The sequence below is a fragment of the Ignavibacteriota bacterium genome (genome assembly GCA_016707525.1).
In the GTDB taxonomy this organism is placed as follows: Bacteria; Bacteroidota; Ignavibacteria; order UBA10030; family UBA6906; genus JAGDMK01.
This window is the reverse complement of record JADJHP010000004.1, coordinates 173,015-288,357: the sequence shown is the minus strand read 5'-3', so window position 1 is coordinate 288,357 and position 115,343 is coordinate 173,015. Positions and strand designations below refer to the sequence as shown.

Here is a 115,343-nt window from a genome sequence, read left to right as displayed (position 1 = left end):
AAGGGGATCCCGGCGATCGACTTCACCTCGGATATTGGCTACCCGATCCATTCGCCCCTCGACAACCTGGCCACCTTCGACAGCTCCGGGCTGGAGCGCTCCGGCTCTCTGGTTCTCGGATTGGTCGAGCGCTTCGACGCCGGCGTACCGTCGCGCACGACCGAGAAGTACTATCTCCTGCAGTTCGCCGGGCACCTGTTCTTCCTTTCGCATGAGATCATGTACGCCCTCTCCGCGATCGCGGTCATCCTGTCCGTTGTCGCATTCAATACACTCCGTCGGAAGAGACTCAAGGACCGCAGCGCCGAGCCTTCATGGTCGGGGCTGAAGTTGGCGGTCATCGCGTTCGTTGTGCAGGCATGTGTCTGGCTCCCGGAGACCCTGCTGGGCGCGATCAAGGGATACCGATATCCGTGGGTGAACAACTTCCCGGCATTCACACTGCTGGCACTGCTCGGCGGGCTGCTCGGACTCTGGTTGTCCCTCAGAGTGGTTTCGCGGTGGCGCATCGGCACCGATCCCTTCCCCTTGTTCGTCCGGTTCTTCATCCTGATGTTCGGTGGATGGTTCGGCTCACTCATGGCGAATCCGGAGATCGCGCTCTACACGGCGTGGCCCCTGTTCTGGATCTCCCTCGCCGTGCTGATCCGCCCGGTCTGGTTCAAAGCGGGTGCGTCGCTGGTGGCGCTGTACCTCCCCGCGCGCCTGGTCTTTGTCGAACCCCTGACGCTTTTTCTCCGGCTCATGAGTGGATCGACGTACGAAAACGCATTTCGCAATCTCGTGCTGCCCGACGTGCTCTATATCCTGGGCTTCGGACTCATGTCGCTGCCGTTCGTGTACGGCCTGGCCGCGGTCCATCGTTCTTCCGACCGCGACGTCTTCGCGTTGCGGCGGTTCCGCTCCGGCCGTTCCGGCCTGATCCTCTGCGGACTGTTCATTCTCCTGTCCGGGGCCCTCGTGTTCACGACGGTCTATGACGGCGCCTGGCAGCCGATCGTGCGGATCGAGCAGAAGCTGACGCTCGGCGCGGATTCGTCCGCAGTGCACATGACAGGTTCTGAAGGAGTGGATGGGCTCACGGTGAGTCTGGACGGCGGAATGACCACAGAGGTGATCGCCGCGCAGGTGCTGGAGCGCAGCTTCCCCGGGGCTCTGCCGGAGGGGTGGCTCGGGTATGATCAGACCACCGCGGTCCTGCCCGATTCGGCACGTCCGGATTCGCTCGTGCAGATCAAGAGGGTCGTCGACCTCGACGGTAGCGTGCGGCCGGTGAGCGTGGAGTTGCGCTATCACAGTGACAAGCCCGTCACCGTCACTTCGCCGTGGGCACAAGGCAGCCGCCGGCGCGATCTGGGATCGACCGAAACCACGGGCGTGTTCAGCTGGTATGCGTTCCCGGAACTCCCGCTGCGTATCCCGGTCGCGCTGCGTGTTGCACGCGGACAGACCGTGACCGAGTCTCTCGAGGTGACCTATGATACGCTCGCGGTGCCCGTGCGTCTCTCTGCACCCGGCACGACCGTGCGTACCCGCATGACCGTGACCCGCAGGGACACCCTGCATGCACCAGGAGGGGAGTAAGGTATCCGGATGACCACGCAGCAGACGGTGATGCACGATCCGATCCTGATCGTTGATCAGTTGCACAAGAAGTACGGCGACCTCGTCGCCGTGGAGAGCGTCAGTTTCCATGTCGGCAGGCAGGAGATCTTCGGTATCCTCGGTCCGAACGGTGCCGGCAAGACGACCACGCTCGAGATGATCGAGACGTTGCGGGAGCCGGACGGCGGACAGGTGATCGTGAATGGCGTCGATATCCGCCGCTCCCCGATGGACGTCAAGCAGATGATCGGCGTACAGCTGCAATCCACATCCTTCTTCGACCGGCTGACACTGCGCGAGCTCCTGGTGCTCTTCGCGGACTTCTACGGGAGAACGATCGATCCCATCCGGTACCTGGACGAGGTCGATCTGGCCGACCGTGCAGCATCATATCCGGCCCAACTGTCGGGTGGCCAGAAACAGCGCTTCTCCGTTGCGCTCGCATTGGTGAATGATCCCGCGGTGCTGTTCCTGGACGAACCCACCACGGGCCTCGATCCACAGGCACGCCGTCATCTCTGGGGAGTGATCCAGCGCATCAGGGGCGAGGGGAAGACGATCGTCCTGACGACGCATTATATGGAGGAGGCGGAGGAGCTGTGTGACCGCGTGGCGATCATGGACCGGGGGAAGATCATCGCATTGGATACACCACGTGTGCTTGTCCAGAAACTGGTCGATAGTGGATTCTCCCGCGAACGCTCGCACGCGCTCGCGAATCTCGAGGATGTCTTTCTTTCTCTTACCGGACATTCTCTGAGGGACGACGAATGAAGCTGACCTGGATCATGACCGTTGCATCCCTGAAGATGTACCTCCGTCAGAAAGAGACCGTCATCTGGGCATTCTTCTTCCCGTTGCTGCTGCTGGGACTCTTCGGCTTCATACGGTTCGATGGTGTCGGCACGATGCATCTGGGCGTCGTCAATGCCGCGGGCCCTGCAGGCGTCCCGATCGTCGAGCGGTTCCGTCATGTTTCGGCACTGGAGGTCCATGAAGGCACGGAAGAGGCAGAGCGTGCGCAGTTGATGGCCGGCGAACGCGATCTTCTCGTCATCATCCCCGCGGACTACGGGAAGGATGGAGCCTCACGCCTGACGGTGCTGGCCGATCGGGAGGCCAAGCCACGTGAGACGCAGCTGGGCACACTGATCGTTCAGAAAGTCATGGATGATGCCGTGTTTGCGCGGGCGGACAGCCTCCACCGCACGACACTGGATGTACGTGCCGTGACCGTGCGCAATCTGACCTATGTGGATTTTCTTCTCCCGGGCGTGTTGTCGATGTCGATCATGCAGCTCGGCATCTTCGGTGTGGCGTTCGCATTCGTGACGCTCAAACGTCGCGGCATTCTCCGCCGTCTGAAAGTGACCCCACTGCAACCCCGGGAGTTCATCACGGCACAGGTGCTCAGCCGGCTCGTCGTGGTCGTCGCGCAGATCGCCCTCATGCTGGTCTTCGGGGTCTATGTCCTGCATGTCCATTTCATCGGCAACGCGATGCTCCTGCTGGGCGTTGCGATACTCGGTACCACGGTGTTCCTCGCGATGGGTTTCGCGATCGCCGGTCTGGCGCGCACGGAGGATCAGGTGCCTCCGATGGCCAACGCGCTCACCCTGCCCATGCTCCTGTTGTCCGGCGTGTTCTTCAGCCGATCGAACCTCCCGGAGGTGGTGCGGGTCATCACGGGGGTCTTCCCGCTGACGCATCTCGCCGATGCCATGCGCGCGGTGGCCATCGATGGTGCAGGTGTAGCAGACATCATGCCGCAGTTGATCGGGCTGGGCATCTGGGCACCCGTCAGCATCGGCCTGGCCGTATGGCTGTTCCGGTGGGAATAATGCACATGAATACTATCTATCATAAGGAGGCAGCAGTGAAGACCCTGTATCTCTTCGCGCTTCTCACGCTGGTATCGGCCGCCGCTTTCGGGCAGGTCAATATCCAGTTCGAGCAGTACGAGCTCCCGAATGGGCTGCACGTGATCCTGCATCAGGACAAGTCGGCTCCCATCGTTCCCCACGCCCTCGTCTCTCATGTCGGTTCGAAGAACGAACAGGCAGACCGGACGGGCTTCGCCCACTTCTTCGAACATCTCATGTTCGAAGGGACGCCGCATATCGGTCGCGGCGAATTCTTCAAGATGGTGCAGAACGCCGGTGGAGAATTGAACGCCAGCACGAGCTTCGACCAGACCATCTATTACATCACGGTCCCGGCGAACCAGCTGGAACTGGTGATGTGGATGGAGTCAGGCCGCATGCTTGACCTCAAGATCGATTCCGTGGGCGTCGAGACCCAGCGCGGCGTCGTGAAGGAGGAGAGGAAGCAGGGGTTGGAGAACCGCCCGTATGGATCGATCCTCGAGCAGACAATGTCGCACTCGTTCAAGGTCCATCCCTACCGCTGGACCCCGATCGGGTCGGCCCAGTACATCGATAAAGCAGGGATCGACGAATTCCGCCAGTTCTACAAGCACTTCTACGTCCCCAACAACGCATGCCTCGTGATCGCCGGCGACATCGATATCGCCCACGCGAAGGAACTGGTGGCGAAGTACTACGGCGGGATCCCGCGTGGTGAAGCGCCGATCGTCCGCCCGAAAGAGGTGGAGCCGCCCCAGACGGTGCAGGTCCGCGACACCGTGTACGACAACATCCAGCTCCCGGCCGTGATCCTCGCCTATCACATGCCCGCACAGGGAACGGATGACTACTATGCATTGAGCATGCTCACGACATTGCTCTCCGGCGGCGAAAGCTCGCGCCTGACCAAGCGCCTCGTGGACAAGGATAAGCTGGCGGTGGTGGTGCAATCCATTCCGTTGAGCCTTGAGGATCCGGGACTGTTCCTGGCCCTCGCCATCGCGAACTTCGGCAAGACCCTTCCGGAAGTGGAGAAGACGATCCAGCAGGAGATCGAGCGCGTACAGAAGGACCTGATCACCGAAGCCGAATTCCAGAAGATCCGCAATCAGCGTGAATCCGATTTCATTCAAAAGAACTCCTCGGTGCAGGGTAAGGCCGTTGAATTGGCAATGTACCATCTCTTCTACGGGGATGCGAATCTCGTCAACACTGAGCTTGCGCGCTACATGAAGGTCACGCGTGAGGACATTCGCCGGGTAGCGCAACAGTATCTCGCCCCGGAGAGTCGCACCGTTCTCTATTACCTTCCCAAAGCGCAAGGACAGTAAGGAGCCATGACCATGAGAACCACTCTTGCAGTACTGCTTGCCGTCCTGGTGCTCGCAGCAGGACGGGCCGATGCGCAATTGGACCGGAGCATCATTCCCGGTCCGGGCCCTGCGCCCGCGACCGCATTCCCGGACTATGACGTCATCACCACCGCGAATGGCATGCGCATCATCGTCGTTCAGAACCATGAATTGCCGACGGTCGCGATCCGTCTGCTCGTCGACGCGCCACCGATCCTCGAGAAGGAGATGGCAGGTGTTGTCGATCTGACCGGCCAGCTCATGCGTGCCGGGACCACCAAGCGGTCCAAGGACCAGTTGGATGAAGAAGTGGACCGGATCGGTGCCACGCTGGGTGCCAGTGGTCTGAGCGTGGATGCCAGCGGCCTCTCGCGCAACATCGAGAAATTGTTCGACCTCGTTGCGGATGTCACCCTCCGCCCGTCGTTCCCGCAGGCAGAGCTGCAGAAGCTCGTGATGCAGACACAGTCGGGCCTCAAGGCGCGCAAGTCCGAACCCGATGCCATCGTGAGCCTCCTTCGCAAGCGGATCCTGTACGGTGACAAACATCCGTACGGGGAAGTGGAGAGCGAACAATCGATCGGCCGGATCACCCGGGCCGCATGCCAGAAGGTGTACAAGACCTGGTTCGTGCCGAATGCCGTGATCCTCGCGGTGGTCGGCGATGTGCAGAGGGATCAGGTGATGGCACTCGTGAAGAAGAACTTCGGTGCATGGAAGAAGGGCACGGTCCCCAAGCCGGTGTACCCGGCCGTGAAACCGCTTGATCAACGCGCGGTGGCACTCGTGGACCGTTCCAGTGCGGTGCAGTCGGCCATCCGTGTCGGCCAGACCATCACCCTTCCCCGTACTTCGCCTGATGTCATGCCGGTCACCGTCATGAACAAGGTCCTCGGCGGCGGAATTTCCCGGCTCTTCATCAATCTCCGTGAAAAGCACTCCTACACCTATGGTGCGTATAGTGCTGCCGGCCCGGATGAACTGGTCGGCTATTTCACGGCGCAGACCTCCGTGCGCAATAGCGTTACCGACAGTGCGATCACCGAGATCTTCTACGAGTTGAACCGTATCCGTGACGAAGCGGTGGAGGGGGTCGAGTTGGACCGCGCGAAGAACGCCATGAGCGGCGCGTTCGTTCAGAGCCTCGAGAAGGCGGAGGACGTGGCGGGCTATGCGATCGACATCGAGCGCTACAATTTGCCGAAGGACCATTACCGTACCTATCTGCAGCGCGTTGCAGCGGTGACCCCGCAGGATGTCCAGCGTGTGGCACGCCAGTACCTTGCACCTGATAAGATGCTGGTGGCGGTGGTCGGTTCAGGCCGGGAGGTGAAGGAGAAACTCGCCGCGTTCGGGCCTGTCCGGCTGTATGATGAAGAGGGCGGTCCTGTCGCTGAAAAGGCCGCTGCCCCGGTGACGTTGACCGCGGACCAGATCTTCGCGAAGTTCATCGAGCGGACCGGCGGAGCGGCGAAGTATGCCGCCATCAAGGACCGGACCATCGAGGTAAGCGGGAAGATCCAGGAGATGGACATGAAGATCAGGACCATTCAGCGCTCGCCCGCCAGCCTGTATCAGGAAGTGGCGATGATGGGCATGGTCCAGAAGCAGGTGTTCAACGGCACGGCCGGCTGGACGTCGTCCCCGATGGGGTCGAAAGACCTTGCGGGAGAGGAACTCGAGGACATTCAGAAAGAAGCGCCGATCGAATCCTACGGCGCCCTGGCTGCGTTCGGCGTGAAGGCCGAAGTGACAGGCCGGAAGGAAGTGAAGGGAAAGGAATGCTACGAGGTGACGCTGACGACGAAGTCGGGGAGCGTCTCGCGGCACTACTTCGATGTGAAGGATTTCCTGAAGGTGCGTGAAGCGTCCGTGAAGAATACCCCCCGTGGGCCGGTGGAGCAGGTGACCGACCTGAGCGACTACAAGGCGTTCGGCGGCGTGATGATTCCGACCAAGAACGAGCAGACCGTCATGGGGACGACGTTCATCCTCACCGTGGACAAGTGCACGGTGAATGGCGGCGTGGCGGATTCGTTGTTCGTGAAGCCGGCAGGGAAGTAAGCGGCATACCTGCGGTCGATCGGACCGCGGAGAGTGGCGGAAGGGAACGAGGAGAGATGCCTCGTTCCCTTTTTGTTGTTGGCTAATTCTTCTTCCTTCTGTGCCGCAGCCACTTTGCGTCCCTCGTCACCCGCACCAGCCAGTAGAACACCCGCCGCGGAACGAACCGTGGGATGAAAAGGAGCCCGAACCGGTATTTTGCGCCGGTGACACAGACCACCTTCCCCCGTTCGAGGGCCCGCAACGACTGGTCGACCACCTCCTCCGCCGTCATGAATTTCTTGAAGAAATCCCCCGACGTATCGTACCCGAGCCGTGCGTGGAAATCCGAGATGGTGAATCCCGGGCACAGCGCCTGCAGATGGATCCCGGTCCCGTGCAATTCCAGGTGCAGCGACTCCGTGAAGCTCGTCAGGAATGCTTTGGAGGCGCAATAGGCGGCATTGCGCGGGCCGATCATGAATCCTGCGACCGACGACACATTGATGATCGCCCCTGCGTTCCGTGTGCGCATGCCGGCGAGCGCCGCATGCATGAAGCGTACCGCCGCAAGGACGTGGGTGTGAATGAGTGCCGCATGCTCATCGAGGGCTTCTTCGGTGAAGTTTCCGAGCGAGCCGGATCCGGCATTATTGACGAGGACCGCAAGGTCCGGGACTGCCCTGATCCGTTCTTCCACGGTGTGCACACCGGCCTCCTGGGAAAGTTCCGCGAGGACGTACGATGCATGGATCCCATGCTTCGCGGAGAGTTCCTGGCACAACGCCGCAAGAAGCGGTTCCCGACGGCCATGCAAGAGGAGATCGTGGCCCCGTGCCGCCAGCCTGCGGGCGAAGACGGCTCCGATGCCGGACGATGCCCCGGTAATGACCGCTGTGCCGCGGGGGATGGTGTACATGCTTACCTCATGTAGATCATGGAACGTGACTGCGTGGATGCTCCGGCAGTGAGCCTGTAAAGATAGACGCCACTTGCGACCGCATTGCCGCGATCGTCGCGCCCCTCCCATCGCCAGGTCTGCACTCCTGCCTCGGCAATGCCATCGAAGAGGGTCACGACATGTGCGCCGAGCACAGAGTAGACCTCGAGTGACGCCGGGGTGCGCTGCGGGAAGCGTGCACGGATCGAGGTCGCGCCATTGAATGGGTTCGGGAAGTTCTGGTCCAGCGTCAATGCAACAGGAAGCAACGGCTCCGGGTCGGCGACTTCGCGGAGGATCCAGAGATCCGGATCGACCAGTGCACCCGTCGGCATGAAAGGGAGTTCCACGGTGAAGTCCTTCGACTTCTGATCGGCCCGGATGACCACCGTCGTGTCTCTGGATCCGTTGGAGAATCTGATGTCCACCGGCATCACAAAGAACGATGGCGTTGTCGTGCGGGTCTCCTGATCCACTTGTCCGACGATCATGAAGCGATCGGCGGCCGGACGTGCTTCCCACCGGAGCGTGTAGCGTGGATACTTTTCCCCGTAGATCCATTGGCTGAAGAACCATGCCAGGGAGGTCCCGCTGACCGATTCGCATATGCCCTGGAAGTCGGCGGTGGACGCTGTACCGTAACGAAAGCGCGGGTCTGCCGCGTACGCCCGGAGCGCCCGGAAGAAGACCGAATCCCCCACGACGTGCCGGAGCATGTGCAGCACCCAGGCGCCCTTGGCATACACCCGGTTGGACGCGAAGAGGTTGCCGACCGTTGTGGTGTCCATGACGAACAGCGAGCCCTGTGCGGTGAACGCGCTGCTCATGCGCCTCCGGATCATGCGGTGGTACTCTGCCGTGCCGTAGCGTGCCTCGCGGTAGAGCGATTCGCTGTAGGTGGCGAATCCTTCATTGAGCCAGAGATCCTGCCAGGTGCGGCACGTGATGAGATCGCCGAACCACTGATGTGCGAGTTCATGCGCCACGACGTCCTCATCGAATGTCGTGGTGGAGGTCATGGTCTGATGCTCCATCGCTCCGCCCCTGCCGAACTCGCTGTGGCCGTACTTCTCCTCCAGGAAGGGATACTGTCCGTACAGGCGTGAGAAGATCTCGAGCATCGGGACAGCCTTGGGGAGCTCTTGTTGCGCGATGGCGAGATGCGAAGGGAGGACGTAATTCAGGACCTCCATCGAATCGGTGGCGCTGTATCGGTACCAGTTGCTGAACGAGGCAAACGGGCCGACGGCGATCGAAATGAGGTACGTGGCGATGGGGTATCGCTCTGCCCAGAAGTACGTCGTGGTGCCGTCGCTGTTGTCCGTGACCGATCGGAGCAGGCCATTGGACCCGACCTTCAGGCCGGCAGGGCAGGTAACGATGATATCAGCCGAATCGGCCTTGTCGAGCTGGTGGTCTTTGCACGGCCACCAATCCCGTGCGCCGTACGGCTGACTGAGCGACCAGATCCAGGGCCCCTGAGCGACCGCGGAAAATGCAAAGCTGCCGAATCCAGTTGGCGCAGGCGTCCCGTGGTAGTACACATCCAGCGAGACAACCGCACCCTCGAGCGCCGGGGCGGGGAGTACGGCCAGAAAACTCTCTGGATAGCGTGTGACCATCAGGGTTGTCCGTCCCATCTTCACGGAGTCCACGGCCATCTCCCCGGATAGGTCCAGGGTCACTCCCGTAATGGATGCTGCGACGACCTTTGCGGTCACCCGCACCTCCCCCTGGAGGGTCGACGTTCCCGGGGAGAGCCGGAGGCCTAATCGGTAGTAGGTAACGTCGATGCCCGGATCTCCGGTGGATGCCTCCGCGGAGGTCCGCGCCAGCCACTGCCCCTTGGTGGAGCACCCGTCGTTGCCGGCGTGTGCTCCGGACAGGCTGAGGCAGAGGAGGACCAGGGCTGTGAGACGGCGGTTCATAAGGTCAAGATAGCAACGACGGGGGCGTTCTGCAAATGCAGGTGAGGGCCTTTCGGCCAGCGGACGGAATCGGCAGCGCGTGGGTCTGGTTCACCGACGAAGGAATTCGCGAAGAGAGTTCTGAATATCTTCCCTCCCGAATGGCTTTGGGATGTAGCCGTTGAGCCCTTCCGCGAGCAGGCGCTCCCGGTCTCCAGGCAACGTATATCCGGTGACAGCCACGATGGGGGTGTCCTTATAGCCCTGGATCCCGCGGATGATCTTTGTGGTTTCAATCCCGTTCAATCCCGGGCCGAGATTGATATCCATGAGAACCGCATCATAGCTCTGGTCGCGGACCATCTGAATGGCGGTCTTCCCGTCGCGCGCATGATCGGTGCTGCACATGTGTTTCAGGAATTCGGCGATCACGGTCTTGTTGATGAAGTTGTCTTCAACGATGAGGACCCGGGGGAGCCCGGGGTGGACAGGAGCGGGTCCCACCTTCGTGGCACGGTCCGGGCTCACGGTTCCCGCTGCGACCGGTGCCTGGGCCGAAGGCAACCGGAGAGTGAAGGTCGATCCTGTCCCCTGATGGCTCGTGACGCTCAGCGATCCACCCAGCAACACCGTCATGCGCCGCGCCAATGTCAATCCCAGGCCGCTGCCTTCGTACTCGCGGCCGTAGCCTTCGCTCACCTGCTTGAATTCCTCAAAGATCGTTTCGTAGTGTTCCGGGGCGACGCCAATGCCGGTATCCTGAACCTCGAGAGAACACCAGTCGCTGCCCTGAAGCCTCATCATCGAGGTCCGCACCACGATGCTCCCTGTTTTGGTGTATTTGAACGCGTTGTCGAGAAGATACCGGAGGATGTCGTCCAACATCTGGCTGTCACAATGTGCGGTGGCAGCCCTGTCCTGGTGCTCCGCTCGTAGTTCCAATCCTTTGGTCGCAGCGGCATGACGGAAAGAGTCCACAACTCGTTCGACGTTGGTCCGGACATCGATATCCCGCATCGCCGGCGTCACCATGCCCGATGCCAGTTGGCCCAGTTTCAATATCGCATCGAGTGATTGATGCAGGCGGTGGGCGGAATCAACGATCGCATTGATGGCCTCGCCTGCGTCGCGATCAACGGCGCGCGCGCGCAGGAGGTCGGCCATCCCGAGAATTCCCGTGATGGGAGTACGGAATTCATGGCTGAGGTTACCCAGCAGTGCGGTCTTCGCGCGGTCTGCGGATTCTGCCTTCTCTTTGGCGGCGCGGAGCGCGGCTTCGGCTGCCTTCCGTTCCGTCACATCGCGAAAGAAGACGGCCATGCGATTGGGTCCCGTCTGGAACGCGTTGATCTCGAATGTTCCATTCACACCGTCCGCTTCATACTGGATGCCGTTCTCACCGTACGCCCCGTCACCCCTGGCAACCCGCCTGTATGCTTCCGGGATCTGCGTGGCTGCAAGCGGAGGCCAGGCTTCCTCGATCGTCATTCCGACGAGATGATGATGATCGACCCCCAGGATCCGGTCTGCTGACTGATTGTGCCCGGCAAAGATGAGCCTGCCATCCCCGCTCAACTCATACATGTGCGCGCCAAACGGTGCATGGTCGATAATGCTCCGCAGGCGAAGTTCGTTCTCCCACAGTCCTTCATCGGCTTCCAGCCGCCCGATCTCCGCGGCAGCACGCGCAGCAAAGATCCCGATGATGGAGCGGGCAAGGGTCGTATCATGGACAGGCTGGTCATGGATGACGGCGAGGATGCCCTTGAAGTGCCCGCCGGTCGATCGCAACGTCACTCCCAGATATGCCTCGGCGGTCCAATCTCTGAGAAAGCCTGCGGCAGGAAAGCGTTCTCTGACCCCCTGAGGAAAGAAGGCCAGCCCGTCCTCACCCTCGACCTCGCATGGAGTCCCGGACAGGTCGAATGTCAAGGAATCGCGGACCTCCCCGTCGATACAGAGTGCCTGCGTGCGGATCCTGGCCGGGCTCCCTTCAAGCGCCCGGCCGACGAATGCGTACCGCATCCCGAGAATGCCCGAAAGCTCCCGGATGAACGAGTGGAAGAACGAACCTCCCACGGATGCTGATGTTCCCTTCAGGATCGCCTGAAGAGCACTTTCATATTGGTGTTGGGCCGTCCGGTCCTCGACGGAGAAGAGCAGGTATGTCGGGCCGCCGATCGTGGAGCGGACGAGCGTGGATCTGACCTCTCCCGAAAATGTGGATCCATCACGGCGGCGAAGCTGCAGGCGCTGTTGTGTGACCCTCCCCCTCGGTCGTGAGTTGCTGAAGGGCTTCGCGGGCCACGGTATGATCTTCAGGGGATATCCACGCGAAGATACTCCGGCCGATGACGTCACTGTCGTCCGCATGCCCGAATAATTGCAGTGCACGACTGTTCACGAGCCGGAGATTGCCCTCGAGGTCTGAGATCGAAACGGCATTGGGGGAGGAGTGGAAGACCGAGAGGAGGAACCGGAGAGTGGTCTCACCGGACATGCTCCCCATTGCGGCCGGGGTGTTGTCGATCGAGGATTTTCTCTCTGACATGGGTCCCTGCAGCGATATGGACATCGTGCGAAAGGAGGCCTTCCTGCCGCAATATACGCGAGAAGCCCGTCTCGTGCAAGGAAAAAGGGGGAGTTCAGGATCACTATTTGACTTTTCGCCGGTGAGTTGGTAGCTTACCTCAGTCTATCCCCCGTTAAACACTCAGGAACCCCGACCCATGCTCAGCAAGACAATTCAGGACGCCATCAACGAACAGATCAAGAACGAGATCCAGTCCGCATACCTGTATCTCGCAATGGCGCAGCATTGCGAATCCAAGAATCTGTCCGGATGTGCCAAGTGGCTCACCATGCAATGGACGGAAGAACTTGAACATTCGCAGAAGCTGATCGGCTATATGAACGACCGGGAAGGCCGTGTGGTCCTCGGAGCGATCGAGAAGCCGCAGACGGAGTGGGCGTCGCCGCTTGCCGTGTTCAAGGATGTGCTCGCCCATGAGCAGAAAGTGACCGCGCTCATCAATAGCCTGTACGCGATTGCCATCAAAGAGAACGACTATGCGACCCAGATCGAGCTTCAGTGGTTCATCAAGGAGCAGATCGAAGAAGAGAAGAATGCCACGATGGTGATCGATCAGCTGACCATGCTGGGCGAGACGGGCACGCCGTTGTTCATGCTCGACCGGCAGTTGGGCATGCGTGCAAAGTGATGTGTGAGTCACCGGGCCGGGGGATGCGCACGTGCGCGTCCCCCCGTACCCGCTTCCCGTCCATAGCGATCCCTCATCCCCTCCGACCCGTCAATCTACTACCGTTCAGCTGAAAGATCCATGCCATGAGTGATCACCATCCCGTCCGCTTTGGCATCCTGGGGTTCGGTTCCTTTGCCGAACGAGCCATCCTCCCCGCGATGCAGCAGTGCCCCGTGGCCGTCCCGGTGGCGCTGCAGAAGCGTTCCCGGGCCGATGCCGACGCGAAAGCGCGGGAACATGGTATCCCGCATGCATGCTCGACCGCGGAAGAGCTGTGCGCCCTGCCCGATGTCGATGCCGTGTTCATCGTTTCGGCCAACGGCGCACACTGTGCGGAAACGATCGCTGCCGCGAGGGCGGGCAAACATGTGCTTGTGGAAAAGCCGATGGCGTGCTCGGTGCAGGAGGCCGAGGCCATGATCGCTGCCTGCGCGGAGCATAAGGTGCACCTGATGGTCGCCCATATGATCCGCTTCTCCCCGATGGTCCAGCGCATGCGTGAGATCGTCATGTCCGGTGCGCTCGGACACATCGTCTTTGCGCGCGCGGATTTTGTCTATGACGGACGGCTGTCGAAGCGCGCATGGTTGCTGGACCGGCCGGTGGCCGGCGGCGGGCCGGTGTTCGACGTCGGTGTCCATTGTCTCGATACACTCCGCTATGTCCTCGACGATGAGGTCGTGACCGTCCAGGCCGTGCTCGATCCGAAGCCCACGGCCTCCGCCACCGAGAAGAGCGGACATCTGTCGATGAAGTTCTCCGGTGGCACGATCGGATCGATCTTCTGCTCCTATGATGCGCCGGTGCGCCGGAAGGACATCGAGATCATGGGAACCGAAGGGAGATTGCGTGCGGATGAGTTCACGGTCGGCTCCATCAGCGCAACGCTCAGGATCGATGGGGGGAAGGACTCGCATCCGGTTCCCTCCCGTGAAGAGGTCTTCGATATCCCGAATCTGTATGTCCAGGAGATCACGAACCTCGTGGACGCTGTCCGGTCAGGGGCCACGCTTCTCTCGCCGGGCGAGAATGGGCTCGCGAACCAACGTATCCTGAACCGCGCGCTGGAGATCGGATGACCGGACCGTCACTCCCCGGCAGGGCGGTACTCGCCCTTCTGACCCTGACGGTCGCAGCGCTCGTACTCGCTTCCTGCTCGTCGGTGGAACGGACCGCACGCGATGTCCGCATGGACCGTGCGCGGAGGCTCGCCGACAGCCTCCTCGTGCTGGATGCGCATCTCGATATTCCATACCGTCTCACCGCCCGCATGGCCGATATCAGCATCCGGAACACCTCGACCGATTTCGATCATGTGCGGGCGATGGAGGGGGGGCTGGATGTCGCGGTGTGCGCCGTGTACACGCCGCAGCGCATCGAAGGCACCGGGAGCCCGAAGGAATACGCACTCCGCCAGATCGCGTTCACGGAAGGGTTACCGAAGCTGTGGCCGGACAAATTCCGGATGGTGCCCACGACCGCACAGATCCGTTCTGCTGCGGGAAAGGGGCAGGTCCTGTTCGCGCTGGGGATGGAGAATGGGATCCCGTTGGAAGGGGATACCGCGAACGTGCGTTTCTTCTTCGGCCGCGGGGTCCGGTACATCACGCTGGTCCACACCCGCGCGAACACACTTGCCGATGCCTCGTTCGATACGACGCATCGATGGAACGGCCTTAGCCCATTCGGGGGCGACGTCATCGACGCCATGAACCGCGTGGGGATGATGGTCGATGTGTCGCACATGTCGGACAGCGCCTTTTACCAGGCCGTGCGCCGCTCCCGGGCGCCGGTGATCGCGTCGCATTCATCCTGCCGGGCATTCACCCCGGGGTTCGAAAGGAACATGAGCGACGACATGATCCGGACGATCGCAGCCGCGGGAGGCGTCGTGCAGATCAACTTCGGGTCCACGTTCCTTGTGGATTCGCTCCGGACACTGATGGCGCGGGCGGGGCCGGAGATCAGCGCATACATGCGCGAACACGACCTGCATTCCCTCGATGAAGCCGCGGTGGCCTATGTACGCCGGTACCGGAAGGAACACGGGATACCGTATGCCTCTGCGAAAGACATCGCGGGGCACATCGACCATGTCGTGAAGATCGCCGGCATCGATCACGTCGGCTTCGGGTCCGACTTCGAAGGACTGGGAGATGACCTTCCGGTGGATGTGAAGGATGTCTCGGGGTATCCTGCCATTCTCTCAGAACTGCTCGCCCTCGGCTATGATGAGCACGCGATCGCCAGGGTGTGTGGCGGGAACTTCCTCCGGGTATGGGACGCGGTGACGCGCGTTGCTTCGGGGCCATCCCACTGATGGACGGCGCCCGTTGCCTCACGAAGGTTCCTATTCGATTCGTGGCGTTGCATTTCGGAGTGGCTCTTGGTACCTTTCATGATACGCGTATCCATAGTGAAGTGAATATGAAACCCAGAACCCGCTACGTACTTATCGGAGGAGTTCTCCTCCTCGTTGCACTTCTGTTCAGCCCCAGGCTCAAGCTGTTCTCCTCGGCCGATCGGTCCAGTGGTGGTGCGGGCCAGAAGGACGTACGCCTGCCCGTGACCGCCATGGTGGTCCGGCCCGGGCCGCTCACGAATGCCATCCGTGCGACAGGCACGATCCTGGCGACGGAAGAAGTGGAACTCCGGAGCGAGATCGCCGGGAAGATCGACCGCATCATCTTTCGCGAGGGGAGCCGGGTGAAGAAGGGCGATCTGCTCGTGAAGATCAACGGCGACGAGCTGCACGCGCAGATGCAGAAGCTGGAATCCCAGGTGAAGCTGGCGGAAGAGAAGGAACGCCGGCGCCGCCTCCTCTTCGACAAGCAGAATATCAGTCCCGAGGATTATGAGATCGCGCTGAACGAACTCAACTCCATCAAATCGGAACTGGCGTACAACCGTGCCCGGTTCGAGAAGACCGATCTCCGGGCACCGTTCAACGGTGTCATCGGCCTGCGCTATGTGAGCGAAGGGAGTTATGTATCCTCCACGACGCGCATCGCCAGTCTGCAGGATCTGGAACGGGTCAAGATCGATTTCGCTGTCCCCGAACGCTATGCCCAGGTGGTGCAGGTCGGGCAGTCTGTCCGGTTCACGCGTGCCGGGTCGGACGAGGTCTACTCCGGCCAGATCTTCGCTATCGAGCCGAAGATCGACCCGCAGTCGCGCACCCTGCAGGTCCGGGCCATGGCCGCGAACCCCGGGGGCCGGCTCCTGCCCGGCGGCTTTGCGGAGGTGACGCTGGAACTCCAGCGCTTCGAAGACGCTCTCCTTGTCCCCAGCCAGGCGCTCATCCCCGAACTCGGCGGCCAGAAGGTCTTTCTTGTGAAGGAGGGAATGGCCGTTGCGGTACCGGTCGCCATCGGGGTCCGCACCGATACCCGGGTACAGATCCTCAAGGGAGTGCAGGCCGGTGATACCGTCATTACGACGGGCATCCTGCAGCTTGCCCCCGGACTCCCCGTACAACTCACGTCCGTGGAGTAACGCATTCCATGAGTCTTGCTGAAACCTCCATCCGGCGTCCGGTCCTTGCGATCGTGATGTCGATCGGTATCGTGCTCTTCGGCGTGATCGGCTATACCTACCTGGGTGTCCGCGAGTACCCCAGCGTCGACCCTCCGGTCGTCACCGTGTCCGCCACCTACACCGGCGCCAATGCGGATGTCATTGAATCGCAGATCACCGAGCCGCTGGAAGAGACCATCAGCGGCATCGCCGGTATCCGCACGTTGAAGTCCACCAGCTCCGAAGGCCGGAGCAACATCACCGTGGAGTTCGAGCTGGGCGTGGACATGGAAGCCGCGGCGAACGATGTGCGCGACAAGGTATCGCGTGCCGTGCGCCTCCTGCCGCCTGATGCGGACAATCCCGTGGTCATGAAATCAGATGCCGACGCCATTCCGATCTTCTTCCTGAATGTGAAGAGCGATCAGCGCAACCTGCTGCAGCTCACGGATATCGCGACGAACACCTTCAAGGAGCGTCTCCAGACGATCGCGGGGGTGAGCGAAGTACAGATCTGGGGCGAGAAGCGCTACTCCATGCGGTTGTGGATGGATCCGGCACGGCTGGCGGCGTACCGGCTCACGCCACTGGATGTGCGGGCCGCGCTGCTCCGCGAGAACGTGGAATTGCCGTCGGGGCGCATCGAGGGGCAGCGCACCGAACTCACCGTCCGCACGATGAGCCGCCTGACCACTGCCGAGGAATTCAACGACCTGATCATCCGGGAATCTGAAGGGCGGATCATCCGCTTCCGGGATATCGGCACGGCGGAACTGGGCCCGGAGAACTACCGCAGCATTCTGCGCCGCGACGGCACGCCGATGGTCGGTGTGGTGCTCATCCCGCGTTCGGGTGCGAATTACATCGCGATCGTGAATGATGCGTACCGCCGGATCGAGGACATCAAGCGTGACCTGCCGAAGGACCTGACCCTGGGGGTGGGGTTCGATACATCGCTCTATATCCGTCAGGCCGTGGCGGAAGTGGCCGACACGATCATCCTGGCCTTCATCCTCGTGTTCCTGGTGATCTATTTCTTCCTGCGCGACCTGCGCACGACGATCATCCCGATGCTTGCGGTCCCGGTGTCGCTCATCGGGGCGTTCTTCATCATGTATGTCGCCGATTTCTCGGTGAATATCCTGACCCTTCTCGGCATCGTGCTTGCGATCGGCCTTGTGGTGGATGATGCCATCGTGGTCCTGGAGAATATCTTCTCCAAGATCGAGGATGGCATGACACCGCGTGAAGCCGGTGTGAAGGGGTCGGCGGAAGTGTACTTCGCCATCATCGCCACCACGGTGGCCCTGGCTGCGGTGTTCCTGCCTGTGATCTTCCTGCAGGGCATCACCGGCCGTCTGTTCAAGGAATTTGGCATCGTGCTGTCCGGGTCCGGTGATCATATCGGCGTTCGTGGCGCTGACGCTCACCCCCATGATGTCCACGCGGATCCTGAAACAGCACGCGCACCACAGTCGTTTCTATGCCCTCACGGAGCCCTATTTCAAAGGCATGATGGATCGGTACCGTTCTTCGCTGGGGGCATTCATGCGCCGGCGCTGGATGGCCGCGGCAGTGATCGGCGCGGCATTCGTGCTGATCATGCTCGTCGGGAGCTCGTTGCAGTCCGAACTCTCGCCTCTGGAAGACCGGAGCCGGTTGCGCGTCAGCGCGACGGCACCGGAAGGTGCGACATTCGAGTACATGGATGAGTACATGGCCGGACTGGTCGGGACGATCCAGAAGCTTGTGCCGGAACGCGATGCCCTCATCGCGATCACCTCCGGCGGAGGTGGGGGATCGGTGAATTCGGGCTTCGTGAACATCATCCTGACGCCTCGCGACCGGCGTGAGCGCTCGCAGCAGGAGATCGCCGACCAGTTGTCCACCGCCGTCCGGTCTCTGACCGGTGCCCGAACGTTCGTGACGCAAGAGCAGACCTTCGGCGGGCGTGGCCGCGGACTGCCGGTGCAGTTCGTTCTCCAGGCCCCGAACTTCGAAAAGCTGAAGGAAAAGCTTCCGCTCTTCCTGGCAGAGGCCAGGAAGCATCCGGCATTCCAGGTGGTGGACGTGGACCTGAAATTCAACAAACCCGAAGTGCGCGTGAACATCGACCGCGACCGCGCCCGTGCGCTCGGGGTGTCGGCCATGGACATCGCGCAGACCCTGCAGGCGGCATTCAGCGGGCAGCGGTTCGATTACTTTGTGATGAACGCAAAACTGTACCAGGTGATCGGTCAGGTGCAGCGCGAGAACCGCGATGACCCGGTCGACCTGAAATCGTTGTATGTGAAGAATACCCGCGGCGAGCTGGTCCAGCTGGACAATGTGGTGTCGTTGCGCGAAGAGAGCAGCCCGCCTGCGCTCTACAGGTTCAACAGGTATGTCTCCGCGACCGTTTCTGCGGGCCTCGCGAGGGGCTACACCATGGGCGATGGCATCGAGGCCATGCGGGAGATCAGCGGCAAGGTCCTCGATGAAACGTTCGCGACATCCCTCGATGGTACATCAAAGGATTTCGCGGAAAGCTCTTCCAGCCTTGCATTCGCGTTCGCCCTGGCGATCGTCCTGATCTATCTGGTCCTTGCCGCGCAGTTCGAGAGCTTCCGTGATCCGCTCACGATCATGTTCACCGTCCCCCTCGCTTTGAGCGGGGCTCTGGTGTCGCTCTGGTATTTCAATCAGACGATGAACATCTTCAGCCAGATCGGCATGATCATGCTCATCGGACTCGTGACGAAGAACGGCATTTTGATCGTGGAATTCGCGAATCAGCGCCGGGAGGCCGGATTGCCGCTCATGGAGGCGATCCAGGATGCGGCGGTCGCGCGATTGCGGCCGATCCTCATGACAGCGCTGTCCACGATCCTGGGCACCCTCCCGATCGCCCTTGCACTCGGCGCGGGCTCGGAAAGCCGCGTTTCCATGGGCATCGCGGTGGTCGGCGGACTCGTGCTTGCCACGATCCTGACGTTGTTCGTTGTGCCGGCGGTCTATACCTTCATTGCAAAGAAGGACCATTCTCCAATGCACGAACAGAAGCTCTAGGGAGTTCACAGGATGGGGTGAAGGAGAACGCGCTACCGCGTTGTCCTGCCGCCTCCACCTCCTTCTTTCTCCGCGTGACGCTGAACGCAATGCGATTACATTATCGTCAATACGGTTCCCATCCCGGCCCGCCCCTCGTCATTCTGCATGGCCTCTTCGGCTCGCTGAACAACTGGCATTCCCATGCCAGAGCTTTCGGTGAGCAGCGCACGGTGTACACCATCGACGCGCGCAATCACGGCGCATCACCGCATGATCCCGATGCGACGTATCCTGCCATGTCTGCCGACCTGCTGGAGTTCTTCGACGAGCATCACATCGCTGTCGCCATCGTCATGGGGCATTCGATGGGAGGGAAGACCGCCATGCAGTTCGCGGCGGATCACCCCGAACGCGTGGCGTCGCTGATCATCGTGGATATGGCGGAGCGGCCGTATGAGCCGGTGCACCAGGAGATCTTCGCAGCGCTGGAGCGCGTCGACCCTGGTTCGTATGGTACGCGGGAGGAAGTGGATCGGGAGCTGGGGAGGACGATCCTGAAGGAGCCGGTGCGGCAGTTCCTGACCGCGAACATCGTCCGCGATGAGAGCGGCCGTATGAAGTGGCGGATGAACGTGCCCGCGCTGAAGGCGTGCTACGACCAGCTTGCCGGACGGGTGGATATTCCGCGGTCGTTCACGAAGCCCATTCTTTTCATCCGCGGTGCCCGCTCGAACTTCATCACCCCTGAAGATGAGCGCGAGATCATGGCGAACCACCCTCACGCGCACATCGTCACCGTGCCTGATGCGGGTCACTGGGTGCACGCGGACAATCCCGCAGGATTCCGGGCCGTGGTGAGTGAGGTGTTATAACAACTTCCGCCGCACCAGCTCCATGGCCGCTGCCGAGGTTCTGTCGCGGATGACCACGCGGGATCCGGCGAACTGATGCTTCACCGCCAGTGCACATGATGCATCGGCATAGCCTGTATAGATGAGTCCGACCGGCTTTTCGGGAGTGCCGCCCGTCGGACCGGCAATGCCGGTCACGGAGAGCCCGATGTCGGCCCCCGTTGCTTTCCGTACCCCGTCGGCCATTGCCTCTGCCACTTCCTTGCTCACCGCGCCGAATTTCTCGATCAATGCAGCAGGTACACCCAGCAGCGCGGTCTTCGCGCTGTTGCTGTAGGAGACGGCCCCGCCGAGGACGTATGCCGAACTGCCGCTGATGCGCGTGAGCTTCTCAAGGACCAGTCCGCCCGTACAGGATTCCGCGACGGCAATGGTCTTGTTCCTGGCAAGCAGCATCCGGCCCAGGGCTTCTTCCAGTTCTTCCGTCCCGGTCCCGTAAATATACTTGTCGGACTTCGCCCGGATCCGCGCCTCGACCTCCGCAACCTTCCTCTCGGCAGCCGCCACATCGGTGTCATGGACGCTGATCCTGAGCTTCACGCCGGTGGGAGCGGGGAGGAAGGCGAGGCTCGCCCCTTGCAGCAGCTCATCGATGTTCCCGAGCAGTTCCGCAAGGTCGCTCTCGCCGATCCCGGTGGTGCGCAGCGTATGGTGGCGGATGACCGCGCCATCAGCCAGTCCGGCAAGCATGGGGACGACCGACTGCGTCATCATTTCTTTCATCTCATACGGAACGCCCGGGAGGACGATGAACCGCTTGCGCCCGTCGGCGAAGAGCATCCCGGCGGCAGTGCCGAGCGGATTCCAGATGACCCCCGCCTTGCGCGGCACGAGTGTCTGCTCCTCCGCGGAGGGCCCCCACGTCCTGTTCCGCTTGCGCATGAACTCTTCGATATGTTTCCGCACATCATTGTTGCTGACAAGGTCGGAATCGAAGAACGTGCACACTGCCTTCTTCGTGATGTCGTCATGTGTCGGCCCGAGGCCGCCGGTCACGATCACCACATCCGTGCGGGACCATGACTCCGTGAACGCGGTGAGGATGGCCTGCATATCGTCGCCGACCGTCAGCATGCGCGCGACGCGGACATTGACAAGGTTCAGCTGTTCACCGATCCAGGCCTGATTGGTGTTGATGATCTGGCCGATGAGGAGTTCATCGCCGATGGTGAGGATCGTTGCGTTCACGAATGTTCTCCAGAGATTGCTCTCTACGGGGAGGGGCGCAGCATGCTGCGCCCCTACAATACTGCGTGCTTCATCTTTCGCATTACATTGCCGATTGTCAATTGCCCATTGATAATCGGTTCTATCTCAGAAGATCACCTGCCACACCCACCACCCGGCCCACGTCAGGATATTGGCATAGACGCCGGCCGCGACATCGTCCAGCATGATGCCCCAGCCGTTCGGAATGCGTTCGAGGTACTTCGCGGGCTGCGGCTTGATGATGTCCATCGCCCGGAAGGCGAAGAACCCGATGATCATGACGGGTATGGTCTTCGGAAGGAACAGCAGCGTGATCCACATGCCGACGATCTCATCGATGACCACGATGGACGGGTCGGCGGTTTTGTGCCCGTCCTTGTCGCCACCCTGGAACTTCGCCTTGGCGAGTTCGGCGGAGCGTGTGAGCTGGTGTCCGACCGCTGCCGCGACGACGGCGGATGACCACACGCCCGCGAAGAAGGCAACGATCGTGACGATGCCGAGGGTGAGGGGATCGCTCATCCCCGGGATCAGAATGTAGAGCAGGAGGCCGACCGCAGTGCCGGCAGTGCCCGAGGCCCAGGGGCTATACCCGGAGTAGAGCCCGGTTGCGATCAGGGTGTGGATGAATGGGATACGCACGGACGCCGGGGTGTCACCCGCGGCGTCGGGTGCGGAACTGCTCGGAGATCTCAAGGAGGAGTGTCCTATTGTCGAACAAGTAGGCGATGCCGGTCCCCACCGTGGAGAGGGTGACCAGCAGCATCATGCCGAAGAGTACGTGCGAATCCATCAGACTGTCGATGGTCGGCCCGAACTCCTGATACACGGATGGTGTATTGCGTGCGACGTACAGGATGAGGATATAGTAGATGACGACGAATTCGCCGAAGGTCTTGGCCTGTGCCCCTTTCGTGGTCACGATCGGACGGTCGTGGTACTCGGCGTAGGAGCGGAGGCCGGTGATCAGGAAGTCGCGGATGATGACGATCCAGACCATCCAGCCGGAGACCAGGCCCAGGCTCACATAGGCGAGCAGGGCGGCCGAAGAGAGGATCTTGTCTGCGAGCGGGTCGAGGAACTTCCCCCAGCGGGAGATATAGCCCATGCGCCGGGCGATCCAGCCGTCGTACCAGTCCGTGAGTGCGGCAACGATGAAGATGCCGAGCGAGATCTGGCGAAAGACGGGATTCTCCGAAAGCAGGAACCAGGCGAAGACCGGCGTCAGCACGATCCTGAGGAGGGTCAGCTGGTTCGGTACATTCAGTTCGAACTGGAGTCTCTGCATCGCGTGTCAGGAGAAAAAAAAAGCCATCAGAGATGATGATGGCTTTCGTTGAACAAATGGAACTGACCCGGTCAGGCGGCCTTCACGACCTTATTGGATTTCAGGCAGTTGGTGCACACGGTCATGCGCTTCGGGCGACCGTTGACGCTCGCACGAACTTCCTGAAGATTTGGCATCCAGCGGCGGCGCGTCAGATTATGCGCGTGGCTGATGTTGTTCCCGCTGACGGGTTTCTTACCGCAGATATCACATACTCGTGCCATGGCCCTGTCCTTAAGATTCTAAGCACAACAAGATAGCATATTCCCGCGGCAAACGCAAGCAATTTCCTGTATTTTCCCAGAAAGTGTGATACCGCTGGAAGGGGGACACGAGTGGGAGCTTGACATTCCCGGAGACCGGGGCTATATTAGCAACATTCCGGCTGGCACGACGTACCTTCCAGACAGCCGGGATTCCGGGATCATCGGGAAAGGGGGCACTCATGGTCGGCCGGAAAATACCTCCCGTTCTTTTCCTCGCGCGGCGCACCTCCGGTCCGGAGCCTGCCCGCCCATTGCCCCCCAATCACGGTCGGGATATCCACTCTACGGTCTTTTGCTACTAGTTGTACGTCGATAATTCCAGGTCCTTCGCCGCGGCATCTGCTCCCCGCGTCCGATGGATCACGCCGTGTCGTCACTTGTATCCCAACATCCCGGATCACACCACCATGCGACTCCTCCGCCGTGGTATCGAGGCCCTTCGCTCTGCATTCACGAGACTCATCCTGATCATCCGCCGCCGGCCTCTTGTTGCCGCTGTCTCCGGCGGCGCTGCACTCCTCCTTCTGGGTTGGCTGATCTTCCGCCCCGGTGCCGTCGCCTCCTCGGAGATCCTCGTCAAACCCACGTTCGGAGAGTTCCTTGTTACCGTCACGACCTCCGGCGAGCTGCAGGCGAAGAGCTCGATCAACATCATGGGTCCCGAGCAGGCACGTGCCGCGAATATCTGGCAGATGAAGTTGACGAACATCGTGCCGGAGGGGACCGTGGTGAAGAAGGGGGTCTTCGTCGCCGATCTGGACAAGTCCGAGATCATGGGGAAGTTCAAGGATTCCCAGCTCTCGGTCCAGAAGTTCGAGGCGGTCCACCTTCAGACGAAACTCGACAGCGCGTTGACGCTTTCCCAGGCGCGCGATGAACTGGTCGGATTGCAGTACAGTCAGGAAGAGAAGCGGCTGGCGATGGAACAATCCGTGTACGAAGCCCCCGCTATGAAGCGCCAGGCGGAGATCGAATATGAACGGGCCCAGCGCAACTTCGAACAGGCCAAGCGCAACTATGTGACGAAGACGAAGCAGGCGATCGCGAAGGCGGAGGCGGCGGGGCTCGACCTCCTGAAGGAACGGCAGCGGATGGAGCTGTATCAGACCGCGATGGCGGGATTCACGATCCTCGCGCCGGCCGACGGGATGGTGATCTACGCGCGCGAGTGGGGCGGGCAGAAGAAGGTGGTGGGGAGCACGGTGAACGCCTGGGACCCGGTCGTGGCAACATTGCCGGACCTCCGCGAGATGGAATCGATCACCTACATCAGCGAACTCGACATTCAGAAACTCGGGCTGAAACAGACCGTCAAGATCAAGCTCGATGCCGATCCGAATAAGGTCCTGACGGGCAAAGTGACCTCGGTGGCGAACATCGGCGAACAGCGGCCGAACTCCGACTCGAAGGTCTTCGAGGTGCGCATCACCGTGGACAAGTCCGACACCACGCTCCGTCCCGCCATGACCACCGCGAACGAGATCCTCGTGGCGAAACTGGACAGCGTGCTCTCCGTGCCCCTGGAGTGCGTTCACACGGAAAGCGGGCTGACCTATGTCTTCAAGAAGAGCGGCAGGAGCATCGTGAAGCAGGAGGTCGCACTGGGCATGCTTAACGAGAATGCCACGGTCGTCACACGCGGCCTGACCGGGCAGGATGAGCTTCTCCTGGCGACGCCGCCCGAACCGGGCAAGCTCACGATCGTGCGACTTGAAGGCGGGCATTGACCATGATCGGCGAGGATATGATCCGTCGCAGGATGGCCGTGGCGGTCCCGGGGCACATTCTTCTCGGGTTCACGATCGCCATCGAAGCGATCACGCACAATAAGACCCGGGGCGTGCTGACATCACTCGGGATCGTGTTCGGCGTCGGCTCAGTGATCTCCATGCTTGCCGTGGGGACCGGCGCCAAGCAGGAGATCCTGGACCAGATGAAGCTTCTGGGCGCCAACAACATCATCATCACGCCCATCATCGAGCAGGAAGAGGGCGTTGTGGATGAGAAGACAGCCGCCAAGACCGAGAAGAAGCGGTTCAGTCCGGGACTCACCCTGGAGGATGGCAGGAGCATCCTGCAGACCCTTCCCGGCGTGGATTTTGTGAGTCCCGAGGTCGTGATGGAGACCATGGTCGTGCGCGAGGGGCTGAAGCGGAGCAGCAAGCTCGTGGGGGTGGATTCGATCTATTTCGCCACCACGGATTTTCAGCTCGAACGGGGTGCGGTGTTCTCTTCGGTGCAGATGGAAAACGCGGCGCCCGTTGCGGTGATCGGGCATGCCATCAAGACGAAGTTCTTTTCGCGCGAGGATCCCATCGGTGGGAAGATCAAGTGCGGGAACCTCTGGCTCACGGTCATCGGCGTGCTCGCGGACCGTCAGGTGAGCAAGGACAACATCCGGCATCTCGGTCTGCGCGATTACAACTTCGATGTGTACACGCCGGTGAACACGTTGCTGCTGCGGTACAAGAACCGGACGCTCGTCACGCGGCTCGGCGTGCAGCAGGCGTCACGGTCCAGCGGGTCCGGCAACAACGACAACACCGAGAAGAAGGCGGTGAACTACAATCAGTTGGACCGTCTGGTCGTGCGCGTTGCCGATGCGGAGCAGATGCCTGCGCTTGCCGAGGTTGTGAGCCGGATGCTACAGCGCCGGCACAACGAGGTCGTGGACTTCCAGGTGACCATCCCCGAGCAGCTGTTGCGGCAGGCGCAGCGGACGCGCGACATCTTCAACATCGTCCTCGGTGCCATCGCGTCCATCTCGCTTCTCGTTGGAGGCATCGGCATCATGAACATCATGCTTGCGTCGGTGATGGAGCGGACGAAGGAGGTCGGCATACGGCGGGCGATGGGTGCCACGAAGCAGGCCATTGCCGTGCAGTTCCTGAGCGAGGCCACGATCGTGAGCGTGACCGGAGGGGTGCTGGGCATCCTGCTCGGGGTAGGCTTGAGTTACGCGATCGAGAGCTTTGCGGGGATCCTGACGATCATCACGGCGTTCTCCGTGGCGTTGTCGTTCCTGATCTCCATCACGATCGGGATCGTCTTCGGGTTCCTTCCGGCGCGTCGGGCAGCGGAGAAGGACCCGGTGGCGTGCCTGCGGTATGAATGATGAGCATGTTCTTGCCCGGGGAGGCCCCACACGAAACCTGTCTGATGAGTCCCCCCGGTTCGCGTCTGTGGGGCCCCTCCCCGGGCCTTACCTGCAACCCGAGATATACTCCCTGAAATACTGGAACACGCAGCCATGAAAGCGTCAGCATTCGTTGTTCTCGCATGTCACGTCCTCCTCGGGATCTCCGCTGCCGGAGCGCAGGTGGACACCCTTCATTTCACGTTGCGCGACTGCATCCGCATGGCGCAGGAGCAGGGGCCGTTGGGGGCCATTGCCCAGCATCAGTACGAAGCGAAGAAGTCGCGCTACGCCTCGTTCAGAGCCGGATACCTTCCGCAATTGTCCCTGCAGGGTGACGTGCCGGGGTACTATTCCGCGATCAACCCGATCGTTCTTCCCGATGGCACGACCATCTTCACCCCGCAGCGGGAGGCGAGCTCGTCGGTGAATCTGGGGCTCACGCAGAAGATCCCGTTCACCGGCGGACAGCTTTCGCTGCAGTCGGGATTGAACCGGATCGACCTCATGGACACGAAGTCGCATTATTACAGGGCCCGGCCGCTGAACGTCACGCTGATCCAGCCGATCTTCCAGATCAACAGCATGAGCTGGGATCAGGACGCGCAGGACCTGACCTATCAGATCGCGACGCGGGAGGAGGTCGAGTCGTTGGAAGAATGCGCGATCGACGCCACGAACAAGTACTTCGGCCTGTATCTCTCGACCATGAACGCCGCGAATGCGGCCTTGAATGTGGCGATCAACGACACGTTGTTCCGCATCTCGCAGGGGCGGTTCAACGTCGGGCGGATCGCGGAGAACGATCTGCTCCAGGCCGAGCTTGCCTATCTCGATGCAAAGACGTCGCATGAGAATGCGCTTCTGGAACTGGCGCGGGCCGAGCATGCCTTACGGGTGGCCATCGGACTCGAACCCGGGCAGCCGGTGGGGCTGTTGCCGCCGGGCGACATCGGCATTGTTGAGGTGGACCCGGATCAGGCGCTCGTGCAGGCGCGGCAGAACCGGAGCGACATGGTGAACTTCGACCTGCAGCTTCTCAATGCCGAGCGGGGCGTTGCCCAGGCGGAGTCGGACAACGGCTTCAACGCCACCATGACCGCCAGTGTGGGGTACAACCAGCGTGCACCCGAGTTCCGGGAAGCATACCGGAACCTGCTCGAGCAGGAGCAGTTCAGTGTGGGGTTTGCCATCCCGGTGTTCCGATGGGGAGCAGGGAGCCATGCGGTGGAAGCGGCCGTGGCGGAGCAGAAGGGGACCGAGGTCACCGTTGCGCAGCAGCGGCAGACATTGGAGCAGGAGGTGCTGTACTCGGCGAACCGGTTGAACACGCTCCGGAAGCAGGTTGCCATCGCGGCGAAGTCCGATACCATCGGTCAGCGGCGGTTTGAGGTGGCGAAGCAGCGGTACATCATCGGGAAGATCGACATCCCCATCCTCTTCATCGCGCAGAGCGAGAAGGACAATGCGCGGCGGTCGAATGTGCAGACCCAGTGGGACTACTGGTCGACGTACTACCGCGTGCGGCGGCTCACGCTGTACGACTTCGAGGCCGGGCGGGCGCTTGTGGAGAGGGAAGAGAAGTAGATCCTCTCAGGCCAGGGCCTGCTCCAGGTTCAGGGGCGTAAGGGTTGCCGCCTGTGCGAATCCGCCCACCAGCCGCACCGCGAGCGGCGTGAGGAGGAAGAGCGAGAAATCGCCCAGCGCCATTGTCATCTCCGCTTCCGGGAACCTGCCGAGATAGGATGCCCGGGCAGCCGGATAGGCTGGGTCTTCATCTGCAAGTTGTCGGGCATTGCACTGCACCGTCACGCGGGGGAGGGCCTGCGGCGGGATGTCCGGACCCTGCGGCGCCATCACCAGAAGGCTCACGGTAGGATGCTGCAGCATGTCTTTCGTGTGTGCGGCGAGCCCGCTTACGTGGATGACAAAGCCCTTGCCGCCGGGAATGATGGCGAACGGGACCATGGAGACGAACGGCTCGCCGTCGTGGAGTGTGCCCAGTGCCGCATTGGACTGGGATTCGAGTATTGCGCGAAGCGCCTGTGCCTGTGTTGGATTCATCGCTTGCCCTGTGCCCGTTGTTTGCCTGCTTTGGAGATCGCCCCTTCGGGGTTCCGCTTCATGGCCTTGATGTAGTCCACCTTTCTGAACCTCAACGCCGACCAATCCTCGTCGATCGCCACTTGCCGCACCGGCTCGTAGCCCGCCTTGCCAAGCACCGTCCATCCCGCATCCCGGTTGAACTCACATGTGTACTTCTTTGATGTGCCTTTCGGGTACGCGATCCACAGGACGGCATCTCCTTCGGCTGTTCTGGCCAGGGAGGCAGATACTCTGTCGAGTTCCTTCTGTTTGGTCACGAATGCGATCGCGAACCCGACCTTACCCTTGATGGTGCGTGCGACCGTTATGCCCTTGAGGGCCGTCAGCTCAGCCTCGAATGATGAGGGGGCATTGAGGACAGTGATCGATGATCGCGATCCCAGGTTCAGCTTCTTGAAAAGTGGGGTCATTTCTCCCATACCCATCGTGGTGCTCCATCATAACAACCGGAGGTCGAAATATACTCCCGCGCCTCCTTGAATGCAATCCCGCTACCTGCAGTGGATGCCGGAGGGCAGGCGACCGCCCTCCCTTCGGAAAAAGCAGGGCGCAGGTGTATATATCGTATAAGTAGAGAAGCGCGAGACACGACCAGATGATCCGATCTGACTTTGGTGGAATTCCCTCAGCGACCATGCTGGCGGGGCTGAAACGGCCTATACTCTATGCCGGTGCGACGATGGCGCTTGCGGGCGCAGCCATCGCCACGGTGTATGTGCTGAACCGTGCCCCCCTGGTGGCGAATACCGACGTGAAAGGCCACACGTTCCTGCTGAGCAGCGAGGCCGTTCCGGTGATGACCGCCCTTGTTCAGAAAGGCAATCTGATCCACCATCTCGCGACGTCCGGCACCCTCCGTGCATGCAGGGAAGTTGAGATTCAGGCACGGGTCGGTGGAGCGCTTGCCACGATCGGAGTCTTCAATGGAAGCTACGTTGATGAGGGCGATACGATGGCGGCCATCGAGAACCGGGAATTCAGGGTGGCCTATGATCGCGCCCGTACCGGACTCCTCAATGCCCAGATCGAATACCGCACGCTGAGCGCGACGCCGTTCCTTGCTGCAACAGACTCCCTCGAAACGGCGCGGCGCATCATCGCCGCGTCTCATCTCCTCGATTCGCTCCGCACGCGCTATCGCTGCGGTGATATGGACGAGGCGACATACGTGCGCCTCTCCCGCGACCATGAATCCGCGATCGCCTACCTCACAGCCAACCGGGGGGATGTGATCGCCGGAAAGAGCGGCCTCGCCGCTGCCCGGGAGGCATTCGAAACGGCCAGACTCAACCTGGAGTGGACCTCCGTCACTGCACCGTTCAGCGGGTTCGTGGCAGATTGCTCCCTCACTCCCGGGATGCATGTGAACGCCGGACAACCCCTGATGAGACTCCTCGACCTCTCCACACTGCTTGTGGATGTGGAGGTCCTCGAGAACGAGACCGGTCGCATCGCCGTGGGACAGCGAACACGCGCCCACCTCGCCGGCTTCCCCGGAAGGGAGTTTAAAGGTTCGGTCCTCTACATGAATCCACTTGTGGATCCGAAGACAAAGACGATGAAGGTGACCATCGCCCTGCGCGACGGGCGTCACTATGCAGGCGATCCCCGGCCATCCCTCCGGCCGGGGATGTTCGCCACCGTGCATATCGAGACCGATGTGCATCCGCACCGCCTTCTCGTGCCCCGTTCCGCCCTTCTGGTGCGCGACGAACGGCCGCTCGTGTTCACCGTGGAAGATGGACGGGCGAAGTGGCACTATGTGGAGACAGGCGAAGCCAACGACGAGCTGCTCGAGATCAAGAACGGACTTGCGCCCGGCGATACGGTGATCGTGGACGGACACTACACCCTCGCGCACGACGCTCCTGTGTCCGTCACCCGCAGATCCCCGTAAGCAGGACCGAGGATGCCGCTCTCCACCATTGCCGTCCAGCGTCCGGTTACGACCCTGATGTTCTATGCCGGTGTCGTACTGCTCGGCATCGTCGCACTCCTCGATCTCACTATCGATTTCCTCCCCGCGATCGATGTCCCCACTCTGACCGTTCAGACCGCCTACCCGAACACTTCACCCGAAGAGGTGGAACAAGCGGCAGCTCTCGCCGAACTGAAAGAAACGGCCCGCGCCCTCGTGAAGCGGAGGATCGAGCAGGTCGACGGTATCGCTCAAGCATCCGTGCTCGGCGGCCTGGAACGGGAGATCCAGGTGGATGTGGACATGGCCGTGCTCCAGGCATTCGGGCTGGATCTCGGCCAGATCGGCGATGCGCTCGCGGCGGCGAACGTGGACCTTCCCGGCGGCACCATCAACCATGGCCTGTTCCGCTACTCCCTGCGGACCCTCGGCGCGCTGAACACACTGGATGAGATCCGCGACGTGACGATCCGTCCGAGCGCCGGCGGCCGCGCCATCCGGATCGCCGACTGCGCGACGGTACGGGATACCCATGCCGAACGCACCGGGCTCACGCGCTACAACGGGGAGGAGGTGATCATCCTCCAGGTCCGCAAGGAGGCTGCCGCCAATACTGTTGCCGCCTCACACGCTGCGCATGAGGTCCTCGCGCAACTGCGGCAGGAGAATCCGGAGCTCCGGCTCACGGTGGTCGCCGAACAGGCTGGCTTCATCATCCGCTCGATCGCCGACGTGGAACAGGCCATCCTCATCGGAGGGTTCCTCGCATTCCTCGTTCTGTTCTACTTCCTGCGCTCCCCGCGCTCTCCGCTTATCATCGGCCTCACCATGCCGGTGTCGCTCCTTGCTACGATCCTGGCTATGTACTTCCTCCGGATCAACCTGAATGTGATATCGCTGACCGGGCTGGCACTCGGCATCGGGATGCTGGGGGACAACGCGATCGTGCTGATCGAGAACGTCTCCCGGCTGCGGGAGCAGGGCGTGCCTTTGCGCACGGCGACACTCGAAGGGGCGCGGGAGATAGGCACTGCGGTCACCGCATCCACCCTGACGAATGTAGCGATCTTTCTCCCCATCATGTTCGTGGAAGGCGTGGCGGCCCGGCTTTTCGTGGATATGGGGGTGACCATGACGATCTCTCTCATGGTCTCACTCCTGGTAGCGGTGACGCTCGTGCCGATGCTCGTCTCGAGGGAGGGAGCGGTTCTTCATGGGAGGCGGACACCTCCCGCAAAGGGGCAATATCGCGGTGGTGGAGTTCAGAGTATCCCCCGTGGCCCCTTCGCGCCCCCGAGAGTCTCACAGAAGATTGATCTCGCAACTCAGCAGATGCTCAGGTTCAGGGCGAACCTGGATCGATGGTTCGACAGGAGCGACATGTGGATCAGGACTCAGGTCGAGCGCTACCTCCACTGGGCACTTGCACATCGCCTGTCGGTTGTCTTCTGGACCGTAGCGTTGTGCGTGGCAACCGCCTTCATCGCCTTCCATATCCCCGCCGAACCGGCCCCCGATATCGACCAGAGCCGTTTTACGGTCCAGATCCGGATGCCACGGGGCACGTCCCTGGACGGCGTGAGCAAGGCTTCCCGGGTCCTCGAGGATGAGCTCCGCCTGCTTCCCGGAATTGTCGGCGTGTATGCGCGTGTAGGTATCACGGAGGAACGGAACGCGTGGGATGTTGATGAGGCCTCCCTCGAGACAGCCGAAGTGGACGTGGAGGTGGGAGGTGCCGGACGCACGGCGGCGCTCATGGATTCCGCCCGCGTGCGGCTCCGCCGGCTCGATGGTACCACGTACGGGGTGGAGTACGCTGTGAAACCGCGCGGCACCTCCTTCGAACGGATACTCCGGCCCGAAACGAATGAGATCCGTTGCATGGTGATGGGGAAGGACCCTGCGATCGTGGAGCGTCTCGCCACGGCGTACACAGAGGAGATCCGCAGTGTGCCCGGGCTGGTGGACCTGCGGGCTTCGTCGCAGGAGGGGACCCCGGAATTCCACCTGCGCATCGACCGCGATGCCGCGGCCAGGAACGGCCTTACCGTGCAAGACGTCGCGGCACACCTTGTGCACCTCGCGAGGGGGAATGAAGCGACCACGCTCAGCGAGTTCGACCGCCGTATCACCGTCCGGGTGCAACCGTCAGTCGATACGCGGAATAACCTCGATGCCATCCTTGCCTCGGACGTCCCGCGGGGGGACAGCCCTGTCCCCGTGCGTTCGCTCGTAGCATACCGGGAAACACGGGGTCATGGCGAGATCTGGCGCGAAGACCAGCAGCGGGCGCAGGTGATCGTGGCGAACGTGGCCGGACGTTCGGTGGGGAGCGTCGTGACAGACCTCGACCGGGCTGCCACATCGCTCCGCCTTCCTCCGGGGTACGAGGTGCGCATCGGCGGCGAGAACCAGGAGATCAACGAGTCGTTCCGGAACCTGTTCATCGTCATCCTACTATCGCTCTTCCTTGTCTTTATGATCCTGGCCGCCGAGTATGAATCCATCATGTATCCGCTCGTCATCCTCCTCACCAGCCCGCTTGCCGCGATCGGTGCGATCCTCGCCATGGCACTGACCGGCCAGCATTTCAATGTGATGTCCCTCGTCGGACTTGTCATCATGATCGGGGCGGTGGACAACGACGCGGTGATCGTGGTGGATGTGATCATCGCACTGCGGCGTGAGGGGTTTGCGATGCAGGAGGCGATCCTGCGGGGAATGCGGCAACGCCTCCGGCCGATCCTCATGACGACCGCAACGACGGTGCTCGGCATCATCCCGCTCGTCTTCGAATTCGGGACAGGGTCCGAACTGGTCCGTGCTCTGACGGTGCCGATCGTCGGGGGACTGGTGACATCGACGATATTCACTGTGGTTGCCATTCCGGTGGGAGTCTCGTTTGTGGAGAAGCGAGTGAAGAGAGAAGAGTGAAGAGAAGAGAGAGACGAAAGAAGAAAGAAGAAAGACGGGAGACCTTCATTGTCCATCGAGTCGTTGATCCGGCGGCCCGTTGCCGTCTCCATGGCGTATTGCGCCCTGCTGGCCGGCGGGGCGTTCGCCCTCTGGCGGCTGCCGCTGGATCTGGCGCCGAACATCGATTTCCCCGCACTCGCGATCCACACGGCGTGGCATGGGGCTTCTGCCGAGACCGTCGAGATGGTCATCACGGCGCCTCTGGAGGAGGCCGCACACACGGTCGCGGGCGTGCGGAAGGTGACGTCCGTCTCTTCGGAAGGGGAGTCCCGCATCGACATCGAGTGCGAGCAGAATGCCCGGATGGACCTTGTGCGCCTGGAACTCAACGAGAAGATCGCTGCTCTGATCCCCACGTTCCCCGCCGGGGCCGGTCCGCCCATCACCGAACCGTTCGTCCCCGAGGCATTCCGCGACATGCAGGGATTCATCAGCTATGCGATCGTGGGTGGTCGGTCCCCGGCCGCACTACGCACTCTGGGGAAGGAAGTCCTCGGCCCCCGCCTTCGCTCCATCAATGGCATCGCCGACGTCCAGGTGCTCGGCGGCGAAGACCGCGAAGTGCTCATCGAACTGGATCCGGAGACGATCGCCTCGTTCGGCCTCCGGACCGGAAGCGTGGCGTCCGCATTGGATGCTCTGGAATTCAATGCGCCTCTCGGTGCTGTCACCCGGGGTGCCCGGCGTACGGTGCTCACCGTTCGCGCGGCGGGGATCACCACCGATGCCATTGCACAGATGCCGGTCGGCCGCACGGCGTCCGGCAAACTTGTGCTTCTGCGGGATTGTGGAACCGTGCGCCTTACAGCAGCCGAACCGGAGAGCCATTTCCGTATCAACGGCAGACCGGCAGTCACGCTCGTCATCAGCAAAGAACCCTACGTGAATACGCTCCGGCTCGCCGACAGGGTCTTCGCGCGTATCGAAGAGATCCGGCCCACGCTCCCTGAAGGGGTCGCTCTGGTCCTGGAATCGGACAAGAGTGAGTCCATGCGAACAGAGCTCTCAACGCTCTATCGGGACATCATTCTTTCACTGCTCTGCATTGTGTCCGTTCTTATCCTCTTCCTCGGTACCGCGCGGGCGCCGCTCCTGGTGCTGTCGTCGATCGCGTTCTCGCTGGCAGGAACGTTCCTGGCGTTCTGGATGCTCGGCATCGGACTGCATCTGCTCAGTCTTGCCGGACTGGTACTCGGGTTCGGGCGGCTGGTGGATGATGCGATCGTCGTGCTGGACAATATCCAACGGCAGAGTGGAGGTGCACCCCGTACCGATCACGTCGTCCGTGCGGTGCGAGAGATCGCACTTCCTGTCGTCGCTTCGACCATCACCACCGTCGGAGCACTGCTTCCGACATCCTTTCTGCCGCCTAACCTGAAACCGTACTTCCTGGACTTCTCCTTCGCGGTCGGCATCGCGCTCCTGATGTCGCTGGTGGTCTCCTTCACACTGATCCCTGTGGCTGCCGCGCGCATGAGATGCGCGCCTGCGTTCCCGTCCCTGTACGAACTCCTCGGCACATACGGATCGGCAGCATACGCGGCCGTCCTCCGTGCCGTGATGCGGCGTCGCCGGCTCACGATCCTTCTCGTGCTCTGGATGTTCGGGATCCCTCTCTGGCTCCTGCCGGAGAAGCTCGATGGAGCGGGAGTGCATGTTGCGGCCTACAACGCCGTATTCGGAAGCTCGCTGTATGCATCGGTACGTCCGTGGGTGAACTATCTGCTCGGAGGCAGCACGCATCTGTTCTTTGCCGGCGTGAGGAAAGGCGAAGCGTGGGCGGCCGGTAAGGATACGTATCTCTTCGTGCGTGTGACGTTCCCGCAGGGGTCCAGCCTCGACCGATCCGACGAGATCGCTCGTCGGGTGGAAGCCACTGCGCTGGCGTTCGGGGACAGGGTTGAGAAGGTCACCACTCAGGTCTCCGCCGGCGTCACGTCCATCCGAATCGCGGTCCCCGCGGCCCTTGCCGGGTCGGAGGTTCCGTATCAGATCAAGAGCAACCTCACCATGCTTGCGGCCCGGACAGGCGGTGCCACCATAGGCGTCTGGGGGTTCGGACCCGGGTTCTCAAGCGGAGGAGAGACTGCACCGTCGTTTGCTGTACGGGTGCTGGGCTACAACTATCTCAAAGTGAAGGGGATCGCCGATGTCTTCCGGCGGCGACTGGAGGAGAACCCGCGCATCGCCGATGTGGACATCGACAGGTCATGGAGCAGTCAATGGGACAGGGCGACGGAACTCGTGGCGCGGATCGATCGCCGGGAGGCCGCGCGGTACGGCGTGGCCGTGGCCGACGTCATAGCTGCGGTCCGCGCTTCCACCCCAGGCATCGTGCAAACCCGTACTGTTTCCGTCGATGGCGAACGCATACCGTATGCCGTCAAGGTTGCGGGGTTCAGGGAATATAGCGTCGATGATCTCCGCCGTATGGTGGTCACTACGAAGGACGGCCAGACCGTCCGCATGGGGGCACTTCTTACCGTGCAAGAGCAGCGGACGCCCGGTGAGATCCTGCGTGAGGACCAGAGTTACGTGCGCTGGGTGACGTTCGAATATCGCGGGCCCTATCGGTTCGGTGACGCGTACGTGGACGACGTCATCCGTTCGATCCCGATGCCGCATGGGTATCGATTCGACCGGTCGTTCTCCTGGTTCGCGTTCTCGGGGAGCGACAGGCATCTCATGGTGATGATCGCCGGGATGGCCTTTCTCATTGTCTTCATGGTCACGGCCGCACTCTATGAGTCCTTCCGCAGGCCGTTCCTTGTCATCCTTGCGATCCCGTTCTCGCTCATCGGACTCTTCCTGGCATTCTATCTCACGGATACACCGTTCGGGAGAGGCGGGTACGCGGCGGTGATCCTGTTGATCGGCATCGTCACCACCAACAGTATCGTTCTCGTGGATGTCATTGCACGCGCGAGTGGGAGGGGGAATGGACCGGTGGATGTGATCATCGCTGCGGCAACGAGGCGGTTGCGGCCGGTGCTGATGACCACGCTCACGACGATCGGCGGGCTGCTGCCGATGCTGCTGCTCGGCGACCGGTCGAGTGTGTGGTATTCACTTGCTGTGGGGACGATCGGAGGGCTGGTATCGTCGACCGCGCTTACACTTGTTGTCATTCCGGGAATGGCCATAAGAAATGAAAAGGTGAAAGGCCCCGGAAGGGGAGTGGCGTGAGAGGAGAGGGGCGCGTGTGAGGGGCGGGGCGAGTACTGTTTCTTGACATTGCAGGGAACATCCTGTACATTGCGATACATCATCACGGGGGGGCGAAGGTGGTGCGTAAAGGGTCTTTCTCGTTTGATGGAGAAGGATCCTTTTTGTATTTGTGCCAGACCAATGTGTCATACGACGAGAGATGCCACAATGAAGAGCCGGAACATTACGCTTTTCGTTCTTTTTGCCGCCTGCATTCTGTTCCAGGCGTCCACCGGTACTGCACAGGTCGTGGGATATCCTGGAGGGGGAGTCCTTCAGGCTGGCGATGTGTGGGAGTCGTTCCTGCCCCAGGGATTCGCCCCGAACTACACTGATGCGGGTACCGCGACGACACTCGGGTGGCGGACCTTCCTGCGGATGGGTAACTTCGACCGCTCCTGGACCACCCCGGGCACGCACTGGCCGGCGGCATATCCGATGACGCCGTACTGGTTCAAGAACGCGATGGTTTTCGTCTATGATACCTCGAACACGATCAACCCCGAGAAGATCGGCGGCGTTGCCAACCCGAGCTACATCGCCGCTGCCCGCCCCTTCGGCAGCCCGAACCTCTGGTCCAACTACGCGCAGCTGACCTACTCGGAGAAGCTCCAGGGCGCAGTGGCGCAGTCAGGTACTTCTCTCAAGACGGGTGCGCGCAACTACTCCAAAGAGCCGTACTGGGTTGACGGTACCCGCCGCCAGCATGCCGTGTATGAAGCGGCTTGGCCGACCAACCTTGGTATCGATGTGAAACTGCGGGCGCATGGGTTCGCGGGCCCGAACTGGAACAACCTGAATGACTTCGTGATCGTTGAGATCGAACTGAAGAACACCGGCGTCGTGGATATGAACATGGACGGTGTGGCCGAACAGCTCACCCACGACATCCAGGCCCTCGCGTTCCAGTTCAGCGGCGAAGCCTACATGTCCGTTTCCAGTTACGGTACCGGTGCGAGGACCGTCAACGATATCGTTCCGACGATCATCGCCCGCCAGGCGTGCTGGATCGACGACCCGGACGAGAACGGCCACCCCTGGGCATTCACGTTCTACCGCGCCGCCCCGACGACCACGAGTCCGGCGGCGGGCAACTGGGACTTCGGTTTCAACGGCGGCAGTACGAAGAACTATACCGATATCTACACCGGCTGGGTAATGATCGATGTGAAGACCGGCGGCCTGCCGGCAGATGCGTCGAAGTCCACAGGCACATTGCCGACCAAGGTCACGATCTTCGGGAATCATCCGATCGGGACCGGCACCCAGCGCGGGTGGTTCGTGTCCGGTCAGAGCAACCGCTTTGGCTACACCACGTCCGATCCGATGCGAATGTTCTACACCACGACCGCCGCGTATTACGTGGACTGCGGCAAAGCACACTCCACGACCAATTTTGAACTGTACAACCTCACTCCGAATCCCAACATGTTCTCGGGCGGGACGCCGGTCAACCCGCTCACGTTCGTGACGAAGCCGTCGATCGCGCGTCCGAACGGCTCGATGCAGTCGACAGGAGTGTTCGACCAGGTGTCCACGGACGATGGCCGCGAAAGTGCAACGTCGAACTACCCTACGGGGTATGGTGCGTGGACCACAGGTGCGAGTCACACCGAGAACTTCGACGGCGACGCGTACAGCGGTATCGGCCCGTTCAGCCTGAAAAAGGACTCTGTGATGACGATCGTTCTTGCCACGGTCGCGGGATACCGCCTCGAGGGGATCCAGAAGGCGGTCCGTGCGGCACGGTGGGCCTATGAACATGACTATGTCCTTCCCCAACTTCCTCCGGTTCCGGAGATGCAGGTGAAGAGCAACGCCGATGGCACCATGGCCATCGAGTGGGATGACCGGGCTGAAGCCAGTGCGGACTTCGCCGGGTACAAGGTGTGGAAGGCGGCGAACACCGACACACTCAACTGGCTGGACGCGGGGATGCGCATCGTGGACCGGTATCAGGAACAGATGACGCCCGGCGCCCGCCCTGCAGAAGTCTTCAAATCTGTCAATCCGAAATTCGATGCGTTCGCGAAGACCCAGGGCACTGCCACGCATGGCCGGTACACGCCGGACACCTGGGGGACATGGACACTGCTCAAGACCGTTCCGAAGAGCGGAGCTTGCTGCCTTCCACGGAGTTCGACCTCCGGCGCTGTGTACCGTATGCTGGATTCCGGGATCGTCGACGGTGCGTCGTACTGGTACTACGTTTCGGCGTATGCCGAAGGGAGCTACACAGGGCCGGGTGGCGAAACGACGGGAAGGATCGAGACGCACTACACCAACCGGAATGGCGCATCGGGACTCTGGTTGAAGACGTACCCGTTCGCCCCACGGAATGTCAATTATCCGGCTGACTCGGCGGGATTGAAGGCGATCGGCGGTGCCGTGACGCAACGGCTTACCTCTGTGCGTGAGATCGGCGGATCATCGGTGAAGAGCTTCAGTCTCGAACAGAACTACCCAAACCCTTTTAACCCGACCACTTCTATCGCATTTGCAGTTCCCGGTCCGGTGGGATCATGGATCACGCTTCGCGTGCACGATATGCTCGGACGGGAAGTCGCGATGCTCCTGAACGAGTTCAAGGCCGCGGGCAGATATGCGGTGTCGTTCGATGCAACAGGACTCGCCAGCGGAGTGTACTGCTACACGTTGCAGGTGCAGGCTTCCGGCCCCGCAGTGAGCAGCAATAGTGCGAGCGCCGGGCCCGCTCGTATCGCGGCAAGGAAAATGTTGCTTGTCCGTTGACGCCAGGCATGGGCCCATGCAGATATCAGCATTCAGATATCTGACATCTGAATTGTTTTTCAGGGCGTGTTTGCGTACTTTTTTGATATGACGATACTCGGTATTGAATCATCCTGCGACGAGACGTCGGCGGCGGTCGTGAAGGACGGCACCGTCCTGTCCAACGTGATCTCCTCGCAGCTTGTCCATACGAAATATGGGGGAGTGGTCCCGGAATTGGCCTCCCGCGCCCACCAGCGCATGATCCTGGAGGTGGTGCAGGAAGCTCTTACCGGGGCAGGTTGCTCCCGGGAAGAGCTCACCGGCATCGCCGCGACCCATGGCCCCGGCCTGGTCGGCGCCCTGCTGGTAGGACTGAATTTCGGCAAAGCAATGGCCTATGCCCTCGGACTCCCGTTCGTGGGCGTGAACCATATGGAAGGCCACCTCTACTCCAACCTGCTCAAGCCCCCGATCCACGACTTTCCGTTCATCGCCCTGGTCGTCTCCGGTGGCCATACGATGCTGGTCCATGTGACCGCACCGTTCGAGCATACGGTGCTCGGGCAAACCTGCGACGATGCGGCAGGGGAGGCGTTCGACAAGGTGGCCAAGATGCTCGGGCTCGGCTATCCGGGCGGACCGAAGATCGATGCCGCCGGCAAGATCGGGAACCCGAAGGCCATCCGCTTCCCGCGCACCTGGCTTGCCCGCGATGGTTTCGATTTCAGCTTCAGCGGTATCAAGACCGCGGTGCTGTATCATGTGCGCGACAACGGCCTGCCGCAGACCCCCGACGGGATGAACGACCTCTGCGCCAGCTTTCAGGATGCCGTCGTCGATGTCCTCGTGGAAAAGACGATCAATGCCGCCCGCCGGTCCGGGGTGAAGGATGTGACCGTCTCCGGTGGCGTCTCGGCAAATTCCCGTCTGCGCACCCGCCTCAAAGAGGAGTGCGACAAGAATGGCTTCCGCCTCTTCCATCCGCCGATGGCTTACTGCATGGACAACGGCGCGATGATCGCGTATGTAGGCTGGATGAAACTCACGCGCGGCAACGTCTCGCCGCTCTCTCTCCCCGCCGTTGCGGCCCTCGAGCTGGCGTGACCTCATGAAACTCCTCCGGATACTTCTCGTCGTTGTGGCGGTGGCGATCGTGGGTGCGGCCGTCGCGGGATACATTGTGTTCCTTTCGCCCCATTCGTTCGGTGCGGATGCGGAACGTACCGTGTTCATTCGCCGCGGACAGCCGTTCGCGCATATCGTGGATTCCCTCGAGCAGCGCGGCATCATCAGCGACCGTACGATGTTCAAGATCGTCGCAAAGGTCTTCGGGGGCGCCGAACGCGTGCAGGCCGGCAAGTACCGCTTCGTGAGCGGCATTTCGAACATGGACGTGTTCCTCGCCCTGCGCGATGGCAATGCGAACCAGCTCGTGAAGGTGTCCATCCCCGAAGGGTCGCGTCCGCGGCTCCAGGCGAAGCTCTTTGCGCGCGCCATCGGTATCGATTCGGCACGCTATGTGGCGCTTGCCTACGATCCGGAACTGGCGCGCGACTACGATATCGAAGGTGCATCGCTGGAGGGGTATCTGCTGCCGGAGACGTACATGCTGCGGTGGGGGATGGATGAACGCGATCTGATCGAGATGCAGATCCGCGCGTTCCGGGCATTCTTCACCGACTCACTGAAAGAACGCGCGCGGCAACTCGGGTGGAGCGTGCATCAGGTGGTCACGTTCGCGTCGATCGTGGAAGGCGAGGCACGCCTCGATGCCGAGCGCCCCGTCATCGCCGGAGTGTATCATAACCGCCTCCGCAAGGGGATGAAGCTCGAGGCCGACCCGACGATCCAGTATCTGTTCGATGAACGTCCACGGCGTGTGCTGTACGAGGACCTGCGCCGGAACAGCCCGTACAATACCTACATGTACGCCGGACTGCCTCCCGGGCCGGTGAACAATCCCGGGAAGGCATCGATACTTGCCTCGCTCTCTCCTGCGGGTCACAGCTATATCTTCTTTGTGGCAACGGGGAAGGGAGGGCACTGGTTCGCGTCGACGTACGCGGAACATGTGAGCAATGTGAAGAGGTACCGTCAGGAACGTGCGCGGCAATGGAGGGAACAAAAAGGCCCCGCGTGAGAGCGAGGCCATTCTGTAGTGCGTCCGATGCGTCCCTCTGGTATCCCACCATGCATCGGCGCAAGAGGAGCCCGGGGTGTGTCAGGCATCGCCGACACCGCCACCTTCCACCAACGGTTCAGCACCAACCAACTGCACGTGACGCCTGAACACCCCGGACATCTGCTTGCCGGCCGGGAAGTGCACCAGACCTTCTCCGGCCTTCACAGAGTACAACGAGTCATCAAATGAAATGGTTCCCATGCAACCAAAGTTAACGCCCACCTGGTGTTTTTTCGCCTGTGCCCTGCTGCTCCTGGCGGGATGCGCCGGCCAGGTCCCGCCCGGTGGCGGGCCGCTGGATACGATCCCCCCGGCGGTGATCCACACCGTGCCGGACACGAATGCCACCCGCGTGTCGGCTTCGAGCATCGAGATCGAGTTCAGTGAGTATGTGGACCGCCGCTCGGTGGAGGAGTCCATCTTCATCAGTCCATATCTCGGGAAACTCGAATTCGATTGGGGTACGACGGATGTGACCGTCCACTTCTCCGACACGCTCCGGCGCAACACGACGTACGTTGTCAGCATCGGCACGGACGTTGTCGATGTACGCGCCAACAACCGCATGGCGCAGGGCTTCACGCTGGCGTTCAGTACGGGCGATTCCCTCGACCAGGGCAGCATCCGGGGGCGTGTGTTCGATGATCAGCCCAACGGCGTGGTGATGTTCGCCTATAACCTCGCGGGCATCGACCGCGATACGCTCAACCCTGCACACGTGAAGCCGGACTACATCATGCAGACCGGCGCAGATGGGAAGTTCCAGTTCCGGAACATCGCGCTATCGACGTATCGCATCATCGCCGTGCGCGATGAATACAAGAACTACATCTACGATCGTGAAGTGGATGCGTTCGGCGTGGGACAGGGAGACGTCACGCTCACGGCAGGTCAGCAAGAGGTCAGCGGACTGCAATTCCGCCTCGCGAAGGAGGACACCACGTGGCCGTTCGTGGCAAGCATCACTGCGGCCGACCGCTACCACCTCACCGTCCGCTTCAGTGAACCGGTCGATACGCTCTCGATCTACGGCGCCACCATCACGCTCACCGATACGTTCGGCCGCGGTTCGCTGCGCCCGGGGGCGCGGGTGCCGGATCTCGGGAATACGGCGTTGCTCGCGGTGGAACTGATCGATCCGCTGGACAGCGCGACCACCTACCGGATGCGGATCGGTGGGATCGCGGACCGGGCGGGGAACCCGCTGGACACCATCCACAGTAGTTCGGACTTTACAGGCACCGGAACGCCGGACACCATCCGGGCGGCGATCACGGTCCGGAGCATCACCGACAGTTCGCGCGGCATCCCGGTGGGTACGCCCCTGGCGGTACAGTTCGGCAGGCCGGTGTCGCTGGCGCCTGTGCTTACGGCGGTGCGGCTGCTGGACAGCACGAAGCACGTCGTGCCCGTGACCGTTGCGCCGCGCACGCCGGCGGAGATCATCGTTACCCCGCAACAACCCCTGCTGTCGTCGGCCTGGTATTCGCTGAGGGTCGTTCTGGATTCGGTCATCGACAGGAGCGGGCGGCGCTTTCAGGATACCACGGCACGTATCGACTTCCAGACCATGGATCTCCGTACGACGGGCACCATCGATGGCAAGGTGCTCGATGTCCCATCTCCAGGCCCGGCGGTGATCACGGCACACAGCGTGGACATGACGCCGCCGCGCTCGAGGAGCGTGACCGTGCCGAAGGGGAATACGTTCAGCATGAAGGAGTTGCTGGAGGGAAAATACCGCATCGATGGGTACCGCGATGAGGACAGCAACGGGAAGTATTCACCGGGACTGCCGTATCCGTTCACACCATCAGAGCGCTTCGGAACCTACCAGGACACCGTGAAGGTGCGGGCAAGGTGGGGGATCGAGGGGGTGATCCTCAAAATACCCTGATACAATTATCCATTATCCATGGATCATGGATAATTATCTTGGGGGTTCGGGCGTGATCGGTGGGGGTGTCACAGGCCGCCTTCCCGGCGTGCGCAACACCGTTTCCGGCACCGTCCAGGCCTCACGATACCCCTGGTCGGTCAGCAGACGCGCGAACCGCTCGGCCTCGAACCGTGTAAGGAAATTGCCGACACGCAGTTTGTAGGTTGGCGCCTGGTAGTCGAGGTAGAACCACTCATCGGGGAACGCCGCTTCAAATTCCGCTTTCTTTGCCCGCGCTGCATCGATCTCTGTCGATGAATACACCTGGACACGGAACCCCGGCACCGTCTCTGCTGCCGTGGTCGACAGCGCTTCATTGGCATCGCGTGTGGCCAGTGAATCCGGTCGGTGGGGGACGCGGTCCTGGGTGCGCGGCTTCAACGGGTCATGGTCGGACGGCTGGAACCGTGACTCGTAGGCCCGGATCGCTGCCTCAGAGACCGCACGGTCGTCCGTCGTGCTCTCTTTGGTGCCCCCGCATCCTGCGAGAAGCAGGGCGGAGATCATCAACAGCAGCATACTCCGCATGATCACCTCTGGAGTTGAAGAATGAATGAATCTCTGTAGTCCGCGGGGAAGGCGGCACGCATGCGCACGAGATACGCCGTCGCTTCTTCGCGCGAGACAAAATTGCCGATCCGTATCCTGTACAGCCCTGCGTGCTCCTGGAATTCATTGAGCACCGGAAGCGTATACCGTTCGCGTGCAAGCGCCTGCGTTGCGCTGGCGTTGGCGGGTTCCTTGAACGCGCCGATCTGAATGGAAAAGAGGACTTCGCCGTCGGCGAGGGTCGTGTCCGCTACCGCTGTCCCCGACGTTCCCGCCGCCTCGATGGTGTCCACGCGCGCCACGAATTCCTCCGGCTGTTGCTGCACCGGGGGTTGAGAGGGGGGCGGAGCGGGCGTTGCGGCTTCAGGAACCGATGTTTCATTCCGGGTGCCATCCGTTGCGGCACACCCGCCGAGGAACAGGGAACAGGCCAGGACCACGATGCATGGTCTCATCGCTCGACCTCCGGGAGACAATTCAGATCTCTGAATTCAGATATCTGATATCAGAATTGGGTTTTAGTATCCCCGTGCAGCAGCGCCGGTCTCCCCTCCGACGATCTTGACGCTCGCGCTGGCGCCGATGCGATCGGCGCCGCTTGTGACCATCAACAGTGCATCCTCACGGCTCCGGACGCCGCCGGAAGCCTTGACGCCCATCGCGGATCCGACAACACGGCGCATGAGCGCGATGTCCCCGGCCGTCGCTCCACCCTTCCCGAATCCGGTGGAGGTCTTCACGAAATCCGCCCCGGCACGCTGTGCCAGTACACACGCTTTGATCTTTTCGTCATCGGTGAGCAACCCGGTCTCGAGGATCACCTTGCTCAGGACGCGGAAACGGCGCGCTGTCGAAGCGACCGCAGCGATGTCCTTCTCGATATACGCGTAGTCGCCCCCTTTGAGCATGCCGACGTTGATCACCATGTCCACTTCCTGCGCGCCGTCACGGATCGCCTGCTCGGTCTCGAATGCCTTTGCCGCCGTGGCGGTGGCGCCGAGAGGGAAGCCGATCACCGTGCAGACCTTCACCGGGGTGCCGGCGAGGAGCCGTGCGCAGAGGGGGACGTAGGATGCGTTGATGCAGACGCTGGCGAACGAATACTTCTTCGCTTCCGCGCAGAGCTGCTCGATCTCGGCGGGCGTGGCCTCGGCTTTCAGCATCGTGTGGTCGATCATCCGCGCAAGGTCCGGGTCGATGCCGCCTGCCCGCTCCACCCCCGCGCCGGAGGTGATGCGCTCCGCACCGTGGTCCACGATCGTCCGCACGCCGGCGGCATTATGCACCACGCAGAGGCCGTCCTTGCATGCCGATCCGGAACACGTTCCGCCGTCCTTGCATGAACAGCCGGACCCGGAGCCGCTGCCCGAGCAACCGCACTGCTTTGTACCGCCCGAAGAACCCGAAGGCCTGGCTGCCCGGCCGAGGTGCTGATCGATGACCTCGCGGACGAGGCGCTCTACAAGAATTCTATCCATAGCCTGAATATAGGAAATGAAGAACTAAGAGTGAAGAGTTAAGATAGAAGAAACTGGCGGTGGCTCCCGCTCGTGTCATTCTTCACGCGCACCTCACAACGAGCGCGTCAATCGAGGAGGACCTTCCCCGGATTCAGGATCCCCTTCGGATCGAAGACGCGTTTGATCTCCCTCATCAACCCCAGTTCCACCTGGCTCACGCCGATGGGGAGATAGCTGCGCTGCACGTAGCCGATCCCGTGCTCCGCCGAGATCGTACCGCCCAGACTCACCGTCAGGGCAAAGATCTCCCGGATGGCGGGATCGTTCACCCGTTCCCAGGTCTCTTCATCCAGGGTGTTCTTCAGGATGTTCACATGCACGTTGCCGTCGCCGGCATGGCCGTAGCAGATCGAGGTCAGGCCGTACTTCGCACAGATCTCCTTCACGCCCTTCACGAGCTGCGGCAGGTTGGCACGGGGTACGACCGTATCTTCTTCCTTGTATGCGGAGATGCCTTTCACCGCCTCACCGATGCCACGGCGCAGGGCCCAGACCTCTTCCACCTTCGCACGGTCTTCGGCAAGGAGGATGTCGGCAGCGTTGTGCTGCTCCACCACCTCGGCGATGGCCGTGATCTCTTCGGTGAGGGCTTCCTCATGGTTGCCGTCCACCTCGATCAGCAACTGCGCCGCGGCTTCGCTGTTCGGGAACTTCTTGCCCTGGCGCTCCTCGGCGGCCTGCACCGCGGCGCGTTCCAGGAACTCGAGGGCCGACGGTGTGATGCCGCGCTGGAAGATGCTGGCGACCGCTGCCGCCGCATCCTCGAGCGTGTTGAACGCGACAAGGACAACTTTGCGGATGCGCGTGATCGGAACGAGGCGGACGTAGATCTTGGTGATGACCGCGAGCGTCCCTTCGCTGCCGATGATGAGCTGCGTGACGTTGTAGCCGGAGACGTTCTTCAGGACGCGCGCGCCGGTGGTGAAGATATCGCCGTTCGGCAACACGGCTTCGATGGCGAGCACATAATCCTTGGTGATGCCATACTTCACCGCATGGGGGCCGCCCGCGCACTCGGCAACGTTGCCGCCAATGAAGCAGGAACCCTTCGATGCGGGATCCGGGGGATACGAAAGCCCCGCCGCCTCGACCTCTTCCTGGAATTTCTGGGTGATCACGCCGGGCTCGACCGTTGCCTGGAGGTTCTGCCTGTCGATCTCGATGATCCGGTTGAAGCGCCGCATGGAGAGGACGATGCCGCCTGCCACAGGCAACGAACCGCCGGACAGCCCCGTGCCGCCGCCGCGCGGGGTCACCGGGAGCCCGTGCTCGTTGGCGTAGCGCATGATGGCAGAGACCTCGGCAGTGTTCGCGGGTTCCACCACAACGGATGGCAGGAAGAGCAGGTCTTCCGTTTCATCCTGTCCGTGGACCTCCAGCGATTCCGCGTCCGTCTTCACATACTCCGCCCCCACGATCGCCACAAGGGCCGCGACCTGCGCTTCGTTCAACAGTACACGCTTGATCTTCTCGTCTGTTCTCTCTTCTCTCTTCACTCTCGGATCATCGCCTTTGCTGGTGTTCGATCTTCATCCCCGGGCCGAAGCCCGCCGCTCTCGTTCACTACCCTGCGTCGCGCGCGCCTGGACTCCGGTATGGGATACACCCGGGCTCTTCGCTCTGCAAGTGTGACGCTGCACGCTTCACTCCTCACTACCTCGTGCCCCTTGCCCCGTACCCCTTACCCCTTCAACGTCTCCAGGCTCTTCTCCAGCTTCTCCACGGTCTGCGTGAACGCGTCCAGCTTCTCGCGCTCCTTGTCGACCACGTCCTTCGGAGCGCGGGCCACGAAGCTGTCGTTCTCGAGCTTCCGCCGTACGCCGTCCAGCAATGCCGACACCCGATCGATCTCTTTCTGCAGGCGCTGGCGTTCCACCTCGATGTCGATGAGCCCTTCGAGCGGCACGAACAGCTCTTCGCCTTCCACCACGGCGCTTGCAGACAGCTTCGGCCTGGCGTTCTCTGCCACGAAGGTCAGCGACTTCACACGGGCCAGGCGCTGGAGGTATCCCTCGTAGCGCTGGATACTTTCCTGCGAACGGGTGAAGCCAAGCCGCATGATCAGCGTGATATCCTTGGACGGGGCAATGCCCATCTCGCTCCGGATCGTGCGCAGGGTCTCGATCACGCTCTGGACGAACCGCATCTCCTTCTCGACATCGGTGGCGATGAACGAAGGATCGGCCGGCATGATCTGCGTGCGCATGATCGATTCCCCGTCGCCGCGGGTGCGGATGTTCTGCCAGAGTTCTTCCGTCAGGAACGGCATGAGCGGATGGAGGAGGCGCAGCGCCGCGTCATACACATCCAGCGCGCGCGAGACCACGGCCTGCTTGACGGCATCCGGCTCGCTGCCATACAGGCGCGACTTCACCATCTCCAGATACCAGTCGCAGTAGTCGTGCCAGAAGAAATCATAGATCGTCTTGGACACGCGGTTGACATCGAACTGCTCCAGCGCCCCGTTGATGTCGGCGGTCGTGGAATGCAGACGCGACAGGATCCAGCGGTCGGCGAGGTCGAGATGATCGAGGTTGCATCCGCCATCGTTCGTCCGCGGTGCTTCGCCCACCTGGTCACGGTTCATGAGGATGAACCGCCCGGCATTCCAGATCTTGTTCGCGAAGTTCCTGCCGATCTCGTTCTTCTCCTTCGAATACAGGATGTCCTGTCCGAGCGGCGCAAGATAGAGGATCGTGAAGCGCACGGCGTCGGCACCGTATTCCGCGATGAGGTCCAGCGGCTCGGGCGAGTTGCCGAGCGATTTGGACATCTTCCGCCCCTTCTCGTCGCGCACGAGGCTGGTGAAATACACGTCGCGGAACGGCACGTTCTTCGCCGGGTCGGTGCTGCCGGTGAACGACGGGCCGAATTTGAGTCCGGCCATGATCATGCGCGCCACCCAGAAGAAGATGATGTCCGGTGCCGTGACGAGCGTGTCGCTGGGGTAAAAGTAGTTCAGGTCCTTCGCCTTGCCGTACTTCTCCTGCTGCGGCCAGTCGTGCACGGAGAACGGCCAGAGCCAGGAGGAGAACCACGTGTCGAGCACGTCCTCGTCCTGCTTCAGGTTCGTGCCGCCGCAGTGCGGACAGGCCGCGGGGGTCGAGCGGGCGACGATCGGCTGCGGACATCCGGGCTTCCCGTCCATTCCCTGGCAGTACCACACCGGGATCCGGTGGCCCCACCAGAGCTGGCGCGAGATGCACCAGTCGCGGATGTTGGACATCCAGTGCTGGTACACCTTGGTGTGACGGTCGGGGTAGAAGCGGATGGTTCCGTTCTGTACCACCTCCAACGCGGGCTCGGCAAGCGGCTTCATCTTCACGAACCATTGATCCGACAGATATGGTTCGATCACCGTGTCGCACCGGTAGCACCGGCCCACATTGTGGACGTGCTCTTCGGTCTTCACAAGCAGACCTTCGTGTTCGAGGTCCTCGAGCACTTCCTTGCGCGCTTCGTAGCGGTCCATGTCGCGGTACTTCCGCGGCACATTCTCGTTCGTCCGCGCCGAGATGTCGAAGATGTTGATCTGCGGCAGGTTGTGGCGCTGCCCGATCTGGAAGTCGTTCGGATCGTGGGCGGGGGTCACCTTCACCATGCCGGTGCCGAACGCCGGGTCCACGAAATCATCGGCGATGATCGGGATCTCCCGTTCGGTGAGGGGGAGGAGGGCCTTCCTGCCGATCAGATGCTTGTACCGCTCGTCCTTGGGGTTCACCGCAACGGCAGTATCGCCCAGCATCGTTTCGGGACGGGTGGTGGCCACGATGAGGAATTTCTTGGAGGGGGTGGATTTCCCCTCGTTCAGGATCGGATATCGTGATGTGCCACAGCTTGCCATTGGACTCGCTGTAGTTGACCTCGTCGTCGGAGATGGCCGTGTGGTCCTTCGGGCACCAGTTCACGATGTACTTGCCGCGGTAGATCAGGCCATCCTCGTAGAGGCGGACGAACACTTCGCGGACGGCGGCCGACAGGCTCTCGTCCATGGTGAAGCGCTCGCGCTCCCAGTCGCAGGATGTGCCGAGGGTGCGGAGCTGCTTGATGATCACCCCGCCGTACTGCTTCCGCCACTCCCACACGCGCTCGACGAACTTCTCGCGCCCCAGATCGTGCCGGGTCTTCCCCTCTTTATTGAGAGAGCGCTCGACGACGTTCTGCGTGGCAATGCCGGCGTGATCCGTGCCGGGGACCCAGCACGATTCATAGCCGGTCATGCGCTTGAAGCGGATGAAGGCGTCCTGGAGAGTATTGTTCAGGATGTGCCCCATGTGCAGAACACCGGTCACATTGGGGGGTGGGATGACGATCGTGTAGGGTTTCTTCGCAGGATCAACCACGGCCCGGAAAAGGTGATGGCCTTCCCAGAACGCGTACCATTTCTGTTCGGTTTCCTGAGGGTTATAGGTCTTCGAGAGTGCCGATGATGCAGCTGGGTCCGACAAGTGATGCTCCAACGGGTTGTGAGGATACTGAGGGGCCGGGGAGGCCCGGCTTACTACCTGACATGGATCGAGCGTTCGACCTCAGCTCTGTTTCCCATGCGATCGCTGACATGAATGGTAAGCCGGTGGGATCCCTTCGCCAGAGGGGATGGTGGCTGCGCAGTTGCTCTGCGGTGTTCGCCGTCGATCTCCGGGATGACCACTATCCCGTCAATGTACACCTTTACTTCTTTATATTCAACGCCACTCAGATTGTCGCGAAAACGGAAGAAAATCGAAGGTTTCTGGGTCGATCCACGCACGGAAACCCCGAAAATCGACGGGGGAATGGGGTCTTCCAGAAGGGCTATGTCCCCCAGGAAACGATGCAATTCAATGGTTGTCATGCCCGCCGAGTCAGGCGTTGCCCTTGAAAGAAAGGTCCAGCTCTGCCCGCTCCTTGTGTACGCGCCTGTCTTCGAATGGTCGGCGGGAGCTTTCATCCGGAATGTGAATCCGCCGTCCAGCGGTACCCCATGGGGCTCCATCGTGATCCCGGTTGCATCAGGTTCGTCCAACCGCGCCACCGATATATCGACGGGCGAGAATACGGCGCCGGGCTCATAAGAAATGGCCGCGGCAATCCCGTCAGGCCTGATCGTTGCTCCTGCGTCCGGGTCGACATGAAATGTCCCAGCAGCGACGGCCTTCGGGGGTGAAGCCAATGCTGGAGGCTCGGACCGGAATGATCCGGACAGCCGCGCCATGTTGCCGTTAAAGTCCACGCATTCCACTCTGAATGTATGCGTCCCCGCAGCTAGACGGTCAGTCTGGATGATCCCGCTCCCCGGCCCATATCCTGGAAAGATCGGCAGGCGGTGGTAGGTATCGATATAGAGCTTGTGGAAGTGCTCGCGTGAACGGAGCGAAGGATCCTGCGCGTACACCAGGCGGATCTGATGGCCGTCCCGCAGTGGGACGCGGTCGTAGCTCACCCCCATCACCTGAACATCATCGATAAAGAAGCGCAGGATGTGGAAACCGTGGAGGAATCGCGAAAGATTGGAACGGTCGCGAACGTCGACGGCGAATCCGACCGCACCGGCGATCACCGGGGTTCCGCTGAGCGTGAATTCTCCCCGGGCCCGTTCGCGGACCGCGAACCGTGCGAGCGAATGGTAACCATTCACGGTGGCATGCGACGTCAGAGGGGTGAAGAGTCCGCCGCGGAACACCGGAACGAGATCGTCGGTGACGCCGATGCCTGAGGTCAGGAGGGGATTGATGGTATTGTTGTTCTCATCCCGGATCTCGAAATGGAGATGCGCCGAACCGGATCCGCTCTCGCCGGCAAGGGCCACGATCTGCCCCGCAGCAACAGGAAATCTGGAAGGTGGGAAGTCGATCTCAACCGGGTAGCACCCTGCCCGCTGCTGCTCTTCGTGCACCGCAGATTGGAGCCACTCCGGAAAGCCGAACAGGTGTGCATACGTGGTGGTGTATCCGTCGGGATGGCGGATGGCGAGCAGCTTGCCGTAGCCGTTCGCGCTGATCGTGATGCGGGAAACGTAGCCGCTGCGCGCAGCGACGACCGGCAGGCCGATGGTATCCCCCGTGCTGATGTCGATGCCTGCATGGAAGTGCGTCGACCGGAATTCGCCGAACGATGAGGTCATGGCGCGGCTGCTTCGCATGGGCCAGCCATACGCGCGGAGGTCGGTGCGGATGCTGTCGTAGAGCACCGCGGCGGAAGGCCGGGATGCAGCATCGGTGGGCGAAGGCCCATGGGCTGCCGGGGCGGGCCCGATGAGCGCCAGTATGAACAACGAAAGGGAATGGACAGCCATCCTCAGCACAGGAACCTCCTCAGTGTACGGTCAGGAACGGCGTGCAACGGAGACCGTCAGGGATCCCACATGCTGCAGTTCTGCGGTGAGCGAATCACCCGGTTGAACCGGCCCGACCCCCTCAGGCGTTCCGGTATAAATGAGGTCGCCGGGCTCGAGCGTCATGATCGATGAGATATACGCGATCATGTGATCGACGCGGAATATCATAGAACTGGTGTTGGACTGCTGGCGGAGCTGTCCGTTCACCGAAAGCCGGATGTCGAGGTTGTGCGGATCGGGCACGGCATCGGGGCGGACGAACAGGCTGATCGGTGCTGATGTATCGAACCCCTTGGCAACGGTCCAGGGGAGGCCCTTCTTTTTGGCCTCGGCCTGCACATCGCGCAGGGTCATATCAAGCCCGATGGCATAGCCACCGACATGCTGCAACGCGTTGCTCTGGGGAATGGATGTGCCGCCTGTTCCGATGAGCACGACCATCTCCACTTCATGATGCACATCATGCGAGATGGAGGGGATCAGGATGGTGCCGCCATCCGCTATCAATGCGGAGGCGGGTTTGAGGAAGAGGACGGGCGTCGTCGGCACGTCCGCTTTCATTTCTTTCGCGTGCTCGATATAGTTGCGCCCGAGGCACACGATCTTGCCCGCGCGCGCTGTGGTGTCCGTGCCTGCGAATCGTATCTCTGCCATCGAAGGTCCTTCCCGTTGCCCCCCTTCAATATAGAAACGCACCCGGTGAACCGCAAGGAATCGCCTGCTTGCAATTCCATGGATTTCTGGCTACCATCTTGTGTTCCAACCTCACTCATTCCATCGGAGCTCTCGTGGCGATCACCTATGCACAGGCCGGCGTCAGCATTGCGGCCGGGGACGCATTTGTCCATCGCATCAAGAAGGATGTCCGCTCAACGTTCACACCGCGTGTGCTGGCCGACATCGGCGCATTCGGTTCGTTCTTTGACGCCCGGTTCCCGGGATACAAGTCGCCGGTGCTTGTCTCCAGTGTCGATGGCGTCGGCACAAAACTCCTGGTCGCACGGATGGCGAAGAAGTACGATACCGTCGGGCAGGACCTCGTGAATCATTGCGTGAACGACATCCTGGTGTGCGGAGCGGTGCCGCTGTATTTCCTGGACTACTATGCCACGGGCCGGCTGGATGTGAGGTCGGCCGCCGATGTCATCAGCGGGTTCGCGAAAGCCTGCCGTGAGAACGGCTGTGCGCTGGTGGGCGGGGAGACCGCGGAAATGCCCGGGATGTATGCGGATGAAGACTTCGACCTGGCAGGTATGATCGTGGGTGTGGTCGACAAGCCGAAGATCGTGGACGGGCGGAAGATCAGGAAAGGGGATGTGCTGATCGGCCTTCCCTCGACAGGGCTCCATACGAACGGCTACTCGCTCGCCCGGGCGGTCCTCCTCAAGCAGTACAGCGTGGAAGAACGGATCCCGGACCTTGGAACGACCCTTGGCAAAGCCCTGCTCGCCGTTCACCGGTCGTACCTGAGCGCGGTGAAGCCGCTGCTCGGCAAGCCGGCGCTCCGGGGGATGTCGCACATCACCGGCGGCGGCATTGTGGGCAATACCATGCGCGTGGTCCCGAAGGGCCTTACGCTCAATATCGACTGGGAGGCCTGGAAACGGCCGGCGATCTACGGGCTCATCCAGCGATTGGGGGATGTCCCGGAAGAGGATATGCGGAAGACATTCAATCTCGGGATCGGGCTGATCCTGATCGTGGCGAAGGGTGAAGCGGGCAAAGTGATGCGGTCGTTGCAGAAGCGGGGCGAGAAGCCCCTGGTCATGGGTGAGGTGGCGGCTTCATCTCCCGTTGTTCGAGTTCGACGCTGACCTTTTCCATGAAGGACTTCCACTCGTCGGGGTGTGCGTCGTACCACCTCCGGGTGAGATCGAATGCTTCACGTGTGACACCGGCTTTTTCGAGCGCTGTAGCGGCATTCTGAGCACTGGTGGAGGAGTCGGCCTGCGTATTGCGCGACCTCAGGGATGCTTCCAGAAGATCGCAGTAGACGGTCAGGAATTGCTGCTCGGTCAACGCTCCCTCGGGTGGCGTTGCAGAATTGCACGAAACGAGCATGAATGTTATCAAAATTGGGCAAAATGTACGCATATTGCTCTCAGAATACGTCATTGTTGCGAGGAAGTCAATGGGTGGGTGGACTCTTCCTTGACTTTGATGGGGGATGTCGGTATATTTACGTTCCATCAAACGCCACCGTTAAAATCCATTAATCTTTCTCTATGCCCTCTACCTCTGACTTCCGACCCGGTTTGGTCATTAAATACAACAATGAATTATGGACTGTTGTCGAGTTCCAGCATGTGAACCCGGGTAACTGGCGGGCCTTCGTACGCACCAAGCTCAAGAATCTCAAGAGCGGCAAGGTGATCGAAAACCGCTTCCGGGCCGGGGAGGCCATCGAGATCATCCGCATTGAACGCAAGGAATTCCAGTTCCTGTACAGGGATGGGAGCGGGTATGTGTTCATGGATAAAGAGAACTACGAGCAGCTGACCGTTCAGGGAGAGCAGGTCGGGGACGGAGCGGTCTTCCTGAAAGACGGCGAATCCGTTGATATTCTCTTCAATGGCACGGATATCACCGGGATCGAGCTCCCGATCACAGTGGAATTGGCGGTTACGGAGACTGTTCCGGGGGTCAAGGGCGACAGTGCCAACGCGGGCACGAAGCCTGCCAGGGTGGAGACGGGCGCGATGGTGAATGTTCCCCTCTTTATTAGTGAAGGCGAAGTCATCAAGATCGACACTCGTACCGGCGGTTACATCGAGCGTGTGAAGAACTAACGCCACCTTCAGTGGAGACCCAATGGACCTGACTCTCATTAAGAAGCTGGTGAAACTGCTTTCCGAAAGCGATGTCGACGAGATCGAGATCGAGGAAGAAGGGAAGAAGATCCGCGTGGCGAAGCATCCGGAACGGGGTGGGACGATCCAGATGGCCGCTCCGGCCCAGTGGATGGCGGAAGCCCCGCGCTTTGCGCCGGCCCCGTACGCCCCTGCCGCCGCACCCGTTGCGGCAGCACCCGCACCCTCTGCCCCTGTGGCCGCGCCAGCCGCCGCATCCAATATTCATCAGATCAAATCGCCTATCGTCGGGACCTTCTACCGGTCCCCTGCACCCGATGCGTCACCGTTCGTTCAGATCGGGTCGACCGTCGAACCCGGCGCCGTCCTGTGCATCATTGAAGCCATGAAGCTCATGAACGAGATCGAAGCTGACGTGACCGGTAAGGTCGTCAAGATCCTCGTTGAGAACGGTCAGCCTGTCGAGTACGATCAGGTCCTGTTCGAAGTCGAAAAGTAGCCACCCCTCGCCCGAACCCCGGAAGCGTCCGCGTGTTCAAAAAAGTCCTCATAGCAAATCGCGGAGAGATCGCGCTCCGCGTCATCCGAGTCTGCAAGCAGTTCGGGATCAAGACCGTTGCGGTCTATTCCCAGGCCGACAGGGATTCTCTCCATGTCCGGTTCGCGGATGAGGCCGTCTGTATCGGTCCGCCCCCCGGCAAGGAAAGCTATCTCAAGATCCCCCGCATCATCGCCGCGGCCGAGATCACGAACGTCGATGCGATCCATCCCGGCTACGGATTCCTCGCCGAGAACGCATCGTTCGCCGAGATCTGTGCGTCGACGGGCATCAAGTTCATCGGACCCAGCGCGGAGATGATCAGCGCGATGGGCGACAAGGCCTTCGCCAAGGACACGATGAAGAAGGCCGGCGTGCCGGTCATCCCCGGCAGCGACGGCGTGGTCAAGAGCGCCGGCGAAGCCGTCGATATCGCCAAAGAGATCGGGTATCCCGTCATCATCAAGGCGGTCGCCGGTGGCGGCGGACGCGGTATGCGCATCGTCCGCGAAGAATCCGAACTCGAGAACGCCTTCAAGACCGCGTCCCACGAGGCCGAACAAGGCTTCGCGAACCCTGCCGTGTACATCGAGAAGTTCGTCGAACAGCCGCGCCACATCGAGATCCAGGTGTTCGGCGACAAATTCGGCAATGCGATGCACTTCGGTGAGCGCGATTGCTCCGTTCAGCGCCGGCATCAGAAACTCATCGAAGAATCCCCGTCGCCCTTCGTGGATGAGCCCCTGCGCAAGCGGATGGGTGAGGCCGCGATCAAGGCATGCAAGGCGGTCGGCTATGAGAACGCGGGCACGATCGAGTTCCTCGTCGACAAGAATAAGAACTTCTATTTCATGGAGATGAACACCCGCATTCAGGTCGAGCACCCCGTGACCGAGCAGGTGACCGGCCACGATCTGGTGAAGCTCCAGCTGCAGGTGGCGGCGGGCGAACGTCTCCCGCGCACGAAGATCGTGGCCCGCGGCCATGCGATCGAGTGCCGTATCAATGCGGAGGATCCCGCGAACAACTTCCGGCCGAACCCCGGGTTGATCACGGACTTCCATATGCCGGGCGGTTTTGGCGTGCGTGTGGATACCCACAGCTATACCGGGTATCATGTGCCGCCGTATTATGATTCATTGATCGCGAAACTCGTCGTCTTCGCGCAGACACGCGACGGTGCCATCGCCAAGATGAAGTCGGCGCTGGATGAGTTCACGATCGAAGGGATCAAGACCACGATCCCGTTCCAGCGTCAGGTGATGCAGGATGAGCGGTTCGTTTCGGGGAACTTCGATACGAGTTTCCTCGAGACGTTCCAGTTCGTCCCGGAAACCTGATCTCTCACAGATCGACGGAGCATGCCATGAATCTTCCTCAGGACCTCAAGTACACCAAAGAACACGAATGGATCACCGTCGACGGAACGGTGGGCACGGTCGGCATCACGGACCATGCGCAGGGTGAGCTCGGCGACGTGGTGTTCGTGGAACTACCCGCGGCGGGCAAGGTGGTGAAGCAGGGCGAATCGTTCGGCACGATCGAAGCGGTGAAGGCCGTTTCCGATCTCTATGCCCCGGTCTCCGGTACCATCACGGAAGTGAACGCCGCGCTGAACGCAACCCCCGAGCTGGTCAACAAAGAGCCCTACGGCGCAGGCTGGATGGTGAAGATCACCCTTACCAACCCGGACGAACTGAAGGGCCTGATGGACGCGGCAGGCTATAAAGCGCTCATCGGAAAGTAAACCGTCTCAAGGAAGAGGGAGGGAGCCACGCTCGTCCCCCCGCATCCTGAGAGTGCACTGTGCGACATGCAAAAAGCCCCCGGTATCCGGGGGCTTTTTCGGTATCTGCGAGCGTCCTGTTCTTCTCTTCGCTATCCTTTTCCTTCATAGGCTTCGATCGGTGGACACGTGCACACCAGATTCCTGTCCCCGTACGGATTGTTCACCCGGCCCACCGCGGGCCAGAATTTCCGTGCACGGCTCCAGGGAGCAGGGAATGCCGCCTTCTCACGCGAGTAGGGCATTGTCCAATCGTCGGCGATCACCGCGGCAGCTGTGTGCGGCGCGTTCTTCAACACGTTCTGGGCCCTGTCCGCTTTCCCCGTCTCGATCTCGCGGATCTCTTCACGGATCCTGATGAGCGTGTCACAGAAGCGGTCCAGTTCTTCCTTCGGTTCGCTTTCCGTCGGCTCGATCATCAGTGTGCCCGCAACCGGGAACGACACCGTGGGCGCATGGAAGCCGTAGTCCATCAGCCGCTTCGCGACATCCTCCGCCTCGACGCCGGCCGATCCCTTGAACGCACGCAGATCGATGATGAATTCGTGCGCCACGCGGCCATTGATGCCGGTGTACAACACCGGGTAGTGGCCCTCGAGTTTCTTCGCCATGTAGTTCGCGTTCAGGATCGCCATCTTCGTCGCATCCGCCAGCCCTTCCGAACCCATCATCGCGATATATGCCCAGGAGATGAGCAGCACATTTGCGCTGCCATACGGCGCCGCGGAAACCGGGCCGATGGCCTGTGCGCCGCCCGTCGGCACGACCGGGTGCCCCGGGAGGAACGGTGCAAGATGCTTCGCCACCGCGATCGGCCCCATGCCCGGGCCGCCGCCGCCGTGCGGGATGCTGAAGGTCTTGTGCAGATTGATGTGGCACACATCCGCACCCAGTTCCGCCGGGCGCGTCAGTCCGACCTGCGCATTCATGTTGGCACCGTCCATGTACACCTGGCCGCCGCTCGCATGAATATCCGCACAGATCTCCTTGATCGAAGCTTCGAACACACCGTGCGTGGACGGGTAGGTGACCATCAACGCCGCCAGGCGGTCGCGATGCTCGGCCGCCTTTGCCTTGAGGTCGGCGACATCGATGTTGCCCCGCTCATCGCACCGGACGATCACGACCTCCATACCCGCCATCACTGCGGAGGCGGGGTTCGTGCCATGCGCGGACGAAGGGATGAGGCACACGGTGCGTCCGGTGTTCCCCTGTGCTTCGTGCCAGGCGCGGATGACGAGAAGTCCGGCGTATTCACCCTGGGCGCCGGCGTTCGGCTGCAGCGATGTTGCGGCGAAGCCGGTGATATCGGAGAGCCATCCGGCAAGGTCCTTGAACATCGCATGATAGCCGGCCGCCTGTTCCACCGGGGCAAAAGGATGCAGCGATGCGAACTGCGGCCAGGTGATCGGGATCATCTCCGCTGTCGCGTTCAGCTTCATCGTGCAGGAGCCGAGCGGGATCATGCTCACATTGAGCGAGAGGTCGCGCGACTCAAGCATGTGCATGTACCGCAGCATCTCGGTCTCGGAGTGATGCGTGGTGAAGACCGGATGCTTCAGATACGTGGACGTGCGTGCCATGGGTCCGCTGTAGCCGGGTGCAAGGCGCGCGGCCACCGCGGCGATCTCCTTCGCTCCGCGGGCACCACCCGAAAAGACCGTCAGGATGTCCGCCAGTTCGGCGGCCGTCGTCTGCTCGTCGAGCGTGATGCCAACCGACCCGTCCTCGAAGTACCGGAAATTGTAGCCGAGGGATGCCGAGTATTTGCGGATGGCCTCGGGCTTCACCCGATGCAGACGGATGCGCAGCGTGTCGAAGTATGCGCTGTGCACGATCTCGTGCCCGGCCTCGCGCAGTGCGCCGGCCAGCACGGAGGTCCGCTCGTGGATGCGTGTCGCGATACGGCGGATCCCTTCGGGGCCATGATAGACCGCGTACATCCCGGCCATGACCGCCAGAAGGACCTGGGCGGTGCAGATATTGGATGTGGCCTTCTCACGGCGGATATGTTGCTCGCGCGTCTGCAGGGCCATGCGGAGCGCGGGGTTGCCATGGGCATCCACCGACACGCCGATGATACGGCCGGGCATATGGCGCTTGAAGGCGTCCTTCGTGGCGAGGAATCCGGCATGGGGACCGCCGTAGCCCATCGGCACGCCGAAGCGCTGTGCCGAGCCTACCACGGCGTCGGCGCCGAACTCACCGGGAGGGGTGAGGAGGGCGAGGGACAGCAGGTCGGCGGCGACCGCCACCTGGACCCCCGCTGCATGGGCGCGGGCAACAAGGGCAGTGTTGTCCACGACCGCACCGTCCGATGCAGGGTACTGGAGCAGGAGGCCGAACATCCGGGGCGTGAACTCGAGCGACCGGGTATCCGCGGCGGTCACGGTGATACCCAGCGGCTTTGCGCGGGTATGGAGCAAGGCAATGGTCTGGGGGTGGCAATCCGACGAGACGACGAACTCGCCGCCTTCGGGGTGCCCCTTCATAGCGTAGAACATGCCCATCGCCTCTGCCGCCGCCGTGGCTTCATCCAGCAACGACGCATTGGCGATCTCCATGGCGGTGAGGTCGATCACCATGGTCTGGAAATTCAGGAGAGCTTCAAGCCGTCCCTGGGCGATCTCTGCCTGGTACGGCGTGTAGGCGGTGTACCACCCCGGATCCTCGAGGATGTTCCTCAGGATCACCGGCGGCGTGACGGTCGCGGCGTAACCCATCCCGATGAAGCTGCGGAAACGGGCGTTCATGGCTGCGTAGCGCGCAGCCTGCTCCAGCATCTCCGCCTCGGAGAGGGGGGTGCCGCAATGCAACGGCTCCGGAGAGCGGAGCGATGCAGGGATGACAGACGCGATGAATTCATCGAGAGTGCGTGCGCCGAGGGTGCTCAGCATGACGGCGCGATCGTCGGGGCCCGGCCCGCAATGACGCTGCCCGAAGGCTGCGTCGGGTGTCAGTGTGATGGACATAGCGTGCGATGGTGTACGATTGTGGGAAGAAGTTCGGCGTGTGACACGGTGAGCCTGTTCATGTGGCTCAAGATACGGAGAAGGGTCCTGAATTTCAAACTTGCTGCGATGGGAGAGGCATTCCCATTCCTGAGAAAAAGCGCATTGCATATCATAGAATGTGGTGTTTAAATGATTTAAACCCCAACCGCCATCGGGCACACTTTTTGACAAATTTGGTGCACCTTCCACTAGCAGGAGTCCACGACTGATGAAGAACACAAAGAAAAGCAAAGCAAAGGGCGCGAAGGCAACTTCCGGAAAAAAGGGGCTGCGCGGACGGGACTATCTGTCCGTGGATGACCTCTCCACGGCCGAGATCAAGCGCATCCTTGAGCTCACCGCGGACATCAAGGCACGGCCGAAGAAGTACCGCCACTCCCTCGACGGGAAGATGATGGCGCTGATCTTCGAGAAGCCGTCGCTGCGCACGCGCACCACGTTCACCGTGGGCATCAAACAGCTCGGCGGGGACTCGATCCTGCTCACCCCGGCCGACATCAATCTTGGCAAGCGCGAATCCTTCTATGATGTCGCCAAGAACCTGGAGCGCATGGTGGATGGCATCATGATCCGCACCTTCGGCCATGATATCTGCACCTCGCTGGCCGATCATGCCTGCATCCCGGTCATCAACGGGCTCACCGACCTCGAACACCCGTGCCAGGCGATGGCGGATATCTTCACCGTGCTCGAACACAAGAAGAACCTGAAGAAGCTCAAGATCACCTATATCGGCGACGGGAACAACGTGACGCATTCGCTGATGCTCATCGCCGCGAAGCTCGGCACCACGATGGTCGTCGGCACGCCGGAAGGGTACAAGCCCGTGCAGTCCATCATGGACCGCTCCTGTGCGATCGCGGAAGAGACCGGTGCGAAGATCCTCTGGACCGCCGATCCGGTGGAAGCAGCACGCGAGGCGGACGTGATCTATACCGACACGTGGACCAGCATGGGCCAGGAGGCCGAGGCGGTGGAGCGCCGCAGGATCTTTGCATCGTATCAGGTGAACGCCGCGCTCTTCTCGCACGCCCATGAGAGGGCGCTGTTCATGCACTGCCTGCCTGCACACCGTGGCGAAGAGGTCACGGATGAGATCATCGACTCTCCGCAGTCCGTCGTGTTCCAGGAAGCGGAGAATCGCCTGCACGCGCAGAAGGCCATCATGCTCGAACTGCTCCGGGAGTGATATGGGTAAGCTGATCCTGGTTGCTGTGGGAGGGAACGCTCTCATCCGGGCGGGCCAAAAGGGGACAGCGCAGGAACAATTTGAGAATGCCGTGGAGACGGCGAACGCGGTGATCCGGCTCATCAAGTCCGGCCACCGTGTCGTCCTGACCCACGGCAACGGCCCGCAGGTGGGTGCCATGCTCACCCGGACCGAATTGGCTGCCGCCCATGCCTATCGCCTTCCGCTCGATTGCTGTGTGGCGGCGACGCAGGGGGAGATCGGTTACGTACTGCAATATGCGATGTGGCAGGCCATGCAACAGGAGGGCCTCCATGTGCCCGTCGTCTCGCTCATCACCCAGGTCCTCGTCGACGCCAACGACCCCGCCTTTCAGAATCCCACCAAACCCATCGGGCCCTTCTATACGAAGGACCAGGCCGAGCGCTACCGCGACCTGTTCAACTGGGTGATCGTGGATGATGCCGCCCGCGGGTATCGCAGGGTCGTTTCCTCCCCGGAACCTAAGGAGATCATCGAACTCGAGGCCATCCGTGCGTGCGTCGACCGCGGCCTCGTGGTCCTCGCGGGCGGAGGCGGGGGGATCCCGGTGTTCAACGATCACGACCTCTCCAAAGGCGTCGAGGCGGTGATCGACAAGGACCATACATCGGCGATCCTTGCGGCCCAGCTCGGCGCCGATATGTTCGTCATCTGCACCGACGTGGCGAAGGTGTGCCTGGACTACAGAAAGCCGACCCAGCGGACCGTCGATACGCTCACCGTCGCGGAGTGCCAGGCACATCTGGCTGCCGGACAGTTCCCTGCCGGGAGTATGGGTCCCAAGATCAGAGCGATGATGGTGTATGCAACGCGCCAGCGCGGCGAAGCCATCATCACCAACTATGAGCACCTCATCGATGCGATCGATGGCAACGGAGGGACCCGCGTCCTGCCCGACCCCGACACGTAGCTCCGCTGCCAGCCTCAGCGGATCATGTGTGCAACGGACCGAGTGCATCGAACAGTGGTTTATCTGAGAGAGGATCGTATGCAGCAGAAACGCGTGTTGATCATGGGCGCGGCCGGACGGGACTTCCACAACTTCAATACCGTCTATCGTAAGGACCGCAGCACCGTCGTGGTGGCATTCACCGCGACCCAGATCCCGAACATCGACGGCAGGAAATACCCCGCCGCACTTGCCGGCAAACTCTACCCCCGCGGCATCCCCATCTACGACGAAGCAGATCTCCCGAAGCTGATCTCAAAGCTCCGCGTCGACGAAGTAGTGTTCTCCTACTCCGATGTGTCGTTCCAGTACATCATGGAGAAGGCATCGCTGGTCATGGCCTGCGGCGCAACGTTTAGCATGCTCGGCGCGGAACAGACCATGATCGCTTCAAAGGTTCCTGTGGTCGCTGTCGTCGCCGTGCGGACCGGCTCGGGCAAGAGCCAGACATCGCGCCGCGTGTGTCAGTTCCTGCGGAGCCAGGGGAAACGCGTCGTCGCCATCCGTCACCCGATGCCGTACGGCGACCTCGTGAAACAGAAGGTCCAGCGCTATGCGTCGATCGAAGACCTGCGCCGGCACAAGTGCACGGTGGAGGAGATGGAGGAATATGAACCGCACATCGTCGAGGGGACGATCATCTACGCCGGCGTGGACTATGAAGCGATCCTGCATCAGGCGGAAAAGGAAGCCGATGTGATCGTGTGGGATGGCGGGAATAACGATACATCGTTCTACAAACCCGATCTGACCATCACGGTCGTGGATCCCCACCGGCCCGGCCATGAACGGTCGTATTACCCCGGTGCCACGAACGTGCGACTCGCCGATGTGATCGTGGTGAACAAGGTCGATTCCGCCACGCGTGAGGGGATCGAGACCGTCCTGAAGAACGTGCGCGAGATGAACGCTCATGCGGTGATCGTCGAGGCCGCATCCCCGATCGCCGTGGACGATCCGTCGGTGATCAAGGGGAAGAGGGTCCTTGTCATCGAGGATGGTCCGACGCTCACGCACGGCGAGATGCAGTACGGTGCCGGGGTGATCGCGGCGAAGTCGTTCGGGGCGGCGGAGCTCATCGATCCGCGCCCGTATGCTGTGCGGTCCATCGCGGCGACCTTCAAGAAGTATCCGAAGACCGGGATGCTCCTCCCGGCAATGGGGTACGGGACCGCCCAGATGAAGGACCTGGAGGCAACGATCCGCCAGACGCCGTGCGATGCGGTGGTCATCGGCACGCCTATCGACCTCCGGCGCGTCATCACCATCGAAAAGCCCTGCACCCGGGTCACCTATTCGCTTCAGGAGACCACACGTCCGGATATCCCCGAACTGCTGAAGCCGATCGTGAAAAAGGCGGGGCGGAAACGGGGCAGGTAACGGCGGGATTCGAAGGAACACGGCAGGCAGGCGGGAAATGGTCCCGGCTGCCTGCTGATTGTTCAGGGAGTCAAATCCGCATGGAATTGCCGCTTGTCGATCGCCCCATTGTCAATTGTGCCGTACCGCCGTTTTCCTTATATTACCGCATGACCCACCCCGAACGTATTCTCATCCTGGACTACGGTTCCCAGTATTCCCAGCTCATTGCGCGCAGGGTGCGGGAACTCGGCGTCTATTCTGAACTCCACGCCTTCAACCTGACCATCGACCGGATCCGGGAGCTGAACCCGAAGGGGATCATCCTCTCCGGTAGCCCCTACAGCGCTTACGAAAAGGGTGCGCCGATCTCCTCTCCTGAGATCTTCAACCTCGGGATCCCGGTGCTGGGTATCTGCTTCGGCCTGCAGCTGATCGGCCACCAGTTGGGCGGGGAGGTGGATCGTGCCGCACGCCGGGAATATGGCCAGGCGGCACTGACCATCGATGACCGTTCCGATCTGTTCGCCGATATCGAAGGGGATGCCGGACTGACGGTCTGGATGAGCCACGGCGACCATCTTACGCGCATGCCTCCGGGCTTCGAAGCGATCGGCCACACCGCCAATGCTCCGATCTGCGCCATCCGCAATCCTGCGAAACGCATCTACGGTGTGCAGTTCCATCCCGAAGTGGTGCATACCCCCCGCGGGAAAGACGTGCTGCGGAACTTCCTCTATCGTATCTGTGGTTGCACAGGTGGATGGAGTGCGTCGTCGTTCATCCAGCGCTCGATCGAGGATATCCGCCAGAAGGTCGGCACGGGGAAAGTGATCTGCGCGCTCTCGGGTGGCGTGGATTCCTCTGTTGCGGCGGTCCTGCTCCACAAAGCGATCGGCGACCAGCTGCACTGCATCCACATCAACAACGGGTTGATGCGGATGGATGAATCGGAGGACGTTGTCCGGACGTTCCGCGATACCTTTGCGATGAAGCTGGACTATGTCGATGCGACGAAGCTGTTCCTGACGAAGCTGAAAGGCGTGACCGACCCCGAGCGGAAACGCAAGATCATCGGGAAGGCGTTCATCGAGGTCTTCGAGAAGAAATCGAAACGGATCAAAGGGGCCGACTTCCTCGCGCAGGGGACGCTGTACCCCGACGTGATCGAGTCCACGTCCTTCCGCGGCCCATCGGTGACGATCAAGACGCACCACAATGTGGGCGGGCTGCCGAAGCGGATGAAGCTGAAGCTCATCGAGCCGTTCCGCGAGCTGTTCAAGGATGAGGTCCGTGCCGTCGGACTGGAACTTGGCATCCCTGCCGATCTGATCTGGCGTCATCCGTTCCCCGGGCCGGGACTTGCCGTCCGCATCCTGGGTTCCATCACGAAGGAGCGGCTGGACCTGTTGCGCCGCGCCGACGCGATCTTCGTGGAAGAGGTGAAGAAGGCCGGACTGTATCGTGAGATCTGGCAGGGGTTCGTCGTCCTTCTCCCCGTGAAGTCGGTCGGGGTGATGGGTGACGGACGGACATATGAGAATGCTGTTGCGGTGCGTGCGGTGAGCAGCGTGGACGGGATGACGGCCGACTGGTCGCGCATCCCGCATGATGTCCTTGCATCCATCAGCTCGCGCATCACCAATGAGGTCCGGGGGATCAATCGTGTCGTGTATGATATCAGCTCCAAGCCGCCGTCCACTATTGAATGGGAGTAGCCGCATTCCGCTCCGTCGTTCCGATCCTTTCCGGGTTCCGCAGTGAAAAAGTACTTCTCGTTCGTCAAAATTGAACATACGCTGTTCTCCCTTCCCCTTGTCTATGCAGGGGTGTTCCTTGCCTCGCGCGGTGCGTTCCCCGGCTGGAATCCGGTCCTCCTCGTTCTCGTGGCTGCTACCGGCGCCCGCACGGTCGCGTTCGCGCTGAACAGGATCATCGACCGGCAGATCGATGCGCGCAACCCGCGTACCGCCTCGCGCGATCTGCCCAGCGGCCGCATGTCGCTTGTGGAGGCCCTGGGCGTTCTCGTCGCAGGCCTGGCGCTCTACTTCGGGTCTGCCTACGCCCTGTCATTCTTCTGTTTCGTGATGTCGCCGATCCCGCTCATGGTCTTCATCGTGTACCCGACCATGAAGCGCTTCACACCGTTGGCACACTTCGGCGTGGGGCTCGGCCTCGCCATGGGACCGTTGGGTGGATGGTTTGCGGTCTCGCCGTCGTTCGACACTATCCTCTCGCCGGCGCTGCTGTCGCTCTTCACCATGCTCTGGGTCGCAGGATTCGATGTCATTTACGCGACGCTGGATGAGGAGTTCGACAAGAAGGCATCGCTTTTTTCGTTCCCCTCGCGCTTCGGCAAAGAACGCGCACTGCGCTATTCCGGCTACCTCCATGCTGCGGCGTTTGTCGTGCTGAGTGCGCTCTTCGTGCAGGCGGAGCTGTCCAAATGGGCTTTCCCGCTCCTGCTCGTTACGGGCGTCCTGTTGTACACTGAACAGAAGAAGGCGGAGGATGTGGAACTCGCCTTCTTCAAGATCAATGCCGTCGCCGGCTTCGCGGTCCTGGCCATGGTCCTCGTGGGAGTGCTCGTATGAAGGTCGTCGTCGGTATCACCGGCTCCTCCGGTGCGGTCTACGCCCTGGATTTCCTCAAGAAGTGCCCGGACAACAAGTACCTCATCGTCAGCAAGTGGGGAAAGGTCCTGCTGAAGGACGAACTGAAGATGAGCGAGAAGGACCTTGCGCCATTCGTGAAGCGCACGTTCTCCGATGAAGACCTCACGGCGCCTACGGCATCGGGCTCCAACCGCTTCGATGCGTATGTGATCCTTCCGGCATCCACCTCCACCATCGGGAAGATCGCTTCGGGGCTGGGCGATACGCTCATCACCCGCACGGCGCAGGTGTGCCTGAAGGAACGCATCCCCCTGATCATCTGCGTGCGGGAGACACCGCTGTCGACCCTCACACTGGAACAGTGCGCACGGTTGTCCGGTTATGGTGCGACGATCATGCCGATCTCGCCGCCGTTGTATTTCGTGCCGGACACCGTGGATGCGTACGTTGGCGGATTCACCGACAAGCTCCTCGGACAGATCGGCGTGCGGACCTCGCCCGGCTGGCGCGAGGAGGAGTTCACGTGAAGGCATCCGAGTTCAAGACCGCCGGCGACTTCGCTCTCTATCTGGAGAGCGTGGGTGAACTCCTGCGCGTGCAGGAAGAGGTCGACCCGTATCTGGAGATCACCGAGATCGCACGGCGCGCGATCAAAGAGCGCCGCCCGGCGATGCTCTTCGAACACGTCAAAGGGTCGCCCTATCCCGTGCTGGTGAATGCGATGGCGAGCGACCTGCGGTGTGAGCTTGCGCTCCAGAAGCATCCCGAGCAGCTCGGACAGGAACTGATCGCCTTCCTTGGCGACGCACTGCCGCCGAAACCTTCCGCTGTGATGAAGCACCGGTCCCTTGCCCGGCGATTCCTGTCGGCCCCCGTGAAACGTGTCGCCACCGGCCAGGCACAGCAGGTCGTCGAGAAACCAGCCCTCGGGCAATTGCCTGTTCTCACCTGCTGGCCTGAGGATGGCGGCAGGTTCATCACGCTGCCGCAGATCGTCACGTACGATCCTCGTACCGGCAAACGCAACATGGGTATGTATCGCATGCAGGTCTTCGATGACGCGACGACCGGGATGCACTGGCAGATCCAGAAGGGCGGCGGCTTCCACTACACCCAGGCAGAGAAACTGGGCAAGCCCCTCGAACTGGCGGTCGCGATCGGGACCGATCCCGCACTGCTGATGGCGACCATCGCCGCATTGCCGGAGAATATCGACGAGGCCATGTTCGCCGGTTTCCTCCGCGGGAAACGCACCGAGTTCACGCGCGGCTCCAGCATCGGGATCGATGTCCCCGCGCATGCAGAGTTCATTCTTGAAGGGATCGTCCGTCCCGGCGAGCGCAGGATGGAAGGTCCGTTCGGCGATCACTTCGGGCATTATTCGCACGCCGCGGAGTTCCCGGTCTTTCATCTGAGCGCGGTGACGCGGAAGCGCAACCCGATCTACCCGGCCACGGTCGTGGGGATCCCGCCGATGGAAGACAAGTTCCTCGGCGATGCCACACAGCTCGTGCTCGGGCCGCTGGCGCGCTTGATCCATTCGGAGATCCGCGATCTCTGGGCGTACTACGAGGCCGGGTTCCATAACCTGCTCGTGGTGTCCGTGGACCAGCGCTACGCCAAAGAAGCGATGAAGACCGCGCTCGGGTTGATGGGGATGTCGCAGCTCTCATTGACCAAATGCATCGTGCTTGTCAGCGAAGGTGTGAACGTGCGCAACTTCGATGAAGTGATGCGCGAAGTGCGCGACCAGTTCGATCCGCACCGCGACTTCCTGCTGATCCCGAAGGTCCCGCTGGACACGCTCGACTTCACAAGCTTCACCATGAATCTCGGAAGCAAGATGGTGCTTGATGCGACGCGGAAGCAGCGTCCGCAGCCTGCAGAACCCCGCGCGACGAGGCTTCCTTCCGTTGAAACCGTCAGGGCCCTCCGCGAAGTGGACCGCCGCATCGTGGACCTCCGGTTCGTGCATGAGACCATGCTCCTGGTGAAGGTCCGGGGAGAGGGGAAGCCGGTCATCGAACAGCTCGTCCGCCACCCCGCGCTGACAGGCGTTGCCGTCATCGCTGCTGTGAGTGAGGACGTGGATCTGGACGACAAAGAGAACTACATCTGGGGCGTTTTTACGCGGTTTGACTGCGAACGGGATATTCTGTTCACCCATCAGGAACTCATCGGCATCAGCCCTGTTTATAAGGGTGTAATGGGGATCGACGCGACCTGGAAGACGGGATACCCCGCGGCGCTGACGATGCCGGAAGCGGTGGTGAAGGCCGTGGATGGCAAGTGGGGGCGGATAATTAAGAACTAAGAATGAAGAACTCAGAATTCTTAATTGAAAGCAGTGGAGAGTATGCAATTTCGTGACAAGACCCTTGCTCCGATCTGGACGAAGGTCGAGCGTGGTGAGCGGCTGACGCTGGACGACGGCCTGGTGTTGTACCGGACGCAGGACATCATCGGCGTCGGGCGCATGGCGCATACCGTGCAACGCCGGTGGAGCGGTGACGCCGTGTACTTCGTGCTGAACCAGAAGATCGAGCACACGAACGTCTGTGTGCTGTCGTGCAAGTTCTGCGACTTCGCGGTGAAGAAGGGCGCACCCGGCGCGTACGAGATGACGTCGCAGGATATCCTCGCGCGGCTCACGCCCGAGATCAAGGAAGTGCATATCACGGGTGGCATGCCCGCCGACTGGCCCTGGGAACGGTACCTGGACATCGTCCAGACCATTCATCGCCATCTCCCCGATGCCGATGTCAAGGCATTCACGGCCGTGGAGATCGACTTCTTCCACAAGAAGTTCAAGATGTCCATCGAGCAGGTCCTCCGCGAGTTGAAAGAGGCCGGCGTGCGCACCATGCCCGGCGGCGGTGCTGAGGTGTTCTCCGAGCGCGTCCGCAAGCAGCTCTTCCATCAGAAGATCGGCGCGAAGGGGTGGTTGGACGTCCACAAGGCCGCGCACCGGCTCGGCATTCCGACGAACAGCACGATGCTCTACGGGCACATCGAAACGCTCGAGGAACGGCTGGAGCACATGATGCGGCTGCGGGAGACGCAGGACGAGACCGGCGGATTCCTGACCTTCATTCCACTGGCCTTCCAGCCCGGGAACACGGGCATCAAGCCGTCGAACCGATACACATCGGCGATCGATGATCTGAAGACGATCGCGATCTCGCGCCTGATGCTGGACAACTTCCCGCACATCAAGGCGTACTGGGTGATGCTCACCGAAGAAGTGGCGAGTGTCGCGCTGAACTTCGGCGCGGATGACATGGACGGGACCGTGGGCGGCGAGAAGATCGCCCACGATGCCGGGGCCATCAGTCCGATGGCCATGAAGAAGGACCAGCTCATTCGCATCATCCGCGATGCCGGGAAGATCCCGGTGGAGCGGGACGTGTACTATAATCCGATCCGGATCCACGCGGACCACGTGATCGGTAAGATCCCGTATCTCAACTCGATCGCCTATCACGCGTATCTGGATGTGCCGGAGTATAAGATCCTGCCCGTCCGTCCCCGGCGCATGGGGATGCTGAGCGAGCAGGGAATGATCGACGCGGGATTATTCTCCGTGATGAACTACGTCCACCAGGCCGATCGGCTGGACCTGCTCGGGTATGGCCTCGCCTCGCGCGACCAGGTGAAGAGCGTGATGCTGTTCTCGAAAGAAGGGTGGCGGGACCTCGACGGGAAACGGATCGGCATCATCGACGATACCGCAACCTCGGTGCAGCTCCTGCGTGTGCTCCTCCAAAAGCGCTATGGTGTCTCGGCACGGTTCGAGCGGCTCCATGGCGGGGTGAATGACCTCACCGGTTTTGACGCCGTGTTGTTGATCGGCGACGAGGCGCTGCAGGCGAACAAGAACGGGCTCCCCGGCTTCGATCTGGTGTACGATCTGGCTCGCGAGTGGTACGAGTGGCAGAAGCTGCCGTTCGTCTTCGCCGTGTGGGCCGTGAAGAAGAGCATGAGTCAGGAGGACCGGGCGCGCCTCACCGAAGCGCTTGTCGCTTCACGCGAGAAGAGCGCAGAGAACTATGCCGTTGCCGGTGGCGTGCTTGGACGCCGGATCGGACTATCGGACGCGGAGACCGCGGAGTACCTGGACGGATTCAATTACTCGCTCGGCGAACGGGAGCGGGAAGCCATTGCGAAGTTCGCGGCCCTGGTGGAAGAAGAAGAGCAGAGCAGGGTGAAGAGCTAACGATGAAAAGCAATTGAGGATGGGCGACCGAGGAATGAAGAGTGAAGGCCGAGGATTGTCAATGGAAAGCGTGACGCTGCAGGATATCTATGCAAAGGTGCGGGCAGGCAAGCGGATCTCGCGTGACGAGGGGCTAGTTGTGCTCAGGCATGGCGAATTGCTTGATCTCGCCGACGTTGCCAATGAGGTGCGGTTCCGCATCAATCCGGACCCACACGTGACGTTCGTGGTCGATACCAATCCCAATTACACGAACGTCTGCACCATCGACTGCATCTTCTGTGCGTTCTATCGCCACCCCGGCGACGAAGGCGTGTACACGCACTCCGTCGATCACATGGTGGCGAAGTTCAAGGAGTCGGCCGCAAAAGGGGTGACGACCGTGCTGCTGCAGGGCGGCGTGAATCCCGCACTGCCCCTCGACTACTACCTGGAGCTTGTGCGCCGCACGGTCAAGGAAGTACCGCAGGTCCATCCGCACTTCTATTCCACCTCGGAAGTGCTCGGGATGGCGGCCGTGTCAGGGCTGAGCGTGCCGGAGGTGCTGAAGCAGCTCTGGGATGCGGGGCTGCGGACGATCCCCGGCGGCGGGGCGGAGATCCTGTCGGACCGCGTGAAGAAGAAGATCAGCAGCCGGAAGGGTTCCAGCCAGGACTGGCTGGACGTGATGCGTGAGGCGCACACGCTGGGCTTCAAGAGCACTGCCACGATGATGTACGGCCATCTGGAGCAGGACGAGGATATCATCGAACATCTCGAGGTCGTGCGCGCGCTGCAGGATGAATATCACGGGTTCACGGCGTTCGTCCCGTGGAGCTTCAAACCGGGCAACACGCCGCTGGAGAAGATCATCCCGCACTACGCGACGCCGACGCGGTACCTGCAGATGCTCGCGCTGTCGCGCATCTACCTGGACAACGTGCCGCACATCCAGGCGTCATGGTTCTCGGAAGGGAAGAAGGTGGGCCAGATCGCGCTGCACTTCGGTGCGGATGATTTTGGAGGGACGCTGCAGGAAGAGAACGTCCACGCGGCGGCGAACTTCGTGAATACCACGAACACCGAAGAGTGCATCCAGATGATCCACGATGCCGGGTTCGTGGCCGCGCAGCGGAACACCACCTACGACATCCTGAGCATCTACAAGCCGGCGAGTGCGGCGTAATTGCCAGGGCAGTGCGGCCTATCTGGCCGCGAGAAACGAAAGCAGGGCGGCCATGCTGGCCGCCCTGCTTTGCCTTTCCGATGAAGTGCGCGACCAGGCTGGTCGCGCTTACACTAGTTCGATCGTCGGAACGCCCGTTACCACCCCTCGCGCCGCTGCTTTTTCGAACAGCAGCTTCAGCCCCGCCAACCCATTCTCGCCCATGTCGATCGTCAGATCGCTCACGTACATCTTTACGAACTTCTCGCCGAGCTCATAGTTGATGCCACGCCCCCACTGCATCGCGTACGGGATCGCTTCTTCCTGATGCTTGTAGCCGTAAGCGATGCTCTCCTTCAACCCGCGTGAGAGCTTCACCGCGAGGTCCATGCCGAGGTCCTTGCGCACCACGTCCAGCCCGAGCGGCAACGGCAACCCGTTGCTTTCCTTCTCCCAGAACTCACCGAAGTCCAGGATCTTGTTGTAGCCGAGCGATGCGTACGTGATCTGGCCTTCATGGATGAGCAGGCCGGCATCGACCTCGCCGCTGTCCACAGCATCCATGATCTTGTCGAACGGCATGTCCACGTGACGGATGCCGTCGGTGAATGTCCGGAACAGCAGCGTGGCCGTCGTGAGCGGCCCCGGTGTGCCGACCAGTTTCCCCTTGAGCTCGTCAAGCGAGCGGTACTTCTTCGAAACGATCACGGGGCCGTAGCCCTCGCCCATGCTCGCGCCGGTCCGCATCACCCAGTAGTGCTGTGCAACGGCGGGGAAGGCATGCGCCGAGATGGCGGTCACTTCCAACTCCGCTTTCATCGCGCGCACGTTCAGCGACTGAATGTCCTCGAGCATGTGCTCGATCTGAATGCCGTCCAGCTTCACCTTGCCGCTGGCCAGGCCGTAGAACATGAATGCATCGTCAGGGTCCGGGCTGTGCCCGACGCGGATGACGCGGTCTCCGGTGGTCGTCATGTGTCTCCTGTATAGATCGTTGCGATGCCGAACGTGAGCCGCTCCTGGCGCACGTTCTTGAATCCGGCGGTGCGCAGGATGCCGAGGAAGTCCTCTCCTTCGGGAAACCGCATCACCGTGTCGGGCAGGTACGTGTATGCACCCGGGTCCTTCGATATGAATCTCCCGATCAACGGGAGGATCCGCCGGAAATAGAAGAAATACAATTGCTTGAACGGGAACGATGAAGGGCGCGAGAATTCCAGGACCATGATCCGGCCACCGGCCCTCAGTACACGCCCCATCTCCCGGAGGCCCTGCTCCAGGTTCTCGAAATTCCGGGCTCCGAATGCGACGATCGAAGCGTCGAAACTTCCGTCCGGGAAAGCGATCTTCTCCGCCTCACCGGCCTGCAGGGTGATGGTCCCCGTCAGCCCCTTCTGCTCGATCTTTTCCCTCCCGATCGCGAGCATGTTCTCCGAGATGTCCACCCCTACGATCGTGTCGGGCCCGAGCTTCATGGCGGCAAGCGCGAGGTCCGCCGTGCCCGTTGCGACGTCGAGGATGCGTTTCGGCCGGATGTCGCGCACCGCAGCGATCGCTTTCTTGCGCCAGTACAGGTCGATGCCCCCGCTCAACAGGTGGTTGAGCAGGTCGTAGCGAGCGGCAATGCCGTTGAACAGGGTACGGACTTCAGAGTTCGACACAGGAAGAAGGAAGAGGGAATAAGGGATACATGTTCTGGAATTCACCCTCATGATACAAAAACTCCCGCTTACATCCAATGGTGAGGCTTCCTCCTTCCGACGTCCTTCTTCCTTTGCGTTTTTGCCTCACATTCCGTACTCTACTTGTATGAAACGTACTATACCCGTCCGGCTACGGGAAGGGAAGGACCGCTCGTACGAGGTCCTGATCTCCCCCGGAGCACTCGCACAGCTTCCCTCCCTCATTGCTTCCCGGTGGAAGGGGAGGAGCATTTTCGTCGTTACCGATTCAAATGTGAACCGGCTGTACGGCCGCACGGTGACACGCGGACTCGTGGTTGCGGGGTTCGACCCCGTTCTCATCGATGTTCCACCGGGTGAAGAGTCGAAATCCATTGACGTCTATTACGCTGTTCTCACAGCGTTGCTCGAGAACCGCATCCGCCGGGGGAGTGTGGTGATCGCCCTGGGCGGTGGCGTGGTGGGCGACCTCGCAGGTTTTGCCTCCGCGAGCGTGCTCCGTGGCGTGGAGTTCGTCCAGGTCCCGACAAGCCTCCTCGCGCAGGTGGACAGCAGTGTCGGCGGAAAGGTCGGTATCGACCATCACCTTGGCAAGAACCTGATCGGCGCATTCCATCAGCCGTCGCTTGTCGTGATCGACCCTCTGGTGTTGAAAACGCTCCCACCCCGGGAGTTCAGGAACGGCCTCGCCGAGATCATCAAGATCGCCGCGGCGTTGGACCGGAAGTTCTTCTCGTTGCTTGCGCGGAATGCCGCGAAACTCCGCCCCGGGCAGACGGCCTTCCTTACACGCGTGATCGCCACCGCTGTCGGCTTGAAAGCAGCCGTGGTGGAGAAGGATGAGCGGGAGGCGGGCCTGCGGAAGGTCCTTAACCTCGGCCATACGCTCGGACACGCGATCGAGACCGCGAGCGGGTTCTCACTCCGTCACGGGGAAACCGTGGCGATCGGAATGGTGCTCGAGGCGCGGATGGCGGCGACCATGGGACTCCTCAGCATCGATCACCTGATGAAGATCAAGCAGGCCCTCGAAGCGGTCGGGCTGCCCACGCGCATCCCCGGGAAACTGGATATGCGACGGGTGCATACGTCCCTTGCGCTGGATAAGAAGGGGAAGGATGGCATGCCGCTGTTCGTCCTCCCGAAAGCCATCGGCGCCTCAGCGATCGACGTGCCCGTGCCCGATGCACTCATCCGGTCCGTACTCGCATGATCATCGTCCCCATTGTCGGCCCGGCCCTCGCAGATGCACGTCGACAGATCCGGGCCTCCCGCCGCGACGCGGATATGTTCGAGTTCCGCCTCGACCTCTGCCCCGATCCGGCGCTCATCCGTGCGATCCGTTCGGCCCGTAAGCCGGTGATCGCCACCTGCCGCCCTGTGCGCGAGGGTGGACGGTTCGAGGGCAGCGAAGGGGACAGGTTCGAGAAGCTCGGTGCGGCGATCCGCGCCGGGGCCTCCTACATCGATTGTGAATTGGATGCGGTGAAGGAGTTCCGTGCCTGGTGCGGCGAGCAGAAGCTTCGGCCCCGGCTGATCGTTTCCAAACATGATTTCAGCGGTGGATACGCGGAAGTGTTGCAGGTCTACAAGCGCCTGCGTGCCGTGCGCGCCGATGTCATCAAGCTCGCCTATACCGCCACCGATGCCTGGCAGATCGCCGGAGTGCGCACGATCCTCCAGCGCGCCGCACGCGATCGTCAGCGCGCCATCGCCATCGCGATGGGCGAAGGGGGCGAGGCGAGCCGTATCCTCTACCGTGTGTTCGGCGGCTGGGCAACGTTTGGATCGGCAACCGAGAAGGAGGGCTCTGCCCCCGGCCAGCTCACTGCTGCGGTGATGAAGAAGGTGTTTCTTGCGCACAAGCGGACGCCGCGCACGAAGGTCTTCGGACTCGTGGGTGATCCGGTGCGTCAGAGCAAGGGCATCTACATTCATAACCCGCTCTATGCGAAGGCGGGGGTCAATGCTGTGTATGTGCGGTTCCCGGTTGGCGACCTCGACCGGTTCCTCCAGGAGTGCGGGCCGTGGTTGACGGGCTGCAGTGTCACGTTGCCGCACAAGTCCGCGATGGCGCGGCACTGCTCCTCTTTTATGGGAAACGCCGAGATGATCGGGGCCGTGAATACCGTTGTGCGGCAGGGGAAGCGTTGGACCGGCGCGAACACCGATGCCGGGGCGGCGCTGGATGCCATCGAGAAGCACCTTCCTGTGCGCGGCGAACGGATGGTGATACTTGGTGCCGGTGGTGCTGCACGTGCGATCGCTGTGGAGAGTGCGCGGCGTGGCGCGACGGTCACCATCGCGAACAGATCGGAAGAGAAGGCGCGTGCGCTTTCGAGCGAACTGGATGTTGCCTGGTGCCGTACGGATGCCATCGCCACGGCCCGGCCATCGATCCTTGTGAACACGACCCCGGTGGGCATGTGGCCCGCAGTGGACGCCACACCGGTCACGTCGGTCCCGCCGTGCGTACGCCTGGCATTCGATGCGATCTACAATCCGGCCGTGACCCGGTTCCTGACCATGGCCCGGAAGCAAGGTGCCGTGATCGTGGGTGGAAGCGAAATGTATGCGGGGCAGGCGGTCGACCAGATCCGCATCCTCACCGGCGTGCGCGTCACGGGCGCCGTGGTGATGCGCATGTTCCAGACCGCGATCCGTCAGCATCCCTGAACTGAAGAGCATATGACCCCACCGCGGACCATAGCGAACATTCAAACGGTGAACGGGACCATGCGCGTCCCGGGCTCGAAGAGCATCGCGAACCGTGCACTCGTGTGCGCGGCGCTCGCCCAGGGCGATTCGGTGATCCGGAACATCTCGGACAGCACCGACACCACGATGATGCTGAACGGGCTGGACCAGATGGGGGTGCTTGCAAGGGCTGCCGGGCCGGAGGTCCGCGTCAGCGGCACCGGCGGGATGCTCTATGCCCCGAAGTTCCCTGTTCCCGTTGGCAATGCCGGCACAACGCTCCGCTTCATGATCTCGGTCGCTGCGCGCGCGAAAGGCGTGACCACGTTTGAAGGGTCGGAGCGCATGGCCGGCAGGCCCATCACGCCGCTCATCGATGCGCTCGCGGGACTCGGTGTGCGGGTGGATGTCGCGGTCCCGGTGTCGCGGTATACGGTGCATGGTGGCACGATCAAGGGTGGCCGCACCTCGGTGAGCGGGGAGAAGAGTTCGCAGTTCGTGTCATCGCTCCTCCTTGCGGCGCCGGGTCTTGTGAACGGACTGGATCTTGATGTGCCCGGTGTGCTGTCATCCGCCCCGTACGTGACCATGACCCTTCGGGTGATGAAGGCATTCGGCGTTGCAGTGGAGCAGCGCGAAGGTGGCTTCGTGGTCGCACGGGATGCACGCTTTTTCCCCGCCGACTATATAGTAGAGGCCGATGCTTCGGGAGCGACATATCCGTTCGCTGCCGTCGCACTCGCCGGCGGAGCGGTCCGCGTACCGGACCTCGCGCCCGATTCCATGCAAAGCGATGCGGGACTTGTGGACGTCCTCGTGAACATGGGGTGTATCGTCCGGTGGGAAAACGGTGGGGCGATCATGGAACGCCGCGGCACGCTGCACGGCGTCGAGGTGGACATGAATGCGATGCCGGATGCCGTCCCCGCGCTCGTTGCCGCGGCGCTGTTCGCCGACGGGACGACGCGCATCCGGAATGTTGCACACCTGCGCTATAAGGAATCGGACCGGCTCGGGACGCTCGCCGAACAGCTCCGGCTTCTCGGCGCGAACATCACCGTCCTGGATGACGGGCTGGATATCCACCCGGTGCCGCTGCACGGAGCACAACTTGATCCGCACGAGGACCATCGTCTGGCGATGATGTTCGGGCTCATCGGACTCCGTGTGCCCGGCGTGGTGGTGGAAGACCCGATGTGCGTTCGCAAATCCTATCCCCGCTTCTGGGATGAACTTGACAGGCTTTCTCACTCATAGACCGGCAGAATCACGACCATGGCAGGCAACACCTTCGGTAGATATCTCCGCATCATGACATTCGGCGAAAGCCATGGCCCCGCGCTCGGCGTGGTGATGGATGGCGTGCGTCCCGGGCTGAAGTTCAGCGTGGCGGCGATCCAGAAAGAACTGGACCGTCGGCGGCCCGGACAGAGCAAGGTCACGACCCCGCGGAACGAACCGGACCGCGTGGAAGTGCTGAGCGGTGTGTTCGAGGGGAAGACCACCGGTATGCCCGTGTGCATGATCATCCGCAACACCGATCAGCGCCCGGCGGCCTACGAGAAGATCAAGACCATGTTCCGGCCGGGCCATGCGGGATACACGTATCTGGCGAAGTACGGGATCGTGGATTACCGGGGCGGCGGGCGGTCGTCCGGACGCGAGACCGCGGCCCGTGTTGCGGCAGGGGCCTTTGCGAAAGAGTATCTGCAGGAGCAGGGGATCCGCATCCTAGCCCACACGACGGAGATCGGCGGTATCGTGGCTTCCCGGTTCGATCCGGCGGTGATCGAGCAGAACCCCCTCCGATGCGCCGACAGCACTGCCGCGCAGGCGATGGAGGATGCGGTGATGGCGGCCCGCGATGACGGCGACTCGCTCGGCGGGATCGTGGAGATCCGGGTGAACGGGCTGCCGCCCGGACTCGGGGACCCGGTCTTCGACCGGTTGAACGCGGACCTGGCGCACGCGATGATGTCGATCGGCGCGGTGAAGGGAGTGGAATTTGGTAGTGGTTTTGCGGCCGCGCGCATGAAGGGAAGTGAGAACAACGACCCCATGTATATGGAAGCGGCGACGGGGAGGGTGCGGACCCGCACCAACAATGCAGGCGGGACGGCGGGGGGGATCACCAACGGCGAGGAGCTCGTGCTGCGCATCGCCGTCAAGCCGACGTCCTCGATCAGGAAGGAACAGGATACCGTCACGGTGGATGGAGAGCCGGCGCGCATCACCGTGCACGGCCGCCACGATCCGTGCATCTGTCCGCGTGTCGTGCCGGTGGCGGAATCGATGGCCGCACTCACGATCATGGATCATCTCACGCGCCAGCGCCTGCTGCGCGGATCGAAGGGGAAGAAGGCGCAGGGGGAAACAGTGGAACTGATCGACCGGGATATCAACGTGCTCCGGTTGTTGCGCAAGCAACTGTCGGCACCCCTCGGAAAACGCGCGCGCACCAGGTAATAGGAATAGAACGGCGTGATAGAACTCCGCAACGTGGTGAAGAAGTTCGGTTCGTTCGTTGCTGTGGACGACATCTCCCTCAAGATCGGCAAGGGGGAATTCTTCGGGTTCCTCGGCCCGAACGGGGCGGGGAAGACCACGACGATCAAGATGATGACCGGATTGTTCCGCCCGACCTCCGGGGCGTGCATCATCAACGGATTCGATATCCAGGAACATCCGGTGGAAGCGAAGCGGAGTTTCGGGTATGTGCCGGACCAGCCGCACCTGTATGACCGGCTGACGGGGAGGGAGTTCCTCTACTTCATTGGCGGGCTCTACAAATCCCCCGCTGAGGAGGTCGTGGCACGCATCGAACACTACAGCAAACTCTTTGAAATGGAGGGGTTCCTCGACCGGTCCACGGAAGAGTACTCGCAGGGGATGCGCCAACGTGTGGCGCTCGCGGCCGCACTGGTGCATGAACCGCCGGTGCTGATCATCGATGAACCGTTGCTGGGGCTCGACCCGCGGAGTGCCATGCTGGTCAGGACGACCCTGAAGGATCTCACCCGGAAAGGGCTCACGGTGTTCATGTCCACCCATCTCCTTCGTGTCGTTGAAGAGTTGTGCGACCGGTTGGTCATTGTGAAGGGCGGACGCATCATCTACACTGAGGTCCTCAACACCTCGCCGGATACGTCCGGCCGTCTGGAAGAGATCTTCCTGGAGATCACGCGGTGAGCCGATGAACACACTGCTCACGATCCTGAATGCACGTGCGACCATGTTCCTGAAAGGGATCATGGACCGGCGGTGGCATGGGGTCAGCAAGAACCTCGCGACGGGCATCATCTTCGGCGGAGTGGCGATCGGGACGTTTCTGATGGTGCGGATGCTCACGGGATACATGGTGAACCAGGTCGGCGTGGATCCCTTCGCCTTGCACCGGCTTCTGGCCATCGGGCTGTTCACCTTCTTTCTTTCCATCTATACCATCGGTCTGCTGGTCAGTTATGCGTCGCTGTATGCTTCCCGAGAAGTAAGCGTTCTGATGAGCATGCCTGTGTCCCACGGGGTTCTCTTCATGGAGCGCGCCATCGAGAATGTCGTGTCGAGCGCGACCACGATGACCCTGCTCGGGGCGGCGGCGGTCCTGGCATACTGCTCGGTGTTCCAGATCGACACCTGGAAGAGTCTGGCCATTCTGTTCGCTGCGTTCCTGCCGGGTGTGGCGATCGCCGGATTCCTCGCGGTGATGACCATGCCCCCGCTCATCCTCCTTGCGCACCGGATCGGCGTACGCTGGATGCTGTTGTGCGGTGTGCTTCTGCTTGCTGCGGTGACGGTTCTGTTCGCGGATGCCGTCGACCCGCTGGCCGCCGTCCGTGACGCGACACTCCCTGCCTCGCGCGTGACGATCAACGAGCAGGAAGGGATCACGACGCTCGGCTGGCTGCCAAGCAACTGGGTCGCCTGGTTCATCCAGGCGATGGTGCATCAGCGCGTCGTGGAAGTGCTGGCCTATCCGGGGTTGATCCTCGGGCTCCTTGCCTGCGTCGCGGTCTGTACGGATACGGTCGGCCGGCAATGGTACTATCGTTCGTGGCTCATCGTGGTGGAGATGCGCGGCAAACGCCTCCCCTCCACAGGGTGGTTCCCGTTCCCGCCGATGGAGTTCGGACGTTTCTGGGGCTTCCGTCCTCACCTGGAGGCTGTCATCAAGCGCGACTTCTGGGTGTTCTTCAGGGATCCGGTGCAGCGCATCCATCTCCTGGTGATCCTCGCGCTTGCGGTGGGGTCCGCATTCTCTCTGCGCTCCCTGGAGGTGATGGTCTACCGGCCGTCGTCGCAGGTGCTCTCGTTCCTTACCGTCTTCCTGTTCATCGGACTGATCGTCTCGTCGCTGACGCTCCGGTTCGTCTTCCCGTCCGTCAGTCTGGAAGGCACGTCATTCTGGGCGGTGCGAACGGCACCCATTGCCCTGTCGCGCCTGTATTGGCTCAAGTTCATCATCGCGTTCGTTCTCACCCTCATCCCCGCGGAGCTGCTCGTCCTCGCCGTGTTCCCCGCGGTGCTCCGATCCGCGGCGTTGTCCGTGCTCGGTGCCGCCGGCATGGCGGGGGTGGTGGTGGCGATCGTGAGCCTCAATCTGGGGGCGGGCGCGTATTTCGCAACGCTCCGGGAAGACAATCCGATCAAAGTTGCATCGTCGCAGGGTGCGTCGATCACCTTCCTCGGGAGCATCGTTGTCCTGGTGATCGCCACGGTGATCCTCGCAGTCCCTGCGTCGGCGGTGACAGGTGTGCTGAATCCCCATTCACGGACACAGGCCATGACATGGGCCGTGTTCACCCTGTCGGTCGTCGCACTGCTGATCACGGTGCTGTCCCACAGGCTGGGCCTGAACGCACTACGCAAGGACTTCTGACGGGGTGATCGTGAACACCGCGGAATGCAAGGCATTGCTCGATACGGCGAAGAGATATGGTGAAGAGGGGAAACCCCTCCATGCCGGACAGATCTACCGCCGCGTGATGCGGGCGCTCCCCGAGTACGATGAGCCCTACCTCCAGCTGGCAGGACTCGCACTCGCCGGGAAGAATGGTGGGGAGGCGATGCGCCTGCTGCGTGAGGGATCCACACGCTGCGGCGATCCCACACGATGCCGCATGATGCTGGCGGACCTGACCCTCCAGCGCGGGGAATGCAGTGCAGCGGTGGAGAGTCTCGCACCGCTCATCGCCGGGAAGGATCCACAGGTTCATTATCGTCTTGCGATCGCGTTTCTCCGGCTCGGGCGCATGACGGATGCGGAATTGGCGGCGCGGCGGGCGGTGGTGCTGGACGGGCGGCTTGCCGACGCACAGGAGATCCTGGGCGAGGTCCTGCTCGCCACGCAGCGTCCCGGTGAAGCGACCGTCGTACTCCGGCGGGCGGTCAGGATCGATCCATGGAGCGCACGGAGGCACCGCCTGCTCGGACAGGCGTTGCTGCGGGGACGGAACGTATCGGAAGCGCTCGATGCATTCGTGATGGCGGCCGAGCTGGATCCGGAGGATGCTCAGGCGTGGCTGGGATGCGGGGAGGCACATCTGCGGTTGCGGCATCCGGCAGAGGCCGAACTTGCCCTGCGGCACGCGGTCGAACTCGATCCCGGATCGGCGGATGCACACACCGCGCTCGGTGAACTTTTCATGCAAAAGGGAGATATGGAAAACGCGCTTTCAGCTTTCGCCGCGGCGTTGCGCCGCGTCCCGGGGCATCAGCGGGCCCTCGATGGCCGCTTGCACGCCAGGATGCGCTCGGTCCGACTGATGGACCGGCTCGCGATCTTCGTCGTGAGCATGGTCATGATGACGTGCATGGCCGCGGCCCAGCCCGGCGATCCACACCAGGCGGCGTTGCTCTTCGATCGCGGGCTGCGCGAGTATGAGAGTGGCCGGTTCCCCCAGGCTGCCGCGGCATTTGACGGCGCCGTCCGGGCACACCCTTCCGGTGAACGTGTCACCGCCGCGCTCATCATGTGGGGGAAGGCGCTGTACTGGATCGACGAGAACCTTGAGAGTGCACGGGTGATCCGCACCCTGCTTGCGGACCATCCGGAGAGCCGATATGCCGCCGATGCACACTACCTGCTGGGCGGGATCTACCGCCGCATCGGCCGTTCTGAGGATGCGATGGGTGAGGTGCTGCGGGCATGGGAGATGATGCCGCAGCCCGAACCGCCGCGCCTTGCCGAGGATATCATCACGATCGCCGATACCATCGCCTCGTCCTCCCTCTCCCGTGCTGCGCTTCAACGCTTCCTGGCGGGGACCACGAACCGCGAGCGCCGTGCGTTCCTTCGTTTGAAGATCGCCGAGAACGAAGCGGCGGCAGAGAATACTCTGGCTGCACGGTTGGCACTCGACTCGCTCCTCGCTGAGTTCCCCCTTGAGGCATCGCGCCCGCGCGTCCGCGCCCTGCGGAACCGGCTGGCTGAACGCAGCGATGTCCATCTCGGCGTTCTCCTTCCGCTGATGCGCAATGGCGACCCGACCGCCGCGAAGGAGATCGCGCAGGATGTCTATGACGGCATCCGGTTCGCCGTGGACCGCTTCACCGCGGATCCGGACCGGAGGGTCAATGTCACCATCGTGCCGTTCGATACGGAGCGGGATCCGGTCATCGCCGCCCGCGGGGTCAGATCGCTCGCCGCGGACGAAAAGGTCGTCGGGATCATCGGCCCGGTGTTCTCGAGTTCTGCCGTGGGTGCTGCGCGCGCGGCGGAAGAGGCCGGTGTGCCGTTGATCACGCCGACCGCCAATGCGAATGGCATCGCAGGGACGGGGCCGAATGTCTTTCAGGCGAATCCTGATTATGAGATGCGCGGGAAGGCGATGGCGCAGTATGCCATCCGGACACTCGGCTTCAAACGGGTCGCAGTCCTTGCACCATCCGATTCGTATGGCCGGTTCCTGGCCCAGGCCTTTGCCGATGAGGTCAAGAAGCAGGGCGGACAGGTCCTTGCGACGGAGTGGTACGAGCGCAAGGCGTCCGACCTCACGAAACAGCTCCGTGCCATCCGGCGCGCCGGGCTCCATGCGGGGTCCGATCCGCTCATCTCCTTCGGCGGAAAGAAACGCCTTGGGGAGCTGATGAAGCTCGCGGGCCTCGGTGTTCCGGTCAAGAAGCTGGACTCCCTCATGGCGAAAGGTGCGACCGTGAGTGTCTCTTCGCTTGTGGGGCCCGATGCCGTGCCGAAGCTCGATTCGCTCGGGATCAATGTCGTCTACAATGATGTGTATCTGGACAGTCTGGACATACCCGTGACGACGATCGACGGCCTGTATCTGCCGATCGGGACGCCGGAAGAGATCGGCGTCGTCACCTCGCAGATCGTCTATTTCAATCTCCATGCGCAGCTCCTCGGTAGCGGTGAATGGAACGCCCTCGAAGAACTGGATGCGAACCGGCGGTATTGCAGCGGCATCGTGTTCGAGTCGGATTCCTATGCGGACAGCATCCTTGCCGGGCGCGGTGAATGGGCTGCTGGCTACATGGCGGCCATGAAACGGCCACCCACGAAGCACACGCTCTATGGCTACGATGCTGCGGGACTGTTGCTGTCGTTGTTCCGTTCGGGATCGACCACCCGTGCCGCCCTCCGGCGATCGCTGGGGGAGGTGAGCGAATATCAGGGGTTGCATGCGCGCATCGGGTTCTCCGCCGGACGGGTGAATACCTGGCTGCCGATCCTGCAATTCGATGGACGGAACGTGCTCCGCGTGGATGAGATCAAGACGGAGTAGCGCCCCGATCCCGCTCTGGCCGCGCGACGACCGTCCGCGGGAGAAGCTCATCCGGGGTGGAGTGCATACCCTCTCGGATGTCGAGCTGATGGCGCTCATTCTCCGGACCGGGAACGGGGACCGCAGTGCCCTCGACCTCGCCCGCGAGCTGTATGCGCGGGAGCGGTCGCTCCGGCGCATCGGCACACGGACCCCGGGGGAGCTCATGCGCTTGCAGGGGATCGGTCCGGCCAAGGCCGTGGAGATCCTTGCCGCCTTTGAGTTGGGCCGGAGGGCGCAGGCGGAGCAGGATGAACCCCGCCCCATTCTCCGCTCACCCGCCGACGTCGCAAAGCGCATGATCCCGCTGCTCCGGGATCGGAAAAACGAGGTATTCTACGTCCTGATCCTGGATGCAAAGAACGCGCTTTCCATCGATATCGAGCTGTCGGTCGGCACCCTGAACGCCAGTCTGGTCCACCCCCGGGAGGTGTACAAAGCCGCCATCGACAACGGGGCGGCGTCCATTATCGTGGTCCATAACCACCCGAGCGGGAATCCGGAACCGAGCACGGAAGACATCGAGATCACGCGGCAGCTCGCCGAGGCCGGCCGGATCGTAGGTATCCCCCTGCACGACCATGTCATCGTGGCGGGGGAGTTCTATACAAGCCACGCGGAGCGGGGTTTGCTTTAATGGTCTCCCCGAACATGCCCACAAATAATCATTTGACAAACCATCAATTTTTTTGGTATGTTCTCATAACCTGCGTGGCTACGAAAGTATCTCATCTCTTAGTTCAAACTCTCAGGAGGGTTCTCATGTACAGACTCAACAAGAAGGTCACGACCATTGGGGTGACGCTTCTTTTCGCCGGGTCGATGCTTCTGGCCGGTTGCTCCTCTGGTCCCGACGAGGCCCAGCTGAAGCAGCTCCAGTCGCTGAAGGACGAAGTGGCCCAGTTGGAAAAAGAAGTGAAAGCCAAGCAAGCCGAAAAGGCAGACCTTGACCGGGTCATTGCTGAAAAGAACGCAAAACTCAAGAAATGCAACGACGATCAGGCGATCGTGAAGCAGCGGCTCGCAAAGTGACACACATATCGAGGAGCATTAACCAATGAAATTGCACAGTGTTCTCTTCTTTATGCTCGCCGCTTTGCTCGTGTTCTCTGTCGGTCTCGCGACCGCACAGGAAATGACGAAAGAGCAGTGGCAGCAGGAAATCACCAAGTACACCAAGACCCGCGATGATCTGCAGGGACAGCTGAAGACGCTGGGTACCCAGATCACCGAAGGCTCGGCCCTTTCCACGAAATTGGACAAGGACTGCGAAACCTGCATGAACGAACTGTATGCGCTGGTCGGGTCGGATGCCGAGAAGGCCGCCGCCTACCGTGCTGAGGTCGATGCAGCGGAAGCAAAGGCGAACGAACTCATGCGCCTGTCCGATGCGGATCTGTTCGCCCGCAGCGGTGAGGTTGCTGAACTTGAAACCAAGGTGAAGGAACTGTGGGGCAACAAGCTGTCGCTCATCCCCGAGTTCTGGGACCGCCTGACGGCGATCGACACCAAGGTGAAGAGCCTCCAGGACACGCTTGCCAAGCAGGTGAAGGTCTACACGGTCGGTACGTGGTCGAAGGATCGTGACTGCCTCTGGAACATCTCCAAGAAGGCGGACATCTACGACAACGCATGGATGTGGCCGCGCATCTGGCAGGGCAATCGCGACCAGATCAAGGATCCGGACGTGATCAAGCAGGGTATGAAGCTGACCATCCCGAAGGGCACGGAAATGTCCGCCGAAGAGAAGACCGCGGCGCGCAAGTACTATTCGCGCAAGGCAGCCGCAGCCGCCGCCGCAGCAGCAGCGATGGCTCCGGCAGCAACGCCGGCCCCGGCAGCACACCGGCCCAGACGCCTCCCCCGGCTCCGGCCAAGTAAGAATCAATGACGTTGACGTTGTCACGAACCCCCTTTCCTGTGCACGCACAGGGGAGGGGGTTCCTCTGTTCAGAGAGGGCTGATGCGCGGCATGACTGAAAAGAAGATACGGATCGAGGGGACCGATGCACTGAGCCTCCTCGGCCTCCAGGACGCAAACCTCGAACTCATCGAACGGAGGTTCGATGCGACCGTCGTGGTCCGCGGCGATCTGATCACGCTCAAAGGGTCCCAGGAGGAAGTGGACCAGCTCGAGCGTATCTTCAAAGAACTCCTCTTCCTCCTCCGCAAGAACGGCACGCTGTCATTGAACGACGTCGAGACCGTCCTCGATCTGGTGGTCGCCAACGGCGAACCCGCCGTGCCCGGGACAGTGGCCTCAACGCTTTCCGGTGACGATATGGACAGCGTGATCCTCTTCGCGCGGAACCATATCATCCGCGCCAAGACGCAAGGGCAACGCGACTATCTGCGCCAGATCCGCACCAACGACATCGTCTTTGCCGTCGGCCCCGCCGGCACCGGTAAGACCTACCTCGCGGTGGCTTTTGCCGTCGCCAGCCTGAAGAACAACGAGATCACGAAGATCGTCCTCACACGCCCCGCCGTGGAAGCAGGCGAGAGCCTCGGGTTCCTGCCCGGCGACCTGAAAGAGAAGATCGATCCGTACCTCCGTCCGCTCTACGATGCGCTCGACGATATGATTCCCGCCGAGAAACTCCGGGCCTATCTCGAGAAGCACGTCATCGAGATCGCACCGCTGGCGTATATGCGTGGTCGGACACTGAACAATGCATTCGTGATCCTCGATGAAGCGCAGAATGCATCCGCGATGCAGATGAAGATGTTTCTCACGCGCCTCGGGCCGAATTCGCGTGCCATCGTGACGGGCGACGTGACCCAGATCGACCTGCCGACGAAGCAGAGCTCCGGCCTGGTCCAGATCCAGGAGGTGTTGCGGGGGGTGGAGGGGATCTCGTTCGTCTACTTCGACCGCAACGATGTCGTCCGCCACCGGCTGGTGAAGGATATCATCGATGCGTATGAGAAGTTCCAGAATGGAGGGGAAGGGAAATAAGTCACTTCGGTGACTTCTTCCCGGACTTCCCCTTCGTGGTCTTCCGTCTGCTCTTCGCCTTCGCCTCTTCCCACAGCGCATCCATTTCCTTGAGCGTGCTGTCGTGCGCCGTCTTGCCGCGTTTGGCGAGCTGCGCCTCGATGTAGTGGAACCGCTTCGTGAACTTCCCGATGGTCCCACGGAGGGCGTGTTCGGGGTTGATCTTCAGGAACCGTGCGTAGTTCACGAGCGCAAAGAGCAGGTCACCGAACTCCTCTTCCTTTTCCGGATGCCGGCCGCCACGGAGCGCCTCGCGCACTTCCTCCAGCTCTTCCCTGACCTTCTTCCAGACCTGATCCTCATTTTCCCAGTCGAAGCCGACCTTCGCGGCACGCTGCTGTACCCGGAGTGCCCGGAGCAGGGCGGGCATGGACGGGGGGACGCCCTCAAGCACCGAGGTGCGCCCCTCCTTCATCTTGATCCGCTCCCAGTTCTGCTTCACCTGATCGGCAGTTCCCGCCTTCACTGTCCCGAAGACATGCGGATGCCGGCGGATGAGCTTCTCCGTTTCCTGCCTGAGCACATCCCGGAACGTGAATTCCCCGGCCTGCTCGGCGATCGTCGCCTGCAGGACCACATGCAGCAACACATCGCCCAACTCCTTGCTGAGTTCGGTCATGTCGCTCCTGTCCAACGCCTCTACCACTTCGTACGTCTCTTCAATAAGGCTGTGCCGGAGCGACCGGTGCGTCTGCTTGCGGTCCCAGGGACAGTCGCGACGCAGCCGGCGGATGACGCGGATGAATGCTTCAATGTCCTTGTGCGGGATCGGGGGATAGGAGCGTGCCATGAGTGGGCCGGTGCGTTGGTGGATGGAGGAGCGATAGGAATGTTCCAACCTAGCCAAAACGACTCTGACTTGCAAACGTTCCGGCTTCTTGCTATCCTTCTGACACATTCTTCCATTCCGTTCCGGAACGTCCGTCATGCGCACGATCATCATCGGATTCCTGGCCGCGGTCGCCATCGTCCTCGCACTGTGGTACTTTCTGCATCCACAGCACGCGACCCTCGTCCTGACCAACGGCGTGGTCCACACCGTCGATGACAGCATGCATACGGTCGAAGCGATCGCGATCGAAGGGGACCGCATCGTCGGACTCGGGACAACGAAGGAGATCATGAACGGATTCACTGCCGACGAGGTGATCGACCTCGGGGGCAAAGCGGTCTATCCGGGCTTTACCGATGCGCATGCCCATCTGGAAGGCCTGGGTATCGCCATGATGACACTCGACGTGAGCACCGATACTGCCATCGCCGACATCCGCGAAAGAGTGCTGGCCGAGGCCCGGCGCACCGGCGGCAAGGGGTGGGTCCGCGGGCGTGGGTGGGACCAGAACCGCTGGGCAGGGAAGCAGTTCCCGACCAGCAGCGACCTGGGCGCCGGCGAACTGACCGCGCCGGTCTTTCTGGTCCGCATCGATGGCCACGCTGCCTGGGTGAATGCACGCGTGCTCGATCTGGCCGGCATCACCGCGGCCACGCCCGATCCCCCCGGAGGGAAGATCCTCCGCAACCGCGATGGCACACCGACGGGCGTGCTGCTGGATAATGCGATCGACCTCGTCCGTCGCATCATCCCCCCGCCAACCCGTGAGGAGCGGATGCATGCGGTGCGCCTCGCCGTTGACGAGTGCGCCCGCGTTGGACTCACCGGCGTGCATGATATGGGCGTCGATGCAGAACTGATCGGCATTTATCAGGAACTCGAACGCGAAGGGAGACTGCCGTTCAGGATCTACGCCGCCGTGGATGGCCCCGGTGCGTTCATGGACAGCATGCTTGTGCGGGGGCCGATCATCGGCGATGCGAGTGCGCGACTTACCGTGCGGGCGGTGAAGCTCTACGCCGACGGTGCCCTCGGCTCCCGCGGGGCCGCTCTGATCGAACCGTATACCGATGATCCCGGCAACCGCGGCATCACCATGCAATCCTCGTCCGTGCTGGAAGCATTGGTGCAGTCGGCCGTGAAAGCAGGGTTCCAGGTATGTACGCACGCGATCGGCGACAGGGCCAATGCACAGGTCCTCGATGCCTATGAACGCGCGATCAACGATGCCGGGCCGGGAAAGGACCTTCGTCTCCGCATTGAACATGCGCAGGTGCTGGCACCCGTTGACATTCCGCGCTTTGCGCGCCTCGGTGTGATCCCCTCCATGCAGCCGACCCATTGCACCTCCGATATGCCATGGGCGGGCGAACGGCTCGGCCCGGTGCGCGCGCAGCTTGCCTACGCCTGGCGTGCGCTGCGTGATGCAGGCAGCATTATCCCGGCCGGATCGGATTTCCCTGTGGAACGGCCTTCACCGTTGCTCGGGTTCGCCTCCGCCGTGAGCCGCCAGGATGCCGGAGGGGTTCCCGCCGGTGGGTGGAATCCGGGGCAATGCATGTCCCGCCCCGAGGCGCTGAAAGCGTTCACGCGGTGGGCCGCATACGCTGCATTCCGGGAGGATGCCTACGGAAGCATCGAGGCAGGGAAGATCGCCGACCTCACCGTGTTGGGCAGGGACATCATGACAATGCCCGTGGATTCGATCCGTTCGGTTCCGGTCAGTATGACCGTGGTTGGTGGGACGATCGTATCGCCGGTACCCGGCGTCTCCATCGGCGCCCGATGAACCGTTGACGTTCGTTTCTCCTTTCATCGGGAAATTCCTTACATTGGGTGCGACAATCCGAAAGGGTACAGGCAGCATCCATGCCATCTGTAGAACAGAAGATCGAGCAGCACAATATCAAGTACAATATCGCTGAAGGAGGTGTCTATATATCCTCCAGCGCCTTCGTGTCACCCCAGACGGTTGTCCCCGCCCTCCTTGCGCGCCTCGGCGGCACCAATATCGAGATCGGCATGGTCAGTGTCCTGACCTATGTGGGGTTGTATATTCCTCAACTCTTTGCCGCCCGGTACGTCGAGGCCCTCCCGTGGAAGAAACCGTGGTCCATTTCGTTCGGCACCGCCCAGCGGTTCGTGGTGCTGCTGATGGGATTGCTGGTGCTCTTCTTCGGTGGCTCAGGCTCTCCCTGGATACTCGCGATCTTCCTGTTCCTGTTCTTCATGAACTCGGTGATCGCCGGCATTACCACGCCCGGCTGGTTCGATATGTTCGCGAAGCTGACATCGCCGAAGAAGCGGGGGAGGCTGGTCGGCATCAGGAACTCTCTCGGTGGGCTTGGAGCATTCATCGGCGGATTCGTGCTGACGTGGCTCCTTGCCACATTCGCATTTCCCGTGAACTATGCGGTCGGCTTCTTCATCGCCTTCGTATTGCAGATGGCGTCCATCGTGATCCAGGCGCGCTTCATCGAAAAGGACCCGAGCCCCGTCGGAGAGGTCCGGAAACTTTCCTCCTATCTGAATGAACTGCCGGCTCTCCTGCGTCAGAACAAGCAATTCACGAAGTTCCTCATCGCGTCCGCTTTCCTCATCATTGCCATGGTCCCGTCGGGGTTCTTCACGGTCTATGTCCTGCGCGATTTTCACGCCGGTGAGTCGATCGTCGGCCAGTATACGCTTGCCATGGTGGCTATCCAGGTCGTGAGCGCCGTGGCGATCGGATTCATCACCGATCGCTGGGGGAACAAGATCTCCTTGCTGATCACCTCCGCGTCAATGTTGCTTGCCAGCTCCTGGGCGATGGTGGCCCCGTCGCCGGGGTGGTTCACACTGGTCTATGTCTTCTTCGGAATCACGCTCGGTGCCGAGATGATGGTGCGCTTCAATATGGCGATCGAGTATTGCCCGCCGCAACTCCGCTCCATGTTCATCGGCCTCATGAACACGATCCTCGCACCATTTTATCTGGCGGGCCTCGCCGGAGGATTCCTCAGCGATCTCGTGGGGTACAAAGGCGTCTTCCTTTTCGGCATCGTGGCATCCCTCATCGGCATCTACATCCTTGCGCGTTACGTCCCGGATCCCCGGAAGGCCGCGGCATGACGGAAGTCCGCGCCGCACCTGATCCACCCGTTCCGGCCCGTTGGACGGTCCTTTCGCTCATCGAATGGGCGTCGGCCTACCTCGCGGCGCGCGCCTTCGATGAGACCCGGTTGCATGTCGAACTCATGCTGGGCCATGTGCTTTCGCTCAAACGCATCCAATTGTACCTGCAATTCGACCGCCCGCTCACCCCGGCGGAACTTGCGGCGTTCAAAGCACTGTTCAAGCGCCGGTTGGATCACGAACCGCTCCAGTACATTCTCGGCGAGACCGACTTCATGGGTGTGACCCTGGGTGTTGCCCCGGGCGTGCTCATCCCGCGTCCCGAGACGGAACTGCTCGTGGAGACCGCACTGAAGCACGTGACGTCCACGGGGAAGGAGACGATGCATGTGCTCGATGTGGGCACGGGCTCCGGTTGCATCGCGATCGGGCTCGCACACCAGTTCCCCGCATTGACGGTGCTGGGGATCGATGCCAGCGAGGGCGCGCTTGCGATCGCGCGGAAGAACCATGCGGTACCCGGAGCTCAAAGTCACCTTCGAGTGTCATGATATCCGCGTTGCGGCGTGGCCTCCCGGGGCGTTCGATCTGGTCCTGTCGAACCCTCCGTACATCGCACCCGCGGAGTACGAAACACTGGAACCGGAAGTGCGCGATCATGAGCCGCGCGCAGCACTCACCGACGAACAGGACGGCCTTGCATTCTATCGGATACTCGTGGCGCTCGCCCCGCGCATCCTGCGGGAGGGAGGTCTGCTGATGTGTGAGATCGGCCATGGCCAGTCCGATGCGGTCGCCTCTCTTGCCCATGCCCACGGACTCACGGTGCGGGAGATCATCCCCGATCTGGCAGGCGTCCCGCGTGTCATGGTCTGCGCCCCAACCACACATGCCATGGAAGGGTGATCATCATGCGCGTCGTGCTGCAACGGGTGAGTGAGGGAGCGGTGACCGTTGAGGGGAACGAGGTCGCACGGATCGGGCACGGCTATGTGATCCTGCTGGGAGTGAAGACGGGTGACACACCGGACGACGTGGTGTATCTCGCTGACAAGTGCGCGAATCTCAGGATCTTCGAAGATGCGCAGGGGAAGATGAACCTGGGCATCAGGGACACCGGAGGGGAAGCGATCGTGGTCTCCCAGTTCACCCTCTATGCGGATGCACGGAAGGGGAACCGGCCGGCATTCTCGCTCGCGGCGCCGGGGCCTGTGGCCGAACCCCTGTACCAGCAGTTCGTCGCCCGTTTGCGTGCAGCGCTCGGCGAACAGACCGTGTGCACCGGGGTCTTTGGCGCAATGATGAAAGTGCACATCGTAAATGACGGGCCCGTGACGGTACTACTGGAGAGCCCCTCTGTCCCCGGGGAGCGTGCGGAACCGTGACCCGCGTGCTCATGCTCTTCCTGGACGGGGTCGGCATCGGACGGAAGAATCCCCGCGTGAATCCGGTGGTGGCGGCCACCCTGCCGCATCTCCGGGAACTTCTGGGTGGAGAGATCCCGGCGCGGGGCCGGCGTGCGTGGAACACCGGGCGTGCGACCGTGCTGCCCGTGGACGCGACGCTTGGCGTTGCCGGACTCCCGCAAAGCGGTACGGGACAGACGGCACTGTTCACGGGCGTGAATGCCGCGCGGCTGGTCGGGAAGCACTTCGGGCCGTATCCCTATTCCACGCTCCGGCCCGTGATCGAGGCCCACAGTATCTTCACGCGCCTCGTGCACGCCGGACGGACAGCATGCTTCGCGAATGCCTATCCACAGAAATTCTTCGACTATATCGAGCGGCGCCGGACTCGCATGACGGTGACGAATTACTCGTGCCTGACAGCCGGGATACCGCTGAGGCGCGTGGAACATCTGGAGGAGGGGACGGCCGTCTCCGCTGATATCACCGGGGCCGCGTGGCCCGGTTTGGGCCATCCCGGCGTCCGGCCCATAACACCCGCGGAGGCCGGCGGACGTCTCGCCCGGCTCAGCTCGGTGTACGATTTTGTCCTCTTTGAATACTGGAAGACGGACCACGAGGGCCATGAACAGAGCATGGAAGGTGCCGTGCGCGCCCTCGAGATGATCGATGGACTTCTCGGCGGGATACTGGCGTCACTCGACCTCTCAACGACGCTCCTCGTCATCACCAGCGACCATGGAAACATGGAAGAGCTGTCAACACGATCCCATACGCTGAATCCCGTTCCACTGATCCTTGCCGGAAAGGCCCATGCTGCGGTCGCAGAGCGGGTCCAACATTTCGGCGGATCGGCGCCCGACCTCACCCATATCCTCCCCGCGTTGATGGAGGTGATGTGTGCAGACCCCGCGGCGCCGTACTCACCATAGCTGGCCTGCACTCTACGCGGCCATCCTCCTGACCGCCGGTATCGTTCCGGCGTACCGCTGGCTTGCGCTCCCGGCACTCACATGCACGGCGCCCCTGGTCCTCCTCGGCGTCCTGCTTCTGCTTCCTGCCTTCACTCTCCTGCGTGGTTCGCCGCAACCGCGCGTCCTCTCCCCTGATCATGGTCGCCGGAACGCTCGCAACCGGTGTGCTTCTCGGTTGGGAATCGAGCCCCGGATCCGGAACGGTTCCGCCTTCCGTGACAGGTGCTCCGGTGACGGTGGCTGGCGATGTGGTTGACCAGCCGGTGCGTGTCGGGAACAGGATCCGGTTCCGCTTGCGCACCGCGGCGATCGCCGCCGACTCGGCATCCCTCCGGGTGCAATGGCTGGTAGGCGTGTCGCTGGCTGTCGACGACCCGCCCGTAGGTGGGCACGTGCCTTCTTTCGGGGAGAGCATTCTGCTCCACGGCACGTTGCAGATCCCGCGCGGTCCACGGAACCCCGGCGAGTTTGACGAGGCTGGTTACTACCACGCCAACGGGATGGAGGCGATGCTCGTGGTGCGGAAGGCCGCCCGGTGCAGGATGCTCGGCCGGCCTGCCGCCTGGAGCTGGACGGGCCGCGTTGTCATCCCTGTCCGTGAGGCACTGCGCTCCCATATCAACTCCACGATCGGCGGTGAAGCAGGGGAGTTCCTGAAGGGGTTGATGATAGGGGACAAGGGCGGGCTGTCTCCGGCGACAAGAGAAGCGTTCATGGTCGCGGGCGTGGCACATGTCCTCGCGGTCTCCGGTTCGAACGTCGCCGTCGTTGCGGCTGCGCTCATGGCACTCCTTTCACTTCTGCGCGTGCCACGGGCGTTGTTCCCCATCCCCGTCGCGGCCGGACTCATCCTGTACATGCTCGTCTCCGGATCGCAGCCGTCGGTCGTACGCGCAACGATCATGGCTCTCATCCTGCTCACCGCATCATGGCGTGGATGGCGGGGCAACGGACTCAATGCCGTTGGCCTCGCAGCTCTCGCGATGTACGCCATGGATGCGCGCCAGCTGTTCGACGCCGGCTTCTCCCTGTCGTTCGGTGCCGTGATGTCGATCCTCCTGCTCTATCCGGGGCTGGATGCGTTGATCGGGCGATGGAAGGCGCATGGAGTGGTCGCGCGCGGGATCCAGAACGCCCTGCGGCTCGCCGCGGTCTCGGGCGTCTCCGCGATCGGAACGTTGCCGTTGACGGCCGTCCAATTCGGACGGGTTTCGGTCGTCGGCCTTGCCGCCAATGTGCCGGTGGTTCCCGTCACGGGCTGGTCTGTAGTCCTCGGCCTCTGCTCTGCGGGGGCCGGAGTCATCAGTCCGTGGGCGGGGGAGTCGCTCGCCGAGGTGAATGCCCTGTTCCTCCGCGCAACGCTCCGGTTCGTGAGTTGGTGCGCTTCGATGCCCGGGGGGGCGCTCGGCATGTACTGGTTCTCGCCGGTCTACGCGGTACCGCTGATGGGCGGGCTCGGGATAGTCTTTCACCTTCGCGACCCCGACGAGCGAAGGCGCTGGATGATCGGCACGCTGGCGTCCGTTGTCGCTCTCGCGTGGCTCCCCGACGCCGATACGACGCGCGGACTCTTACGGGTCTCGTTCATCGATGTGGGCCAGGGCGACGCGGCACTGGTTGAGCATCCTGACGGTGGTGCGATGCTGATCGATACCGGCCCGGTTCCGCCCGACGTCCGGAGTGGTGTCGTCCCCTTCCTGTTGCGCCGGGGGATCGGTGAACTCGATGCGGTCGTCGTCACCCATGGACACGACGATCACGCCGGCGGCCTCAGGGCGGTCTGTTCCACATTCAGCGTTCATCGGATCATTGCCGGCACCGCCTGCACACCGGGAGACACGATCCGCTGGAAGCCCGACTGCCGGGTGCAGATCTTGTCGGGGCAGATCACCGCCGACACGGCACTGCTCCGGCGGATGAATGCCAACCGGAACTCCATCGTCCTGCGCATCGTGTATGGCCGCACGGCATTCCTCTTCGCCGGGGATGCGGAACAGGCCGAGGAGGAAAGGATGGTGCAAGCATACGGCGAGGCTCTCCGTGCGTCCGTCCTCAAGGTCGGCCATCATGGCAGCGCAGCCGGGACTTCCGATCCGTGGCTCCAGACAGTCGCTCCACCGGTGGTGGTCATTTCGGTCGGCAGGATGAACAGGTTCGGCCATCCGGCACCGTCAACCCTGCACCGTCTGTCATCGCGAGGCATCGAGATCCGGCGGACCGATAGGGAAGGTGCCGTGCTGATGGTGAGCGACGGCGATACCGTGCAGATCGTTGAATGGCGCTAAGAACGGTTTGCATTTCCCCGACGTGATGGTTATCATTGGGCACTCTGCTTGCCGGAGAAAAACCTATGACCGTGACGAAAGCCCAGATCAAGCACCTGCGGGACCTCCACCGCAGGAAGGAACGCGATGAAGCGGGGACATTCCTCGTTGAGGGCGTACGCCTCGTCCGCGAGGCCCTCGCTTCGAGTTCGCCGATGGAGGGGTTCTACTACACCGAAGCCGCTGCCACCGATCCTTCCGTGAGCGAGCTCGTCGCGCTCGCCGGAAAACGGACCCCCCATGTTCATCGGCTCAGCGAACGGGACATGGAAGTGGTGTCTGATACCACGACGGCACAGGGCGTCCTGGCCGAGTTCCGGCAGCATCATCTGTCGGTCGATGCCGTCCTCCGCGAGGGTGATGGAGAGTCGGTGCTTGTCGCGCTGGACGGCGTTGCCGATCCCGGAAATCTTGGTTCGATCATCCGCAGTGCCGACTGGTTCGGCGTGCAGGGTGTGCTCGTGGGACATCAGAGCGTCGACCTGTACAATCCGAAGGTCGTACGCAGCACCATGGGCAGCATCTTCCACCTGCCCGTGGTACCTGATGTGGACCTTCTTGCAGTGCTCTCGCGTGCCAGGGAGATGGGGTACACGGTCTATGGGGCGGATGCAGCCGGTGAGATGCACTTCGACAGGATGTCCTTTGCGCGGAAATCAGTGCTGGTGCTTGGCAACGAAGCCTGGGGACTTTCGGATGCCGTTAAAGAATTGACGGATATCCGTGTCGCCATCCGCCGGTATGGCGCAGCGGAATCGCTGAACGTGGGGGTTGCATGCGGCATCCTGCTCTCCGGGCTTCATCGGCTCATGGAATGAGAACGAACGACCACCACATGGACGTTGCCCTCCCCGATGGATTCCGTGTTGGCCACTGGACCGACGTCAAGGCGCAGACCGGGTGCACCGTCGTGCTGTGCCCGGACAGGACGGTGGGCGCATGTGATATCCGGGGGAACTCTCCCGGGAGCCGTGAATTGCCGCTCCTCGACAGCATACGCACGATGTCGGAGATCCATGCGCTGCTCCTGACGGGCGGGAGTGCCTACGGACTCGCGGCCGCGGATGGTGTGATGCGCTACCTTGAAGAGCGGGGCATTGGCTACGTCACTCCCTGGGCACGCGTGCCGATCGTCCCCGCGGCGGTGATCTACGACCTCAACGTCGGCTCCCCGACGATCCGTCCGACCGCCGATTCGGGCTATGCTGCCTGTGGGAATGCGGTGGGCACCGTTGCCGGGGGCCCTGTCGGTGCGGGGACGGGGGCGATGATCGGCAAGTGGCAGGGCCTTGAACGCGCGATGCACGGTGGCCTGGGTGTTGCGGCGCAGCGTGTTGGTGACGTGCAGGTCGTCGCGATCGCGGTGGTGAATGCGGTGGGCGACATCTATGCCGCTGATGGTACCATTCTCGCCGGTGCGCGTGGCACGGCTGAACGCTGGGCTGCCACAGAATTCGCCGGGCGTCTGCACTTGCCGCTTGATCCATCTCCGGTGAATACCACTCTTGTCGCACTTCTCACCGACGCAATGATGTCCAAGGTGGATGCTCACCGAATGGCCATCCGTGGACACGACGGCATGGCGCGCGCGGTGAAGCCGGTGCACACGTCGCACGATGGCGATGTGGTGTTCACACTTGCTTCCGGTACCAGCGAAGGGCCCTTCGACATCATCGCAGAGGCCGGCGCCGAACTGACCGCGATGGCCATCCGGAACGCCGTGCGCGCACCCGCATGACAGAGCCAACACGACAATCCCGCGCACAGATCACCCTCGCGCGGGCACTCTCCAAATTCGGCTTCGCCTCCCGGTCAAAGGCCGCGGTGATCATCCGTGAAGGACGTGTGCAGGTGGATGGCCGCGTGGTGCGCGATCCGGACCGCTGGTTGGACCCCCGCACAGCCCGTATCGAGGTCGACGGCGCACGCCTCTTTGCGAAGGAGTTCCGGTATCTCGCCATGCACAAGCCTTCCGGTTACGTCACGACACATGCCGATGAACGCGGGAGAGAAACGGTGTATGCATTGCTCCCGCCCGGGTTGCCGTGGATGTTCCCCGTGGGCCGGCTGGACAAAGACTCCTCCGGGCTTCTGCTCTTCACGAACGACGTGCGATGGGGAGAGATGATCAGTAGTCCGGACCATCACATTCCGAAGACCTACAAGGTCACCGTGGACCGCCCGTTGGACGATCGGGATCTCGATGTGATGCGGAACGGGATGACGCTGGACGATGGGACCGTGCTCCTGCCGGTGGGTGTCCGGCGCGGGCCACAGGGTGGATCTTCCGTGGCACTCACGCTCACCGAAGGGAAGAACCGTCAGGTCCGGCGCATGATGGAGCATTTCCGGTATGAGGTGGAGACCCTGGTCCGTACCGCAATAGGGCCTATCACCCTGAAGGGATTGGCGGTGGGCGAGGTCAGGCCGGTCACCTCCGACGAACGGCGTCTCGTTGGCGAGTTCAAGATGAAGGAGAAGAAATGACAGCGGTTGTGTGTCGCAGCATCGAAGTGGTGGTGTTCCGTATCAACCAGGACCGCGTGGAGTACCTGGTGCTCAAGCGTTCCATGGAGGAACGGGCACATCCCGGCATGTGGCAGATCATCACCGGAATGCTGGAAGAGGGGGAAAACGCAGTGGCTGCGGGCCTCCGCGAGGTCCAGGAAGAGGCCGGATTGGCTCCCCTCAAGCTGTGGAACGTTCCTCTGGTGAATTCGTTCTACAATGCAACGACGGACACCGTGCATATGTGCCCTGTCTTTGCCATCCAGGCCGATCCGGGGGCGGTTGTCGCTCTTTCTGAAGAGCATATGGACTTCGGATGGTATCCCTACACCGTTGCCCGGGAGCGATTGGTGTGGCCTGCCCACCGCGAGTCCCTGGAGATCGTGGAGGGATATATCGTCCGGGGGAGCGAAGCTGCCGATCGGCTTGAGCTTCCTGTTCCTTGATAGTCTGAGGTCGATTCTCTATCTTGTAGTGTTTTGCCATAACTGTGCCGGCCATTTATAGGACAGGAGATCTCGTGAGCGTGCTCGTCGTCGGTTCCGTTGCCCTCGATTCGATCGAAACCCCGTTTGGGTCTGTCAAGGACGCCGTTGGCGGGTCAGCAACGTACATATCCGCCGCCGCAAGCTACTTCGTCAGCCCGATCCGCCTCGTGGGCGTTGTCGGGGGCGACTTCCCTCGTGAAGGCATGGCGTTCCTGGAGGAACGCAAGATCGACCTGGAAGGCCTGGAGGTGATCCCCGAAGGGAAGACCTTCCGCTGGGGAGGCAGGTACCACTACGACCTGAACGAGCGCGACACGCTCTTTACCGACCTGAACGTCTTCGAGAAATTCGATCCGAAGATCCCGGAGCGCCACCGGAAGATCCGCACGGTGTGCCTCGGGAACATCGATCCCGTCCTCCAGCGCAAAGTGCTCGAGCAGATGGAGAGCCCGCGTATCGTGGTATGCGATACGATGAACTTCTGGATCAACGGGAAGCGCGATGAACTCGTCAAGACCCTGAAGATGATCAACGTCGTGATCCTGAACGACTCCGAAGCGCGTCTGCTCTCACGTGAACCGAACCTGATCAAAGCCGCCAAGGTGATCCGGGGCATGGGGCCGGGCGTCGTCATCATCAAGAAGGGCGAGCACGGAGCATTGTTGCTGACGGAGTCGATGGTCTTCTCGGCTCCGGCATATCCCATGGAGAACATCTTCGATCCGACCGGTGCGGGCGACTCGTTCGCAGGAGGTTTCATCGGCTGGCTTGCGAGGACGGAAGACATGTCCGAAGAGAATCTGAAGCGCGCCGTGATCTACGGCAGCACACTGGCATCGTTCTGCGTCGAGAAGTTCAGCGTCTCCGGTCTCGCAGACCTGACCTGGCTCCGGATCCAGGACCGTTTTCGCGAGTTCCGCGAGCTCTCACGTTTTGATGAGGATTGACCCGCGCCATGAGGGCGATCGATTGGGTTGATGGACATATTCGGTTTCTCGATCAAACGCTCCTCCCTCACGAGGAGCGTTTTGTCGATACGACAGACGTCGCTACCGTCGCGGAAGCGATCCGTGCGTTACGCATCCGTGGGGCGCCGGCCATAGGCGTTGCCGCCGGTTTCGGCGTCGTCGTGGCCGCACAGACGGCGGCGAAGAGTGGCACCGGGGACATCCGTGGTGCCGCACTCGAAGCCATCGATGAACTCGCGTCGACCCGTCCGACCGCGGTCAATCTGTTCTACGCGCTCTCCCGTATGCGTTCGATCGTGATGAACCATCCGGGTGGCAGGGCCCTCGGGGGTGCACTGCTTGCCGAAGCGCGGTCGATACAGGAAGAGGATGTCGTTGCGTGTGATCGCATCGGGACGCACGGTGCTGCGCTGTTCACCGGCAAGACCCGGTTCCTGACCCACTGCAATGCCGGAGCCCTTGCCACGGCAGGCATCGGGACCGCGATCGGCGTGATCACCACCGCAGCACACCAGGGCAACGTTGAGCGGGTCTTTGTGGATGAGACCCGGCCGTTGCTGCAGGGTGCGCGGTTGACGGCATGGGAACTCCAGAGGGCGGGCATCGAGGCCGTGCTCATCACGGATAATGCGGCCGGGAGCGTGATGCGGGCGGGGAAGGTGGATGCGGTGATCGTCGGTGCTGACCGCATCGCAGCGAATGGCGACGCCGCCAATAAGATCGGCACCTATCCCGTTGCGGTCCTTGCCAGGCACCATGGCATCCCGTTCTATGTGGCTGCGCCGCTGTCCACGATCGACCGCGCACTTGCATCGGGGGATGCGATCCCGATCGAAGAGCGGGCACCCGAAGAGATCAGTGAGTGGGCGGGCAAGCGTGTCACGGCCGATGGTGTCCGGGTCTTTGCCCCCGCCTTCGATGTGACCCCGCACGAACTCATCACAGCGATCATCCCCGACGCGGGTGTCCTCATGCCCCCGTTCGGGCCATCCATCGCAGGGACAGTCCACAACGGATGATCGTCACGACAGATGCCATCGTCCTGAAGACGATGAAATACCGGGATACGAGCCAGATCATCACGCTTTTCTCACGTGAGCACGGTAAGCTCTCCGTGGTGGCGAAGGGGATCCGGAACCGCCAGAAAGCGGGTGCCGGTGGGGCGGAACCGATGAGCTGCGTCCGGGCCGTGATCTATAAGAAACCCGGCAAAGACCTCCATTTGATGTCCCAGTGTGACCGGCTTCCGTTGTTCAAGGGGCTGTCCGACGACCTGAAGCGTATGGCAGGGGGGATGGCCGCCGTGGAGCTGACCAACCTGTCCCTTCCTCCAGAAGAAGCCAACGCAAACGTTTTCGAGCTGCTGTCACTTACCCTGGAAATGCTCGGAAATGCAACTCATAGCCCCGAAAATGCGTTATACTATTACGAGATGCAGCTTCTCGGCATACTGGGATTCCGGCCAGAACTGAGAAATTGCGTCGAGTGCGGCCGGTCTCTGGCGATGATCGCGGAGGACGGCCTCAGGCATTGTTCCATCAGTACACACGGATTGATCTGTTCCGGGTGCGAGGACCGCGGGTTTGGTGGTGAGCGGGTGTCCCTGGCGGCACTGGGTGCGTTGACCGGCCTTCAGGACGCGCGACACCCCGAGGCAGCATCCCGCATCATACTCCCGGGGGCAATGCGGGATGAAGTGGGCGGTGCGCTGAGGCATCTGGTCCTTCATCATCTGACAGGGATGAAGCCGCTGCAGTCTGAAAAGGTGTTTTACATGCTCGGGTAGAACTACTAGAACGGAGGAAGGCGTCATGGTGAAGAAGTATGTGGTCGCATCGGTGGTCCTGGTGATCGTTGGTGTCGTGCTCGGCACGGTGATGGTGTCGTCGTTCGGGAACGGTGTGGATCTCGGGTTGGCGTACGGCGGCGACGAGGTGAAGCTCGGCGGCCCGGCTCCTGTGGCGATGCAGAATTCGTCTGTCAGGGCATTGAGCGACAACTTCGCTGCAGTGTCGAAAGCGGTGTCACCCTCGGTCGTTGCGATCAAGACGACGACGGTGGCCAAGGAACGTCCGAAGAACATGCCGCGCGACTTCTTCCATTTCTTCAATCCTGATGAGGACGGGCAGCCGTCGCAGGGATATGGGTCGGGCGTTGTCCTGACGGCCGACGGGTACATTGCCACGAACAACCACGTGGTGGCGGATGCCGCGGAGAATGGCATTGAAGTGATCTTCGATGAGAAGGTACAGTACAAGGCGAAGCTGATCGGAACGGATCCGTCGACCGACCTGGCGGTCATCAAGGTCGACGCCAAAGGGCTCATCCCCGCGGCACTCGGCAACTCCGAGAATGTGCACGTCGGCGAATGGGTGCTCGCCATCGGGAATCCGCTCGGCCTGACCTCCACCGTCACCGCCGGTATCGTCTCCGCCATCGGACGGAACATCAATATCATTCAGGACCAGTACGGTATCGAGAGCTTCATCCAGACCGATGCTGCGATCAATCCCGGCAACAGTGGTGGTGCGCTGCTCAATATGAGCGGCGAGGTCATCGGCATCAACACTGCGATCGCCACGACCAATGCCCGGTATCAGGGCTACGGGTTCGCGGTACCGGTGAACATCCTGAAGACCGTTTCCTCTGACCTGATCAGGTTCGGCGAGGTCAAGCGCGGATACATCGGGGTGTCGATCACGACCATTGATCAGACCATGGCCAGCGCACTTGGCATGAAAGAGGCCAAGGGCGTCAAGATCGAGAAACTGGTCGACGGTGGAGCTGCCGCCGCCGCGGGCCTCAAAGAGCTGGACGTCATCCTTGAGATCGACGGCCGGGAAGTGAACAAGAACAACGAGTTGCAGTCCTACATCGCAACACGGCATCCGGGCGATGTGGTGACGCTGAAGATCTTCCGGGAAGGGAAGACCTTCGAAAAGAAAGTGACGCTCCGTCCGCGCTCGCAGGACGCGACTCTCGCAAGCAGCTCCGGGGAGAAAAAGGAAGAGCCGGCCGAAATTGCGGACGCGGCGCGGACACTCTCCTTCGACGCGCTCGGGATGACCGTCCGCGTCCTGACCGCAGAGGAGAAGAAGGAGCTGGAGGTCGAACGGGGTGTCCTTGTTTCGGATATCAAACCGTTCGGCGAGGCTGCCGAGCGTGGCATCGGGAAGCACGATGTGATCCTGGAGGCCGACCGTAAGCCTGTCTCCACGCCGGCGGACCTGAAAAAGGCGATCGCGGCCCGGAAATCGGGCGATGCCATCCTCCTGCGCATCAAGCGGGCGGAGCAGACGGCCTATCTGGCGATCCAGATCCCGTGATCGCTCTATGCTGTTCAAAATGCAGGGGTTCCGGCTGTCCGGAACCCCTGCGTGCGTTCTGGCGGGGCCCAGACAAGGCTTGACAAAGCCCCCCTTTGAACGTATATTTTTCTATACGTATTTGGGATTTCACACAGGAGGGGGTAGGAACTTCAGCGCACCTAGGAATGGAAGCGGCTTTTCGGGGCGGATGAACGCAAAGGTTCTGATTCTGAACCAGAATTATGAACCGATGAGCGTGGTGAATGTGAAGAAAGCCATTGCTCTCCTCTATCTCGGCAAAGCAGAGTTGATCGAGGCCCAGAACGGGCAGATGGTCAGGGCTGTGACTGTTTCCATGGCCTTTCCCAGCATCGTACGGCTATCTATGTTCGTGAGGGTGCCGTACAAGAAGATCATCCTTTCCCGCAAGAACATCCTTCGCCGTGACGGCCACCGGTGCCAGTTTTGTGGCCGGGCTGATCTGCCCCTCACGGTGGATCATGTGATGCCGGCGTCCCGCAATGGCGAAGACAGCTGGGAGAATCTCGTGTGTGCCTGTGTCCGGTGCAACAACAAGAAGGGTGACCGGACACCAGAGGAAGCGCTTATGCCGTTGCGGCGAAAACCCATGCGGCCCAATCATGTGACGTTCATCCGCCATGTGGTCGGGTCGCTCGACGAACGCTGGAAGCCCTACCTTTTCCTGAATTGACGTCCTTCTCACGCTGTCCCTCCTGAGTCCCTATTACATTGGATAGTATGACGCAGAAAAAGACCATCTTGAGCGGTATGCGTCCCACGGGTAAACTGCATCTCGGCCACCTCGTGGGGGCATTGGAGAACTGGGTCGCCCTCCAGGGCGAGTACAACAACTACCACCTGATCGCGGACTATCACGTGCTGACGACGAACCTGGATTCGTCGCAGATCTATGCCAACTCCATCGACATGACGATCGACTGGCTCGCCGCCGGCATCGATCCTGCCCGGAGCCCGATCTTCCGGCAGTCGCAGGTGAAAGAACACACCGAATTGCATCTGCTGTTCTCGATGCTGATCACGGCCGCACGGCTTGAGCGCAACCCCGCGGTCAAGGATCAGGTGCGCGACCTGAACATCGAGAACATCACGTACGGCCATCTGGGGTATCCCGTGCTCCAGGCCGCGGACATCCTCCTGTACAAGGGCGACCTCGTGCCGGTGGGCGAGGACCAGGTCCCGCATGTCGAGATCGCGCGCGAGATCGCGCGCCGGTTCAACACACAGTACGGCGACGTGTTTCCCGAGCCGGAACCGAAGCTCACGAAGTTCGCACGCCTGCCGGGACTGGACGGCAAGCGCATGAGCAAGTCGGTCGGGAATACGATCCTGCTGTCCGACCCGCCCGACGCGATCCAGCAGAAGATGCGTGGAGCCGTCACGGATGTCCAGAAAGTACGCAAGAACGACCCGGGCCGGCCCGAGGTCTGCCTGGTCTTCACCTATCATCAGAAGTACAACCCGGGAGAGACGGCCGAGATCGAGACGGGATGCAGGTCGGGAGCACTTGGCTGCGTGGATTGCAAGAAGCGCGCATGCGCGAAGATCACCGATGCGCTCACGCCGTTCCGCGAGAAACGCGCCTACTTCGATGCGCATCCCGGTGAGGTGGAGGAGATCCTGAAGGACGGCGAGTCGCGTGCCCGGGTCCGGGCCGCGGAGACGATGGCCGAGGTCCGCACCGCAATGAAGTTCGGATGAGAACGTGTACCGCGTAAAACTCACGGATTTCGAAGGTCCGCTGGACCTCCTGCTGTTCTTCATCAAACGCGACGAACTGGATATCACGAATATCCCGATCTCGCGCATCACGCAGGAGTTCCTCGAGTACCTCCATTTGATGGCATCGCTCGACCTCGAGGTGGCCGGCGATTTCATCGTGATGGCCGCCACCCTGATGCAGATCAAGGTGCGCATGCTGCTGCCCCGTGACGAGAATGCCACGGAAGAAGAGGACCCGCGTGCTGAGCTGGTGCGGCGCCTCATCGAATACAAACGCTTCAAGGAGATGTCGCAGGAACTCGGCACCATGGAAGGAGAGGCGCGGAAGGTGTACTACCGCAAATTCTTCGAGGCCGATCCGCGCGAGCTTGTCGAAGAAGAGGACGACAGTTTCCTCAAGGACGTCTCGCTCTTCAATCTGATCTCCGCCTACAAGTCCGCGCTCGATCAGATGCCGCGCAAGGTGGTGCATGAAGTGCAGCTGTTATCGGTGTCGGTGGACGAGCAGATGAGTTTCGTCATGGACTTTCTGCGTGTGCATGGCCCCACGACGCTTCTCGCCCTTGTCGCGCATATGGTTGAAAAGATACGTATCATTGTGACGGTCATGGCTGTGCTGGAACTGACGAAGAACAAGGTCGTTGCACTCTCGGTGGTCGAGGGTCGCGAGGATATTGGCATCCGTCCCCTCACGCCCCTGGTCCCCATGAATCTGGCGAAAGTATGAGTTCTGACGCACCCACACCGCCTGTCAGCAGGCAGATCCTCGATATTCTGGAAGCATTGATCTTTGCCTCGGACGAGCCGCTGTCCCTTCGCCAGTTGCAGGACCTGCTCGACTATCTTGGCGAGGCCGAGCGCCCGAAATCCCTCAATCAGGATGTGATCCAGAGTGCCATCGAATTCCTGAACCGGGAGTATGATGCGCAGGGGCGCAGCTTCCGTATCAGCCGCATCGCTGGCGGCTTCCAGTTCTCCACCAAGCCGGAGTTCGGGATCTGGCTCGGACGCCTGGTGCGCGAGCGATCGAAACGCAAACTCTCCGTCTCCGCCCTCGAAAGCCTCGCCGTCATCGCGTACAAGCAGCCCGTCACCAAACCCGAACTCGAGGCTATCCGCGGCGTGAACGCGGATTACGTGCTGCGCACCCTCATGGAGCGCAATCTGGTCACCATCGTCGGACGTGCCGCAACCCCGGGGCGCCCTCTCCTCTACGGCACGACACGGGAATTTCTCAAGCACTTCGGACTCAACGACCTGTCCGACCTGCCCAAACCGCGTGAGATCGATGAACTCATGGCGGAGGCGGAATACGAGGTCGAGAAGCGCATGCTCAAGGAACTGGAGGAGAAGCGGGAGGCGGAAGAGGGGAAGAATGACGACCCGGACCTCCAGCTCGTCTCGGGAGAAGAATGATGCCACAGCAACGACGGCAGGGACAGAGTGGACCCCGGCGCGATGCGCGCCCCGGAAAGCCCGGACGCTCCAGCAAGGACGCAGGCCAGGGATCGTTCCGCAGTGGTGCACAGGATCATCGGGACAGGCCGCATGGATCCAGGGGCAAGGCGGGAGGCCCACGGCCTTCCGGCACACGGACATGGGACCGAAAGAAGAGTGCACCTGTACGCCGGCGGACCGCCGGCTCATCTGCCCGGCCCGTCAAACCCGCGCACATCGACAAGAAGCCCGTCATCGGAAAGCAGGCGACCGGTGATTCCATCCGCCTCAATCGCTATCTCAGCATGTGCGGTGTTGCTTCCCGCCGGAAGGCCGATGCATTGATCGTCGGCGGCGAGGTCTCCGTGAACGGCGCGGTCGTCACCGAACTCGGTACCCTTGTCCATCCGGGAAAGGACCGCGTCTTCTACAATGGCAAGGAAGTCGCCGCCGTCGACGCCCCGGTGTATCTGGTGTTGAACAAGCCGCGCGACACCATCACGACATCGAGCGACGAACGGGGCCGCACGACGGTGATGGATATCCTTCACGCGCGGAAGCGCGTGTATCCGATCGGGCGCCTGGACAGGAACACGACCGGCGTGCTGCTCTTCACCAACGACGGCGATTTCGCGCACCGTCTCATGCATCCGAAGTTCAAGATCCCCAAAGCGTACCTGGTGACCTGCGATGAGGCCGTGACCCGCGAACACCTGGATGAACTCAGGAAAGGCGTCAGGCTGGAGCGGGCCATGACCGCGCCTGCGGAAGTGATCGTGATCCCCGGGGGCAAAGGCAAAGAGATCGGGATCACCATCCATGAAGGGATGAACCGTCAGGTGCGCAGGATGTTCGAGGTCCTTGGCTATGATGTCCGCAAACTGGACCGCGTCGCATATGGTCCGATCACGAAGGAAGGATTGCCGCGCGGTGCATCCCGGGCGTTGACACCGCAGGAAGTGCGCTCCTTGAAGTCCATGGCAGGTATCGAGAAAGAATGACCCATGTCGCTCCGACACTCCGCCGTTCCCGCATGTGCTCTTGGTCTGATGCTTTTGCTCTCCGGCTGTTCCTCTTCGGTCTACCGTGATGTCTACCCGACGCTCATCGACGGCCACTACGACTCCGAATTTCCGTACAAGGGGTGTTCCCGGCAGCTCGAAGAGATCAGCGAGACGGTCCAGATGCTGAACTGCATCGCGTATTACCGGACCTATCCATTCAGTCCCGAAGAAACGATGACCCGGGAAGGGATCACCCCGGACGTGTTGGAGGCCAGGGAGGCCTCCTCGGTGTACGTCAACAGTACATCCGCGGGGACGGCGACGGTCGTGTACTACAACGACCGGAATATCGCTCTCCTGACCTGTGCGCACATCGTTGATTTCGAGGATACGCTCATCTCCTATTATATCGGAGAGGACCGGCGCCCCACGCGATTCGTCAGGAGCGTTGCCGTGAAAGAGAAGCAGACCAACTATGTGGCGACACTGCCGGAAGGCGGTGAGGTCGAGATCCTTGCGATGGACCGGGCCACCGACATCGCCCTGGTCGGCAAGCGCTTCATTGCCGAGCCGCCGGCCCTTCCGCGGGTCTTCAACTACCCCGCCGGTCATGCACGCGACCTGGAGTGGGGGACGTTCGTCTACCTGTTCGGCTATCCGTCGGGCTACAAGATGGTGACCAAAGGGATCATCAGCAGCCCGAACAAGGACAAGCGCGGGACGTTCATGGTCGACGCGATGTTCGCCCGTGGCTTCAGCGGTGGTATCGCTCTCGCCATACGGGACGGTGTCCCGAATTTTGAACTCGTCGGCATCATCAAGCTTGTGTCCGCCCATTCGTCGTACTTCCTGACCCCGATGAAGGAGAATGGGGATGTGGTGTACGACCCATCGACCCCCTATACCGGAGAAATGTACGTTGAGCGGAAGACCGAAGTGGAGTCCGGCATCACCGTTGCTGTTCCGGTGGAAGCGATCCGTGACTTCATCCGTTCCAATAGCGATGCGATCCGGGCACGTGGCTACGTGCTCACCGGATTCCTGAAACCGGACTGACCGAACCCGATGCCAGATCAAACATGGGGAGTGTTGCTCTCCGATAGTGCCCTCGCCCGTCGTATTGAGACCGCTGATGCAGCCGTGGGTGTGACCTCGGCGGAGATCCATGCCCGGCTCCATCCCGGCAGCGGGGCGGTGGCGGAACAGATCGCAGGCGGGGTCGCCGTGTTCGTCGGCCTGGATTCGCCGCTCACGCAAGCGATCGGAACCGGTATGCGCGGTCCGGTGACCGCTGCCGATGTGGACCGCCTCGAGCGGTTCTTCTCCACCCGCGGATCAGCGGTGCATATCGAGTTGTGCCCGCTTTCGGACCCCTCCCTGACCGAGGAGCTCGGGCGGAGAGGCTACCGCGTGCAGGAGTTCACGAATGTCCTCGTGCGCAAGATCCGCGTCATCGAGACCCCACCCGCCGGGAGTTCGGGCATCAATGCCCAGATCTGTCTTCCTGCGGACGCCGACCTCTGGGCGCGGACGGTAGCTCTTGGTTTCGGCGGCGAACTTGACCAGTCAAGCGAGAATGTGGCCGTATTGCGGGATCTCTTCCTCCAGCCGGACACGAAGGGTGTCCTTGCGTGGGTGGACGGGCGGCCTGCCGGAGGCGGTGCGCTCACCGTGCATGACGGTGTCGCGGCGATCTTCGGCGCCAGCACCGTGCCGTCCTTCCGGCGCCTCGGCGTTCAGAGTGCCGTCATACGTGCCCTCATCAATCTTGCCGTGAAGACTGAGTGTGATATTGCGTATACGCTGACCCGCCCGGGAAGCGCTTCGCAGCGGAATGTGGAACGCCAGGGTTTCCGGGTCGCCTATACCCGGTGCACAATGATGCACTCGGCCTGATGTCCATCACTCGATCGGATCTCCCTATGTCCGGATCTTCCACACCATCCAGCCGCCGACGCTTTCTGCAGACGGCGGGTTCGTCCCTCGCCGCCACCAGCCTCCTTCCCGCACTCGTGTCGGCAGGCACGGGGACCATCATCAAGCCACCGCGGCTCCGCGCGGGCGATACCGTCGGCCTGATCAATCCGGCCGGTGCGACGTATGTCCTCTCCGACCTGGAGGTCGTACAGGAAGTGCTCTCCGCTCTCGATCTCAAGGTCAGGATCGGGGCGCATTGTGCCGACCGCTACGGCTATCTGGCAGGTACCGATGAGGCGCGCGCCGCGGATGTGAACGCCATGTTCGCCGATCCCGCCGTCCGCGCCGTGATGGCTGTGCGCGGGGGATGGGGATGTAACCGCATACTCCATCTTCTCGACTATGTCGCGATCGCACACCATCCCAAGATCCTGGTCGGCTACAGCGACATCACCTCGTTGCTCGTCGCATGTTTTGCGAAGGCCGGATTGATAACATTCCATGGTCCCGTAGGCACATCGACCTGGAATCAGTTCTCCGTTGGGCATTTCAAGCGGGTGCTGATGGAGGGTGCTGCCGACACATTCGTCAATCCGCGTTCGATCGGTGACAATCTCGCTCAGACCCGCGACAGGATCACCACCATCACGCCCGGCAAGGCGCGAGGGCGGTTGGTAGGCGGGAACCTGTCAGTACTGACCGCGATGCTGGGATCCCCATACCTGCCCCCGTGGGAACAGACGATCCTCTTCCTGGAAGAGGACAGCGAACATATCTACCGCGTGGACCGTATGCTCACGCACCTGCGGATCGCGGGCGTGCTCGATCGCGTTGCCGGCGTGGTGATCGGGAAATGCACCGGATGCGATCCGGGCGAAGGATATGGTTCCCTCACGCTCGAGGATGTGTACCGGGATATCATCGCACCGTCCCGGATGCCAGCATTCGCGGGCGCGATGATCGGACACATTGAGAATAAATTCACCGTGCCCGTCGGGGCGCTGGCGGAGATCGACGCCGAAGCAGGTTCGATACGATTGCTCGAGAGCGCGGTGCAATGACGGCGAACCTGTTCGACATTCCAGGGTGGGATACGGACGGGGAACTGATCACGCCTCTTGCGGACGCTCCTGATTTCCGGGTCGAACGCATCATTTCCCGTGGAGACGTGACACCCGACGGTTCGTGGTACGACCAGGCCCATGATGAATGGGTGGTCGTGCTGCAGGGTGAAGGAGTTGTTGAAGATGATCGCGGAATGTGCACCGCTCTGAAGGCAGGGGATTCCCTGTTCCTCCCCGCGCATCTGCGCCACCGTGTTGTGCACACCTCTGCCGTTCCTCCGTGCATCTGGCTTGCGGTGCACGGCAATGGTCCGGCGCAGGGCGAATGACCGATCCTGACTGTGAACGAATCCATCATCGAGGGACCCATGGCATCACGAGTTGCACGGCTGTTCTCCGAATCAGATCTTGCCCGCATCAAGGCGGCGGTCGTCGAGGCCGAAGGTAAGACCTCCGGCGAGATCGTTCCTTTCGTTGTTGAGCGCAGCGACGACTATGAGGTGGCGGAATGGCGGGGAGGGGCACTCCTGGGAACGACGGTTGCCATCATTTTTGCCGCCCTGCACGAGCTCACCGATCTCTGGCTGCCGGTGAATTTCGCCGGCCTCGTCGCCATCTCGATCGTCGCCTTCGTTGGAGGGATGGTCGGTACACGGTTCGTGCCCTCGCTGGTCCGCCTTCTTGCCGGACGAGAACTGATGACCCACCACGCCGGCCGGAGGGCCGCCGAAGCGTTCGTTGCCGAGGAGGTATTCCAAACGCGGGACCGGACGGGCATCCTCCTTTTTGTGAGCCTGCTGGAACGGACGGTCATCGTGGTTGGCGATGCCGGCATCAATGCCCACGTCCAGAAGACGGAATGGGATGACATCGTTGCGATGATCGTCGATGGCCTGAAGAAGAGCACTCCTGCCGATGGGATGGTCCGTGCCATCAATGCCTGCGGTGCGCTGCTTGAACGTCAGGGCGTGGCCCGGAAGACTGATGACACCGATGAACTGTCGGACGGACTGAGGATGAGCGACCGATGATGGCCTCTCTCTCCACCCGCCGCCTCGTTGGGCCGCTGCTCGTTGCACTGCTGGCGGTCGGTTGCATCCGGCCCGTTGCCGTGGCCGCGGAGATCCCCTTCCTCGGGGGCCGCGTGAATGACAACGCCGGGATCCTCTCGCTGGATACGCAGCGCGAACTGGAGGAGATCCTTCGCATGCATGAGGACTCCACGTCGAATCAGATCGCTGTTCTCACGATCACCAGTCTGGAAGGCGAACCGCTCGAAGACTATTCGCGCCGTGTGGTGATGACCTGGAAGCTCGGACAGAAAGGGAAGGATAACGGCGTCCTGCTGCTCGTCGCGAAGGACGACCGGAAGGTCCGGATCGAGGTCGGACGCGGATTGGAGGGGCAGCTGACGGATGCGGTCGCATCGTCCATCATGCGGCACGAGATCCTTCCGCATTTCAAGGCGGGCGACTATGACCGTGGCGTTCGTGCCGGAGTTGATGCGATCATCGGTACGATCAATGGTGCCTATACGGCCGATGAGAGCGATCCATCGCAGATGGATACCGGCACCGGGATCCTGGCCTTCCTGTTCTTCCTTCTCGTCGTCGGGATCTTCACGATGGTGGCGTTCGCGACGCCGGGATGCGGAGGGTGGTTCCTCTATGCCTTCCTCCTCCCGTTCTGGGGTGTCTTCCCCCCGGCCACACTCGGATCAACGGTCGGACTTCCCATGTTCGGGCTGTATGCCATCGGCATGCCGATCGCGAAGATCCTCCTCGCGCGGACAGCGTGGGGAAAGAAGTTCACCAAGAAATTCGGTGGATCCATGCGGTCGGGGAAGGGTGGTGGCGGCTGGAGCAGCTGGAGCTCGGGTGGGTCAAGTTCTTCTTCGGGCGGCAGCAGCTTCTCCGGTGGCGGCGGGAGCTTCTCGGGCGGTGGTTCCTCCGGAAGCTGGTAAGCACGATACGCACAAAAGGCCAGGACCATGGTACTCGACACGCTGTCCTCAGCAACCCGGTATGCCTCGTTGCACAGGTCGTTCGACGCGGCATTCGCGTTCCTTCGTACGCTCGACCCGGCGACCCTCGAGCCCGGCACGTACACCATCGATGGTGAGAATGTGTATGCGTCCGTGAGCCTCGGGTCCGGCAAGAAGGAGAGTGACGCGCAGCTGGAGGCGCACCGGACCTACATCGATGTGCAATATGTCGTCCGCGGCACCGAGCACATGGGATGGCGGCACCTGAACGAGTGCACGCACGTGAGCGTGCCGTACAATGCAACCGCCGATGTGGAGTTCTTCGCCGATGCGCCGGCGACATGGGTGACAGTTCACCCGGGCTCGTTCGTGATCTTCTTCCCCGCTGATGCGCATGCTCCCATGGTGTCCGCTGACACTCTCCTTAAAGTCGTCGTCAAGATACGGGCCTGACAGCCGATGAACCATCCGCTCTCCGCAAAACCGTGGCCACTTCTCGTCGTCGCCAGCGCTACAGGGCTCGGGTTGCTGGCACCGCTCACCGCCTCCGGCCAGATGGCACTCCCTGCGCCCGTGCACGTTGCCGGCCACATCATCACGCTGGTGATGCTGGCCGATCTTGTCGTCCGTTGGAAGCGCAACGGCGGCCTGGCAGCCTACGGCTACCGCTGGCTCGCCGCAGACCTGCTGGCGGCGTTGCCTCTCGGGTTGATCACCGGGATCCCTGGTCTGGAGGTGCTCCGGCTCGCGAAACTCGGGCGCGTGGTACAAGCGATGCGGGACCTCTGGTCCGTGTACATCGATAAATGGAACACCTTCCGCCTGCTCTATTCAGGCATCTGGATCGCGTTCGTCGTGCACTGGCTCTCCTGCGGTTGGCTTGCGCTGCGTGCGGCCAGTACGGATCTGGACAACACGGGGAACACCTACCTCCGTGCACTGTATTGGACCGTCACCACCCTCACGTCGGTCGGGTATGGAGATATCATCCCGCGTACCGATGTTGAGACGCTCTATGCCATCCTCGTCATGGCGGCCGGCGTGGGCATGTTCGGCTATGTGATCGGTAACATCGCGCATATCATCACCAATATGCATCCGTCCCGTGTCCGCTACATCGAAACAATGGAAGGCCTGAACGCGTTCATGGAGTACAGGGGCCTCCCTTCGCAACTCCAGCACCGCATCAGAGAGTACTATGCGTATCGCTGGGAGAAACGGTTGGGGTTCGATGAATCCACGATCCTGAACGATCTGTCGGTGTCGCTCCAGGGCGAGGTCTCGCTCTTCCTCAAGAAGGATGTGATTGAGAAGGTCCCGTTCTTCAAGGGCGCAACCGAAGAGCTGGTGCGGGAGATCTCCCTGGCCATGCAGCCCCGTGTGTATATGCCCGGTGATCCCATCTTCCGCGCAGGGGAACAAGGCGAAGAGATGTTCTTCATTGGCCGCGGCGAAGTGCACATTCTCGGAAAGGATGGATCGTCGATCCAGGCCGTGCTGCGGGATGGTGATTTCTTCGGCGAAGGAGCCCTTGTTCTTGGACAACCGCGGAGCGCTACGGTGCGCGCCGTCGGATATTGCGACCTGTATGCTCTGGACAAGCCGTCCTTCAAAAGTATCATGCAGCGGCATCCCGAATTCGCCGCGCATATTGAGGCCATGATCAAGGAACGTTTCGGGCCACATCGCTAGGGACATTTATGGTGTCAGAATTCTTCCGCCGGCATGCCCTGCTCTTCCTGGCAGGGATCGGGGGCATGATCGTGTTCGTGTGGAGTCTTCCACGGATCGCCCCGGGGGCATCGTTCGATCTCTCGCTCAGCCGGGCGGAGATCATGCACCGGGGTGCAGAGTACCTGAGCACTCTCGGTTTCGATGCCAGGGATCTCCATCAGGATGCGTGGGTGGAGTTCGATGTCACCACGCACACGGTACTCCAGGAACAGTTGGGCATGGAGAGCGCCAACGCACTCTTTCGCAGCGACACCAGTGCAAGTCATGAGTGGACCCTGAGCTGGTACGACCGGTCGGTCACACAGAGCCAGTCCGTGCGGAGTTATCGGGTGTGGTTGAGCCCCCGTGGCAGGCCGCTCGGATTCGAATATCAGGTCCCCGATACGCTCCGCCTCCCTTCCATCGATCATGAGGCCGCGCGTGCCCTGGCTAAGGAGTTCCTTGAACGCTCCCATGTGTCGGTTGCGGGATTCAAACAGTTGACCGATTCCGATGTGAAGCAGTTGAACCGGATCGATCATAAGTTTGTGTGGGTGAGGACGCAGGATCCCCTCGAAACGACAGTGTCGGTCCGGGTGCAGGGGGACAGCATCGGGGGTTTCCGCGTTTCGTACGGGCCCGCGGGCAACGCACAACGGGTGTTCCTGGACACATTCACCCTGCTGACGTTCTTCTATGCGGTGTCGATGGGGCTGCTGTTCTTCCTGTTCTTCTATATTGTGATCCTCTTTCTCCGGAAATACCACGAGGGAGAGGTGGGGGTGCGGACAGCACTGCTGCTCTTCGCCGGCGTCTATCTTGCGGCAGTTCTGGCAACGATCAACAGCTACCCGTCGTCGGCGTCGCACCTGGCCATCGGTGATATGAACAAGGCCAACACGCGCCTCGTGATGGTCGGCATGCAGGTCCTCATCATCCAGGTCTTCTTCTCTGTCCTTGCCTTCGCGGCCTGGAGCGTCGGTGAATCCTCTGCGCGGTCCGTTGCGCCGACCAAGCTCACCGGCGTGGATAGCGCATTGTTCCGGCAGTACTTCACCCGTGATCTGGGGTCAGGCCTCCTCCTCGGCTATGCCTGGGCAGGGGTGGCGCTCGGAATCCTCTCCATCTTCGTCTCGGTCATGTCCGGCCGGCCAGGGTTCTCCATCATGGCAGCCTCGCTGGATGGCGTGCCGGAATCATTTCTTCCCGCGCTCCAACCGATCCTCGGTATGTTCGCGACGGCTGTCCTCACCGAAGTGGTCTTCCGCATCTTCTTCCTGAGCTATATGCGGGAAAGGACGCGCCGGCATTGGCCCGGGATCCTTCTCTCGACCCTCCTCTGGACCGCATCGGGGTCCATGCTGTGGAGCCAGCCCCTGGGATCATTCGGTCCAATCGTGGGATTCCTTGCCATGGCCGTGTTCGGGCTCTTCCTGGCCTATCTCTATCTGCGCTATGATGCCGTCACAGCGATCGTTGCGAACTTCTGCATGTCCGCACTCTCCGCTGCGGTTCCTATGCTCGCATCGACCGGAGGATATGGACGCATCATGGGCGTGCTCTTTGCGGCGATCATGATGGTTCCTGTGGTCGTCGGCATCATCGGCGTGATGCGGAACCGGCATTTTGCGTTCACGGGCGAGACACGGCCGACACACATCCAGAGGATCAGCGAACGCGAGCGTATGGAAAAGGAGCTGGAGATCGCACGCAATGTGCAGATCAGTCTCCTCCCGAAATCCCAGCCAGAGATCGGCGGATTCGACATCGCCGGGATCTGTATCCCCGCGAAGGAGGTGGGGGGCGACTACTATGATTTCGTGTCCCTGCCCGATAACCGCATCGGCATCGCCCTGGGCGACGTTTCAGGGAAGGGCGTTCCCGCTGCCATCTATATGACCCTGACCA

Annotated in this window: 95 protein-coding genes and 2 pseudogenes (2 of these 97 running past the window's edge); 75 read left to right on the top strand and 22 right to left on the bottom strand. The window is 61.7% G+C overall.

Annotated elements, in window-relative coordinates; translation table 11 throughout:
- The 5 genes in view from IPI01_09175 to IPI01_09155 are tightly spaced (at most 30 nt apart) and all read left to right on the top strand, a layout consistent with a single transcriptional unit that may run on beyond the window.
- Positions 1-1,584, top strand: partial view of a M28 family peptidase gene (locus tag IPI01_09175; GenBank protein ID MBK7257956.1) — the 3' portion only. Its footprint begins 390 nt before the window's first position; the window shows 1,584 of its 1,974 coding nt (coding positions 391-1,974); the start codon falls outside the window, past its left edge; the stop codon is at positions 1,582-1,584.
- Between the two features lie 30 nt (positions 1,585-1,614).
- On the top strand, positions 1,615-2,379 hold the full coding sequence (locus tag IPI01_09170) for an ABC transporter ATP-binding protein (GenBank protein ID MBK7257955.1): 765 nt from the start codon (positions 1,615-1,617) through the stop codon (positions 2,377-2,379).
- Entirely contained in the window at positions 2,376-3,446 is a 1,071-nt protein-coding gene (locus tag IPI01_09165; protein MBK7257954.1) for an ABC transporter permease, read from the top strand. The genes IPI01_09170 and IPI01_09165 overlap by 4 nt, the downstream gene beginning before the upstream one ends.
- A 5-nt stretch (positions 3,447-3,451) precedes the next feature.
- Entirely contained in the window at positions 3,452-4,801 is a 1,350-nt protein-coding gene (locus IPI01_09160; GenBank protein MBK7257953.1) for an insulinase family protein, read from the top strand.
- Between the two features lie 12 nt (positions 4,802-4,813).
- Complete coding sequence (locus IPI01_09155) at positions 4,814-6,886, top strand: insulinase family protein (protein ID MBK7257952.1); 2,073 nt, start codon at positions 4,814-4,816, stop codon at positions 6,884-6,886.
- A gap of 82 nt (positions 6,887-6,968) precedes the next feature.
- Here the strand turns inward: IPI01_09155 and IPI01_09150 are convergent, their stop codons facing one another.
- From IPI01_09150 to IPI01_09135, 4 genes are all read right to left on the bottom strand, one after another.
- Entirely contained in the window at positions 6,969-7,784 is an 816-nt protein-coding gene (locus IPI01_09150) for an SDR family oxidoreductase (protein MBK7257951.1), read from the bottom strand.
- 2 nt (positions 7,785-7,786) lie between these two features.
- The gene (locus IPI01_09145) at positions 7,787-9,733 is read right to left on the bottom strand and encodes a T9SS type A sorting domain-containing protein (GenBank protein ID MBK7257950.1); all 1,947 of its coding nucleotides are present in this window, start codon (positions 9,731-9,733) and stop codon (positions 7,787-7,789) included.
- Positions 9,734-9,823: 90 nt separating this feature from the next.
- Positions 9,824-11,791, bottom strand: coding sequence for a response regulator (locus tag IPI01_09140; protein ID MBK7257949.1), 1,968 nt, complete (start codon positions 11,789-11,791; stop codon positions 9,824-9,826).
- A 151-nt stretch (positions 11,792-11,942) separates the two neighbouring features.
- Complete coding sequence (locus tag IPI01_09135) at positions 11,943-12,263, bottom strand: PAS domain S-box protein (protein ID MBK7257948.1); 321 nt, start codon at positions 12,261-12,263, stop codon at positions 11,943-11,945.
- A 178-nt stretch (positions 12,264-12,441) separates the two neighbouring features.
- Between IPI01_09135 and IPI01_09130 the strand changes: the two genes are divergently transcribed.
- The 6 genes and pseudogenes from IPI01_09130 (at position 12,442) to IPI01_09105 (ending at position 20,393) form a co-directional block, all read left to right on the top strand.
- Entirely contained in the window at positions 12,442-12,933 is a 492-nt protein-coding gene (locus tag IPI01_09130; protein MBK7257947.1) for a ferritin, read from the top strand.
- A gap of 125 nt (positions 12,934-13,058) precedes the next feature.
- Entirely contained in the window at positions 13,059-14,054 is a 996-nt protein-coding gene (locus IPI01_09125; GenBank protein ID MBK7257946.1) for a Gfo/Idh/MocA family oxidoreductase, read from the top strand.
- On the top strand, positions 14,051-15,295 hold the full coding sequence (locus IPI01_09120) for a dipeptidase (GenBank protein MBK7257945.1): 1,245 nt from the start codon (positions 14,051-14,053) through the stop codon (positions 15,293-15,295). Before IPI01_09125 ends, IPI01_09120 begins: the two co-directional genes overlap by 4 nt.
- A 107-nt stretch (positions 15,296-15,402) precedes the next feature.
- Positions 15,403-16,470: an efflux RND transporter periplasmic adaptor subunit gene (locus tag IPI01_09115; GenBank protein ID MBK7257944.1), complete on the top strand. Its 1,068-nt coding sequence runs from the start codon at positions 15,403-15,405 to the stop codon at positions 16,468-16,470.
- Positions 16,471-16,478: 8 nt separating this feature from the next.
- A pseudogene (locus IPI01_09110) lies at positions 16,479-19,539 on the top strand (efflux RND transporter permease subunit).
- Positions 19,540-19,628: 89 nt separating this feature from the next.
- Positions 19,629-20,393: an alpha/beta fold hydrolase gene (locus tag IPI01_09105; GenBank protein MBK7257943.1), complete on the top strand. Its 765-nt coding sequence runs from the start codon at positions 19,629-19,631 to the stop codon at positions 20,391-20,393.
- On the opposite strand, the gene IPI01_09100 is transcribed toward IPI01_09105, so the two are convergent.
- The 4 genes from IPI01_09100 to IPI01_09085 all read right to left on the bottom strand — a co-directional run bounded on the left by IPI01_09100 (position 20,388) and on the right by IPI01_09085 (position 23,192).
- Entirely contained in the window at positions 20,388-21,620 is a 1,233-nt protein-coding gene (locus IPI01_09100) for a competence/damage-inducible protein A (GenBank protein ID MBK7257942.1), read from the bottom strand. The genes IPI01_09105 and IPI01_09100 overlap by 6 nt on opposite strands.
- 126 nt (positions 21,621-21,746) lie before the next feature.
- Entirely contained in the window at positions 21,747-22,337 is a 591-nt protein-coding gene (locus IPI01_09095) for a phosphatidylglycerophosphatase A (protein MBK7257941.1), read from the bottom strand.
- Positions 22,297-22,908, bottom strand: coding sequence for a CDP-diacylglycerol--glycerol-3-phosphate 3-phosphatidyltransferase (gene pgsA, locus IPI01_09090; protein ID MBK7257940.1), 612 nt, complete (start codon positions 22,906-22,908; stop codon positions 22,297-22,299). Before pgsA ends, IPI01_09095 begins: the two co-directional genes overlap by 41 nt.
- 92 nt (positions 22,909-23,000) lie before the next feature.
- Positions 23,001-23,192, bottom strand: a complete 192-nt coding sequence (locus IPI01_09085; GenBank protein MBK7257939.1) for a 50S ribosomal protein L28 — start codon at positions 23,190-23,192, stop codon at positions 23,001-23,003.
- A gap of 449 nt (positions 23,193-23,641) precedes the next feature.
- Between IPI01_09085 and IPI01_09080 the strand changes: the two genes are divergently transcribed.
- The 3 genes from IPI01_09080 to IPI01_09070 all read left to right on the top strand — a co-directional run bounded on the left by IPI01_09080 (position 23,642) and on the right by IPI01_09070 (position 27,957).
- Positions 23,642-24,961, top strand: coding sequence for an HlyD family efflux transporter periplasmic adaptor subunit (locus IPI01_09080; GenBank protein ID MBK7257938.1), 1,320 nt, complete (start codon positions 23,642-23,644; stop codon positions 24,959-24,961).
- Positions 24,962-24,993: 32 nt separating this feature from the next.
- A complete protein-coding gene (locus IPI01_09075; GenBank protein ID MBK7257937.1) occupies positions 24,994-26,349 on the top strand; it encodes an ABC transporter permease in 1,356 nt (451 codons plus the stop codon).
- Between the two features lie 135 nt (positions 26,350-26,484).
- Positions 26,485-27,957: a TolC family protein gene (locus tag IPI01_09070; protein ID MBK7257936.1), complete on the top strand. Its 1,473-nt coding sequence runs from the start codon at positions 26,485-26,487 to the stop codon at positions 27,955-27,957.
- 6 nt (positions 27,958-27,963) lie between these two features.
- Here the strand turns inward: IPI01_09070 and IPI01_09065 are convergent, their stop codons facing one another.
- Both IPI01_09065 and IPI01_09060 read right to left on the bottom strand, forming a co-directional pair.
- Positions 27,964-28,434, bottom strand: a complete 471-nt coding sequence (locus IPI01_09065) for a pyridoxamine 5'-phosphate oxidase family protein (protein ID MBK7257935.1) — start codon at positions 28,432-28,434, stop codon at positions 27,964-27,966.
- Entirely contained in the window at positions 28,431-28,886 is a 456-nt protein-coding gene (locus tag IPI01_09060) for a hypothetical protein (protein ID MBK7257934.1), read from the bottom strand. Before IPI01_09060 ends, IPI01_09065 begins: the two co-directional genes overlap by 4 nt.
- Positions 28,887-29,071: 185 nt before the next feature.
- On the opposite strand from IPI01_09060, the gene IPI01_09055 reads away from it, so the two are divergent.
- The 7 genes from IPI01_09055 to IPI01_09025 all read left to right on the top strand — a co-directional run bounded on the left by IPI01_09055 (position 29,072) and on the right by IPI01_09025 (position 43,389).
- Positions 29,072-30,373, top strand: coding sequence for an efflux RND transporter periplasmic adaptor subunit (locus tag IPI01_09055; protein ID MBK7257933.1), 1,302 nt, complete (start codon positions 29,072-29,074; stop codon positions 30,371-30,373).
- A gap of 12 nt (positions 30,374-30,385) precedes the next feature.
- A complete protein-coding gene (locus IPI01_09050) occupies positions 30,386-33,328 on the top strand; it encodes an efflux RND transporter permease subunit (GenBank protein MBK7257932.1) in 2,943 nt (980 codons plus the stop codon).
- 48 nt (positions 33,329-33,376) lie between these two features.
- A complete protein-coding gene (locus IPI01_09045) occupies positions 33,377-36,556 on the top strand; it encodes an efflux RND transporter permease subunit (GenBank protein MBK7257931.1) in 3,180 nt (1,059 codons plus the stop codon).
- Positions 36,557-36,745: 189 nt separating this feature from the next.
- Positions 36,746-39,328 (top strand): hypothetical protein, encoded by a 2,583-nt coding sequence (locus IPI01_09040; GenBank protein MBK7257930.1) that lies wholly within the window; start codon positions 36,746-36,748, stop codon positions 39,326-39,328.
- Positions 39,329-39,415: 87 nt separating this feature from the next.
- The gene (tsaD, locus tag IPI01_09035; protein MBK7257929.1) at positions 39,416-40,414 is read left to right on the top strand and encodes a tRNA (adenosine(37)-N6)-threonylcarbamoyltransferase complex transferase subunit TsaD; all 999 of its coding nucleotides are present in this window, start codon (positions 39,416-39,418) and stop codon (positions 40,412-40,414) included.
- 4 nt (positions 40,415-40,418) lie between these two features.
- On the top strand, positions 40,419-41,450 hold the full coding sequence (gene mltG, locus IPI01_09030; GenBank protein ID MBK7257928.1) for an endolytic transglycosylase MltG: 1,032 nt from the start codon (positions 40,419-40,421) through the stop codon (positions 41,448-41,450).
- Between the two features lie 241 nt (positions 41,451-41,691).
- Complete coding sequence (locus tag IPI01_09025; protein MBK7257927.1) at positions 41,692-43,389, top strand: Ig-like domain-containing protein; 1,698 nt, start codon at positions 41,692-41,694, stop codon at positions 43,387-43,389.
- A 33-nt stretch (positions 43,390-43,422) separates the two neighbouring features.
- On the opposite strand, the gene IPI01_09020 is transcribed toward IPI01_09025, so the two are convergent.
- The 7 genes and pseudogenes from IPI01_09020 to IPI01_08990 form a co-directional block, all read right to left on the bottom strand.
- Entirely contained in the window at positions 43,423-43,959 is a 537-nt protein-coding gene (locus IPI01_09020) for an SPOR domain-containing protein (GenBank protein ID MBK7257926.1), read from the bottom strand.
- 2 nt (positions 43,960-43,961) lie between these two features.
- Positions 43,962-44,435, bottom strand: a complete 474-nt coding sequence (locus IPI01_09015; GenBank protein ID MBK7257925.1) for an SPOR domain-containing protein — start codon at positions 44,433-44,435, stop codon at positions 43,962-43,964.
- Between the two features lie 63 nt (positions 44,436-44,498).
- Positions 44,499-45,158 carry a deoxyribose-phosphate aldolase gene (deoC, locus tag IPI01_09010; GenBank protein MBK7257924.1) on the bottom strand — a complete coding sequence of 220 codons (660 nt, stop codon included), beginning with the start codon at positions 45,156-45,158 and terminating at the stop codon, positions 44,499-44,501.
- A 407-nt stretch (positions 45,159-45,565) separates the two neighbouring features.
- Entirely contained in the window at positions 45,566-46,966 is a 1,401-nt protein-coding gene (locus tag IPI01_09005) for an FAD-binding protein (protein MBK7257923.1), read from the bottom strand.
- A gap of 215 nt (positions 46,967-47,181) precedes the next feature.
- Positions 47,182-49,948: pseudogene (locus tag IPI01_09000) on the bottom strand (valine--tRNA ligase).
- A gap of 53 nt (positions 49,949-50,001) precedes the next feature.
- Complete coding sequence (locus tag IPI01_08995) at positions 50,002-51,783, bottom strand: peptidoglycan DD-metalloendopeptidase family protein (protein ID MBK7257922.1); 1,782 nt, start codon at positions 51,781-51,783, stop codon at positions 50,002-50,004.
- Positions 51,784-51,804: 21 nt separating this feature from the next.
- Positions 51,805-52,470 (bottom strand): fumarylacetoacetate hydrolase family protein, encoded by a 666-nt coding sequence (locus IPI01_08990; GenBank protein MBK7257921.1) that lies wholly within the window; start codon positions 52,468-52,470, stop codon positions 51,805-51,807.
- Between the two features lie 140 nt (positions 52,471-52,610).
- On the opposite strand from IPI01_08990, the gene IPI01_08985 reads away from it, so the two are divergent.
- Entirely contained in the window at positions 52,611-53,630 is a 1,020-nt protein-coding gene (locus IPI01_08985) for a phosphoribosylformylglycinamidine cyclo-ligase (GenBank protein MBK7257920.1), read from the top strand.
- Here the strand turns inward: IPI01_08985 and IPI01_08980 are convergent.
- Positions 53,581-53,877, bottom strand: a complete 297-nt coding sequence (locus tag IPI01_08980; GenBank protein ID MBK7257919.1) for a DUF4296 domain-containing protein — start codon at positions 53,875-53,877, stop codon at positions 53,581-53,583. The genes IPI01_08985 and IPI01_08980 overlap by 50 nt on opposite strands.
- Before the next feature lie 164 nt (positions 53,878-54,041).
- Between IPI01_08980 and efp the strand changes: the two genes are divergently transcribed.
- Genes efp through gcvH form a run of 4 tightly spaced genes read left to right on the top strand, consistent with a single transcriptional unit; the run spans position 54,042 to position 56,911 of the window.
- Positions 54,042-54,605 (top strand): elongation factor P, encoded by a 564-nt coding sequence (gene efp, locus IPI01_08975; GenBank protein MBK7257918.1) that lies wholly within the window; start codon positions 54,042-54,044, stop codon positions 54,603-54,605.
- 22 nt (positions 54,606-54,627) lie between these two features.
- Positions 54,628-55,125: an acetyl-CoA carboxylase biotin carboxyl carrier protein gene (locus IPI01_08970; GenBank protein MBK7257917.1), complete on the top strand. Its 498-nt coding sequence runs from the start codon at positions 54,628-54,630 to the stop codon at positions 55,123-55,125.
- 32 nt (positions 55,126-55,157) lie between these two features.
- The gene (gene accC, locus IPI01_08965; protein ID MBK7257916.1) at positions 55,158-56,504 is read left to right on the top strand and encodes an acetyl-CoA carboxylase biotin carboxylase subunit; all 1,347 of its coding nucleotides are present in this window, start codon (positions 55,158-55,160) and stop codon (positions 56,502-56,504) included.
- Between the two features lie 26 nt (positions 56,505-56,530).
- Positions 56,531-56,911, top strand: a complete 381-nt coding sequence (gene gcvH, locus IPI01_08960; protein ID MBK7257915.1) for a glycine cleavage system protein GcvH — start codon at positions 56,531-56,533, stop codon at positions 56,909-56,911.
- Between the two features lie 131 nt (positions 56,912-57,042).
- Here the strand turns inward: gcvH and gcvP are convergent, their stop codons facing one another.
- Complete coding sequence (gene gcvP, locus IPI01_08955) at positions 57,043-59,922, bottom strand: aminomethyl-transferring glycine dehydrogenase (GenBank protein MBK7257914.1); 2,880 nt, start codon at positions 59,920-59,922, stop codon at positions 57,043-57,045.
- 250 nt (positions 59,923-60,172) lie between these two features.
- Between gcvP and argF the strand changes: the two genes are divergently transcribed.
- The 9 genes from argF (at position 60,173) to mqnC (ending at position 71,499) form a co-directional block, all read left to right on the top strand.
- A complete protein-coding gene (gene argF, locus IPI01_08950; protein ID MBK7257913.1) occupies positions 60,173-61,153 on the top strand; it encodes an ornithine carbamoyltransferase in 981 nt (326 codons plus the stop codon).
- Position 61,154: 1 nt separating this feature from the next.
- The gene (gene arcC / locus IPI01_08945) at positions 61,155-62,105 is read left to right on the top strand and encodes a carbamate kinase (protein ID MBK7257912.1); all 951 of its coding nucleotides are present in this window, start codon (positions 61,155-61,157) and stop codon (positions 62,103-62,105) included.
- Between the two features lie 78 nt (positions 62,106-62,183).
- Positions 62,184-63,524 carry a GTPase gene (locus tag IPI01_08940; GenBank protein ID MBK7257911.1) on the top strand — a complete coding sequence of 447 codons (1,341 nt, stop codon included), beginning with the start codon at positions 62,184-62,186 and terminating at the stop codon, positions 63,522-63,524.
- Between the two features lie 149 nt (positions 63,525-63,673).
- The gene (gene guaA, locus IPI01_08935) at positions 63,674-65,221 is read left to right on the top strand and encodes a glutamine-hydrolyzing GMP synthase (protein MBK7257910.1); all 1,548 of its coding nucleotides are present in this window, start codon (positions 63,674-63,676) and stop codon (positions 65,219-65,221) included.
- A 42-nt stretch (positions 65,222-65,263) separates the two neighbouring features.
- Positions 65,264-66,097 (top strand): UbiA family prenyltransferase, encoded by an 834-nt coding sequence (locus tag IPI01_08930; protein ID MBK7257909.1) that lies wholly within the window; start codon positions 65,264-65,266, stop codon positions 66,095-66,097.
- Positions 66,094-66,645: a UbiX family flavin prenyltransferase gene (locus tag IPI01_08925; protein MBK7257908.1), complete on the top strand. Its 552-nt coding sequence runs from the start codon at positions 66,094-66,096 to the stop codon at positions 66,643-66,645. The genes IPI01_08930 and IPI01_08925 overlap by 4 nt, the downstream gene beginning before the upstream one ends.
- Positions 66,642-68,432 carry a menaquinone biosynthesis decarboxylase gene (locus tag IPI01_08920; GenBank protein MBK7257907.1) on the top strand — a complete coding sequence of 597 codons (1,791 nt, stop codon included), beginning with the start codon at positions 66,642-66,644 and terminating at the stop codon, positions 68,430-68,432. Before IPI01_08925 ends, IPI01_08920 begins: the two co-directional genes overlap by 4 nt.
- A gap of 42 nt (positions 68,433-68,474) precedes the next feature.
- A complete protein-coding gene (gene mqnE / locus IPI01_08915) occupies positions 68,475-70,334 on the top strand; it encodes an aminofutalosine synthase MqnE (GenBank protein MBK7257906.1) in 1,860 nt (619 codons plus the stop codon).
- 61 nt (positions 70,335-70,395) lie between these two features.
- Entirely contained in the window at positions 70,396-71,499 is a 1,104-nt protein-coding gene (mqnC, locus tag IPI01_08910) for a dehypoxanthine futalosine cyclase (GenBank protein MBK7257905.1), read from the top strand.
- A 108-nt stretch (positions 71,500-71,607) separates the two neighbouring features.
- Here the strand turns inward: mqnC and IPI01_08905 are convergent, their stop codons facing one another.
- Together IPI01_08905 and ubiE are read right to left on the bottom strand one after the other, a co-directional pair.
- A complete protein-coding gene (locus IPI01_08905) occupies positions 71,608-72,453 on the bottom strand; it encodes an ABC transporter substrate-binding protein (protein ID MBK7257904.1) in 846 nt (281 codons plus the stop codon).
- Positions 72,450-73,190 carry a bifunctional demethylmenaquinone methyltransferase/2-methoxy-6-polyprenyl-1,4-benzoquinol methylase UbiE gene (gene ubiE / locus IPI01_08900; GenBank protein MBK7257903.1) on the bottom strand — a complete coding sequence of 247 codons (741 nt, stop codon included), beginning with the start codon at positions 73,188-73,190 and terminating at the stop codon, positions 72,450-72,452. Before ubiE ends, IPI01_08905 begins: the two co-directional genes overlap by 4 nt.
- A gap of 97 nt (positions 73,191-73,287) precedes the next feature.
- On the opposite strand from ubiE, the gene aroB reads away from it, so the two are divergent.
- The 11 genes from aroB (at position 73,288) to IPI01_08845 (ending at position 86,594) form a co-directional block, all read left to right on the top strand.
- The gene (gene aroB / locus IPI01_08895) at positions 73,288-74,373 is read left to right on the top strand and encodes a 3-dehydroquinate synthase (protein MBK7257902.1); all 1,086 of its coding nucleotides are present in this window, start codon (positions 73,288-73,290) and stop codon (positions 74,371-74,373) included.
- Positions 74,370-75,836 carry a type I 3-dehydroquinate dehydratase gene (locus IPI01_08890; GenBank protein MBK7257901.1) on the top strand — a complete coding sequence of 489 codons (1,467 nt, stop codon included), beginning with the start codon at positions 74,370-74,372 and terminating at the stop codon, positions 75,834-75,836. Before aroB ends, IPI01_08890 begins: the two co-directional genes overlap by 4 nt.
- Before the next feature lie 12 nt (positions 75,837-75,848).
- Positions 75,849-77,114 carry a 3-phosphoshikimate 1-carboxyvinyltransferase gene (gene aroA / locus IPI01_08885; GenBank protein MBK7257900.1) on the top strand — a complete coding sequence of 422 codons (1,266 nt, stop codon included), beginning with the start codon at positions 75,849-75,851 and terminating at the stop codon, positions 77,112-77,114.
- An 18-nt stretch (positions 77,115-77,132) separates the two neighbouring features.
- The gene (aroC, locus tag IPI01_08880; GenBank protein ID MBK7257899.1) at positions 77,133-78,323 is read left to right on the top strand and encodes a chorismate synthase; all 1,191 of its coding nucleotides are present in this window, start codon (positions 77,133-77,135) and stop codon (positions 78,321-78,323) included.
- A gap of 15 nt (positions 78,324-78,338) precedes the next feature.
- Positions 78,339-79,046, top strand: a complete 708-nt coding sequence (locus tag IPI01_08875) for an ABC transporter ATP-binding protein (protein ID MBK7257898.1) — start codon at positions 78,339-78,341, stop codon at positions 79,044-79,046.
- Positions 79,047-79,050: 4 nt separating this feature from the next.
- Positions 79,051-80,733: a hypothetical protein gene (locus IPI01_08870; protein ID MBK7257897.1), complete on the top strand. Its 1,683-nt coding sequence runs from the start codon at positions 79,051-79,053 to the stop codon at positions 80,731-80,733.
- Positions 80,734-80,737: 4 nt separating this feature from the next.
- Positions 80,738-83,596: a penicillin-binding protein activator gene (locus IPI01_08865; protein MBK7257896.1), complete on the top strand. Its 2,859-nt coding sequence runs from the start codon at positions 80,738-80,740 to the stop codon at positions 83,594-83,596.
- Positions 83,577-84,272 (top strand): DNA repair protein RadC, encoded by a 696-nt coding sequence (gene radC, locus IPI01_08860; GenBank protein MBK7257895.1) that lies wholly within the window; start codon positions 83,577-83,579, stop codon positions 84,270-84,272. Before IPI01_08865 ends, radC begins: the two co-directional genes overlap by 20 nt.
- 125 nt (positions 84,273-84,397) lie before the next feature.
- Entirely contained in the window at positions 84,398-84,667 is a 270-nt protein-coding gene (locus IPI01_08855) for a hypothetical protein (protein ID MBK7257894.1), read from the top strand.
- 25 nt (positions 84,668-84,692) lie between these two features.
- Entirely contained in the window at positions 84,693-85,526 is an 834-nt protein-coding gene (locus IPI01_08850) for a hypothetical protein (protein MBK7257893.1), read from the top strand.
- An 81-nt stretch (positions 85,527-85,607) separates the two neighbouring features.
- Positions 85,608-86,594 carry a PhoH family protein gene (locus IPI01_08845; protein MBK7257892.1) on the top strand — a complete coding sequence of 329 codons (987 nt, stop codon included), beginning with the start codon at positions 85,608-85,610 and terminating at the stop codon, positions 86,592-86,594.
- Position 86,595: 1 nt separating this feature from the next.
- Here the strand turns inward: IPI01_08845 and mazG are convergent, their stop codons facing one another.
- Positions 86,596-87,423: a nucleoside triphosphate pyrophosphohydrolase gene (gene mazG / locus IPI01_08840; GenBank protein MBK7257891.1), complete on the bottom strand. Its 828-nt coding sequence runs from the start codon at positions 87,421-87,423 to the stop codon at positions 86,596-86,598.
- Positions 87,424-87,559: 136 nt separating this feature from the next.
- Between mazG and IPI01_08835 the strand changes: the two genes are divergently transcribed.
- From IPI01_08835 to IPI01_08695, 29 genes are all read left to right on the top strand, one after another.
- A complete protein-coding gene (locus IPI01_08835; GenBank protein ID MBK7257890.1) occupies positions 87,560-89,254 on the top strand; it encodes an amidohydrolase in 1,695 nt (564 codons plus the stop codon).
- Positions 89,255-89,334: 80 nt separating this feature from the next.
- Positions 89,335-90,576 carry an MFS transporter gene (locus IPI01_08830; protein ID MBK7257889.1) on the top strand — a complete coding sequence of 414 codons (1,242 nt, stop codon included), beginning with the start codon at positions 89,335-89,337 and terminating at the stop codon, positions 90,574-90,576.
- The gene (locus IPI01_08825; protein MBK7257888.1) at positions 90,573-91,130 is read left to right on the top strand and encodes a peptide chain release factor N(5)-glutamine methyltransferase; all 558 of its coding nucleotides are present in this window, start codon (positions 90,573-90,575) and stop codon (positions 91,128-91,130) included. The genes IPI01_08830 and IPI01_08825 overlap by 4 nt, the downstream gene beginning before the upstream one ends.
- Positions 91,090-91,485, top strand: a complete 396-nt coding sequence (locus tag IPI01_08820; GenBank protein MBK7257887.1) for a hypothetical protein — start codon at positions 91,090-91,092, stop codon at positions 91,483-91,485. Before IPI01_08825 ends, IPI01_08820 begins: the two co-directional genes overlap by 41 nt.
- Before the next feature lie 5 nt (positions 91,486-91,490).
- Positions 91,491-91,964, top strand: a complete 474-nt coding sequence (locus IPI01_08815) for a D-tyrosyl-tRNA(Tyr) deacylase (protein MBK7257886.1) — start codon at positions 91,491-91,493, stop codon at positions 91,962-91,964.
- Positions 91,961-92,917: an alkaline phosphatase family protein gene (locus IPI01_08810; GenBank protein ID MBK7257885.1), complete on the top strand. Its 957-nt coding sequence runs from the start codon at positions 91,961-91,963 to the stop codon at positions 92,915-92,917. The genes IPI01_08815 and IPI01_08810 overlap by 4 nt, the downstream gene beginning before the upstream one ends.
- A 257-nt stretch (positions 92,918-93,174) precedes the next feature.
- Complete coding sequence (locus IPI01_08805; GenBank protein MBK7257884.1) at positions 93,175-95,244, top strand: DNA internalization-related competence protein ComEC/Rec2; 2,070 nt, start codon at positions 93,175-93,177, stop codon at positions 95,242-95,244.
- A gap of 65 nt (positions 95,245-95,309) precedes the next feature.
- Complete coding sequence (locus IPI01_08800; protein ID MBK7257883.1) at positions 95,310-96,101, top strand: RNA methyltransferase; 792 nt, start codon at positions 95,310-95,312, stop codon at positions 96,099-96,101.
- Complete coding sequence (locus tag IPI01_08795) at positions 96,098-97,021, top strand: P1 family peptidase (protein ID MBK7257882.1); 924 nt, start codon at positions 96,098-96,100, stop codon at positions 97,019-97,021. Before IPI01_08800 ends, IPI01_08795 begins: the two co-directional genes overlap by 4 nt.
- Entirely contained in the window at positions 97,018-97,770 is a 753-nt protein-coding gene (locus IPI01_08790; GenBank protein MBK7257881.1) for an rRNA pseudouridine synthase, read from the top strand. Before IPI01_08795 ends, IPI01_08790 begins: the two co-directional genes overlap by 4 nt.
- Entirely contained in the window at positions 97,767-98,237 is a 471-nt protein-coding gene (locus tag IPI01_08785; protein ID MBK7257880.1) for an NUDIX domain-containing protein, read from the top strand. Before IPI01_08790 ends, IPI01_08785 begins: the two co-directional genes overlap by 4 nt.
- A gap of 74 nt (positions 98,238-98,311) precedes the next feature.
- A complete protein-coding gene (locus IPI01_08780) occupies positions 98,312-99,226 on the top strand; it encodes a sugar kinase (GenBank protein MBK7257879.1) in 915 nt (304 codons plus the stop codon).
- Between the two features lie 8 nt (positions 99,227-99,234).
- Entirely contained in the window at positions 99,235-100,266 is a 1,032-nt protein-coding gene (gene mtnA / locus IPI01_08775) for an S-methyl-5-thioribose-1-phosphate isomerase (protein MBK7257878.1), read from the top strand.
- Positions 100,263-101,033 carry a DNA repair protein RecO gene (recO, locus tag IPI01_08770; GenBank protein ID MBK7257877.1) on the top strand — a complete coding sequence of 257 codons (771 nt, stop codon included), beginning with the start codon at positions 100,263-100,265 and terminating at the stop codon, positions 101,031-101,033. Before mtnA ends, recO begins: the two co-directional genes overlap by 4 nt.
- 25 nt (positions 101,034-101,058) lie before the next feature.
- Positions 101,059-102,573, top strand: a complete 1,515-nt coding sequence (locus IPI01_08765; protein MBK7257876.1) for a Do family serine endopeptidase — start codon at positions 101,059-101,061, stop codon at positions 102,571-102,573.
- A gap of 190 nt (positions 102,574-102,763) precedes the next feature.
- Positions 102,764-103,267 carry an HNH endonuclease gene (locus tag IPI01_08760; protein MBK7257875.1) on the top strand — a complete coding sequence of 168 codons (504 nt, stop codon included), beginning with the start codon at positions 102,764-102,766 and terminating at the stop codon, positions 103,265-103,267.
- A gap of 47 nt (positions 103,268-103,314) precedes the next feature.
- Complete coding sequence (gene trpS / locus IPI01_08755) at positions 103,315-104,295, top strand: tryptophan--tRNA ligase (GenBank protein ID MBK7257874.1); 981 nt, start codon at positions 103,315-103,317, stop codon at positions 104,293-104,295.
- A 4-nt stretch (positions 104,296-104,299) separates the two neighbouring features.
- A complete protein-coding gene (locus tag IPI01_08750) occupies positions 104,300-105,043 on the top strand; it encodes a segregation/condensation protein A (GenBank protein ID MBK7257873.1) in 744 nt (247 codons plus the stop codon).
- A complete protein-coding gene (gene scpB / locus IPI01_08745; protein MBK7257872.1) occupies positions 105,040-105,732 on the top strand; it encodes an SMC-Scp complex subunit ScpB in 693 nt (230 codons plus the stop codon). Before IPI01_08750 ends, scpB begins: the two co-directional genes overlap by 4 nt.
- Complete coding sequence (locus IPI01_08740) at positions 105,729-106,754, top strand: pseudouridine synthase (protein MBK7257871.1); 1,026 nt, start codon at positions 105,729-105,731, stop codon at positions 106,752-106,754. Before scpB ends, IPI01_08740 begins: the two co-directional genes overlap by 4 nt.
- A 3-nt stretch (positions 106,755-106,757) precedes the next feature.
- On the top strand, positions 106,758-107,813 hold the full coding sequence (locus IPI01_08735) for a trypsin-like peptidase domain-containing protein (protein MBK7257870.1): 1,056 nt from the start codon (positions 106,758-106,760) through the stop codon (positions 107,811-107,813).
- 9 nt (positions 107,814-107,822) lie between these two features.
- Positions 107,823-108,653 (top strand): GNAT family N-acetyltransferase, encoded by an 831-nt coding sequence (locus tag IPI01_08730; GenBank protein MBK7257869.1) that lies wholly within the window; start codon positions 107,823-107,825, stop codon positions 108,651-108,653.
- A gap of 26 nt (positions 108,654-108,679) precedes the next feature.
- The gene (locus IPI01_08725; protein ID MBK7257868.1) at positions 108,680-109,735 is read left to right on the top strand and encodes an LD-carboxypeptidase; all 1,056 of its coding nucleotides are present in this window, start codon (positions 108,680-108,682) and stop codon (positions 109,733-109,735) included.
- Positions 109,732-110,067, top strand: a complete 336-nt coding sequence (locus IPI01_08720) for a cupin domain-containing protein (GenBank protein MBK7257867.1) — start codon at positions 109,732-109,734, stop codon at positions 110,065-110,067. Before IPI01_08725 ends, IPI01_08720 begins: the two co-directional genes overlap by 4 nt.
- 39 nt (positions 110,068-110,106) lie before the next feature.
- Positions 110,107-110,769: a hypothetical protein gene (locus IPI01_08715; GenBank protein ID MBK7257866.1), complete on the top strand. Its 663-nt coding sequence runs from the start codon at positions 110,107-110,109 to the stop codon at positions 110,767-110,769.
- Positions 110,769-111,701 (top strand): TPM domain-containing protein, encoded by a 933-nt coding sequence (locus tag IPI01_08710; GenBank protein ID MBK7257865.1) that lies wholly within the window; start codon positions 110,769-110,771, stop codon positions 111,699-111,701. Before IPI01_08715 ends, IPI01_08710 begins: the two co-directional genes overlap by 1 nt.
- 27 nt (positions 111,702-111,728) lie before the next feature.
- Complete coding sequence (locus IPI01_08705; GenBank protein ID MBK7257864.1) at positions 111,729-112,175, top strand: YhcH/YjgK/YiaL family protein; 447 nt, start codon at positions 111,729-111,731, stop codon at positions 112,173-112,175.
- A gap of 6 nt (positions 112,176-112,181) precedes the next feature.
- Positions 112,182-113,414, top strand: a complete 1,233-nt coding sequence (locus IPI01_08700; GenBank protein ID MBK7257863.1) for a cyclic nucleotide-binding domain-containing protein — start codon at positions 112,182-112,184, stop codon at positions 113,412-113,414.
- 8 nt (positions 113,415-113,422) lie between these two features.
- On the top strand, positions 113,423-115,343 hold the 5' portion of the coding sequence (locus tag IPI01_08695) for a SpoIIE family protein phosphatase (protein ID MBK7257862.1). It continues 515 nt past the right edge of the window; the window shows 1,921 of its 2,436 coding nt (coding positions 1-1,921); its start codon is at positions 113,423-113,425; the stop codon falls past the right edge of the window.

What these genes read in the sequence shown, in the direction of transcription:
- IPI01_09170 (MBK7257955.1), top strand. Translation starts at nt 1,615, where the DNA reads ATGCACGATCCGATCCTGATCGTTGATCAGTTGCACAAGAAGTACGGC.
- IPI01_09165 (MBK7257954.1), top strand. Translation starts at nt 2,376, where the DNA reads ATGAAGCTGACCTGGATCATGACCGTTGCATCCCTGAAGATGTACCTC.
- IPI01_09160 (MBK7257953.1), top strand. Translation starts at nt 3,452, where the DNA reads ATGAATACTATCTATCATAAGGAGGCAGCAGTGAAGACCCTGTATCTC.
- IPI01_09155 (MBK7257952.1), top strand. Translation starts at nt 4,814, where the DNA reads ATGAGAACCACTCTTGCAGTACTGCTTGCCGTCCTGGTGCTCGCAGCA.
- IPI01_09150 (MBK7257951.1), bottom strand. Translation starts at nt 7,784, where the DNA reads ATGTACACCATCCCCCGCGGCACAGCGGTCATTACCGGGGCATCGTCC.
- IPI01_09145 (MBK7257950.1), bottom strand. Translation starts at nt 9,733, where the DNA reads ATGAACCGCCGTCTCACAGCCCTGGTCCTCCTCTGCCTCAGCCTGTCC.
- IPI01_09135 (MBK7257948.1), bottom strand. Translation starts at nt 12,263, where the DNA reads ATGTCAGAGAGAAAATCCTCGATCGACAACACCCCGGCCGCAATGGGG.
- IPI01_09130 (MBK7257947.1), top strand. Translation starts at nt 12,442, where the DNA reads ATGCTCAGCAAGACAATTCAGGACGCCATCAACGAACAGATCAAGAAC.
- IPI01_09125 (MBK7257946.1), top strand. Translation starts at nt 13,059, where the DNA reads ATGAGTGATCACCATCCCGTCCGCTTTGGCATCCTGGGGTTCGGTTCC.
- IPI01_09120 (MBK7257945.1), top strand. Translation starts at nt 14,051, where the DNA reads ATGACCGGACCGTCACTCCCCGGCAGGGCGGTACTCGCCCTTCTGACC.
- IPI01_09115 (MBK7257944.1), top strand. Translation starts at nt 15,403, where the DNA reads ATGAAACCCAGAACCCGCTACGTACTTATCGGAGGAGTTCTCCTCCTC.
- IPI01_09105 (MBK7257943.1), top strand. Translation starts at nt 19,629, where the DNA reads ATGCGATTACATTATCGTCAATACGGTTCCCATCCCGGCCCGCCCCTC.
- IPI01_09085 (MBK7257939.1), bottom strand. Translation starts at nt 23,192, where the DNA reads ATGGCACGAGTATGTGATATCTGCGGTAAGAAACCCGTCAGCGGGAAC.
- IPI01_09080 (MBK7257938.1), top strand. Translation starts at nt 23,642, where the DNA reads ATGCGACTCCTCCGCCGTGGTATCGAGGCCCTTCGCTCTGCATTCACG.
- IPI01_09075 (MBK7257937.1), top strand. Translation starts at nt 24,994, where the DNA reads ATGGCCGTGGCGGTCCCGGGGCACATTCTTCTCGGGTTCACGATCGCC.
- IPI01_09070 (MBK7257936.1), top strand. Translation starts at nt 26,485, where the DNA reads ATGAAAGCGTCAGCATTCGTTGTTCTCGCATGTCACGTCCTCCTCGGG.
- IPI01_09065 (MBK7257935.1), bottom strand. Translation starts at nt 28,434, where the DNA reads ATGAATCCAACACAGGCACAGGCGCTTCGCGCAATACTCGAATCCCAG.
- IPI01_09060 (MBK7257934.1), bottom strand. Translation starts at nt 28,886, where the DNA reads ATGACCCCACTTTTCAAGAAGCTGAACCTGGGATCGCGATCATCGATC.
- IPI01_09055 (MBK7257933.1), top strand. Translation starts at nt 29,072, where the DNA reads ATGATCCGATCTGACTTTGGTGGAATTCCCTCAGCGACCATGCTGGCG.
- IPI01_09050 (MBK7257932.1), top strand. Translation starts at nt 30,386, where the DNA reads ATGCCGCTCTCCACCATTGCCGTCCAGCGTCCGGTTACGACCCTGATG.
- IPI01_09040 (MBK7257930.1), top strand. Translation starts at nt 36,746, where the DNA reads ATGAAGAGCCGGAACATTACGCTTTTCGTTCTTTTTGCCGCCTGCATT.
- tsaD (MBK7257929.1), top strand. Translation starts at nt 39,416, where the DNA reads ATGACGATACTCGGTATTGAATCATCCTGCGACGAGACGTCGGCGGCG.
- mltG (MBK7257928.1), top strand. Translation starts at nt 40,419, where the DNA reads ATGAAACTCCTCCGGATACTTCTCGTCGTTGTGGCGGTGGCGATCGTG.
- IPI01_09025 (MBK7257927.1), top strand. Translation starts at nt 41,692, where the DNA reads ATGCAACCAAAGTTAACGCCCACCTGGTGTTTTTTCGCCTGTGCCCTG.
- IPI01_09020 (MBK7257926.1), bottom strand. Translation starts at nt 43,959, where the DNA reads ATGCGGAGTATGCTGCTGTTGATGATCTCCGCCCTGCTTCTCGCAGGA.
- IPI01_09015 (MBK7257925.1), bottom strand. Translation starts at nt 44,435, where the DNA reads ATGAGACCATGCATCGTGGTCCTGGCCTGTTCCCTGTTCCTCGGCGGG.
- deoC (MBK7257924.1), bottom strand. Translation starts at nt 45,158, where the DNA reads ATGATCGACCACACGATGCTGAAAGCCGAGGCCACGCCCGCCGAGATC.
- IPI01_08990 (MBK7257921.1), bottom strand. Translation starts at nt 52,470, where the DNA reads ATGGCAGAGATACGATTCGCAGGCACGGACACCACAGCGCGCGCGGGC.
- IPI01_08980 (MBK7257919.1), bottom strand. Translation starts at nt 53,877, where the DNA reads ATGCTCGTTTCGTGCAATTCTGCAACGCCACCCGAGGGAGCGTTGACC.
- efp (MBK7257918.1), top strand. Translation starts at nt 54,042, where the DNA reads ATGCCCTCTACCTCTGACTTCCGACCCGGTTTGGTCATTAAATACAAC.
- IPI01_08970 (MBK7257917.1), top strand. Translation starts at nt 54,628, where the DNA reads ATGGACCTGACTCTCATTAAGAAGCTGGTGAAACTGCTTTCCGAAAGC.
- gcvH (MBK7257915.1), top strand. Translation starts at nt 56,531, where the DNA reads ATGAATCTTCCTCAGGACCTCAAGTACACCAAAGAACACGAATGGATC.
- gcvP (MBK7257914.1), bottom strand. Translation starts at nt 59,922, where the DNA reads ATGTCCATCACACTGACACCCGACGCAGCCTTCGGGCAGCGTCATTGC.
- argF (MBK7257913.1), top strand. Translation starts at nt 60,173, where the DNA reads ATGAAGAACACAAAGAAAAGCAAAGCAAAGGGCGCGAAGGCAACTTCC.
- arcC (MBK7257912.1), top strand. Translation starts at nt 61,155, where the DNA reads ATGGGTAAGCTGATCCTGGTTGCTGTGGGAGGGAACGCTCTCATCCGG.
- IPI01_08940 (MBK7257911.1), top strand. Translation starts at nt 62,184, where the DNA reads ATGCAGCAGAAACGCGTGTTGATCATGGGCGCGGCCGGACGGGACTTC.
- guaA (MBK7257910.1), top strand. Translation starts at nt 63,674, where the DNA reads ATGACCCACCCCGAACGTATTCTCATCCTGGACTACGGTTCCCAGTAT.
- IPI01_08925 (MBK7257908.1), top strand. Translation starts at nt 66,094, where the DNA reads ATGAAGGTCGTCGTCGGTATCACCGGCTCCTCCGGTGCGGTCTACGCC.
- mqnE (MBK7257906.1), top strand. Translation starts at nt 68,475, where the DNA reads ATGCAATTTCGTGACAAGACCCTTGCTCCGATCTGGACGAAGGTCGAG.
- mqnC (MBK7257905.1), top strand. Translation starts at nt 70,396, where the DNA reads ATGGAAAGCGTGACGCTGCAGGATATCTATGCAAAGGTGCGGGCAGGC.
- IPI01_08905 (MBK7257904.1), bottom strand. Translation starts at nt 72,453, where the DNA reads ATGACGACCACCGGAGACCGCGTCATCCGCGTCGGGCACAGCCCGGAC.
- ubiE (MBK7257903.1), bottom strand. Translation starts at nt 73,190, where the DNA reads ATGAGGGTGAATTCCAGAACATGTATCCCTTATTCCCTCTTCCTTCTT.
- aroB (MBK7257902.1), top strand. Translation starts at nt 73,288, where the DNA reads ATGAAACGTACTATACCCGTCCGGCTACGGGAAGGGAAGGACCGCTCG.
- IPI01_08890 (MBK7257901.1), top strand. Translation starts at nt 74,370, where the DNA reads ATGATCATCGTCCCCATTGTCGGCCCGGCCCTCGCAGATGCACGTCGA.
- aroA (MBK7257900.1), top strand. Translation starts at nt 75,849, where the DNA reads ATGACCCCACCGCGGACCATAGCGAACATTCAAACGGTGAACGGGACC.
- aroC (MBK7257899.1), top strand. Translation starts at nt 77,133, where the DNA reads ATGGCAGGCAACACCTTCGGTAGATATCTCCGCATCATGACATTCGGC.
- IPI01_08870 (MBK7257897.1), top strand. Translation starts at nt 79,051, where the DNA reads ATGAACACACTGCTCACGATCCTGAATGCACGTGCGACCATGTTCCTG.
- radC (MBK7257895.1), top strand. Translation starts at nt 83,577, where the DNA reads ATGAGATCAAGACGGAGTAGCGCCCCGATCCCGCTCTGGCCGCGCGAC.
- IPI01_08855 (MBK7257894.1), top strand. Translation starts at nt 84,398, where the DNA reads ATGTACAGACTCAACAAGAAGGTCACGACCATTGGGGTGACGCTTCTT.
- IPI01_08850 (MBK7257893.1), top strand. Translation starts at nt 84,693, where the DNA reads ATGAAATTGCACAGTGTTCTCTTCTTTATGCTCGCCGCTTTGCTCGTG.
- IPI01_08845 (MBK7257892.1), top strand. Translation starts at nt 85,608, where the DNA reads ATGACTGAAAAGAAGATACGGATCGAGGGGACCGATGCACTGAGCCTC.
- mazG (MBK7257891.1), bottom strand. Translation starts at nt 87,423, where the DNA reads ATGGCACGCTCCTATCCCCCGATCCCGCACAAGGACATTGAAGCATTC.
- IPI01_08835 (MBK7257890.1), top strand. Translation starts at nt 87,560, where the DNA reads ATGCGCACGATCATCATCGGATTCCTGGCCGCGGTCGCCATCGTCCTC.
- IPI01_08830 (MBK7257889.1), top strand. Translation starts at nt 89,335, where the DNA reads ATGCCATCTGTAGAACAGAAGATCGAGCAGCACAATATCAAGTACAAT.
- IPI01_08825 (MBK7257888.1), top strand. Translation starts at nt 90,573, where the DNA reads ATGACGGAAGTCCGCGCCGCACCTGATCCACCCGTTCCGGCCCGTTGG.
- IPI01_08820 (MBK7257887.1), top strand. Translation starts at nt 91,090, where the DNA reads ATGCGGTACCCGGAGCTCAAAGTCACCTTCGAGTGTCATGATATCCGC.
- IPI01_08815 (MBK7257886.1), top strand. Translation starts at nt 91,491, where the DNA reads ATGCGCGTCGTGCTGCAACGGGTGAGTGAGGGAGCGGTGACCGTTGAG.
- IPI01_08800 (MBK7257883.1), top strand. Translation starts at nt 95,310, where the DNA reads ATGACCGTGACGAAAGCCCAGATCAAGCACCTGCGGGACCTCCACCGC.
- IPI01_08795 (MBK7257882.1), top strand. Translation starts at nt 96,098, where the DNA reads ATGAGAACGAACGACCACCACATGGACGTTGCCCTCCCCGATGGATTC.
- IPI01_08790 (MBK7257881.1), top strand. Translation starts at nt 97,018, where the DNA reads ATGACAGAGCCAACACGACAATCCCGCGCACAGATCACCCTCGCGCGG.
- IPI01_08785 (MBK7257880.1), top strand. Translation starts at nt 97,767, where the DNA reads ATGACAGCGGTTGTGTGTCGCAGCATCGAAGTGGTGGTGTTCCGTATC.
- mtnA (MBK7257878.1), top strand. Translation starts at nt 99,235, where the DNA reads ATGAGGGCGATCGATTGGGTTGATGGACATATTCGGTTTCTCGATCAA.
- recO (MBK7257877.1), top strand. Translation starts at nt 100,263, where the DNA reads ATGATCGTCACGACAGATGCCATCGTCCTGAAGACGATGAAATACCGG.
- IPI01_08765 (MBK7257876.1), top strand. Translation starts at nt 101,059, where the DNA reads ATGGTGAAGAAGTATGTGGTCGCATCGGTGGTCCTGGTGATCGTTGGT.
- IPI01_08760 (MBK7257875.1), top strand. Translation starts at nt 102,764, where the DNA reads ATGAACGCAAAGGTTCTGATTCTGAACCAGAATTATGAACCGATGAGC.
- trpS (MBK7257874.1), top strand. Translation starts at nt 103,315, where the DNA reads ATGACGCAGAAAAAGACCATCTTGAGCGGTATGCGTCCCACGGGTAAA.
- scpB (MBK7257872.1), top strand. Translation starts at nt 105,040, where the DNA reads ATGAGTTCTGACGCACCCACACCGCCTGTCAGCAGGCAGATCCTCGAT.
- IPI01_08740 (MBK7257871.1), top strand. Translation starts at nt 105,729, where the DNA reads ATGATGCCACAGCAACGACGGCAGGGACAGAGTGGACCCCGGCGCGAT.
- IPI01_08735 (MBK7257870.1), top strand. Translation starts at nt 106,758, where the DNA reads ATGTCGCTCCGACACTCCGCCGTTCCCGCATGTGCTCTTGGTCTGATG.
- IPI01_08730 (MBK7257869.1), top strand. Translation starts at nt 107,823, where the DNA reads ATGCCAGATCAAACATGGGGAGTGTTGCTCTCCGATAGTGCCCTCGCC.
- IPI01_08725 (MBK7257868.1), top strand. Translation starts at nt 108,680, where the DNA reads ATGTCCGGATCTTCCACACCATCCAGCCGCCGACGCTTTCTGCAGACG.
- IPI01_08720 (MBK7257867.1), top strand. Translation starts at nt 109,732, where the DNA reads ATGACGGCGAACCTGTTCGACATTCCAGGGTGGGATACGGACGGGGAA.
- IPI01_08715 (MBK7257866.1), top strand. Translation starts at nt 110,107, where the DNA reads ATGGCATCACGAGTTGCACGGCTGTTCTCCGAATCAGATCTTGCCCGC.
- IPI01_08710 (MBK7257865.1), top strand. Translation starts at nt 110,769, where the DNA reads ATGGCCTCTCTCTCCACCCGCCGCCTCGTTGGGCCGCTGCTCGTTGCA.
- IPI01_08705 (MBK7257864.1), top strand. Translation starts at nt 111,729, where the DNA reads ATGGTACTCGACACGCTGTCCTCAGCAACCCGGTATGCCTCGTTGCAC.
- IPI01_08700 (MBK7257863.1), top strand. Translation starts at nt 112,182, where the DNA reads ATGAACCATCCGCTCTCCGCAAAACCGTGGCCACTTCTCGTCGTCGCC.